This window comes from Pacificoceanicola onchidii, from assembly GCF_004804335.1.
Taxonomy (GTDB): Bacteria; Pseudomonadota; Alphaproteobacteria; order Rhodobacterales; family Rhodobacteraceae; genus Pacificoceanicola; species Pacificoceanicola onchidii.
Genome location: NZ_SRXY01000005.1, coordinates 279379 through 394721, shown reverse-complemented (window position 1 = coordinate 394721; position 115343 = coordinate 279379). Strand labels below are relative to the sequence as shown.

Sequence of the window (115343 nt, the reverse complement as noted above, 5' to 3'; positions counted from 1 at the left end):
TCCGTGTGGCTGGAGCTGTACTGGTTGATATGGGCAATCGCCGCGTCGATGCCGTCGACGACCTTCGCTGCGATGATCATATCCAGATACTCGCAGCCCCAATCTTCGTCGCCCGCCGCGGTGACACCCTCAATGCTCTGAAGCGTCTCATCGCCGCGCACCTCGACACCGGCATCGAGCAGCGCCTTGATCAGACCCTGCCCGATGGTGTCCAGCACATCGCGGTGGATCAGAAGGCATTCCGCCGCGCCGCAGATTCCGGTACGCCGGGTTTTGGCGTTCATCACCACGGACAGCGCCTTGACCGGATCGGCATCCTTGTCGACATAGACATGAACGATGCCTTCAAGGTGGGCAAAGACCGGCACACGGGCCTCGCGCTGCACCAGGCCAACAAGCCCCTTGCCACCGCGCGGGACGATCACGTCCACATACTCGGTCATGGTCAGCATTTCCTGCACCGCCGCGCGGTCCCGGGTGGGCACACGCTGAATGGCATCCTCGGGAAGACCCGCAGCTTTCAGTCCATCGACAAGGCAGTCGTGGATTGCGCCGGAGCTGTGGAAACTCTCCGAGCCGCCCCGCAGAATCACGGCATTGCCTGCCTTGAGGCAAAGCGCGCCCGCATCCGCCGTCACGTTGGGGCGGCTCTCATAGATGACGCCGATCACGCCAAGCGGCGTGCGCACCCGCTGGATGCTCAGGCCCGTGGGCAGATCCCACTCTTCGATGACCGCGCCAACAGGGTCTTCTTGCGCCGCAACCGCGCGCAGGCCATCCACGATGCCCTGAATGCGCGCCTCATCCAGCATCAGCCGGTCCAGCATGGCGGCGCTCAGCCCTTTGTCTCGGCCAAATTCCATGTCCTTGCCGTTGGCCTCGATGATCTCGGCGCGGCGCGCCCAGACCGCCTCGGCGGCGGCTTCGAGCGCCTTTTGCTTGGCCTCAGCTGGAGCAAACGCGAGTTCCGCTGCGGCGGCCTTGGCGCGTGCGCCGATGTCAGCCATGAGGGCGGGAATGTCGGTCAGGTCTTTCATGACGTGTCTCGCTTTGCTTGGGTTGATTGCGTTTAGTCTATTTTGGGTTTGGGTCCGAGTCTTGCAAGCCCCTAGGCTCACAGGGCCATGTCATCGCGGTGGATCAGCACCGCGCGGCCCGGATACCCCAGTATGTCTTCGATCTCGGCGCTGCGATGGCCCGCGATGGCCCGGGCTTCGTCCGATGTGTAGCGGCTCAGCCCCTGCCCCAGATTGCGCCCGTCAGTGACCCGAATGGCCACCGGTTCGCCCCGGCCAAAGCGGCCTTCGACCGCGCGCAAACCAGCGGGCAGCAGCGATTTGCCGGACACCAGCGCCTTGGCCGCGCCTTCGTCGACCTCGACCACCCCTTGCGGTTTCATCGCCGCGATCCAGCGCTTGCGCGCCGCATGCGGGTCCAGCTGCGGTTTGAACCAGGTGGCGGGCGCACCATTGGCGAGGCGCTTGAGAGGATGGTCCTCGAAACCATGGGTGATCGCCATGGCGCAACCCGAAGCCGTCGCGGTCTTGGCCGCCATCAGTTTCGTTTTCATGCCGCCCTTCGACAGACCCGAGCCTGCATCCCCGGCCATCGCCTCAATCTCGGGCGTGATCTCGGAGACTTCGTCAAAACGCGTGGCGGCCGGATCCGTGTTCGGGTTGCCCGTATAAAGCCCGTCCACGTCCGACAGCAGGATCAGCGCATCAGCGCCCACCGTCACGGCAATCTGCGCCGCAAGACGATCGTTGTCACCGTAGCGGATTTCATCGGTCGCCACCGTATCGTTCTCGTTCACAATCGGCACCGCGCCAAAACCCAGCAGCGTGTCAAAGGTCGCGCGTGCGTTGAGATACCGGCGACGGTCCGCCGTGTCTTCGAGCGTCAGGAGCACCTGCGCTGTGGTCAGCCCATGCGGCGCAAGCGCCTCTTCATAGGCCCGTGCGAGACGGATCTGGCCGACGGAGGCCGCCGCCTGGCTTTGTTCCAGAGGCAAGTTTGTCGGCGGCAGGCCCAGAACACCGCGCCCCAGCGCAATCGACCCGGAGGAGACCAGAACCACGTCAGCGCCACGCTGTTTCAGGGCCGCGATGTCCTCTGCCATGGCGCGCAGCCAGCCGCTCCGCAACGCGCCGGTATCCCGGTCCACCAGAAGCGCCGAGCCGATCTTGACGACGATGCGTTTGGCGGCGCTCAGGGCATCCATGTCCCGTCCTCATCCTCATCGCCGCGCAACTCTTTGGCTTCGGCCTCGCGCAGGTCTTCGACGTGGGGTCTGAGTGCGCGCAGCACTTCGGTCACGCCTTCCTTGGACGCGCCGGACATAAGCATGACGCCTTCCGCGCCCACTGCCTCAAGCTCGTCCTTCAGAAACGCGCGTTCTTCATCATCCAGCGCGTCAATCTTGTTCAGAACCGTCACGCGCGGCTTTTCAGCCAGACCGGCGCCATAGGCCGCCAGCTCGTCCACGATGGTTTGATAATCCTCGATCAATGTCCCGGAGGTGCCGTCGATCAGATGCAAAAGCACCGCAGAGCGCTCCACATGGCCAAGGAAAATGTCGCCAAGGCCGCGCCCTTCGTGCGCGCCTTCGATCAAGCCGGGAATGTCGGCGACCACAAACTCGGTATTATCCACCCCAACAACCCCGAGGTTCGGGTGCAGCGTGGTAAAGGGATAATCGGCGATTTTGGGCCGCGCATTGGAGGTTGCCGCGAGGAAGGTGGATTTGCCCGCGTTGGGCAGGCCCACCAGACCCACGTCGGCGATCAGTTTCAGGCGCAGCCAAAGCGTGCGCTCCACCGCCTCCTGACCGGGGTTGGCGCGGCGCGGGGCCTGGTTGGTGGAGGTCTTGAAATGCAGGTTGCCCCAGCCGCCGTTGCCGCCGCGCGCCAGAAGCACGCGCTGGCCCAACTCGGTCAGATCGGCGATCACCGTCTCCTCATCGTCTTCGAGGATTTCCGTGCCGACCGGCACACGCAACACGATGTCATCGCCATCGGACCCCGTGCGATTACGGCCCATGCCGCCCTGGCCGTTCTTGGCAAACCAGTGCTGCTGATAGCGAAAGTCGATGAGCGTGTTCAGCCCGTCAACGGCCTCGGCCCAGACATTGCCCCCCTTGCCGCCGTCGCCGCCATCCGGCCCGCCGTATTCGATATACTTCTCCCGGCGAAAGGAGATGCAGCCATTGCCGCCCGCGCCGGAGCGGACGTAGACCTTGCAGAGATCGAGAAACTTCATGGGAACGGGCTTTCTTGGGTTTCGGCTCGTGTAACCGGGTTTTGAGCGGCGCTCAAGCGGGGGTATTGTCCGGCGTCTGCCACATGCCCCGCGACAGGCGCATGTGGATCATGCGGATCGGCGCGCCGGTGGCGACTGGGGTGACCGTCTCACTCTCTCCGGTTTCGCGGAAACCTAGTTTGTGCAGAACCCCGCGCGATCCGGAATTGCCTTCGAAATAATCAGAGCGAAGCGCATCCTCCGAATGCGAAAAGTGATGAGCGGCAACAGCACGACCAGCCTCTGTCATGTATCCATGGCCCCACGCGCCGCGCGCCAACCAGTAACCAAAAGCGCCGTGCAGCCCGATGACACCGACGGGCGATTGGCCCTTGGGACAGATCGCCCAGACAGCGCGTTTCTCCGACAGGACACCGCGAATGAAGCTGTGCGCGTCCGAGGGGCGGTAAGGGCTGGGCACGCGCAGGAGCCAGCGGGAGACCGAGATGTCGTCCAGCGCGGCCGTGATCGGCATGACGTCCGAGCGGTGCAGCGGACGCAAAGTCAGGCGGTGGGTCGTCAGGATCACGGCAGGCTCTTGTCTCTTGGCCGGGCGGCGGGGCACAGCCCCGCCCTACCGAACGCAGGTGTTTGCGCCGAAGGGGGATCACAGAGCCGAAGGCACGGTAGGCCGGGGCTCTGCCCCGGCCCCCGGCAAAAGGGTCAGGTCAGACGGTTGATGTAGGTCCAGGTTGGCAGTTTCGCGCCGCGCGCGACAGAAAACGCTTCCGCGTCGCCGATGTACTCAAAACCGCAGTTCACCAGCACACGCGCCGATGCCGGGTTGTCCTGAAACGAACAGGCAAACAGCGTCTCGTTGCCAAGCGGGTTCGCTGCCACCAGCGCCTTGGCCGCGTCAGAGGCCATACCAGTGTTCCAGAACGGCGGAGCAACCCAGTAGCTGAGTTCGGATTGCGCCGCGTCCATGATCTTCAGGGTCATGATGCCCATCAGTTCCGGCCCGTCCGCGCGGGTGCCGTCCAACACCCAGACCATCGCATCGCGATCCGGGGCCGTGGAGCGCGCAACAAAGGCCTCCGCCGCACCGGGCGGCAACGGGTGCGGGATGGACGTGGTCTGGCGCGCCACACGCTTATCCCCGGCATAATGATCCAGCAACCCCATATCCGATTGCCGGATCGGGCGCAGATCAAAACGCGCCGCCTCCACCACGGGCTGTCTCATCATCGTATCCAAACTCATAGGCTTGCTCCTCCTCCAAGAGCACCGGTTTCAAAAACCGGCAGCAAGGCTTGCGAACACCTGGCAGCTTCAAACTACTTATGCGTGCACATCGAAAAGAAAAAGGGGACCGGCCTGTTCGCCGATCCCCTTATTTGTCAAAAACCTTAAGGTCGGCTTACTCTGCGGCCTCCGCCACTGGCAGAACCGAAATAAAGGTGCGGCCTTTGAGGCCTTTGTGGAAGGTTACCGCGCCGTCGACGGTTGCAAAGATCGTGTGATCCTTGCCCATGCCAACGCCTTCACCCGGCCAGAACTTCGTGCCGCGCTGGCGCACGATGATGTTGCCCGGAATTGCAGCCTGACCGCCGTACAGTTTCACGCCGAGGCGACGCCCTGCGGAGTCGCGACCGTTGCGGGAGGAACCGCCTGCTTTTTTATGTGCCATGAGTTACTCTCCTATCTCTGATCAGACCAGCGTCTTGGCCTGTTCGACCCATTCGGGCTTCACTTTGGTGGCCTCGAAGGTCTCTGCGTCAACAGCTGCAAGCTGCGCGAACGTGGTGATACCTGCTTCAACCAGCTTCTTGGCAGCGGCGGGGCCGACACCGTTGATCTGGGTCAGGTCATCAGCGCCAGCAGCCGCTTCGGCCGGAGCCGCGTCTGCCTTGGCCGCTTTCGCAGCAGGGGCTGCTTTAGCGGATGCCGGAACGGAGCCTGCGCCAACGGCCGCTTTCACGCCGGATGCGTCTGCGCCGGATGCGAGGATCTCGGTGATCTTCACCAGAGTCAGCTTCTGACGGTGACCCTTGGTGCGCTGCGAGCTGTGCTTACGACGACGCTTGACGAAGTTGATCAGCTTCTCGCCTTTGATCTGGTCGATGACTTCGGCCTGAACGCCTGCGCCGGCAACCAGCGGCGCGCCCACGGTGACCGTGTCGCCGCCAAGCATCAGAACTTCGTTGAATTGAACGGTTTCACCCGCATCAGCAGCCAGCTTTTCCACCCGGAGCATGTCGCCCGACTGGACTTTGTATTGCTTGCCGCCGGTTTTTACTACCGCGAACATCGCGTCTTCCTTCGTGTTACCGCGTCCCTCGGGCCCCGGTTTGACCCGGCGTTGGATACCCTCGAACAGCGCGCCCTGTCCGGGCGGTTGTCAAAAATGATAAGACGCCCCGGAGTGCGGGGCGGCTTGGAGCCTCGCATCTACGCCGGGCTATCCGTTAAGTCAAGCGTCCAAACCCATGATCTGATGCTTTCGGGGAGCACAGAGGTCCGATCAGAGGTCTTCACCGCGCATTTGCTGTGCCACCGCCAGCCCCAGCGCATAAGAGACCTCGTCATACATTGTATTGAACCCCGCAAACAGCGCGCGATTAAGCGCCCTGCCCTCCGGCGATTCCGACAAGGCAATGTAGGCGTCCATCGTGCCATCCTCGAGCGGGCCATAAGCCAGCAGCATGAAGGCAAAGAGCCATTCGCGGGTGTCGACGCGTGTTTCCGCTTCCTGACTCCAGACATCCGCAAGAATGTCCTGCTCGGTCATGGCAAAGGCGCCACCCTCCACCAGCCCGCGATAGAACTGAAAGGAGGCGTTCATCGCACCCGTAACATTCGCTTCGATCAGATCGTTGGCCGTGATGAAGGTCTGCACCTGGGCAAGCCGAGGGTCATCGCTGCCGTCAAGCTCCGCAAAGCTGGCACGCGCCGCGGCCTCGACATCGTCGTCCACCATGGCACGGCGCGCTTCGAGTTCCAGGCCAACGATTCGCACGCCTTTGTCGCTTTCAAAGAACGCCACCAGCGGCTGCGCGTCCGTGGACGCAAAACTGGCGATAAAGGTGCTGCGCACCAGCGCGCTCATTTTCTCCGCGTCATAGATTCGCTTGAGAGTCGCCTGCCAGCCTGCGCCGCCCGGACCGCCGAACATGTCAAAGGCCAGCTCTTCGCCATAGGTCAAACCCTCGTCGCGCATGATCTCGATCATCTCATCGATCTGCACCGCCCGCATCAGATCATCGACCGGCGCAGCCCAGGCCCCACCGGCGAGGCAAATTGCGGCAAGGCTGGACATCAGGGACTGTCGAATGGGTCGCATGGGAGCTCCGTTGATTTGGTCTGAAACCTATGCGGGGCGCACGGGATTTCCAAGGGCCGTTCACGATCATGGGACGGAACCCGCCAATAGGCGCGTTTTCCCTGTTGCACGCCCCAGAGAAGATCGCTAAACGCCCCCTACCCAGACCCCCGCGGAGAGGTGCCGGAGTGGTCGAACGGGGCGGTCTCGAAAACCGTTGTCCCTTCACGGGGACCCAGGGTTCGAATCCCTGTCTCTCCGCCATTTACCCTTGATCTTGCCAAGAACTGCCGGGCTCGTAAGAGCCGCCAGCCGAATGGCACGATCTCGACTGTTTCAACGCGGAACCGACCCCGGGTTCCGCCTCACCTTACTGCGCGATCCGCGATGCGATTCCGCTGCCGTCCGTGATTGCAGCCGAAGGATAAAGCACCACTCTGTCTCCGTCCTTGAGACCGCGCACCACCTCCGCTTCGATACCGTTTGTGCGACCGATTTGAACCAAACGCAGGCTGGCACGACCTTCGTCCTCCGCGAAGACCGCCCAATCCGGGCCGTGTCGGAACAGGGCACTGGCGGGCACGCGAAGCACGTCCTGAGATTGCCAGACGATGATGTGCGTTTCGACCCTATACCCATGACCAAGCGCCTCGCGGTCCTGCACCGGCCCGGTCAACGTCACGGTGACGGGCACGCGCTGTTCCTCAACACCCAGAGCGGAATATTTGGTGATGGCCAGCGGATCGATACGACTGACTTCTCCTGTGAGCGTGGCTGGACCACCCCAGTTGGTCAGCGACACCAGATCCCCGGCTTTCACGCCAACCGCATCGGACGAGATCAGCTCCACCACCACTTCGAGATCGGTCTCCACATTGCCAATTTCCATGATTGGGGCCCCAGATGGCAGCGTGGTCTCACTCTGCTGGACCACGCGCAGCACACGACCGTCGGCCGGGGCATGAAGCGGGATATCGCGATCTGCCTCTGCAGCCGCGTCGCCATTGCCCCCCTCATCGTCGAAGTCGAGCAGTTGCGCGCGGGCATTGGCCAGATCCGCCTCGCGCATGGCAATGGCCGCTTCGGTCGTCTGCACCGTGGCAGCGGCCACCCGGAACGCCTGTTGGCGGCGCTCAAGGTCTGCCGCGCTGGCAATCTCACGGTCGGCCAACAATTGCGCCCTGTCGCGTTCGGCCCGCGCCAAATCAAAGCCTGCAATCGCGGCGTTATGGTCGGCTTGCGAGACCCGCAGCGCCGCCTCCGCCGCCTGAACCGCGGCCAGCGCCTGTCCTCGTGTTCGTAAATCCAACGCCACGGGATTGGTCGGCAGCATATGCGCCACTATGGTCTCCCCTTTGACCACCGTATCGCCGGGGCGCACCTGAACCCGTTGCAATCGCCCGGCCACCGGTGTGGAGACCACGTAGGGTTCGCTCACGCGGGTGCGGCCCACCTCGTCGATGGTGACCTGCATCGGCCCTCGGCTGACCGTGCCCAGATCGACAAGGACGGGACGTGGCCAGAACGCCGCTGCCAGCGCGGCCCCAACCAGCACAACCACCGCCCCTGACAGCAGTATCCGCGATCTTTTCTTGTTGCGTGCCATGTTCTTCAGTCCCTTGTCTTCAAGGTTGCAACCAGATCCGCCCGGTCGAGATCCCGTTTGACCAGCCAGCCCGAGACCACCGCCGCCCCCAGCACCACCAGCGTGGCCTGGCCATAGCTGAGCGGATCGAAAAACACCGGGATCTGATACAGATCTGTCGAAAATCCTTCGGCGATGGCGAAGGAGAGAAAATACCCAAGCACCACGCCCACAGGCAGAGCCACCAGCGTCACCACCGCAAGCTCGCCCAGCAGCACAAAGGCCGCTTCCCCGCGTGAGAACCCCATGACCCGGAGCGAGGCCAGATCGCGCTGCCGTTCGGCCAGCGCCACGCGCGCGGCGTTGTAGACGATACCAAAGGTAATAACGAAGGCGATTGCCCCCATGATGTAGCGCGTGGTGCCCGCGCCCTCGTCCATCAGCGTGACAAAGGCGTCGCGGGCCTCGGATTTCACGCTGACCCCGGCGACCACCGGCATGTCTTGCAGCGCGGCATGGATAGAAGGCCCCTGCCCTTCGTCAATCAAGAGCGCCGCGCCCGAAACCCGCCGCGGCTCGCGCAGCGCGCGGTTGAGCGCATCGAGGTTCATGTAAGCGGGCGCGCCCAATAGAGAATCGGCGATGCCCGCCACAGGGATCGTCAGCTCGGGTTGACGGCCTTCGCGCACGTCCACGCGGAGCAGTTCGCCCGGCGAAATCGCCAGTTTGCGCGCAAGCACCCGCGACAGGATCACCCCGGTTTCGGGCAAGGCGATGGGACGAACATCGGTATCCAGCGCTCGGCTCAACTCCGGCTGTTCCGGCAATCCTGTCAGCGCGCCGCGATGGCTGATCCGACCGTGGCGCATCACAACCGGAACGTGCCGCACAGCCTCGACCCGCTGCACACCGGGCAAGCGGGCCAGCTCGAACAAGGTTTTGCTGCTCACCGGATGGGTGAAGGTTACGGTAACATCGCTGCGGTCTATGACCGAATAGGTCAGCTCGATGGTGCGGTCAAACCCGGCGTGCAGCGTGATCATCGCGGCGGAAAGAGCCATGCCACAGCCGATGCCCACGACCGCCCCGGCCATGCGCACCGGTTGCCGCGTCAGCCTGCGAAGCACCATGCGGCCCGGCACGTCCAGAACGCGGGCCAGCCCCTGCCCGATCCGCCCGCTGCCGCTGTAGTTGGGCGGTGTCGGCGGGCGCATGGCCTCGGCCGGGGCGAGCGAAAAGATCCGGCGCATCACGAACAGCCCGCCTGTCGAGGCGGCAAGGATGCCGGTCGACACGCCAGCAACCAGTGACACAGGCTCAAGGCGGAACACCAGAAACGGGAACTTGTAGTAGGTCGTGTAAAGCCCGGTCATCGCGCGCCCGGAGGCTATGCCACCCAAACATCCGGCCAAGGCACCGCCAATGGCGATGGCGAGGATCAGTTTGAAGTAATGCGCGCCGACCTCTGCATTGGTGTAGCCAAACGCTTTGAGCAGCCCGATTTCCTCGCGTTCTGCCTGCACAAGGCGGCCGATCACGATATAGAGCAAAAAGGCGGCCACCCCGAGAAAAACCGGGGGCACGGCAATGGCGGTGACCCGGATCCCGTTGATTTCCTCCGCCACAAACCGGCTGGACAGCTGATCGGCACGGGCATAGGCCCCGATGCCGCCATAAGGTTCGAGCACCCTGTCCACCGCATCGATCACACCCGCTTCGCCCGCGCCATGAGCAAGACCCAGCAGCGCCTCGTTGAAGGCCCCGGACATGTCATAAGCGGCGGCCAGACCGGAGCGGTTCATCCAGATCACGCCGAAACGCGCGTCATCGGGCACAAGCTCACCGGGGGCGGTTGTATAAAGAAACTCCGGGCTTTGCGCGAGCCCGACGATTGTAAAGCTGCGCCGCGCGCCGCGCATCGTGGCGCGGAGATGATCGCCCGGGACAAGCCCATGCGCGCGGGCGAAGCTGCGCAGGAGCAGCACCTCATCGGGTTGTGCCGGGGCCGGAAGCCGTCCATCGGTCAGGTAGACATCGTTGAGCGCGGGACGGCCGCTGTCGGGCAAGGACAGCGCCTGCGCCTGCACCGGCAAAAGCCGCCCGGGAAGGTCGATCAGCGCTTGTCCAGTCACCCGGGTCTGGACCGCAGAAACACCGGGAATGGAACCCAGCCGTTCGGCCAGCCGTTCCGGAGCACGCGCCACAGGCGCAAAGACCTCCGCCAGCCGATAGCGCTCATAATAGGCATCACGCGTTTCGGTCAGCGAAGCTGAGAGCCCGGTCATCATCACCAACATCAAAACGCCAAGCGCGACCACCGCGCCGATCGCCGCCGCTTGCCCTTTAAGCCGCCACAGATCACGCAGGAGCTTGTGATCGAGCGGACTCACCAGGCGATCTCCTCAGGGCTGACGCGAGTCTCGTTGCGCACCACTTCGCGGATCCGGCCATCTGCGAAATGAATGACCCTGTGCGCCATCGCCGCCGTGCTGGCGGCATGGGTGACCATCAGGAGCGTGGTGCCAAGCCGCGCGTTCACATCCGTCAAAACGCGGAGCACGGCCCGCCCGGTCTGGCTGTCCAGTGCGCCGGTCGGCTCGTCGCAGAACAGCACATCCGGCTGTTTGGCCACGGCGCGGGCGATGGCCACCCGCTGCTGTTCGCCGCCCGAAAGCTGAGCCGGGAAATGATCACGCCTGTCGCGCAGACCCACGAGCTCGAGCGCGTCATCCGGATCGAGCGGGTGCGGTGCGATGTCCGTCACGAGCTCGACATTCTCCCGCGCCGTGAGGCTGGGCATCAAGTTGTAGAACTGAAAGACAAACCCGACATGGTCACGCCGGTAGCGGGTCAACTGCCGGTCGCTCATCCCGGTGAGGCAAAGATCGCGAAAATGCGCGGTACCGTCCGTTGACCGATCCAGCCCGCCAATGATGTTCAGCAGCGTCGACTTGCCCGACCCGGACGGACCAAGCAGCACAACGATCTCCCCCTCGGGGATCTCCAGATCAACACCGCGCAGCGCATGCACGGCTGAGCGGCCTTCGCCGTAGACCTTGGTCAACCCTTCGGTGCGGTATGCCGGTTGTGTCATAGCCTTCGCGTGCTCCGTCTCAGTCCCGCATCGTCTCGCCGGTTGCCCCACCAGTGCTCATTTCTGCAAGCTTTCCAGATAACGGGCGACTGACAGAATGCGCTCATGAGCAGGCAGGTCGCCGGGCGTGTGTGCGGTGTCGTTCGTGCCCGCTTCGGTCTCGAACACCCAGCCATAGACCGGCATGGCCCCGCCGTGACCGCGCAGTTCAGCGCTTCCGTCGATGATGTCCAGCACATGGCGCAGCGGAAACACCCCTGCATTGCGCTCCGACAGCGTGGTCAGGTCGGGCACCTCGGCGGTCAGGTACTCTGACAGCGGGCCATCGCCGGCGCCGGAAAGGCCGTGGCATGTGGCACAGTACATCTCATAATCGTTCTGGCCCGTCTCAACCGATTGTGTTTCTGCCACAGCAGCTGCCGGAAGCAGGGGCAGGTAACAAAGAGTGAAAAGCAGCGCTCTGAATGCCATGACCGCCCCCTTTCGCGAACGGGTTGATCGTGGCGAGATTGCATCTGGCCGTCGTTGACGCAGATCAACAGTCTTGCCTGCGGGCCGAGCGCGCCGACATGGGACACCGGCGGTCACCGCCGCCTCGTTCATCGTGTCCTGGAACAAGGCAATTTCGAAGTTCGGGCGGTTCAGCCTGGATCGGCCTGACCCGCATTCAGATCATAGATGCCGCCGGTGAGCCAGGCAGGCCAGTCGCGCTCGAAGAAGGACTTCGATGCCTCATCAATGCGGCGATTAGGGCGTTCGGATACGGTCAGATCCGTCCCGACGAGACGCACAATAAGCTGGCTCTGCATGTCTTTTTCCCGTTCAGCGCGGAACCGCACATCGGGCAACGGCCCGTTGACCGACTGCGGCAGGCTTTCGCCCTCGGGATCGCAAATGGCCCGCGCGCCGCGGCTGCCGCCACCGGCGGCAATGTACTGGTTCAGGGCGGTCAGGACCGCCTCGGAGGCGAGCGCCATTTGCTGCCATTGCAACACCCGCGCCACTTCGCTGCTGCGAGACGGAGCGATGCCGCCTTCCCGGATCGCCGCGTTCAAAGCCCGCGCGTCCTCCAGAGCCGCCTTGACGTCGGAGGCGTTACACAAGATCCCCGCATGATCGCTCATTCGCGCCTGAACGGCGTCGCGAATGTCCCGGGGCGTCAAGGCGCTTTGCGCGTTCAACACGCCCTCGATGGCCTCGATGGCGCGCTCGGCGCCTGTCGTGATGTCCGATTGAGACACGTGCTTCGCCTGCCCGCTCGCAGCCACATGTTCGGCCACCCGCGTGCCAAAGACCTGCCCCGCGTTCAGAGCAGAGCCACCCGGGCGTGTTGCCCCGTGGGTGCCAGACGCCTCGCCCACCGCGTAGATACCCGGAACGTTTGTCCGCCCCCAGGTGTCCACGGCAATCCCGCCATTCATGTGCTGGTTGTTCACCGCGAATTCGAGCGGTTCGGCGGTGATGTCCACCTTGTAGCGCTTGTAAAGTTCGATCGCGAGCGGGTTCATGTGGCGCAGCCTGTCGATCGGCAGTGCATGGCTGGCACCGGCATTCAGCAGATAGTCGCGCACATCCTCGTCCAGCCGCTCCAAGCTGAAGGGCTGATCTCCCGGAATGGGCGATGGATTGCGGTTGAAGTCCATGAAGACCCGCCGCCCCTTTTGGCTCTCGCGGAAGATCGCGAGATCGACAAGGCTAGACTGGAAATCCAGCATTCGGCTGGCATGGAACGGCCATTGATAGCCCTTGCGGAAGATGTTCGAGGCCATCTCCTGCGTGTTGCGGAAATACTCCGCCAGAAAATGATGTTCAGTCCCGTCCGGGCCAACCGAATAAATATGCGGGATGACCTGCACATAGGTGCCAGAGAGGTTCCATGGGAACCCCTCACGCCGCGTGCCAATGCCAAACTGGCTTTCGGTGATGTTGGTCAGGTCCAGCCCGGCTTCCAAAGCGAGGCCCAGCGTGCCGAAACAGCCGTTCGGAAAGACGCTGTCCCGATAGAGCTCACCCGGCCCGCCCGCTGCGAAAACCAGCGCGTTGCAGGGAAAGAGCGCCAGACCATAGGGGTTGGCCTTTGTTCCGCTCTTTGGCCGGATGGCCAGAAGCCCGGCAACCCGGCCCTCGTCAATCAGCACACGCACCGCCGTGGTGTGGTTGTAGAACGGCACATCCAGACGGATTGCCTCTTCGGCCAACACCTTGACCATCAGGCGCGACGTGCGCGGCCCGCAAGAGGTGGCGCGGCCCACCTCGTCATGGTCCGTCTGATAGCGAAGTGTGCCCCCCAGATCATCCTGCGGCAGCGGCAAACCGAGGTATTGCAGCGACGCCATGGCCCGGATTGACCCCACCGCCTCGATATAGGCCGTGTCTTCGTCCATCGCCCCGCCGGAGCGGATCGCGCGGGCCATGTCCTGAAAATCGTCGCCCTGGTCCTTGGTGTTCGCCGTGTGCAGCGTCTGCTTGTCAGAGCCGGAACAGGCGGACGTCCCGCCCCAGGCGCTTTGACTGATCAGGCTCACCTGAACCCCGCGCCGTTTCATCTCGACCGCCGCGCGCAGGCCCGCAGCGCCGCTTCCGATAACCAGCGCGCCGGTGGGATAAACCGGCACGTCATAGCCTGCGACATGCAGTGTATGCGCCGCCTCTGGTTCGGATTGCAGGCGCGGCATGGCCACGTCCGTCAGCGCATCAAGAATGTGTTGTGGGACAGAAAGAGCCACGGTTCAGCGTCCTTTTGAAAATCAGGCGATGTCGATCCAGCTTTTGGCCTTAGATGAAGCCATGCAGGCATCCACGATCTGGCAGATGTGATGACCGGTTTCGAAGGTGGGCCACATTGGCTGGTTCGTGGTGATGGACTTGATAACCTCGGCCACCTCGATGATCTTGCTTTCGTTGTAGCCAAGCGCAAAGTTCGGCAACGGCAGGAAAGCCGCGTAAGTCGGATGTTCGGTGCCCACGTCGATCTCGCGGAACCCGCGCCGGCCGGGCTGGTCATCGTTGCTGTAGAAGCGGATGCGGTTCACCTCGTCATAGGAATACACAAGGCTGCCCTTGGTGCCGTAGACCTCGTAGGTCTGGACGAACTTGCGCCCCGTCGCAGTACGGCTGAAGTCCACGATCCCGCGCGCGCCATTGGCAAATTCGCACAGCAGATTGGTGCCGTCCGGGTTGGTCACGGGCCGCATGTCTTCCGAACCGGACAGTTGGACGGCACCGGAGTAACCCACACCGTCGACAACCGGACGCTGATCCGTGGTGATGTAATTGTCCGCGATCAGGCGGCTGACCCGTCCAACGAGAAATTCCATGAAACTGAACACATGGCTGCCCGTATCGCCCACGATTCCTGTCGGCGCGAGATCGCCATCGGCGCGCCACATGTAAGGGGCAAGCGGATCGCCGTAGAGATCGATGTGCTGGCAGCCCTTGAACAGGGTGATGTCCCCAATCTCTCCCGCGTCGATGATCTCCTTGGCGAGATCATGGACCGGGTTGCGCGGAAAGGCATGGCCAACACGGGTGATGACCCCTTTTTCCCGCGCAATATCCGCCAGTTCCCGCGCCTGCTCTGCGGTATCCGCAAGCGGTTTTTCGCAATAGACATGTTTGCCCGCCAGCAAGGCGGCCTTGGCCACCTCATAGTGCAGATTGTCAGGCAGGCAGATGTCGATCAGGTCAACGTCCGGGTCATTTACGGCCTCTTTCCAGTCGCCGACGATCCGGGCCCCCGGCGCGCGGAATGCGAGCGCCTTTGCTGCTTCCGCATTGGCCTCGACCAAGGCAACAACCCGCGCTGTGCCGCCGCTTTCGCCGAAGAAATGGGGAAAGGTTTGATAGGCCATGGTGTGCACTTTGCCCATCCAGCCGGACGCACCGAGAACGGCGACTCTAACCTCGGTCATGTGACGACTCCTTTTGTTTCATGTCATGTTGCTTGACGCACGCGTGACCAGCTTCACGCCCAGCCGATGGGATGGCTTGGGCACCGTCCCGTTCTTGACCCAGGCCACCAGCGTCTCGGCGGCATGTTTGGCAAAACCGGGAATGTCCGAGCTGACCGAGGACAGCGGCGGGTAGCTGCTCGCGCAATCCTCGATGTCATCGAAGCCCACAACGCGCAGATCACGGCCAACCTTGACGCCAAGATCGATACAGCCGGACAGCACGCCCAGAGCCACCAGATCGTTGAAGCAGATCAGGCCATCCACATCCGGATAGTCCGATTTCAGCGTGGCGGCCATGTCGCGGCCAAAAGCCCGCGTTGCCTCGCCGGTCAGGATGGTCGGCTCCAGTCCCCGCGCGCGCAGGACGGCGAGGTAGCCTTTCATACGCTCTTGCGTGACCGGGCGCCCTTCAAGACCGCCGACAAATGCAATCCGCTTGCAGCCCATGTCAAACAGATGCTCCGTCGCGGTTTTCCCGCCGTGTTCGTAGTCCGGGGCCACAAACGGATGCGTGTCGCCGACCTCCAGGGCGCGAAACACCTGCAGCGTCGGCGTTCTTGCCTGTTTGAGCACTGCATTCGCCTGCTCCGCCCCGCCATAGACCGGCGAGATGATGAACCCCGAAACGCCATGTTCCACCAGCGAGGAAATCATGCTGTTTTGCAGCTCCGGGTCTTCGTCGGAATTGGCCAGAACGGTCGCAAACCCGTGCTTTGCCAGCTCCATCTGGAAAAGCGCGGCAAATTCGGTGAAGAACGGGTTGCGAAGATCGTTGATCACCAGACCGATCAACCCCGATGAGGACGAGCGCAGCGTCGCGGCGGAGCGGTTGTAGACATACCCGATCTCCTGCATCGCCTCGCGCACCGCTTTGCGGGTCGAGTCCTTTACGGTCGGGCTGCCCTGTAGCACAAGGCTGACAGTCGATTTCGAGACACCCGCCTGTTTCGCGACATCCAGTATGGTCGGTCTTTGACCCATGATTGCTTACTCCGGCCTGTTTTCAGGACGCAGCTTTACACGTCGAGATCGAGAACGAGAATTCCATCGATCCCGCCAACGGCATTTTCGACAAGCTGCCCCCCGAGCGCCTTGTGCTCTTCGTTGTCGGCGTAGGTTTGCAGCGCGTCCCAGCTGTCAAAATCAATGACAAAGCCGTGCATGTATCCGCGCTCGATCTGCTCGGGGCTTTCCGAGCGTCCGCCCGTGAAACCTTGCGCGCCGGGCAGCTTGTCCGCGACCGCTGCGAGGCCCGCATAAATGGCGCTGATCGTCTCTTCGGCTGTGTTCGGTTTGAATTTGGTCAATACGATATGGCGGATCATGTGAGGAGTCCTTGGTCCTGTTTGATCATGTCAGCGGCTTTTTCGCCAATCATGATGGAAGGGGCGTTGGTATTGGAGGAATTGACTGTCGGCATGACCGAGGCGTCCGCAACGCGCAGACCCGCGATCCCGTTGAACCGCAGGCGCGGATCCAGCACCGCCTCAGCATCGCTGCCCATCCGGCAGGTGCCCGCGCAGTGATGCGAGGTCTTCGAATGCACGCAGATGAAGTTGAAGTAGTCCTCATCGGTCTGCACATCCGGGCCGGGCAGTCGCTCGGCGAGAATGAAGGGTTTCAGCGCGTCCTGAGCGAGAATGTCCTGAACCAGTTTCAGGCCCCGGATCGACATCTCCCGGTCATAGCTCTCGCTCAGATAGTTCGGATCGATTAGAGGCATGTCCGCAGGGTCGGCACTCTGAAGACGAACCGAACCACGCGAGCGCGGGCGCAAATGGCAGGCATTTAGAGTGACACCGCCATTGCGCATGACCTCCACCCCAGCCTCGATCCCGGTGCCAAGGCCAAGGTGCATCTGAATGTCCGGAGAGCGCGCGTTTTCATCCGCGTACCAAAAGCCCCCGGTTTCAAACAGGCTGGAGGCGACGGGACCTTTGCGGGTCAGCAGGTATTGCAGCCCCGCAAAGGCCGACAGATGCAGCTTGGCAAAGCGGTCGTAGGTGTGCGGGCCGGTGACTTCGCAGATGGCATAAAGGTCCAGATGATCCTGCAGGTTCGCGCCAACACCGGGTTGGTCGAACACCACATCAATGCCCAACCCGTGCAGATGATCCGCCGGTCCGATCCCGGACAATTGCAGCAAACGGGGTGAACCGATTGCGCCGGAGGAGAGGATAACCTCCCGATCCGCAGTGATCCGGGTGCCGTCCGCCAATTCGACGCCCGTTGCGCGGCCTCCCTCAACCGTGATCCGCCGCACCTGTGCGTTCAGCTGGATGGTCAGGTTCTTGCGGTGTTTCGCCGGGGCGAGGAAGGCCATGGCCGAAGAGGAGCGGCGGGCGTTTTTCTGGGTCAGTTGGTAGTAGCCGACGCCGTCCTGTTTCGCCCCGTTGTAGTCTCCCATGCGCGGCAAGCCCAACTCCCCAGCTGCCTCCATGAACGCCTCACAAATCGGCAACGGCGCGGACGGTTGCGACACGCCCAGCGGACCGCCCTTGGCATGATAGGCGTTGTCATAGGTGTCGTTGTCTTCGGACTTCTTGAAATAGGGCAGCACATCGTCATAACCCCAGCCTTCGCAGCCCATCTGGCGCCATTCATCGTAGTCCTGCGCCGCACCGCGCGTGTAAATCTGCGCATTGATGGCAGAGCCACCGCCGATGACCTTGGCTTGGGTATAGTTAAACACGCGGTCCTGCATGGAGCGCTGCGGTGTCGTGCTCCAGCCCCAGGCGCCAATCCCCTTGGTCATCTTGGCAAAGCCTGCTGGCAAATGGAAAAACGGATGGCGGTCACTGCCGCCCGCTTCGAGCAGCAGCACACGGGCATCGGGATGCTCCGACAGCCGCGCGGCAATGACAGATCCGGCAGACCCGCCACCAATCACGATAAAATCGTAGCCCTTCGCTGTCATGCTGCGAACTCCGTCAGGGAAATGTGCCGCCCCGCGCGCAGGGCCAGCGCTGCGATTGTCAAAGCCGGATTAACCGCCGCCGAGGTGGGCAGAACGGAGGCATCGACAATGAAAAGATTGCTGTGATCGTGACTGCGGCAGAACGCGTCAACGACGCTGGTTGTCGGGTCTGTCCCCATCCGCGCCGTGCCGCATTGATGCGACGGGGTGCGCCGATCAAAGGCTTTGGACAGAACGATGGGATAGCCCGCCTTGCGCAGCGCGCGTTTCAGTTCGGCCACGAGACGCAGATGTGCCTCCCAGTTTGACCGCTTCCAATCAAGGCAGATCTGCCCATTCTTGAGCGTCACCCGGCTGTCCGGTCTCGGCAGGTCTTCGGACATGGCATAAAAGTCAAAGCTGCGCGCCGCCACCATGTTGGCCACAAAGCGCGGCATGGGTGTCGTTGCCGCCAGGATCGGACCGGTGATCTTGCCCAGCATCTGAATATTGCCAAGCGGACCGTTCCCACCCGGTGATCCACAATAGAAGTCGTTGATCATCAGGGTTTTCTGATAAACCGCGCGATTGCGTCGGAACGGATGCAGCGCCAGAACCGCGGAACAGTTGTGGTTCATGAAGTTGCGCCCGACCTGATCGGATCGGTTGGCCAGTCCGGTCGGGCAATTGTCGTTTGCCGAAGCCAGCAGAAGCGCCGCCGTCTGCACCGCCCCGGCGGCCAGAACAATCAAAGGCGCGCGTAAGGTTTCGGGGCCTTTCGCAGTTTCGCAAACCACCGCCTCTATCTGATCGTTTTCACCGGCGACCAGCCGGGTCACCCGGCATCCGGTTTTCACCGAAACGTTTGGATGTTGCAGGGCCGAAGCCAGACCGCAGGTTTCCGCATCCATCTTGCCGCCGCAGGTGTCTGGATAGGCGTCCCAAGTGGTTTGCCCTGCCGCCAGCCAGCGATCGACGTCCACACCAAGAGGCAGGCTGCTCGGGGTCAGGCCCACGCGCTCAAGCCGTGCCCGAAGGTCCGCGATATCCGTCTCGTGCGGCACGGGCGCAAAGGGGTAATCGCCGGAATGGGGCGGCTCGGTCGGGTCCTGATCCTTGACCCCGCGCACGGCATAAAGCGCCTCCGCCGCCTGATACTCCGGCTCCAGATCCGCGTACGCGATTGGCCATCCGACTGTCTTGCCGCCGGGGTGCGCGATGGGCGCGAAGTCCGCTTCACGATACCGGAGCAACACCGCGCCATAGAACTTGGAGTTGCCACCGACGTTGTAATAGTTGCCCGGCTCGAACCGCCGCCCCTGCCCGTCCAGCCAGGTCTCCCTTGGGCGAAACACGCCGTCGGCGAAGATCGCCTTCGCGTCCCGGTCCTGAGGCGACGGGGTCAGATACGCGCCCCGCTCAAGGATCAGGATGCGCCGACCGCTCGGCGCCAAGGCCGCCGCCAGCGTCGCTCCGCCCATGCCGGAGCCGATTATGATGACATCTGCGTCCATCAGGCCGGAATGCGCTTCTCGGTTGCGGGATCAAAGGCCACGGCCTTTTCCATGTTCACGGCAAAGGTGAAATCCGCCCCCGGACGCACTTCGGCATCCGAGCGCATACGCGCGATGACGTCCCGGTTGCCAAGGGTCATGGACACAAAGGTGTCCGATCCGGCCGGTTCGGTCACAACCACGCGGTTCGTCAGATGCGCGATGTTTTTGGACTTGCGATCCGCCGCGTCCTCATCGGTGATGGTTTCCGGGCGCACCCCCAAAAGGATGTCCTTGCCCTGCCACTCCGCCATGTTGTCCTGGCTGAACGGCAGTGTTGTCACCGTACCGTCGTGCAGCGCAACACAGGCCACGGGGCGGCCGTTCTCGATCTCAACCTTGGCCGGGATCACGTTCATCGCGGGCGAGCCCATGAAGGTTGCCACAAAGATGTTGGCCGGTTTGTCGTAGATCTCCTGCGGTGTGCCCAGTTGCTGCACGTAGCCACCGTTCATCACCGCAATGCGGGTTGACAGGGTCAGCGCCTCGATCTGGTCATGGGTCACGTAGACGATGGTTGTGCCAAGGTTCTGGTGAAGCTTCTTGATCTCCGTGCGCATGTCGACGCGCAGCTTGGCATCAAGGTTGGACAGAGGTTCGTCAAACAGGAACACATCCGGGTTGCGGACAAGCGCACGGCCCATGGCGACACGCTGGCGCTGGCCACCGGATAAGGCGCCGGGTTTGCGGTCCAGCAACTTGTCGATCTGCAAGAGCGCGGCCACCTCGTGCATGGCCTTTTCCCGCTCGGGTTTGGGCACGCCGTGCATCTCCAGACCAAAGGTGATGTTCTGCCCGACGGTCATGTTCGGATAAAGCGCGTAGGACTGGAAGACCATGGCGATGTTGCGTTTTGACGGGTGCACCCCGTTCATCACCTGATCCTTGATCCGGATTTCGCCGCTGGTGATCTCTTCCAGCCCGGCGATCATGTTCAGAAGCGTGGATTTGCCACATCCCGAAGGACCGACGAGCACGAGAAATTCGCCCTCTTCCACCGAAATGTCGACCTTATGCAGCACCTCGACCGCGCCATAGGACTTGGTCGTGTTGTCGATATCAAGAAAGCCCATGTTCATTAGCCTTTTACTGAGCCTGACATCAGGCCGCGCACGAAGTAGCGACCCGCGACGATGTAGACGAGAAGAGTGGGAAGAGCGGCGAGGATCGCGCCGGCGAAGTGGACGTTGTATTCCTTCACGCCCGTCGAGGACTGAACCAGGTTGTTGAGCGCGACGGTCATCGGCTGGCTCGTTGGCCCGGCAAAGGACGCGCCAAACAGGAAGTCGTTCCAGATATTGGTGAACTGCCAGATGATCGAAACCACGGCGATCGGCCCCGATGACGGCAGCAGGATGCGCCAGAAGATCTGGAAAAAACCTGCCCCGTCGATCTGCGCGGCCCGGACCAGCTCGGTCGGGAAAACAGCGTAATAATTGCGGAAATACAGCGTGGTGAAACCAATGCCATAGACCACGTGCACAAGCACCAACCCCCAGACGGATCCCGCCATGCCCATCAGGCCGAGCATTCGCGCCATCGGGATCAGCACGATCTGAAACGGGATGAAACAGGCAAAGAGCATGAGCCCGAACAGGATGGTGTCATACTTGAAGCGCCATTTAGTCAGCACATAGCCGTTCAGCGCGCCCAGCACGGTGGAGATGGCCACGGCGGGCACAACCATGGAGATCGAGTTCCAGAAGTAGGGGCGCAGGCCCGTCGGCTCGACGCCGATCTGCGCCGAGGACCAGGCCTTGGCCCAGGGTTCCAGCGTGAACACCTGCGGCAGGTTCATCATGCCGCCGCCTGTGATTTCATTCAGCGGTTTGACCGAGTTCACGAGCATTACGTAAAGCGGCAACATGTAGAACAGGACAAAGAGCAGCAGGACGAGATAGATCAGCATGCGCGTGACGCGCCCTGTGCGGATGGCGGTATCTTGGCTTGCGACAGACATTACTTTTTCTCCCGCAATTCGGCGTAAAGGTATGGGATCATGATCGCGGCAATGGTCATCAGCATGATCACCGCCGAGGCCGCGCCGATGCCCATCTGGTTGCGTGTAAAGGTGTAGGAATACATGAAAGTGGCAGGCAGTTCGGTGGCCCTGCCCGGCCCGCCCCCGGTCAGAGCAATGACGAGGTCAAAGGTCTTGATCGCCAGATGGCTCAGGATCACGAAGGCCGACAGGAACGCGGGGCGCAGCTGCGGAATGATGATCCGGCGGTAGAGGTTCCAGTTCGATGCCCCATCCATCTGCGCCGCCTTGAGCATCTCGTTGTCGATGCCGCGCAGACCGGCGAGGAACATGGCCATGACAAACCCGCTGGTTTGCCAGACCGCGGCGAGCACCACCGTGTAGATGGCAAAATCGCGGTTCTTGATCCAGTCGAACTCGAAACCGGTCCAGCCCCAGCTCTGCATGACGTTTTCAAGCCCGATGCCGGGATCGAGGAACCATTTCCACGCGGTGCCCGTCACGATGAAGGACAGCGCCATGGGGTAGAGGTAAATCGTGCGGATAAAGCCTTCTCCCCGGATCTTCTGATCGAGGAAAATCGCCAGTCCGAGACCCAGAATGCTGCAGATCCCGATATAGAGAACCGCGAACACGCCCATGTTGGTCAGGGAGATTTCCCAATGGCTCAGACGCCAGAGCTTGGAATAGTTTTCCCAGCCGACCCAGCCGTAAGACGGCAGCAACCGGCTGTCCGTGAACGACAGGTAAACAGAGAAAATAATGAAGCCGTAGACGAATACGAGCACCATCGCCAGTGACGGTGACAGGACCAGTTTCGGTAGCCAGACCTGTAGTCGCGACCGAAAATCTGCGTGGGCATTGCTCGCCATCACGCACCCTCCTCGAATTGGGCAAATCAGTGGTAGTCGGGGTGGTCCGGAGCGTCAGATGCGCTCCGGACCGGGAGCGATTTTATTGAGCGATCTCAACAGCGTCGACCAGCTCCATGACGGCTGTCTCAGCGTCATACTCGCCGTTGAAATGTGCGGTGATGACGTCATACATCGCGTTTTTCACCGCCGCGTCGTTGGCGTGGCCATGGGCCATGGACCCAAACAGATTGCCGGAACCGGCGGCAGCTGCGAGGTCCGCCATGCCCTGTTTGCCACACGCGTCAAAGGCTTCGTTGGACACATCCGTGCGCGCCGGAACCGAGCCCTTGACCACGTTGAACGCGGACTGGAAGGACGGCGACAGGATCGCCGAGGCAAGCGCCGCCTGCTGCGAGGAAACCGCGCCGCCCTGATCGAACATCATGAACTGGTCGGCGTTGAACGTCACCTGCTCCTGCGTGCCGGGGAAACGGAAGCACAGGAAGTCCTCGCCCGGCACCTTGCCCGCGTTCAGGAACTCACCCTTGGCCCAGTCGCCCATCATCTGGAAACCGGCTTCGCCGTTGATGACCATGGCCGTGGCGAGGTTCCAGTCGCGACCGGAGAAGTTGTCATCGACGTTGGCACGGATCACGTCCATCCGCTTGAAGGCCTCGATCATCGCATCCGAGCCAAGCGCTTCTGCATCGAGATCAATAAAGGCGGCCTTGTAGCCGTCCGGACCCAGCGTCGACATGGCAACCGCGTCAAAGACAGTGGCGTCCTGCCATGCCTGACCGCCATGGGCGATCGGGGTCACACCGGCTGCGGCGAGTTTTTCCAGCGCGGCTGCAAAGTCGTCCCAGGTTTCGGGCGCGGCGATGCCGTTGGCGTCCAGCACGGCCTTGTTGGCCCAGACCCAGTTGGTCGAGTGTACGTTGACCGGGGCCGACACCCATTGGCCGTCCACCTTGGCGAACTGCTGCAGGGCGGCCGGAACTACGGCATCCCAGCCTTCGGCGGCGGCCACGTCGTTCAGGTTTGCCAGGGCGCCCTGTTTGGCCCAGTCAATGATGTCAAAGCCAAGCCCCTGCACGGCGGTCGGCGCGTTGCCTGCGGTCACACGGGCGCGCAGGACGGTCATCGCCTGCTCACCACCGCCACCGGCGACGGGCATGTCGGTCCAGCCGATGCCCTGACCTTCGAGATCTTCCTTCAGCACGTTCAGCGCGGCGGCTTCACCACCGGACGTCCACCAGTGCAACACTTCCACACCGCCATGTCCGTCGGCCTGCGCCGCGCCGGCTGTCACCGTCAATGCCAATGCTATGGCAGTCTTGGTCTTCACAAAAGAACGCATGGTTACCTCCCGTTTTGCGTTTCAATTGGGCGCTTATTGCGCGCCGTCGTCTACCCAAGGTGCCCGGCTGTCGCGTCCGACGCGCATCACCAGCGATTTCACCTCAAGGAATTCGTCAAAGCCGTAGCGGCCAATCTCCCTGCCCTGCCCCGATTGCTTGACCCCGCCAAAGGCAAGTTCCGGGTAGCCGTCCATCCAGGTGTTGGTCCAAACGGTTCCGGCATGGGCGCGCCGCGAAAACGCGAGGCAGGTGTGAATGTCATTGCTCCAGACACCGGCAGAAAGGCCGTAATCGCTGTCATTCGTCAGCGCGACTGCCTCTTCAAATGTCTTGAAGGTCAAAACGGTCAAGACCGGCCCAAACACTTCTTCACGGGCAATCGGCATGTCCGGGGTGACGTTGCTGATCACCGTGGGCTGGTAGAATTGCGATCCCAGCCCGGCAACGGCCAAAGCCCCGCCGCCCAGTTCAACCTTGGCTCCGGCCTTTGCGGCGGCCTGAACATAGCCGTCGATCTTGGCATTGTGCTCTGCCGTGACGATGGCCCCCACCTGGGTGCTGTCATCCAGAGGATCCCCGAACTTGACCTTGCGCGACAACTCTACAACGCGCGCCACGAAGGCTTCGGCGATGTCCTCATGGACGATGATCCGGCTGGAGGAGTTGCAGCATTGCCCAACGTTGAAATAGACGCCGAAGGTGACAGCATCCGCCGCGTTCTCCAGATCCGCATCGGGGAAAATCACCTGCGGGTTTTTCCCGCCCAGCTCCAGCGCGACCTTCTTCAGCGTTCCGGCAGAGGCCTCGGTGATCAGCTTGCCTACCGCTGTCGAGCCGGTGAAGGTGACCATGTCCACGTCTCCGTGGGTCGACATCAGGCTGCCCACGGGCCGCCCGTAGCCCAGAACGATGTTGCACACCCCCGCCGGAAGCCCGGCTTCCACAAGCAGCTCGCCCATCATGACCGTCGACGAGGGCGTCACTTCCGAAGGTTTGACCACCACGGTGCATCCCGCAGCAAGCGCGAAGGGCAGTTTCTGGCTCAGGATCCAGAACGGGAAATTCCAGGGGGTGATGATCGAGACAACACCGATCGGTTCCTTGACCACCACACCAAGCATGTCCGGGCCCAGCGTGTTGTGGCTGTCCCCATGCGTGCTGCGCGCAAGCGACGCCGCGTAGCGCCACAGATCCGCCGCGCCGCCAACCTCGCCGCGCGCCTGGCTGATCGGCTTGCCGGTTTCCAGGGTCTCCTGGATGGCGATCCGCTCCACGTTGGCCTCGATCAGATCAGCGACCTTGAGCAGAACCGCAGCCCGGTCTTTGCCGGAAATCCGGCTCCAGACGCCGGAATCAAAAGCCGCGCGCGCAGCCACAATGGCCGCTTCGGTTTCAGCCGCCCCCCCTTGCGCAGAAACGCTCACAACGGTCCCATGGGAGGGCGAGACCCGTTCGAACGTTTCTGCGCTCCGGACCCATTCACCATCGATCAGATGGCGTCCTGAAAAAGCAGGAGGCAGGTCGTAGGAGATTGCCGTGTTGATCGTCATGTCATTCATCGTGGTCATTGCCCGGTAAAGCTTGGTGGTCGTTTTTCGAGGAAAGCGGCAACGCCTTCGTTGCGGTCCGCGCTGGCGGCGGCAGCGGCGCTGGCCAGGGTCTCGATGGCGGCAGACCGGTCTTCTCCGACCGCCCCATGGATCATGGCCTTGGCCATTTCGTTGGCAAAGGGCGAGACCTGATCAAGCGAGGCCGCGATCTCCTGCGCGCAGGCTAGAACATCATCGGCGACCTCGGCGACAAACCCCAAGTCAAAGGCGCGCTGCGCCGAAATGCGCCGTCCGAACACGGCCATTTCCTTGATCACAGGTTCCGGCAACAGGCGCGCGAGGCGCTGCGTTCCGGACCAGCCTGGCACGATACCGATTTTTGCTTCGGGCAATGCCAACGTGGCGCGCGCGGTGATCACGCGGACATCGCAGGCCGCTGCAAGCTCAAGCCCGCCGCCAAAGGCATGCCCGTTCAGCGCCCCGATGGTCGGTTTGCTCAAGCGCGCCAGCCGGTCAAAAACGCGATGCCCGTCGCGCACCCAAAACCGCGCGAACTCCGCCGGGGACAGCGGACCCCATTCGGCAATATCCGCGCCACAGCAAAAAGCTTTTGGCCCCTCGCCTGTGAGGATGACGCAGCGGACGTCCGGATTGTGCTCGATTTCGGCAAGATGCTCTTCGATCTCGCGCAGCATCGCTGTTGTCAGTGCGTTCAGCTTGGACGCGTTGCAAAGCGTCAGGACAGCAGCATTGCCGGAATATGTGCAGGTGACCACGCTCAAAGGGCCAACCCCATCGGTGCATCCGCCAAGAGCGCCTTGGGCATCACCTTGGCATTCTCGGCCACCTGAACGCGCCCGCCGGACGCCCCGACTATATGTTCCTGCGGATCAATGCCCGGCATGATCTCTGTCGCGACAAGACCATTGCCAGTCAACCGGATCACACAGCGCTCCGTCACATAGAGCACATTCTGGTCCTGCTCGCGCGCGCGCTTGCCGGAGAAGGTGACATGCTCAACCTCATCCACCATCTTGGTGAATTTCCCGGGTGCCTGAATGTCGATTCCGCTGTCCGAGAGCGCGATTTTTGCGCCCGCTTCGAACCAGCCGGAAAACACGATATTCTTTGCCTTGGCCGTGATGTCGACAAACCCGCCGCAGCCTGCGGTCAGATAAGGTTTCTTGCCCAGTTTCGAGACATTCACGTTGCCTTCGACGTCCACCTCCAAAAAGGACAGGAACGACATGTCGAAGCCGGCCCCCTGAAAGTAAATGAACTGCTGTGGTGACGGGACGAAGGCATCGGCATTCGACGCGCAGCCAAAGGCAAAGCCCGTCAGCGGCACGCCGCCCACGGCGCCCTGTTCAATCGCCCAGGTCACGGCGTCAGGATGGCCTTCCTCCAGCAGGATACGGGGCACCATGGCACTGATGCCAAAACCGAGGTTGGCGGTCATGCCGCGCCGGAGTTCCTGCGCCGCGCGCCGGGCAATGACCTTTTCCACGCCATGCTCAGCGAGGCTGAAGCTGTCCCAAGGGCGCATGACCTGCCCGGAGATCGCCGGATCATAGGCTGTCTCTGTCGTCTGTTTCTGATCGGGATCGACCACGACACAATCGACAAGATGGCCCGGCACGCGCACATCGTGCGGGCGCAGGCTGCCGTTTGCGGTGACGCGTTTGACCTGAGCGATGACCAGACCGCCATTGTTCCGCACGCAAATCGCCTGTTCCAGACCGCCCAGATAAGCGCCCTCATGCTCATAAGTCAGGTTGCCGCGATCATCTGCCGTCGTGGCCCGGATGATCGCCACATCGGGAATGATGTTCGGAAAGTGCAGCCATGTCTCGCCGGCAAACTCGGTCCGCGACACGATGGGCGCGGCCTCGCCTGATGCGTTCATCGCGCAGCCCTGCCGCTGAGGGTCAACGAAAGTGTCAATGCCGACCTGCGTCAAAACCCCCGGCCGTTTGGCGGCGGCTTCGCGGTGCATGTCAAACATGATCCCCGACGGCACGTTGTAGGCTGCCACGCGATCTTCGACGATCATCTTCCAGATTTCCGGCATCTGGACGCTGGACGGACCGGAGGGGTAGGATCCGGCAAGCACACGCTTCAGAAGACCGTCCTTGGCGATGTGATCCATCCCCTTGACTCCGTAGACGTCACCGGCGGCAATCGGGTGCAGCGAGGTGATATCTCTCGGATGGCCCTCACTCTCAAAGCGCGCGCCGATGGCCTTCAGGACAAGATCCGGGCAGCCCAAGGTCGAGGACGAGGAAACCGACACAATGGCGCCGTCCTGAATGCTTTTGACCGCTTCCGCGACTGTGACGACTTTGGTCATCTTCCCCCCTTCCCTTGCGCTGAACCGTTCTGTGTTGGCCGAAGCTTGGACATCGACTGGAACGTTCCATAAGTGATTTATAGGAACGTTCCAAAATTGACAACACTTTTCTACGGCGCAGGCATTCCGCGATCTGCTCAGATGGGTTTCATAAGTGACCGGCACCCGTTCACGTGTTTTTTTGTTCTTCTTTTAAAAAGACTTACACACGACCACCGCAAGATCCCGGCAACGGTCAGGCATCCAAGGATACGCGATCCATCATCCGAACAAGGAATACGGTGAGCGCCTTTCAGGGCTCCTGACGTCAGGCGCGATTCTGTTGCCTTGTAGAACAGAACCGCACCGTCTCATCCTCGCACCCTTGCACAAAGATGCGGCTCAAAAGATCGCGCTCAATCTATTGTCAGGACGCGTCTGCAGCGATCTGAAACAGCGCGTCACCACGGTTTGCCTGTGCCAACCATCGTCTCGCCAGAACAAGCCCCGCGAAAGGAGACGTCACTTGTGTCGGCGCGCGCCCGGGCGTCTCCGGATGGTGGAGCACAGCCACCACGTCCCCTTTCTGAACCTCACCTCCGATGGGTTTGAGCGGTTCAAAAAGACCCGTTTCATAGGCGTAGATTGATCCTTGCACATGCAGCGCTCGGGTTCCACGGGCAACGCCCGGCACATAGTCCGACAGCATCCCCAGCGCGCTCAATACCCGGCGCAGGCCGCGCCGGACCAGCGCCAGAACATCCGGCGTAACCGTATCGCCGCCGCCTAGCTCCGCCATGACATTGATCACGCCTTTTCGGTTGGCGGCCCCCATGGCTGTTCGCGCCGTGCTTGCCTTGCCGCCACCACCTGTAAAGACCCAAGCGTAAGGCAGATCGAGCGCTTCGCTTAGCAGTTGCAGCCCCTTCTCTTCCTCCACCGAGTGGCTCGGCCCGCGCAGCAGCGTCGCGGGATACATCAAGGATTTTCCACCCGAATGCAGATCAACGGCGTAATCCGCCAGCGGAAGAAGAATTTCTTCGTGGTAATGCGCGATCATCTCCGTCGGCGTACCACTCGGGTCTCCGGGGTACAGCCGATTCATATTCCCGTCATCGATCGGAGAAACCCGATTGCCGGCCAGCGCGGCGGGCAGATTGACTTGCGGGAGCAAAATGAGCCGTCCGCGAATGTCCTGTGCTTCCAACTCTGCCGCCAGTTCAGCAATCGCAATCTGCCCTTCGTATTCATCACCGTGCACCCCTGCGCTCAAAAGCAATGTTGGACCCGCGCCATTGCGGATGACAGTGATTGGAACCGGGATCCATCCATAGGCGGACCGGTCCACGGAATGCGGCACCCGCAGGTAGCCCATCTGCTTGCCGTCCGCTTCGAAATCCACTTCGGACGTAATGGGGGACTTGGCCATGGGAGCGCTATCCTTCTGTAAGGTTTGGCATTTTCGCAAAAACCAACGGCGCAATCTTAACACTCTTTGCAAACAATGCACCCCTGCCTTTCATGAAATCCGAGCGCCCCCCGTTGACGAACCGGTCGTCACGCCCCTAATAAGAGGCATGCAAGGAGGTCTTGCATGTACATTGATATCGCGGAGGTCGCGCTATGACACAGGTCACGCTTTCAGTGATCATTGGACGGTTTCAGCCTTTTCACAAAGGCCATCGCAAACTGTTCGACCATGCTTCACAACATTCGGATCAAACGCTTGTCCTGATCGGCTCGGCTTTTCGGCCCCGGTCTGAGAAAAATGCGTTCAAGTGGACGGAACGGGCTGCTTTCATTCACGCCGCTCTCAAAGCGGCGGGCAATTCCGCGGATGTCACCTGCCTGCCCCTGATCGATACGCTATATGACGACAGGACCTGGGCGGGCAATGTGCGCACGGCGATCGACTTGCACCTGCGCACCAAGGGCATCGCGCGCGATGCGGTGCGGGTGGTTCTGGTCGGTCACGACAAGGACGAAAGCAGCCGCTACCTGCGCTGGTTCCCTGAATTCGAGGCTGCCTCGGTCGATGCGGAGCGCAACGGCAGTACAGTGCTGAACGCCACGGACATGCGCGCCGGTCTGTTTTTGAATGCCGCGCCGATAGCACGGCTTCGCGAGACATTCGGCGCTTTTGAAACCGATCAGGTTGTTGCCTGGATGGAGCAGAATCCAAAGGACGTCGCCCGGGTGCGCGCCGAGGCGCAGTATAACGCGGCGTATCGAGACGCCTATGGCAAGGCTGTCGCCGCTTTCGGTTATGACATCCCGGCCGATTGCGCGGATGCGGTGGTGGTTCAGAACGGCCATATCCTTCTGGTCGAACGGGCCAAGGCTCCGGGCAAGGGTCTTTTCGCCCTGCCCGGCGGGCACTTGCAAAAGGAAACCGCGCAAACCGCCGCAATCCGGGAGCTGATCGAAGAAACCCGCCTCAACATCCCTCGCAAACTGCTCGAAGGGCGCATCGCGGCGCGGCAGGTGTTTGATCACCCGGAGCGGTCTGAACGTGGATGGGTGCGGACTGAGGCGTTCAAGTTCGAGTTGATCGACGGAAAGGCGCAGGAAAAGGTCAAAGGCGCGGATGACGCCAAGCGGGCCTTCTGGCTGCCGATCAATCAACTGACGCCGGACGTGATGTTCGAAGATCACTTCGACATCATCCAGGCCTTGGTGCCCAACGTGCCCTTCGCCTATTCCTCGGTTCTGATGAGCCGCATGCACTGATTTCACCAACCCGAGAAGGGTTGTGAAACCCATGTCCCCAAGGGGGCATGACTCCAAGCGCGCCGGGAGGTCCGGTTCCGCTTTTCATATCCGATCCAAGGAGGACTGGAGCCATGATGATGCAAACATCCAATTTTGCAAAAGCCGTCGATGCGGGCAATTTTCTGCTCGACACCGACAGCTACAAATACAGCCACCCACAGCAGTTTCCGGACGGGACCGAACAGGTCTTTGCCTACATCGAACCGCGCCGTGCCAATGGCGAAATGGACGAGGTTCTGTTCTTCGGTCTTCAGGCCGAACTGGTGAAACTCGAAGGGACCGTTGTGACCCAAGCCATGCTGGATGAGGCCGCGCCCTTTATCGAAGCACACGGCCTGTCACTCTACACGAAGATGTTTCAATACATCATCGACGCCCACGATGGCCGCCTGCCGGTTCAGATTGATGCTCTGGCCGAAGGCACCCTTGCCCCGGCAGCCATCCCGCAAGTGCGGATCGTCAACACGGATCCCAAATGCTGGGCCCTGCCCGGCTTTCTGGAAACCCGTTTGCTGCGCGCGGTCTGGTACCCAAGCACCGTTGCGACCATCTCAAACGCCGTTATCCGGCAAATACGGGAGAGGCTGATCCGCACCGACGGCAGCGATGATGGCTTGGCCTTTAAACTGCACGACTTCGGGGCACGCGGGGCGACAAGCGCCCAAAGCGCTGCCCTTGGCGCAGCGGCACACCTCGTCAATTCCATGGGCACCGATACGGTTGCGGGGCTTGTTCTGGCGCGCAATGTCTACGGCGCGGAGATGGCAGGATTTTCCATCCCGGCAACAGAACACAGCACCGTCACCTCCTTTGGCGTGGATGGGGAACTGGCCTTCATGCGCCGGTTTCTGGCAGACAATCCGACGGGGATCATCGCCTGTGTCTCGGACAGCTATGACCTGATGCGGGCTGTGCGCGACTACTGGGGCACGGAATTGAGCGACAGCGTGCTGGCCCGCGACGGCGTTCTTGTGGTGCGCCCGGACAGTGGCGATCCGCTTCGAATCGTACCGGACGTGATCGAGGCCCTGATGGAACGGTTTGGTCACAGCCTGACGGAAAACGGCTTCCGCATCCTTCCGGATCAGGTTCGCGTCATCCAGGGGGACGGCGTCAACCCGACCTCGATTGTCCGGATCATGGACGAGATGATCGAACGCGGTCTGGCCATCGGGAATATAGCCTTTGGCATGGGTGGTGGGCTGTTACAAAAGCTGGATCGCGATACGTTCTCCTATTCAATGAAGACCTCGGCCATACGGGCGAACGGCGTCTGGCGGGATGTATTCAAAGACCCGGTGACCGCCGGTGGCGCCAAGACCTCCCGCAAAGGGCGGATTGGGGTGATGCAGACCGACGGTGGCCGGTTCGCCGTGCGACCTCAGGACAACATCCCAACAGGTCAGGACGCGCTCAAACCTGTCTTTCGGGATGGCCGGATCGTCACGCGCCACAGCTTTGACGCCATTCGCAAACGCGCCGGGCTGATTGTGTAGCCCTCTCGCGTGAAGCTGCCGGGCACCCGGTGGCTTCACGCTTCCGGCCAGCCGCCCTCGCGCAATACCGTCATCAACTGACCGATGTTCATCGGTTCGCCAAAGTAAAAGCCCTGCAGAACATCAAACCCGAGTTCCCGCAGATCCCGTGCCTGACATTCGGTCTCTACCCCTTCGGCCACCAGCCGGGCATTCATGACGCGACCGATTTGAATGATGGATTGCAGAACCTGCCGCGCGTTGCGCTCGATGCCCAACCGCTTCACGATCCTTCGGTCGATCTTGATCGCTTGCGGTGAGAGTTTCAGCAAAGCGAGGATGGAGGTGCGCCCGCTGCCGAAATCATCGACCTCGATGTCGATACCGGCATTTCCTGCGCGCTGGAGACAGCGGAAGAACTGGTCGTTCTGCTCTTCGACGAACACGGTTTCCAAAAGCTCGAAAGACACGCCACCCGGGTAACCGCGGCCGCCTGCGATCAGGATGTCTGTCTTGGTCTGCAGCCGGTCTGCGCTGACATTGAAGGCCAGTCGCGGTGCGCTGTCCGTCTGGTCAAGCCAGCGCTCCGAGTCCGTCAAAGCGCGCTCAAAAACCTGGTCATCAATCTGATCGAGCAGCCCCAGCTCTTCCGCATGCCCGAGGAAATAGGACGGCCGAACCGTGCCGAGCCGGGGATGGTTCCAGCGCGCCAGCACCTCCAAGCCGGTCAGCTTGCCGCTCCGCGCATCAATCTGAGGCTGGTAGTAAGGCTCAAACTCCCGCCGGGCGAGCGCGCGTTCCAGATCAACCTCGATGGCCCGTTTTTGCTGGATCCGCTCCAGATCGCTCTTGTGAAAGTGTCCGATGCGCCCCCGCCCGTCCGCCTTGGCCCGGTAGAGCGCCACATCTGCATGCAGCAGAAGGTCTTCCATGCGTGACAGCGGTTCCGCCGCGACGCCGATGGAAACCCCTACGCGGCAACTGCCGGCCTCGAGCTGAACAGGCTCGTCAAAGCGGGTCAAAAGCCGATCCCCCAAGGCAACGTCCCGCTTTTCATCGCGCTGCTGCACGCCAAGGATGATGTACTCATCCCCGCCAACCCGGGCGACAACATCCTGCGGCGCGACTTCGTCCAGCAGCACGCGGGACACGGACATCAGAACCTCGTCGCCCGCAGCATGGCCGAGGCTGTCGTTGATGAACTTGAAGTGGTCCAGGTCAATCGCAAGCGCGAAGTGACTGATGCTCTCGTCCTTCGGCATATCCTGAAAGCTTTGCAAAGCCGCCAGCAGGCTTCGCCGGTTTGCCAGCCCGGTCAACTGGTCCTGATTGTTCTGTTGCAGGATCTGCTTGTTAGCCTCTTCGAGCCTCAAGGCATAATCCTCGACCTCGCGCTTTTTGCGAATAAGTTCGGTGATGTCCGTTCGGAGGATGACAAGATCCCCATTCGGCGCGCGGGTGCGATACAAACGGTGATGGATGTCCCCTTCCAACCGCAGATCCTCGATCGGTTGGCGCACCGCTTCGTTCTGGTGTTCGATAGAAGACCACAAGTCTTCCTTCCCAATCGCGTCGGTGAACAGACCGGCCCGGATGGCATGTTCGGCAATCACGGTGCGATGCATGCCGGCTTCGATGAAGTCGTCGCACTTGCTCATGGAGCGCCGGTAGGCATCGTTCCAGACAACGATACAATCCTGATCGTCGTAGATCGCAAAGGGGAATGGATAAGCATTCAGAGCAGAGAGTAGCCGGTTGTGCGACGTCTCGGCCGCCCTGCGCTCCCGCACCAGTGCCGTTGAATCGAGCCGCGCGATCAACATGTCGCCGAGGGGGGTCACGCTGCGAAACACGCGGTGGTGAATGTCCCCTTCGAACTCCAGATCGAGGAACGGCTGCTTGTTATCCGCTTTTTCGAGGTATTCCTGTATGGAGGTCGACGCGTCGGAGGCCAGCGGCACCAGATGTTTGCTGTCCAAAGCGATGCGGGTCACTTCGGCCAGCGCCATGCCCGGGACAATCCGCGACGGCTCTGCCGCCATGGACGCATTGTACGCCCGATTGCTCAGCACCAGCAGCATGTCCTTGTCATACAAGGCAAAAGGGTAAGGATAGCCATCGATGGCTTCCCAAAGCCTGTCGTATTTTGCAGCAACAGAAGTATCGCCCAAGGCCACGCTTGTGTCGGCCGGGCTTGCAGGTTTCCGCTTTTCTGCGCCCCCTTGGATCCCTTGCGCGGTCAGGATGATCTGATGAAGTTCCGGCGACAACGTATTCACTTTGGCCCTGAGTGTGACTGCCCCTGTGCCCTGCCCCGCTGTTCTGACGGCGCAACGGGCCTCTCGCTGAGCCGGATCGTTCAGGATCTCAGGAAGGCGCGCCTCAATTTCTACGCTTGCGACTGATCCGCCTGCAAGCTGCGCTACAATCTTGCCCAATGACGATGCCTCAGCAAACCCTGAAATATCGTTCAGGCGGGTCGACGCAAAGGCCACGTCCAAAGCGCCGTTGGCGGTGTCGAAGGTCATGACGGCAAGTACTGTTTCGTCCTGAAAATGCTGCAATCCGCCAACCCCGTGAAACCGTTCCAAGATGACGCGCGCGCCTAAGCAGGCGTTGCCCTTGCTCAGTTCATCTGTGTCTTGATCAATATGGCTGCCAGAAAAACACTCCTGCCTGCTGATTAACAAGCAAAATTCGCGGAACAGGTCCGCCTTTCAAAGGATCGGCATTTGGAAAGCGGGCTGATTGCACGGGCGATCCGTGATCGCATCAAAGGTCCGGCTACAGCACCGCGCCAATTTGCCAAGGCACGAATTCGACCCCGCCGAACCCCTGTTTCTCGCTTTTGGTCTGCTCGCCGCTGGCAACCGCAAGCAGGCTTTCAAAGATGGCGTCGCTCTTGTCCTGAAGGTTTGCCCCGTCCGCGATGTCACCGCAGTTGATGTCCATATCGTCTTCCATGCGCGAGAACAGATCGGAGTTCGACGCGATCTTGATACAGGGGGTTGGCTTGTAGCCCGACACGGATCCGCGCCCCGTGGTAAAGGCAATCAGCGTCGCGCCCGATGCGATCTGGCCTGTCACGGAACAAGGATCGTAGCCGGGGCTGTCCATGAAGACCAAGCCGCGCGTCTGAAGGTCTGCGGCATAATCATAGACCCCCGACAAGGGAGCCTGACCGGATTTCGCCACGGCACCAAGTGATTTCTCCAGAATGGTGGTCAGACCGCCGCGTTTGTTGCCGGGGCTTGGGTTGTTGTTCAGCTGCGCGCCGTGTTTTGCGCAATAGGCTTCCCACCAGGCGATCTTGTCCAGCAGCGCCCGGCCCACATCGGGCGTCGCGGCACGGCAGGTCAAGAGGTGCTCCGCTCCGTAGATTTCGGAGGTTTCCGACAGGATGGACGTGCCGCCATGGCGCACCAACAGATCAGATGCGCCGCCAAGCGCGGGGTTGGCGGTAAAGCCGGAATAGCCGTCCGAACCACCGCATTGCATACCCAAAACGATATGCGAAGCCGGGGCCGGCGCGCGGGATGCAGCATTGGCCAACTCGGCCAAAGACGCCAGTTGCCTCAGCCCCTCTTCCACAGTGCGCCGTGTGCCGCCGTTACGTTGAATCGTCATGTATCGAACCGGCCCGTCCCCGGAGATTTTCTGCTCTCCGATCAGGTCCGCCAGTTGCAGAACCTCACAGCCCAGCCCAACCAGAAGGATGCCGCCAAAATTCGGGTGCCGCGCATATCCGCGAAGCGTGCGCATCAGGACATCATAGCCTTCGCCGCGATTGGCCATGCCACAGCCGCTGCCGTGCACAATCGGGACAACCCCATCAACGTTGGGAAAATCCCGCATGAGCCCGCGCCGCTCCGCTTCCTCCGCGATAAACCGCGCGACAGAGCCGGAACAGTTCACCGACGTCAGAATGCCAAGATAGTTGCGGGTACCCACCCGGCCTGTCTCGCGGTGGTAGCCCATGAAACTGCGCTTGTTTTCCGGCTCGGGCAGTGGTTTTGCGGCACTGGCAAAACGGTGCTTGCCCGCACGCGCGCGCATGCTCATGTTGTGATCATGCACGTGGGCACCGGCGGCAATCGCCACATCAGCCCGCCCGATCACCTGACCATAGCGCAGGATATCCGCGCCTTTCTCAATATCCCGCAGCGCCATCTTGTGCGATTTCGAGATCGGCTCTGTGGCTCCGGCCTCACCTGCGCCAAGCCTAGTCAGCGCAATGGCGACATTATCATCCGGGTGAAGCTGAAGCGTCTTGCTCCGCATCTCAGGCCTGCAAGGTCACGATGACCTTGATCAGATCACCCCGGTCAGACGCCAGCGCGGCAAAGCTTTCGGGCAAGGCCTCAAGCGGCATTTCGCGTGAACAGAGCGCGTCCGTGTCGATTTGCCCGGCGCGGATTGCAGACATGACCCAATCAAAATCCTCTCGAAGCGCATTGCGGCTGCCGATCAGGCTCATTTCCCGCTTGTGGAACTCCGGATCGCTGAAGGTGATGTCTTCCTTGATCACGCTGACCAGAACATAGCTGCCACCGTGGGCAACCCCTTTGAAGCCTGCCTCGATGGCGGCCCGGTGTCCGGTGGCATCGAAACACAGGTCAAACCCGTCCGGGTTGGCAGTGAGGGCCTTCTCAAGGTCAGTGAAAACCTGCTCGAACCCGAAGCGGTCCTGCGCCATCTGCACCCGAGGCGCGCTGAGATCGAGCAGGCTCACCTCTGCACCGCGCAGCCGCGCAAAAAGCGCCGTTCCGATCCCGATCGGGCCGACGCCCGTGACCAGAACGCGGTCTCCCGGTTGCACCCGCGACCGTTGCACCGCATGGGCCCCAATCGCCAGAAACTCGACCATCGCCGCTTCCCGAGGGGTCAGCCCTTCAGCGGAAATCAGGTTCTTGGCGGGAACCGCAAGCCGGGGCGTCAACCCGCCATCGCGGTGCACACCCAGAACCTGGATCTGGTCACAGCAATTCGGCTTTCCGCGCTTCGTTGCATAAGAATTTTCCGAAGCCAGATACGGGTTGATCACCACAAGCTGCCCGGCCCGCCAGCCTTCGGCATCTTCAGCGATGCGCCCGCTCAGTTCGTGACCAATCACGCGCGGGTATTCGAGGAACGGGTGCTTGCCTTCGAAGATGTGATAGTCGGTGCCGCACAGCCCGACGGAGCAGATGTCGACAAGGACCCACCCCTCGGGCGGCGTTCCGGGTGCGTCCCGCTCCTCTATGACAAAAGTCCCAGGCTCCACCACAACCCCAAAGGGGCTTTGCTCTGTTGTCATCTGCTGTTCCCTCGTGGCTCCCAATCATCCGGCAAGGTGCCTTTGATGATGAGGCTCAGGATGTCGTCCTTGTTTACGTCTTCGATCCGGAACGCGCCGACGTTGCGCCCCTTGTTCATCACCATGACCCGGTCACAGAGCTCAAAGACATCCGCCATATCGTGGCTGATCAGGAAGATGCCGATGCCTTCCTGCTTCAGCTTCAGCGTCAGATCCGCGACCATCGCCGTCTCTGACGGGCCAAGTGCGGCGGTTGGCTCATCCATGATCAGGATCTTCGCCTGGAAGTAGATCGCCCGCGCGATGGCGATGACCTGCCTTTGCCCGCCCGACAGCCGGGCCACCGGCTCGCGCAGGTTCTTGAAATTCGGGTTCAGCTGCCGCAGCGCCTCCGTGGCCTCCGACAACATCCGTTTTTCATCCAGATTACCAAAGCGCGTCCTGAGCTCGCGCCCCATGAAGAGATTGGCCGGGGCATCCAGATGATTGGCCAATGCCAGTGTCTGGTAGATCGTCTCGATCCCAAAGGCGCGCGCGTCATGCGGCGATTTCATATCCGCGGGCGCGCCGTTCACATGGATCTGGCCGCTGGACGCGCGCATCGCACCGGACAGGATGCGCATCAGGCAGGACTTGCCCGCGCCGTTATGACCCAGCACGCCAACCACCTCACCGGGGTAGAGATCCGTCGAGACCCCTTCGACCGCATGAATCCCGCCGAACTGCTTGTAGATGTTGTCCATCTGAACCAGCGGGGGCGCCCCTGTTTGCATCGCATCGAGCATGATCAAACCACTGTTTTGAAATGGCGGCCGACGCGCAGATGCGCGCCGACCAGGGAGACCTCAGTAGAGCACGTTCTGCGCGACCGGATCGTCGATGTTGTCCTTGGTCACCATCACCACACCGGTGTCGATGAAGCCTTCGACGGTCTCGCCCGCGAGGATCTTGGCCACGGCGTTCACGCCAAGCTCACCCATCTGGAAGGAGCCCTGCACCGCAGTCGCCAGCAGCGTGCCACTTTTGACCATGTCCTGCAGATCCGCGTTCCCGTCAAAACCGATCGCCGTGATCGACCCTGCCTTGCCCGATTGTTCGAGCGCACGGCCCATGCCAATCGCCGTTGGCTCATTCGCGCCAAAGATGCCGATCAGTTCGTTGGCCGCGAGGATGTCCGTCGTCTGGTTCAGCGCGGTGGCCATCTGCGATTGCGAATAGAACGGGCCGACGATTTCGACATCGGAGTTCGCCTCGATATGCTCGACAAAGCAGCCAACCCGGCCAATTTCCGAACCGACGCCCGCAACATAGGACATCACGGCAACCTTGCCGGAGGTGCCAGCCGCATCCAGCATCTGGGTTGCCGCCAGCTTGCCCGCCGCGCAGTTGTCCGTTGACAGGAAGGCCTGGTAATACTTCTCATTGCCCTCGGCGAGACCGCTGTCGATGATCGTCACCGGGATACCGGACTCGAAGGCCCGTTTGACCACCGGCGCAAGCGCTTCGGGATCCGACGGGGCCAGAACGATGCCCGCAACACCACGGTTGATCGCGTTCTCCACCAGCGCCACCTGATCGTTGATCGCCGATTCAGAGGCCGGGCCGTTGAAAGTCATGGTATGTTCGGGGTGATTGGCGATGGCTGCCGACGCGCCCTTGTTCACGTTCTGCCAGAAGTTGGAGTTCGTCGTTTTGACGATCACCGCAATCTCGCCCGCCATCGAAGCCGAACCGGTTGCCGCCAGAATTCCCGTCGTCAAAACTGTTGCGAGTAGTTTCTTCATGGTTTCCTCCCATTTGAAGACTTTGGTTAGATCTTGTTGCGAATTTGATCGATGTAGACGGCGCCGATCACCACGATCCCGATGATGATCATCTGAACAAAAGCCGAGGTCCCGGCCATGTTCAGACCGTTGCGCAGAACCCCGATGATGAAGGCCCCAATCATGCTGCCGGAGATGCTGCCCACCCCACCCATCAGCGAGGCCCCGCCAATCACCGAGGCCGCAATGGCATCAAGCTCGTACATCACGCCTTCGTTCGGCTGAACCGTCACAAGGCGCGACATCAGAACCATCCCGGCAACCCCGGCAAGCGCGCCGGAGGCGGTGTAGGCCCAGATCTTGGTCCGATCCACATTGACGCCAGACAACCGCGCCGCCTCTTCGTTTGAGCCGACAGAGAAGATATGCCGCCCGATCTGGCGCTTTTGCAGCAGGAACCAGCCCAGCACCGCCACCACCAGAAGCAGGATCGCGGGATAGGGAATGCCGGGGAAGATGACCTTGGGAAAGCCGTTGGGCTGCATCTCGACAATGCGAAACAGCGCGCCATTCCCAAGGGTGCCAAAGGCCTCCCCCAAACGACTGATCGGTGCCGCGCCTGTCAGTTGCAAGGCGAGACCACGCGCAATCAACATCATGCCCAGCGTTGCGACAAACGGCGTAATCCGCATCTTCGAGATCACCAACCCGTTGACGAACCCGCACAGCGCGCCGGTCAGCACGCCCAGCCCCATCGCCGGAACCACCGGCAGCCCGGCCTTGATCGTCAACCCGGTGATCACCCCGGACAGGGCGAGGATCGAGCCGACGCTCAGATCAATGCCGCCGGTGATGATCACCATCGTCATGCCAATCGCCAAAAGCCCGATGACAGAGGTTTGCAGCAGAACAGTCAGCCCGTTGTTGACCGACAGGAACGCCGGACTGGTGAAAGAGAACACCGCAATCAGCAGCGCCAGCGTGATGACCGCTGACAGCTTGTGAAGCGTCGAACCGGAGGGCAGGAAACGAATCCGGGGCGGCTCGATGGGCGCAGTCATGGTCACGAATTCTCCTCCTGAACCGGTTTTGGTTTTTTATTATTCAAAACATCTTAGCTGAACTCTCGCAGGTCAACTGTTTTTAATTTTTTTGTACATATTCAAAAAAACAGCTATCAAAGGCGCTGAAAGATAAGGGATACAAGATTCGTGGCACGCACAAACGTCCGCCTCGTCGAGGCGCACAACCAGCTTCTAACCCATTGTGACGGCATGGAATTGAACGTGTCCCTCCCGTCAGAGAACGCCTTGGCGTCCGAGCTTGGCGTCAGCCGAACCGTGGTTCGTAGCGCTCTGGAGCACTTGGCCCGGAGCGGCATCATCACGCTTGATGGCCGGACAAAAACCGTTCGCCGCAGATCGCGGCCTGATGACGTCATGGAAAAACCGCCGGTGCTGCTCGGGGTCGAAGAGCTGGAGGCCCGATTCTTTGATTGGGTTCTGCGGATGGATGTGCCGCCCGGAACCGTTTTGAACGTGGCGCAGATGGCCAAGGATTTTCACGTCGCAACCCATACCTTGCAGGAATTCCTGTCGTCCTTGAGCCGCTACGGCATCGTTGTGCGCCGCCCCAAGGGGGGCTGGCAGCTGGAAGGGTTCACGGTCAATTTCGCGTTGGAACTGTCCGAATTCCGCTCGGTGCTGGAGTTGAACGCTGTCCAACACGTGGTGCGCCTGCCCGACGATCACCCGATCTGGGACAAGCTTGACGCGCTGGAGACGGATCACAGATCTCTGCTGGCCCGGATCGACGCGGATTATCACGATTTCTCACAGCTTGACGAAGCCTTCCACGCGGCCATCAACGCGGTGGTGGACAACCGTTTTGTGCGGGAGTTTCAGAAGATCATCTCGCTGATCTTCCACTACCATTTTCAATGGAACAAGTCTGACGAACGTCTGCGCAACGAAAGCGCGATCCACGAACATCTCGCTTATATCGACGCGCTGCGCAGCCGGGATCCGGACAAGGCGCTCGCGGCCGCGCGCAGTCATCTCGCCACGTCGAGCCAGACCCTTGTGAACTCACTCAAGGCGCATGATCGAGCCTTGTGAGAGAGGCTCAGGTTCAGCGCGTCACAAAGTCCAAAGCGGCCTCTGAAAGCGCAAGCTCCGCCGCCGCAAGGTTCCGCTCCAGTGAGCGGACTTTGCCCGTCCCCAACAGCACGGAACAGGCCGCCGGGTGGCGCAGGGCAAATTGCATGGAGGCCTCGGCCAGGGTCAGCCCCACGGCCTTGGCCCGCGCCTCCAGCACCTCCACCGCTTCGAGAATCTCTGCCGAGGCAGGCGCGTAGTTGAACCACGCGCCCGGTTTCGGCCCCGTGGCCAGAATGCCGGAGTTGAAGATCCCGCCCAGAACAAGGCTGGTCTCCTGCTGCTGGCAGGCGTCCAGCAGACTGGCCTCCGCATCGCGGTCGAGCAAGGTCAGACGCCCCGCCAGAAGGATCACGTCCAGCCGTTCTGTTTCCATCACATCAAGGCATACCTGCGTCTCGTTCACGCCGAGCCCAATCGCCTTGACCCGGCCGGTTTCCTTCAAGCGGCGCAGCGCTGCAAACCCCGATCCCATCAGGTCCTCGAAATGCCGCGCGCCCTCTTCCGCGCCATGGGTGTACGCACCGATGTCATGCACAAAAAGGATGTCCACATCCGAGGTACCAAGCCGCGCGCAGCTGCCTTCGAAACTATCAACGATACCATCGCCCGAGTAGTCATAGCGCACCGCGTTGGGCAACGGATTAATGAAGCCATCCGCCTCCGGCAACGCAGGCCCCGGCGACAGGACCCGGCCCACTTTGGTCGACAACACGTAGTCCTCCCGTGCCTTGCCCGCAAAGAACCCGCCCAGACGAGCCTCCGAAAGGCCGCGTCCATAATGTGGCGCGGTGTCGAAATAGCGAATACCGGCCTGCCAGGCGCGATCGAGAACCGCAGCCGTTGCGGCCTCCCCCACCTCTTCCCCGAGATTGCCGATGCTCGCGCCACCGAAGGACAGCGCGGTGACGTGCAGATCGGTGGTCCCGACACGATTTGTCTTGAGCGCCATCACGCGGCCTCCTTCTGTCTGGCGACGATCTCGGACAGCCTCGGCTTGGGCGCGATGTCGCCGTGCCTTGCAGCAAAGTCCAGAAACGCCGCAATCCGGCGCGCCACCTTCTGCGCATGGTTCTGCGCAATGTCCGCTATCGCATGATCAAGGAACGGGTTGCCAAAACGCTCCAGCGTGGTTTCGACATAAGTCTCGAACGCTTGCCCCTGACCCGCCGCCACAAACGCCGGGCGGACCTCATCGGAGTATAGTGCAAGCAAACGGTCGCGCTCGGCGGGATCGGACATCACGTGCCGGACCAGAACGCCTGCGCCCCGTGCCTCGCGCAGCCAGCGATCCGCGAGGACCGTATGGCCCAAGTTCAGCACAAAAAGTTTCAGCGCTTCGATCTCCGCCAGAGAGGGCACGATTTGAACCGCCGGATGTGCGCAAGGGGAGGCAAGCCCCGGCTGCGCCTCTATGGCCCAAAGCGCGTAAGGTTCCGCCACCGCTCCGGCAGGCTCAAGCGGCTGCGATACGATCCGGTCAACCAGCGCGTTCACCCAAAGCACATCCCGTTCGAGATACGCCCGAAACGCCGATGTATCGGCCTGCGCCAGTTCGAGAACACGCTTCTTGAGGACTGCGCCATTGTTGGCAATCAACTCCATCGGCATGATCTGTATCGGCCTTGCCCCGCCCTCGAACCGGGCACGCAGCAGGTGGCAGAGTTTGGCGGGAAAGGACATCGCCTGATCAAACACCTCGCCAGCATCTACGGCAGACGGCGCGAACCCGGCGTCTCCCGTGTTCGACAGGACAATCTCGGCCTCTTCGACAAAAACACGGGTTACCGTGGCCCAATCGGTGGCCGTTGACAGACCGCGAGCGATGCTAGTCACCTGTTTGATCTCCTGGACCGGCGCGCCATCCACGAGACCTTCGATCCGGACCGGGAAGCCCTTGCTCAGCGCCTGCACCCGGCCCACGCGGGTTGGATCGCCGGAGGTTTGCACCACCGTGACCGGCCCGACGTCCTGCCCCCCTGCCCGCGCTTCGGAGAGAAACAAGTCCGCATGGGCCTGGAGAAAACGGCTCGTACCAAACTGCAAAATCGGTGTTTTCAGCATGACAGATCCTGCCGCCCCCTGAGTCTTTACGATTTCTGTTTTTAATAATACAAAACCAAAACACAAGTCTTTCATCGAGGCCCCCCCCCATGGCACCGACCCGGCACATCGATGCGCATCAGCATTTCTGGCAGATCGCCCGTGGCGATTACGATTGGATGACCGAAGACGTCGCCGCCATCCAACATGACAGTCTGCCCGGCGATCTCGCCCCGCATTTGCAACGCCACGGCATCACCGGGACGGTGGTGGTGCAAGCGGCCGCGACGGTGGCGGAGACGGAGTTTCTGCTGTCCCTGGCCGAGGAAACGGACTTCATCAAAGGCGTCGTCGGCTGGGTCAACCTGACGGATGCATCCGCGCCGGGCACCCTCGACCGGCTCGCAAAATTCCCCAAATTCAAAGGGGTACGCCCGATGTTGCAGGACATCGAAGACACGCGATGGATTGCGCAGCCAAAGGTCATCGCAGGCCTGAAAGCCCTTGCTGACCGCGAACTGCGGCTCGATGCGCTGATCACGCCGCGCCATCTGGATGTGCTGCGCGAGGTGGCTGCCAGTCTGCCGGATCTGCCCATCGTGATTGACCATTGCGCTAAGCCCGTCATCGCGGCCGGGGCTGATCCGGGCGATGAATGGCGTCAAGGTTTGTCCCGGCTCGCCGAATTGCCGAATGTCTTTTGCAAGCTCTCCGGACTGGCCAATGAAGCCGGACCGGGATGGAACGCCGAAAGGCTCCGCGCGGTGGCAGAGCACGTTCTGGACAGCTTTGGACCAACCCGCGTGATGTGGGGGAGCGACTGGCCGGTGCTCAACCTCGCCGGAGATTATGCCGCGTGGCGGGAAGTGTCAGAGACCCTGCTTGGCGGTCTGAGCGCCGCAGATCGCGCAGCGGTTTTTGGCGAAACTGCATCTCGGTTTTACGGGCTGGACGCGGGCGAAAGCGACCACACGGCTCACGGCCAGAGCGCGGTTTCCGGATGAAATTGCGACCATGCGAACCAGAACGCCTGATGACTGCCAACATCAACCCCTTGCCCGTCAACGGCCCGCACCCCGCCGGCATCAAGCTGTAGGGCGACCTCTTCGTGGCCGACCTGCTCCCCCCGCGACAGCGCCGCAATGGCTTTGCTGCGTTGGAAAGCAATCGGCGTGCCAGAGGCCGTTACAATTCCGATGATGTCCTCATGCACCGGCAGGCGCGGATCCACATCCCCGATCGGGAAAATCGGCCCATCCGCATCACGCGTGTTCCGGAAATCAAAGTCCCGACCAAGCGCCAGCGCCTCAACCAGCACCGTTGTTTCGGGATGTGCCTCTTTCCAGCTTCCCCAGCTGGTGGTGACCACAGAGGCCTGCTCCAGCTTAAGCCCGCGCTCCGCCAGCGGCCCGGTCACGGCCTTTCCAAGAAAGGTATCAAAGACCGAATGGGTGTTGATGTCGTACATGACCTTGTTGGAGCGGATCAGCAGGCCAGATGTGCGCAGCACGGGCCGTTCAACCCCGGCAGGCATCTGATCGGTGAAGTAGGCCTGCGCCGCGCCGCAGAGCGTGCAATAGGGAATGCCAAGGTCCCGCCCTCCCAGCGTGTCGTTCACCATTTCCCGCACTTCCATGATCCGGCGCGGATAGGCCCGGTATTCCCCATTCACCTCAACGCCAAACACTATGGCGTCGTCATCGAGCCAAGTCGCGTCCTTCGCCAGGCTCACTTCCGGATTGTCGGCGGCGGGAATGCAGTTGCATGCTTCATCGGTGCAGTCAAAATCCCGATCATCAATCAGAACGCCGCCCCAGGACACATGCCGCCAGTCAATGTCCCCCTCGACAAAGAGCTTGTCCCAACCGGGGACCACACTGGTGAAAATCGCCCGTTTGACCGGCAGGTAACCCGGTGGCGCCGGGATGTCCCAGGCCATGAGATGATCCGTCACCGCGCCCCAGCTGTTGAACGCCGGAAGCTCGGTTTGCAGAAGGCTGGCAGCGGCCTCTGTCAGTGTCCGTTCGATGCCGGGATTGGTGATAAACCGGAGCATGTCGCTGATGATCCAGGCCACACGCGGATCTTCAGAGCCCGCGATTGTCTGCATAGCCACGATCTGATCCGGCCCCCAGGCGTTTTGGGTGATGCTGTCGACAAACCCCACCTTGATGGCCGATTGCAGCCCTTCGGAAAGCGGACCACCGGGCACGTCTGGCGGCGCACCAAAGGTATCAAGCACATGCTGCGGCAGTCCGCCGGATTGCTGCGCCTGCGCGTCCTCCACACCAAACAGCGCGGCACTCAGAAGGCTGACCGAAAGGACAACGCCCCGGGAAAACTGATGTGCTATAGCCATTTGACCGCCCTTCATTTGAGTTCACGCGCGACCGCCGCCGACCTGTGGCCCGCTCGCGTTGATTTTGCATGAGGACTGTACGCCGGTGATCCAAGTGCGGCCAATCACAGTCGGATCAAGTTTCCGTTGATGCAGAAGGCTTAGTTGAGACGCACGTCCGGCTTTGGCGCAAGCCCCATCAACGCCTCGACCCGGCTGCGCCGCAGTATTCTTTCTTCGGCATCTGCGCTGTGGTCTGTTACGGACTGCGACACGTATCGGGACAGCAGGCCCGAGTAAAACTCCAGCTCTTCCTTCCTGTCTCTCAGTTTGCGCAACTCCGCTTCGAAATCCTCGTGCAGACCCTTGCCAAGCAGTTCGGGCGGCAAAGACGCGAGATTCAGGATCGGCACAACCAGATCGGAGAGCGCGCGCGTGGCAATGGCGCAATTGCTGTCCATTTGCAGGTTTGGCTCCCGCCCGGGTCTGAAGACACCCCGGAGCGATCCATACAGCTCCCGAAACGTCACGAGAACGCGCTGCTGCCCGTCTTTTGCCATACCGCCATGCACCCGCAATCCGATGAGCTGCGCTTCGGGGAGTGAAATATAGTAATCCCGGGACGCCAGAACCTGCACGGCGTTCGCATCCGGCAGGTAGTGACACAGGCTTGTCCAGAGGAGCGCGTCGAACAACTCTTCAGCCGGGGCAGTTTGCCGGAAATGGTAATCAACCTTGAGATGGTTTGACTTGTGCTCGACCCGAGCAACACGCCAATCGCCAAGGTCACCGGAGCGCTCGTCAACCGAGCGTGTGAGCCAGAAGCTCGCGCCGTTTAATACAGTTCCTGACAATTCGACCTCAAACTGCTTTCGCGTAAGTTGCGCTAAAATCCCAAGGGTCCGTGACAGGAATCGATTAACAAACCGTTAACCAAGCCATGGATTGGCCACCGTTCCCTGACCATTCGATTGACTGCCCAACGGCTGATTACGCGAAAGGTCATCTCCCGGACAGGCGGCCGCCCTCGGAAACCCCTGCTCCACTTCACCTTATCGTTATCAGAAAACCTATGTCCGGTCAGACAATTAACCTGTCATTTACCATCATCGAATTAGCCTGCCCTTGCGTAAAGAGAGCGAGACAGGAGGAAGACCGTGGCGGGCAAAGAGAAAGTCGTCGCAATGTCGTTGTGCCGCGACATTGCAAGTGGCGTGTGGCACATTGACCATATCGAGCTGCGCTTTGGACCGGTCCGAAACAATACGCGGTTCTCCGAGGCCATCACAATTGACGAGGCGCTCAACCAGGACATGCGCTCTCTTCTCAAACAGTTTCTGCCGATCTCGCTTTCGCAAAAGATTATATCACTGATTGGTCCGTTCCGGCTTGGGCCGCAGACCCATGCCGATGGCGTGCGCGTCTCTCTGCAATCCGCGCGAAACGGTGTACAGCGGGCGATTGTCTGGTTTCAAAAAGTGTCCGGTCGGGTTTTCGGGCTTTTCTCACGGTCCTTTCATCCCGATGCCCTTGGACACGTCCCTGCAAGCGCCGACACGCAACCAGCGCTGGGTGCCAAGTCTGACAGCGCAACCTGGTTGCAGAACGGCTGCAACCTGCAGCCGGAAGGCCGACGAACCAGCCAAAGCGCATAACTCCAGCCACAGCCTGACTAGCCAGTAGAGCCATGAAAGACGAGACGCCGAAGGATTGCCACTATGCGCCCAGTTGTGCCGCTTTTTGCCAAGGCGACCCTTGGAGCAGTGTGGCAAACAGCTGGGGCATAGCGCTTCTGCTCAGCGCAGACGGGCTGATCCTGAGGTCCAGCATCGGGTTCTGCCGCACTCTGGATATCACGGAGGCGCAATGCACCGGCCGTCCGCTTGCGGCGTTTCAAGACCGGTTTGCCGTCGCCAACTGGGAAACCGCTGTAGCAAACGCCACCGGTGACGGGACATGCGTTCAGGACCTCGCGATCATGGACAAAGCGGGCCGCAGCCGTCTTCTGTCACTGGTTCTATCCCTGAGCGGGCCGTTCCGGGACATGCCCGAGACGTTCTTTGCCGTCGCCATCCCAAGGGGCGAGACCTGCAGTGAGGTCAACCGCATCGCGCAAAGCGCTTATACCGATGCTCTGACCGGGCTTTTCAACCGCCGGTATCTCGAAGACTGTTTTGACCAGTTTTCCGGCCCCGCCACAGAGGCCGGAGAGCGCTTTTCGCTCTTCGTGATCGACGTCAATGACTTCAAATCGGTCAACGATCAACTGGGCCACGCGGCGGGAGACGCCGTGCTTCGGGAGATCGGATCTGCCATTTCCCGCGTCCTGCCATTGGGCAGCACCGCCGTGCGTTATGGAGGCGATGAGTTCGTAGCCATTGTGCCCGATGTCCCGGGACAGGACAGCGCGTCTCTTCAAGGTGAGATTCAGTCGGAATGTGGCCGATCCATTCTCATTGGCAACGCCACGTTGGACATGACCGTGAGCATCGGAAAAAGCGTTTTCCCAAAGCACGGCACCACATTGTCAGAACTGGTCGATACCGCCGACATGCGCATGTATCAGGACAAACGCACGCGCAGGAACGGCGGCTCCGCCCTGCCCCGCGAAGCCGCGAGACATCGCAACTGGGCCCGCTATTTTCGAACCGCGTTTTCGGAAACGGATCTGCTGCCGCATTTCCAGCCCATCGTTGATCTGTCCAACGGGCAAACCGTTGGCGCGGAAAGCCTGTGCCGCGTCTCGATGGGGCAAAACGTCATTCTGCCATCCGAGTTCATTCCGGCAGCGGAGGCCACAAACGCGATTTCCAAGGTCGATCTGGCAATGCTGACCCAAACCGCGCGAATGATCGCCGGGTCGCGCCCATGGTTTCGCGAGCGCCTGCAATGGTCCGTCAACATGTCAGCCCAAACGTTGGGCCTCGACAATTTGGCGGATCGGTTGACCGCGATCCTGCATCGGTTCGGGCTTCAAGCCGAAGACTTCTGCATTGAGCTGACCGAATCCGTTGAACTGTGGGACCAGACCAAAGCGCTCGCCAATCTCGGTCGCCTGAGGCAGGCCGGGTTCCATCTCGCGCTTGATGACTTCGGCACCGGGTTTTCCTCCCTGTCTCTGGTCAAGGATCTGCCCATCACCAAGATCAAGATCGACCGGTCTTTCGTGAACGGACTGGACAAATGTCCCAGAAGCCGGGCCGTCGTGCAGAGTATTGCGGCATTGACGCAAACCCTTGGGATCACTTGCGTCGCCGAAGGCGTCGAAACCAGGGATCAGGTCGCGGCGCTTCGCCGTTTCGGCATCGCGCAGGGTCAGGGGTTTTACTGGGCGCGTCCCGGCGCCTTTCAAACCCTGTCACATCAGGAGAGCCGCATCGCTTAGACCCTCACACCGAGGCGCAGCCTTCATCGCCGGATGTCCGTCACGCCGCCGATCCACGCGTCCTGCCAGGGGCCGACGCTCCCATCCGGCCAGGTCACCCGAACCTGAGCCGCGTCGGCTTGCCCAAGACCAAAATGAAGAGGACCGGCGGTGCCGCCAACGTGGCCTCCGCCAATCGTCACTTCCTGCACCTGCTGCCCTTCAGAAGAGCGCAGTTCGACCCAGGCCCCAACCGCGCGGCGGTTCGGGGCGTCCTGCGTCAGGGTCACGGCGGTCCACTGCCCTGCCCCTTCCGTCACATTGCGCCAAAGCTCCATCGGCGCGCGCCGGTTGACCACCGCCAGATCCAGAAGCCCATCGCCGTTCAGATCCACCAGCGCCGCGCCACGGGCCCGGTCCATCGTGGCGATGCCAGCCGCTGCACCAACCTCCTCGAAGGTACCATCCGCGCGCTGAAGCAAAAGCGTGTTCGGATCCTGCATGGCCATGCCCGGCATCTGATCCACGTTGCCTTTGGCGATAAACAGATCCGCGCGGCCGTCGTTGTCCACATCGCCAAATTCCGCGTGCCATCCCGTCGAAGGGCGTCCATCCTCCCCGGTGTGGGGCCGGTGGGCCGTCGCACCCTGATCATAAGGCGCGTCTTCGAAACCGGTACCGCGATTGAATTGCAGAAGCTGGTCGCCCATGGAGGTCATCATCACCTCCGGCAACCCGTCCCCGGTCAGATCACGGGACGCGATTCCCATGCCCCAGAGCGACACCTTTGCCCAATCCTGCCGCTCCTCCAAAGGCGACAGGCGGAACATCTGCTCATAGCCGCCCCGCACGTAATAATGCCGGTCATTCGAGAGCCGCAGTTCCGGCGTGCCACTGCGTTGCCAATCGGAAATCAATGCGGACAGCGTGCAAAATCCGGGCGCGACGACCTCCACCGCGCCAAACCCTTCAGGCCCCGGACGGATCACATCGCTGGAGTCGCATGCCTCAAACGGCCCGTCGGGATCTGCACGATCAACGTAGTTGCCAAAGAATACCGTCGGCCAAGCCGCCGTCCCTTCCCATGTGGCCGCAAAAGCGGTGGTCCATGCGTCGCGCTCCGGCAGGGCCCAATCTTCGGTCACATCCTCAAACCGGCAATCCCCCATGCCGCGCAGAATCCGGTTCAGGCCGACACGCAGCACCGCAAGGTCCAGATGCCCGTCGCTGTCAAAATCCAGCGGGTAGGCGCCGGTCACGCCTTTTAATTCAGGCACTGAACCAAGTCCGAACCGCAGCGCGCCTCCCGTCTCGGAACGATTGACAAAGAGCCGCGCCGGCTCCGTGCCGCCCGCAGCAAACAGCTCGGGCAAAGCATCCCCGTTGCAATCGAAGGCCGCCAGGCCGCCGCCGACAAAATGCTCCCAACCGCCCGAATAAACATGCTCGATCGGCAGGCCCGCCCGGTCATCGGCAAAGCGCGGCTCCGCCAGCGCGGGACCGGCCAGCACGGCCAGAACAAGCCCCGCCTTCATTGCGCCGCCATCTCCCGCGCATGGCCGAGCATGCTTTCGGTCAGATGATCCAAAGCCAATGCCGCCGCGCCGCGCGCCCAGACCATGTCGCCCCAAGCGTGAATTTCGACGCGCGGTGGCGCGCGCCCAGTATCCAGCGCCATGGTCTTCATCTCGCGCAGGGTTTCATTGGCATAAAGATAGTCATAGCTCATCCGCTCCCCCGCCAGAATGATCAGTTGCGGGTCAAACAGGTTGGCCACATTCGCCAGCGCCAGCGCAAGGTAGCGCCCGGCCCGCCGGAAAATGGAATGCGCCGCAGGGTTGCCGGACTTGGCCTGACCAAGCAACGCTTCAAGCAAAGATGACACGGACGGTCCTTCAACATCCGGCAGGTTCAGCGCCGTGCGCGCCTCGCGGACAAGGGCATAATCGGCCACATAGGCCTCCAGACACCCGCGTTGGCCGCAGCGGCAAAGCGCGCCGTCGAGATGCACTTTGGAATGCCCCAGTTCCATGCCCATGCCACGCGCACCGCGATAAAGCCGCTGATTGATCACCAACCCCATGCCGACGCCCTGTTCGATCGTGACAACGGCGAAATTCGGAATGGTGCGCCCGACGCCGAACCACAGCTCGGCGAGGGTCAGCAGGTTGGCGTCATTGTCGATCTGCACCGGGATCCCCAGGCGCTGTTCGAGCGGTCCCGTGATGTCCGCATCCCGCGCCTGCAACACCGGAGACCAGAGCATCCGGCGGCTCGTTCCATCGATAAAGCCGGGGATGCCAAGGCCGAGGCCGGAAAGGTCCGCCGGTGTGAGCCCCGCTTCGGCGCAGACCTTGTGCATCAGCGCATCGACGTCATCGAGCAACTGTTCGAGGGTCAGGGCCTGCAACTCACGCGGTGCGGCCGCGCTGGCAATGACCTGGCCGGACAGGTCGGCAATCACGGCCGTGTTCCGGCGATCCGCCAGTTTCAATCCCATGACATGCCGCGCGCCCGGACGCACGCGCAGGGCGACTGCGGGACGCCCGCGCCCTGTCTCACCTTGTTTGCGGGACTGCACTTCTTCGAGAAAGCCGCTTTCGATCAGTTCGGAGGTGATGGTGGTGACGGAGGCCGGGCTGACCGCAAGATCCTTGGCCACCGCGACGCGCGGAACCTGCCCACGTGCCCGCACGTGTTCGAAGACCTGCTGACGCAATGGCCGCACCGTATCTTCCGTCGGCGCATGAAGCGGGCCACATCCTTCGACTATGGCATCAATATCGCCGGAAAGGTTCTGCATGGTGGACCTGCCTTTGCTTTAGCGGGTTAAGAAATTAACGCTTTTCTACCGCAGATGCCGACAAAAACAGCACCAACACACCCATCAAGACTAGAAAAATGACGTTTTGGCAAGCCCGCAGCGGAAATTTAATTTGACACCTGAATTAAATAGCGACACAGTAACCGCATACTCGGCGAGTCAGTAGCCGGGGCATGCCCGATGGACGGGCAACTTGGGAGGAACTTATGTACAAGACTTTGTTGGCCAGCGCGGCCATGACCCTTGCCATGGCCGTGACGGCCTCGGCTCAGACCGTTGGCGTTTCCTGGTCCAACTTCCAGGAAGAGCGCTGGAAGACCGATGAGGCAGCCATCAAAAGCGCGCTTGAGGCCGCTGGCGCATCCTACATCTCCGCGGATGCGCAGTCCTCGTCTGCCAAGCAGCTCGCGGACATTGAATCGCTGATCGCTCAGGGCGCAGACGCGCTGATCATCCTCGGTCAGGACACCGCAGCGGTGATCCCGGCAGTTCAGGCAGCCGCGGACGAAGAGATCCCGGTCATCGCTTATGACCGTCTGATCGAAGACAGCCGCGCCTTCTACCTGACTTTCGACAACGTCGAAGTTGGCCGCATGCAGGCCCGCGCCGTTCTCGAAGCCATGCCCAAGGGCAACTACGTGATGATCAAGGGCTCCCCCACCGACCCGAACGCAGATTTCCTGCGCGGTGGCCAGCAGGAAATCATCCAGGCCGCCGTTGACGCGGGCGACATCACCATCGTGGGAGAAGCCTACACCGATGGCTGGGTTCCGGCGAACGCACAGCGCAACATGGAGCAGATCCTGACCGCCAACGACAACAAGGTCGACGCGGTTATCGCTTCCAACGACGGCACCGCAGGCGGTGTTGTGGCGGCTCTGACCGCTCAGGGCCTCGAAGGCCTGCCGGTGTCCGGTCAGGACGGTGACCACGCCGCTCTGAACCGCGTCGCCACCGGCACCCAGACCGTGTCTGTCTGGAAAGACGCGCGCGAACTGGGCAAGGCCGCAGGCGAGATCGCCGTGGCTCTGGCCAAAGGCGAAAGCGTCGAAGGCGCCATGGAATGGACGTCTCCGGGCGGCACCACCATGACCTCGATGTTCCTCGCTCCGGTTCCGATCACAGCGGACAACCTGAACGTCGTGATCGACGCCGGTTGGATCGAAAAAGACGCGCTCTGCGCAGGCTCTGAACTGGCCGTCTGCCAGTAAGCCGATGACACCGCCCCCGGCCCGCCCTTGGCCGGGGGACCCCCACCTTTCCTAAGAAAATGCACCTCTCCCCAACCGATGCGGCAGGCGCCGCAGCCGGACGGTACGGGCGTTTTCGACACTGCGATCCGGGACCTGGTTCTGATGCAAGAAAACTCAAAATCCTTCTTTTCAAAGCTCGGGATCGATACCCGACTGCTCGGCATGATCGGGGCGCTTGTCGTCGTCTGGATCGTGTTCGACGTGATCACCGGCGGGCGTTTCCTGACCCCGCGCAACCTGTTCAACCTGTCGGTCCAGACCGCCTCGGTTGCGGTGATGGCCACCGGCATGGTCTTTGTTATCGTGACCCGGCACATCGACCTTTCGGTCGGCTCCATGCTGGGTTTCATCGGCATGACCGTGGCCGCTTTGCAAGTTCAGGTGCTGCCTGAAGTCTTCGGCCTAGGTCATTGGTCTATCTGGATTATTGCGGCTTTCTCCGCCATTGCCATGGGCGCCATGCTTGGCGCATTTCAGGGCTGGATCATTGGCTATCTCGCGGTGCCTGCCTTCATCGTGACGCTGGGCGGTTTCCTTGTTTATCGCGGCGCGATGTGGTGGGTCACCAAGGGCCAGACGCAAGCTCCGCTCGACACCACCTTCCGCCTGATGGGCGGCGGCGCCGAAGGCACGCTGGGCGAAACGCTGAGCTGGATTTTTGGCATTGTCGCGGCGGTGGCAGCGGTTGTCCTCATGCTCTTGAGCCGCCGCCGCAAGGCCGGGCATGGCTTTGCCGTCAAGCCGGTCTGGGCCGAAGGCATCCTGATAAGCCTCGCCGCTGGTCTGATCCTCTGCTTCGTCTGGGTGATGAACAGCTATCCGATCGCCAAGGGGGCGATGAAGCGCATCGCCCGCTCTGAAGGGATCGAACTGACCGAAGGTATGGTCTGGTACCACGGCGTCGCCATCCCGGTGGTGATCCTGCTGACCGTCACGGTTGTCATGACCATTGTCGCCCAGCGTACCCGCTTTGGCCGCTATATCTACGCCACCGGCGGCAACCCCGAAGCGGCGGAGCTCTCCGGCATCAACACCCGGCTCCTGACGGTCAAGATCTTTGCCCTCATGGGCGCGCTGACCGGCATTGCCTCGATCATCGCCTCTGCCCGCCTGAACGCGGTGGACGTGGGCCTTGGGACGCTCGATGAGCTGCGCGTGATTGCGGCGGCTGTGATTGGCGGCACCGCCCTCTCTGGAGGCTTTGGCACCATCTACGGCGCGGTTATCGGCGCGCTGATCATGCAATCGCTGCAATCGGGCATGGCCTCCGTCGGCGTTGACGCCCCGCTGCAAAGCATCGTTGTCGGGATCGTTCTGGTCTTCGCCGTCTGGGTGGACATCGTCTACCGCCGTCGCACCGGCCAATAAGGAGAACACAAGATGGACAAGCAAACGCCCCTTGTGGAAATGAAAAACATGCGGATCTCCTTTGGTGGGGTCCACGCGGTGGATGACGTCTCGGTCGATCTTTATCCGGGTGAAGTTGTGGGCCTTCTGGGGCACAACGGCGCGGGCAAATCGACCCTGATCAAGATGCTCTCGGGCGCCTATCAGGGCACAGGCGACATCTATGTGAATGGCGAAAAGGTCGAGATTCACAACCCCCGCGATGCGCGCAAGTACAACATCGAGACCATCTATCAGACGCTTGCTCTGGCGGATAACCTCGATGCGGCGGCGAACCTCTTTTTGGGGCGCGAGTTGATGACGCCGGCGGGCACGCTGGACGATGACGCGATGGAAGCCGAGACCCGCAAGATCATGGGCCGCCTCAACCCGAACTTCCAGAAGTTCAGCGCGCCGGTCTCTGCCCTCTCGGGTGGTCAGCGCCAGTCGGTGGCTATTGCCCGCGCGGTCTATTTCAACGCGCGCATCCTGATCATGGACGAGCCCACGGCGGCGCTTGGTCCGCATGAGACGCAGATGGTGGCAGAGTTGATCCAACAGCTCAAAGCCGAAGGCATCGGCATCTTCCTGATCGACCACGATGTGCATGCGGTGATGGAACTGTGTGACCGCGCCAGCGTGATGAAAAACGGCAAGCTGGTGGGCACGGTGAACATTCCCGATGTCACCGACGATGACCTGCTTGGCATGATCATCCTTGGCAAGACCCCGGGCGAAGCCGCCTGATCCTGCCCCTGCCCGCCCCATGATACGGGGCGGGTCCACCACTATATTAACGAGACACCCATGACCGACTTTTTCGCCAACATCCCGCAACTGGCTTACGAAGGCCCGGAATCGGACAATGACTTTGCCTTCCGTCACTACAACCCTGACGAGATCGTCATGGGCAAGCGGATGGAGGATCACCTGCGTTTTGGCATCGCCTATTGGCACTCTTTTGCCTGGGAAGGTGGCGATCCCTTTGGCGGGCGCACCTTTGACCGCCCTTGGTTTGGTGAGGGTATGGAAGCCGCCAAAATGAAGGCCGATGTATCCTTTGAGATGTACGATCGTCTCGGCGTGCCGTTCTTCTGCTTCCACGATGCGGACGTGCGGCCCGAGGGCGCGGATTTTGCCGAGAACACGCGCAACCTTGAGGAGATCGTCGATTACTTCGCGGCGAAGATGGAGACGTCCAAGACCAAGCTGCTCTGGGGCACCGCAAATATGTTCACCCATCGCCGCTTCATGTCCGGCGCGGCGACGAACCCTGACCCGGAAGTTTTCGCCTGGTCGGCGGCCACGGTAAAGACCTGCATGGATGCCACCCACAAGCTGGGCGGCGCGAACTATGTGCTTTGGGGCGGGCGCGAGGGCTATGAGACCCTGCTCAACACCGACCTGAACCGCGAAGCGGAACAGGCGGGCGCGTTCCTGTCGATGGTGGTCGATTACAAACACAAGATCGGTTTCAAGGGCGAGATTCTTATCGAGCCGAAGCCGCAGGAGCCGTCGAAACATCAGTACGACTACGACGTCGCCACGATCTACGGCTTCCTCAAGCGCTTTGGTCTTGAGAAGGAGGTCAAGCTGAACCTCGAACAGGGTCACGCGATCCTCGCCGGGCATTCGTTTGAGCACGAACTGGCCATGGCTGGCTCGCTGGGTTTGCTCGGGTCCATCGACATGAACCGGAACGATTACCAATCCGGCTGGGACACCGATCAGTTCCCGAACAACGTGCCGGAAGTGGCGCTGGCCTATTACGAAGTTCTGAAAGCGGGCGGTTTCACCTCCGGCGGCACCAACTTCGACGCCAAACTGCGCCGACAGTCGCTCGATGCCGAGGACCTGATCCTTGGCCACGCAGGCGCGATGGATGTCTGCGCGCGCGGCCTCAAGGCGGCGGCAAAACTGCTCGAAGATGGCGGTCTCGAAGAGGCCCGCGCCGCGCGCTATGCGGATTGGGACAAGGCCGAGAACAAGGCACTGATGACTTCCGATCTGGAAAGCATCGAAGCCCGTGTTCGCGCCGAGGGTATCAACCCCGAGCCACGCTCCGGCCGTCAGGAGCGCCTGGAAAACCTCTGGAACCGCTACCTCTGAGGCAGGTGGCAATCCTGCGAACGACACGACCGCCCGCATTGTGGGCGGTCTCCCCTTGCCCCACAGCAAAACGGCCCAACTTGAGGCTGTTAACCCCTCGCATCCTTACAATGTTTCCTTGTTTGCCACACCGCATCGCTTTACGCTACGGGACGTGAAACATCTCAGGATCGGACGATCATGGACTCTGGCAGGAAATCCAAGAAAACCGCGCCAGTAAGTGAGGGCAAATCTGCGGACACTACGGGCTCGCCCCCTCAGGTCGATCCTGCAAACATCCCGGTTGTCGCGATTGGCGGCTCTGCCGGAGCGCTGGAACCTCTGGAAGCCTTCTTTCAGAACGCGCCGGTGGATCGCGGCTGGTGTTTCGTGGTCATTCAGCACCTCTCGCCCGATTATCGTTCGATGATGGATTCGCTGCTGTCACGGCGCTCGTCGATGACCATCAAGCACATCGAAGACAAGCTGCCGCTCGAAGCCAACACGATTTTCCTGAACAAACCCAACACGCTTGCGACCGTGACCAAGGACGGCTTCTTCAAGACAACGCCCTACGATCAGGACTCCAAGCTGCCGCATTCCCCGATCGACTCGCTGTTTCGCTCTTTGGCCCTGCGCAATCCGGCGCGTACCGTTGCCGTGGTTGTCTCCGGGTCCGGCGCGGATGGCAGCATGGGCGGCCAGTTGCTGCACGCCGCAGGCGGCACCGTCATTGTTCAATCTCCGTCCGAGGCCACGTTCTCCTCCATGCCCCGCTCGCTCATGAATCTCGGGGTGGTCGATCACGTGGCCGAAGCCGGGGACATCCCGGACCTTGTGATCAACAGCCTGACCAAGCCGATGGAGGCGGACCGGGGCGATCCTTTCTCAGGCGACGCCACCCGGTCGATCATGTCCCTGCTGGAGCGCAAACATCATCTCGATATCTCGTCCTACAAGTCCCTAAGCGTCAACCGGCGCATTCTGCGGCGGATGAGCCTGCGCGGCGAAACCTCGCTCGACAGCTATGTCGAAAAGCTGCACAGCGACGACGGGTTGCTTGACGCCCTGTACCATGACCTGCTGATCGGCGTGACAGAGTTCTACCGCGATCCCGAAAGCATTCGCGCCCTGCGCGAAGAGGTGCTGGAGCCGATGGTTTCCGAATACGCGGCGGACCGGCCATTGCGCATTTGGGTTCCGGGCTGTTCCAGCGGCGAGGAAGCCTACACGATTGCAATCGAACTGTCTGAAGCCCTGCGCAGCGCCGGACATGCGCAGGACTTCCGAATCCTGGCAACGGACATTCACCGCAGGTCCATCGACATTGCCTCGGCCGGGGTCTACGACGAAGCCACGGTGCAAAATGTGCCCGAAGAGCTGCGGGACCGGTATTTCCGCCGCGATGGCGAGCGGTACGTGGTGCAGCCATCCTTGCGGCAGAAGATCATTTTCTCCGTCAACGACGTGCTGAACGATCCGCCGTTCCTCAATCTCGATCTGATTTCCTGCCGGAACCTGCTGATCTATCTGCGCCCTGACGCGCAGAAACGCGTTGTGTCGATGTTCCTGTTCGGGCTGCGCAAGAACGGCATCCTGATGCTTGGGCCGTCGGAGACGCTCGGCGCCTTTTCGTCGGAGTTCGACACGATCAACGGGCGCTGGCGCCTGTTCCGCAAGGTTGTCTCAAGCCGTCCGTTCAGCGCCAACTTCATCTCCGATCGCATGGGGCTCGCCCATCGCATCGCCACGGTTGAACATGAGGACGAGGAAACCAGCAGCCGCTACGTGGTGCCGCGGCGCGGCGTGGAACCGGGCGGGCGCAATCGGGACGCGCTGATCAAAAGCTACAACGCGCTTCTCAAACGCTATGCCCCCTCTTCGATCCTGATCACCTCCGAAAGCGAGGTCCTGAGTTGGTTTGGCGCGGCCTCCGCCTTTATCGACACCAAGAACAATCTCGCAGACTGGACGGTCGAAGACATTGTTCATCCGGACCTGCAGGCCCCGATCAGCATTGGCATCGAAAAGCTGCGCCTTGGCGATCACGCCCCGCAACACCGGGCGGTGACTGCGGACCTTGGCGAAGGGCGTGTGCAGAAGTTTACCCTCATCATCGAACCGCTGGATACCAAGAGCAAACCGGCACCGGTCCTTCTGCGTTTCATGCTGGACGATGATGATACAAAGGGTCTCGACACGGATGATCCTGTTGCGGTTTCGGAAAACGACGATACCGACATCCTCGCCCGGCGCATTCAGGAGTTGGAGCGCGACCTGAAATTCACCGAAGAAACGCTTCAGCATGTGACCGAACGGCTGGAGGCCAGCGGCGAAGAGCTTCAGGCGTCCAACGAGGAATTGCAGGCCTCGAACGAAGAATTGCAGGCGTCGAACGAGGAACTCCAGAGTTCCAACGAGGAACTGCATGCGGTCAATGAAGAGCTGATTACCGTCAGCTCGGAGCACGAGCGCAAGATCGATCTGCTGTCGACACTCAACGACCAGACGGAAAACGTGCTGAAACTGCTGCGGATCGGTACGATGTTCCTTGACCGGGATTTGCTTGTACAGCGTCACAGTCTGCTTGTGGCCGAATGGTTTGGTCTGGAGCCGCATGATTTCGGACGAAAGCTTTCTGTGATTGGCCCGAGGCTGGACTTCGTTGATCTCGATGAGGTGGCGCGGCGGGTTCTGGAAACCGGCGAGCCGGAACATCGCTCCGGACAATATCAGGGCGTCAGCATGCGCGTCGAAGTCCATGGCCGTGTCGAAGGCGAGACGCGGAAAAGTGACCGCGGTGTTCTGGTTATTTTCCGGCAGGGCGGCGATATCGAGCCGGCGGCAAGCGCCGACAAGTAGAGATGCAGCGGACCTCGGTCGCAGTCAGCTTGTCTTCGTGCCGCCACAGCGCAGATAGTTGGTTTCGGACAGCTCGGTATCACCTGCATCCCCGGCCCGGGACGCGCGGATCTTGGCCCTGAGATCGCCGCGCGGATTGGCTGCCTGCGCCTGCGGCGCAGATTGCGCGTTGATCCTGTCCCAGACTGCCAGAGTGTCCGCCGCCGGCACCGGTTTGCCGAACAGGTAGCCCTGCCCAAACCCGCAACCCATGTCCATCAGGATGTTTTGCGTCTCCGCTGTTTCAACGCCTTCGGCCACCACGTCCAAACCCAGATCCAAGGCGATCCGGCAAAGCCCGTTGACGACCGCCCTGCCCCGCTCCGTGTTCTCCATGGCAGAGACAAAACTTCGGTCGATCTTGATTACGTCAACCGGCCAACTCGACAGGTGTTGGAGCCCGCCGTACCCGGTTCCGAAGTCGTCCAGCGCCACCTGCGCGCCGCGCGTGCGGATTTCGGACAGCGTTCGGAACACTTGCCCTTCCATGTCGCCCAGCATTGTCTGCTCTGTCACTTCGATTTTCAGACAGCCCCAGTCCATATCGAAGTTGCCGAGCCATTCCTGCAGGTCAAACACGAACTCCGGCCGCATCAGGTCAAAATGCGTGACATTGAGATTGAGCGTCGCATGCGCCATGCGCCCCTGCTCCCGCGCCTCCGCCAGCATTGCCATGCCTCTCAGCGCCACGATCCGTGTCAGCTTCTCGGCATGGACATGGTCGCTGAAAATGCCGCTGAACGAAGCAGGTGCAAGCAGACCTTGCTCCTTGTCGTTCCATCGGGCGAGCATTTCAAAGCCGGTGCACTTCCCGGTCTTGAAGCTGATGATCGGCTGGAAAAACGGAACAATTTCATTACGTTCGAGCGCCTGATCAAACCGCTGGCCGAGCGAATACCGATCGTACTGACCATGCTCGGCCTCATCAAAGATCGCCACGCCATTGCGACCATCGGCCTTGATCGCATAGAGCGCCGCGTCCGCGCGCTGGAACAGGTCTTCGAACGTGGTACCGTGCCGTCCGAAAACACTCACCCCCATGCTCATCTTGCCCAGCCCGGGCTTTTTCAGGTTGGTGAGGTCGCGCTGCACCTTCGCACTGATCTGATGCAGGATGATTTGCAGATAGCTGTCCGTGATCCGGGCTGCCTCCATCAGCAAGGCAAACTCGTCCCCGCCGATCCGCCCCACCACCGCGTCGAGCGCGCTCAAGCCGCCAAGCGACCGGCCAATTGCCTTAAGATACGTGTCCCCAAATTGATGGCCGTAGATGTCGTTGATCGACTTGAAGTCATCGAGATCAATCAAAACCAAGGCCAACTCACCCTGACACCGCGCGACCCGTTTCTCGGCAATCGACTTGAAGGAAGCCGCGTTTTCGACAAGCGTCAACCCGTCGAGTTCCGCCCGGCGCCGATACCGCAAAACCTCCTGGAACGTGGTTTCGCGCTCCGCTTCTGCCATGCAGCGCTCACGCCATTGCGACATCATCGCCGACAACAGCGCAAATCCCTGCTCGCAAGCCACCCTTCGCGTTTCCGACAAATGGTCAAACCCACGAAACAGAACTGTCAGATGGAAATTCAAGGCCGAGCCACGCATGCCGCAGACCGCAGGCAGATCGGAGAAGCAATCATGCAGCGTGACCAGGATCTCTTCGTCGCGGGCAAGAAGGCTGGGCAACTCCGCCAGCTTTGAGCCATTGAACATACGCGCGCCGGGCGAGACCTGGCTGGCTTTTTCCAATGCGTCGAGCAGGAAGACACGCGTCTCGGCGGTTGTGCAGGACGCTACACGCAGGGGCACGCCGTCATTCAGGTCGCCCGAGACAGCCAGCGCCACGCCATCGGCTTCGGACATGCCCCGAATGGCATCCGCGACGTTCACCAGTGTTGCCCGGAGCTCTCGTTCGGCCGCAGAAATCCCGACTGATCCCAGCTCCTGCATGTCAGAGCCTCCTGGCTACGCGAAACGTCTGCACAGGAAAACATCGAGCGGGAAGGACACACACGTAACGTGATGCGAAACATGCAATCCGATCGGTCATTCCCTTCACTCCTGTCCGCATCGCTTGCCGCAAAACAAATAACAAAAGGTGTTAACGATCAGGGTCGGGAAGAATGGTAAACAAAGCCCTAACCAGACCAGACGCGTTGCTGAATTTCCTGCTTGGAAACGATGAAAGGTTAACAAATAAGCAATTACTGACGGTTTATCCGTCTGTTCGCGGCTCCACGCTTGGTCCAAAGCGCACAAACCATCCCGAAACCACGATGCACAAACGGATGAGAATCACCCCTAGCGTGATTCACATCACAACCATTGACCGTTTTTGGAGTCAGGTTCAATGCGGCACAATCAACTCTTGGAAGATTATTTAGAATCAATCTTCATATTCCAATTCTCGAAACATACACCAAAAACCTCTTTTTTCGGAGTTTTTTGGGGAAGCGTCGGCGGCGAGCAACATATCTTCGAAGAAACGCGGTCCGGTCAAATACTACCCTAGGTAGTTCTCGTTATGCGCTTTCTAAATTCAACACTTTGAACCAGAACATGTGCCGCCTAGACTTCGCAGGACTTCAATAAACGCGGGGAGTGGATTTATGGGTCAGGAATATATCGGTCAAATCCTTCTGGTCGGATACAACTTTGCACAACGCAATTTTGCGAAATGTGATGGGCAGATCATGCCCATTTCTCAGAACAATTCACTGTTCTCCCTTTTGGGAACGATTTACGGCGGGGACGGCCGCACAACATATGGCTTGCCCGATCTTCGTGGCCGTGTTCCGATCCATCAGGGGCATGGTCCGGGTCTTTCGGATTACCGGATCGGATCGGCCAGCGGAGCCGAAACGGTCCGACTGACCGTCGCCGAAATGCCGAGCCACGGCCACTCGCCGCGCCTTAACGCGGAGAAACGCGCAGGCAACTCCGACGATCCGACGGACAGAATGTTCGGCAAATCGGAAGGGAGCTTCCGAGATCAAGCCCCTGCTGACGACATCCTAATGAACGCAGCGGCTGTGACCGAACAAAACGTCGGGGGCGACCAGGCCCACTACAACATGCAACCGTACCTGGTGATGAACTATCAGATCGCCTTGTTCGGGCTGTATCCATCCCGGAGCTGATCTTCGTTAAGAAACAATGAAAGAGGCCCGCGTCACGCGGGCCTTTTTCTATGCGCGTGTGACGCGAAATTCAGCACAACTCAAAGATGATCGTTTGAAAACAATTCTTTACACGCGCGGACGGCAGCGGCTAAGTCTTAATGGAGTATTAACTTCCGGACGCCTGTCCGGTTTTCCGGTGCCGTCCAAACCCAGATTGCAGGTAGGGCCATCCGGATCAGCGCGAACACGGACCTTTAGGGAATAGATCACATGTCAGAACCATATCTCGGCGAAATCATGATGTTTGGCGGCAATTTCGCGATCCGCGCTTGGGCCTTCTGCGACGGCCAATTGCTGCCCATCGCGCAAAACACCGCTCTGTTTTCCATTCTTGGCACCACCTATGGCGGCGACGGTCGGTCAACATTCGGTCTGCCGGAAATGCGCGGCCGTTTCCCGATCCATGCCGGCAGCGGCACCGGTCCCGGTCTGAGCCAACGCCGGCTGGGCGCAAAGGGTGGTGCACAGACCGTGACCCTGACTACGAGCGAAATTCCATCGCACACCCATAATCCGATCATTCAAGCCGAAACGCGCCGGGCAAACTCTGACGATCCAGAGGGCAACATGCTGGCGGCACGCACCACCGGGTATCGTGCGCCGGCACCGTCCGCAAACGTGTCGCTGAGCGAGGAGTCCATCGTGGAAAGCTCCGTTGGCGGCGGCCAGTCTCACGAAAACATGCCACCCTTCATCGCTGTCAACTACCTCATCGCCCTGCAGGGCATCTTCCCGTCGCGCAGTTGATAGAGCGGGGATATGACGATGCTAGACACGGATAACCGCCTGTCCCGCCGCGAAGCGCTTCTGGTAAAGGGGGCCTGCCTGACCGCCGTCGCCCTGCCCGGCACCGCAAGCGCGGCGTTGATGGATCAACCCAAGGCACCGGGACAAACCGCAGCCTTGGCCGCGCCGCGTTGGGAGACCACGACCAGCGCCGAAATGGCCGGTCTGGTCGGGGATCGCTTTCGGTTTCGCTCTGCTGAGCATGGGACCATTGTTCTGAAGCTTGTCGAGCTCGAGGATCACCCCTCCGGCCCGCATCGCCCGGCGCATCTGCCACGCCGCGATGGCATGACGGCCCTTTTCGAAGGTCCGGACATGGCACCGATCGTGGCCGACGGCGGCGGAACCTTCGAGGTCTCGCACCCGCGCATGGGACGCGCGACGCTCTATGTGACAGCCGCGCCAACCAGAAGCGGCAGCGCGCTGGTTGAGCTTGTCCTGAACTGAGCAAACAGACAGTATGGCATCGGCCTCTGCCCTAACGGCGGAGGCCGATGTGCATTTTGGAGCGCTTCATGCAGCCACTCTTTCCCAAAGGGGCCGTCAGTTTCCGGCCAACGCAGGATACGGACCGCGACTTTCTCAAGGCGCTTTATGCCAGCACCCGCGAATGGGAGTTCCAGATCACCAACTGGACCCCGGCGGACAAGGCGGACTTTCTGGAACAACAGTTCAAGACGCAGGACTTGTCCTACCGTATGCAGTTCCTCAGCGCGCAGTTCCTGATCATCGAACTGGACGGCGTGCCCATTGGTCGGCTGTACCTGGACCGGCAGGACGACTGCCTTTACATCATCGAGTTTACCATTGCCGAAGCCTATCGCGGGCGCGGGATCGGCACGGACATCCTCAAATCCCTGCTCAACGAAGCCTGGGGCGGGAAGGTTCCGGCCCGGCTCAGTGTCCACCACGGCAATCCCGTGATGGCGCTGTATCAAAGGCTGGGGTTTCGCCCTATCGCAAACACCGGCACGCACTACCGCATGGAGTGGCGGCCGGACCTGACCCCGCGAGAGATTTGACCCGGCTTAGCTGAAACCGATTTCGTAGAGCATGCAGCTGTGGTCCTGACGGAACGGAACCATGAACAGCTCGAGCGTGCCAAGCTCTGGAAAGTCAATGGCATAGACGCCCTGATCCACCACCGGCTCGCGCGGTCCTTCGATCACGATAACAAAGGCTTCGCGCGGAGGAATGACCTTGCCGTCGATTTCGAGATGGCTGTCCCGCTTGGTTTTGGCACCCAGCGATTTGACATTGTCGAGCGTCATCGAAACGCTTTCACCGCCAGCGGTCACCGTTATGGATTTCCCGGTGAGCGGCTCGAAATGGCCGGGGGCCAGAGTGGCAAGATCAATCATGGAACACGCATCTCCTCGCTGCAGCCCCTGAACAGGACCGCAAGAGGCATGGAAGGTCAATCGCGATTCCCACGGCTTTGGCTCTGTTGGCGTGGAAAAGCCCCAGATTGCCGGCATTTCCGGAGCCTGAGCTGTTGCAATTGGGACAATTTCACAACTTTGCGCCGTAAGGGCAGTCTGGTGTGCTGAAAATCACTTTGCAGCGCGGCGAAATTCGTTAACACTGCGCGGGAGCAGTGCGGAGGGGTGAATTTATGCCTTTCTTCGCCTTGAAGACGTCAGCCGCGTTCCTTCCGCAGAACGTGCAAATTTGGAGAATAAAATGCCCCTTTTTGAGTTTGATGAAGGCAGCGCTTCTGGTCCTTTTGGAGGCACCAACCCATCGATTCCGTTTTCGGATACGGGCAGCGGTTCGACGGTTAACTTCACCATCAGCACCAGCGGTAACCCGGGCGGCGGCAACCAGCTGACTTATTCGCCGGGGACAGCAGGCGGGCAGATCTCAATTTCGGATACGGATGCCGCAGGCACCTGGACGCTTGATGTCACCAATGTCGCCAGCAACTTCTCCGGCAACCTGACAATCAACCTCGGCTCGTCGATCTCCGGCAGCTGGCAGATCTTCTTGAGCGGTACCGCCGGCAACTTCACCACCACCGTCACCACTGCAGACGCGAATAGTCCGGTCGTCATTTCCCAAGGTGGAACTAACGAATTCACGACAATCAAATTTGTCGCAATCGGCGGCACGCCTTACCTTACCCTCGACAGCCTGAATGCCACGCTTGTGTGTTACCTCGAAGGCACCGGCATCGAAACCACGCGCGGCCGCGTCAAGGTCGAAGACCTGTTGCCCGGCGACATGCTCGCGCTGGCAGGCGGCGGCGAGACAGAGGTCAAATGGGTCGGCGTCCAACCGATTGACGCGCGCACCGCGCACCCGGCCAAGGTCAACCCGATCTGCATCACCGAAGGGGCAATTGCAGATGGCGTGCCGAGCCGCGATCTGTTTGTCTCCCCGGACCACGCTGTGGAAATCGACGGTCTGCTGTTCAACGCCAGTGCATTGGTGAACGGCTCCTCGATCTACAAGGTCGCCTCCATGCCGCAGACCGGTTTCACCTACTATCACATCGAGACCAACACCCACGAATTGATCCTCGCCGAGGGCCTTTCGGCTGAGAGCTACCTCGACAACCCGGATCGAAGCGCCTTCATCAACGGCGACGAACGCGCTGATGCGCCGATGATCCAGGAAATGGCCCTGCCTCGCATTCTCGCATCGCGCATGGTCCCTGCTGACATTACAGCCCGCCTTGAGGCTCGCGCAGCCGAGCGTTTCGAAAACGTCTCCGCCGCCTGATCCGGTTGGCTCACATCGCATGACGAAGGCCGGGCACTTGTCCCGGCCTTTTTCGTTGGGGAGAGCATTTGACCATGACAGCTTTGAACAAACTGGTGGAAAGGCAAATCCAGAAAGCCATCGCAGAAGGCCAGCTTCGCAACCTTGAAGGCGAAGGCCGCCCCCTGCCCGACCGTTCCGGCGAGGCGCTGACAGATGTTGCCACGGCGGTCGCCGCACGCATCATGGCCGAAGCCGGAGCCTTGCCGGAAGAATTTCGCATCCGCAAACTTCTGGACGCCGCCAAGGAGGCTTATCGCGACGCTAAAGGAACCGAGGAAAAACAGATTGCCATGGCTTTGATCGCGGACTTGCAACAGCGCTATAACATCGCGGTCGAGGCGCGCCGCAAGTTCATGAAATAGCCTGCCCGCGCAGGAAATTCTCAAAAAAGACAGGGGTAAATGGCCCTTGAGACGTTTGCAAAACACCCCGGAGCAATCTAAATTTCCGGGAAGAGCAGAACACGACAAACCCCGCGCCTAAACGATGGGAGCCGACAGATGAGTACCTCCGTGGCCGAAACCAACGCCGCCAAACTCGCCAGCATCAATTCCGACATTGACCGGATCGTGCAGCACCAGGCCGCTGGTCGCTTTGATGCGGCAGAAGCGATGATCGACGACCTTCTGGCCAAGAACCCGCCATATGCGCGTCTATTTCATCTCAAGGGTCTTGTGCTGGCCCAAAAGGGAGAACGCGCGGAGGCCAAGGCGCTTTTACGAGAGGTTCTGCGAGAAGAGAGCAAGGACGTCACGGTGATGACCGATCTCGGCACGCTGCACGCGCAGGATGGCGAGTTGGACGAGGCGATTGCACAATTCAGGGCCGCCATCGAAATCGCTCCGAACCTGCCGCTTGCACAGGCCAACCTCGGCGCGGCCTATCTGGTCAAGCAAGAGGTTGGCCCGGCGATCAAGGCTTTGGAGAAAGCTGTAGAACTGGACGACAAGGTTCTGGATTCGCTCGTTAATCTGGCGCAGGCGCATGTCCGTATTTCGAACTTCGAGCGCGCAATCGACGTGCTGTTCCGCGCTTTGGTGATCGATCCCCAGAACGCGCCGGTGCACGCCCATCTTGCCCATGCCCTGTTCCGGCACGAGCGGCCAGATACCGCCGAACACCACGCCCGCCGCGCGATGGAACTCGCGCCGGATGCCGTCGAGCCGAAGATGCACCTTGGCAACATTTTGGCCTCCATCGGACGGCTGGACGAGGCGGCGGAGGTTCTTCTCGATGCCGCTAAGCAAGCCCCGCGCGGACTTGGCGCGTTGGTGCGGCTTGTAAACCTGCGCAAGACCACCGGAGGCAGCCCGGAGTTTGCGCTTCTGGACGCTTACAAATCCCTGTTGGACAAATACCCCGATGAGCCGCGCAGTGCGCTCTTGTTCGCGCTCGCCAAGGCCAACTCTGATATGGGCCGGGATGAGGCGGCAATGGATTACTACGCGCAAGGCAATGCGCTGACGCGCAAGCTGCACCCTTATAACGACGCGGACGCCGCCGCGCGGGCCGAGCGTTTGATGTCGCTGGCCTCGCCCGAGCTTCTGAAGCGCTGCTCCGGCGCAGGGCTGACCGATGTTGCCCCGATCTTCATCTGCGGCATGCCGCGCTCCGGCACGACGCTCATGGATCAGATGTTCTCGCGCCACCCGAAGGTTCAGGCCGGCGGCGAGCTGTCCGCCTCTGTTAAAGCGATGGCCCGCAATGGCCAGTTGCGCGCCGCTCTGGAGAAGGAAATATCGCCAGACGCTCTGACGGCGGATGATTTCGCACGGCTGGGCGAGGATTACGTGGCTGCTCTGCACCGCGAAGGGCTGCGCGGCGAATATGTCTCGGACAAGATGCCGGGCAATTACCTGTTCATTCCGCTGCTGGCCGCGGCCCTGCCCCGCGCCCGGTTCCTGATCATGCGGCGCAATCCGATGGATTGCCTGTTGTCGAACTACGTGCAGAACTTCGGGGCGAACCAGACGTTTTCCACCAGTTTCGAGAGCCTTGGCGCGGTCTATCGCCGATTTGATCAGATCGCGCGCACCTGGACGGATCGCTTGCCGCAGCAGGTGCGCGAGGTCTCCTACGAAGACCTTGTTACCGATGCGGACGGCACCATGCGCGGCATTCTGGAGTTTGTCGGGCTGGAGTGGGACGAGGCCGTTCTGGACCCGTCGAAATCCACGCGCCACGTCAACACCGCCTCTTTTGCGCAGGTGCGCCAACCAATTTACGGCACATCCGTTGCCCGCTGGCGGCGCTATGGTCCGCTGCTGAAAGACCTCGCCGCCGAGGTGCAGGACTTCCTGTCAGACGAGGATCGTCAGGCCGCCGGGCTGACCGATCCGGCCTGATCGCATGGCAGAGCAGCCCGAATGGCAGGATCAGGCCGATGCGGCGGATCAGGCGCTCGACGCGAATGATCTGACCGCCGCGCGCACGGCTTTTGAGGCGGCGCTCACCCATGTTTTGCCCGCCAAGCTCTGGCTCCTGGAAGCGGAACTCACGCGGCGCGAAGGCGATCTGGTCCGGGCGGAGCGTTTGCTCACGCTTGCCGAAGAGGCCCATCCAAGCAACTTCTGGCCTGCGTTGAAACGAGCCGAACTGCTGGTCGAGCAAGACCGAAACGAAGAGGCTGCGACCGCGCTCGACACTGTGCACGCCCGGGGCGGGATCACGGAGTACCCGGCCTTTCTCGCGATGGAGATCCCGCTCCGGCAAACCCTGTCGCAGCCCGCTCCGCTCGCGCGTGCGCTGACCGCCTATCTGCCGCACGCGCCAAAGGGTTATGATCCTGCGCCACCCCTGAATGCGCTTCAGGCCATGCCCGGCGGCACCGGTCTGGCCGCGCCGATTTACCATGCGCTGCTCGTTGAAGATCCGGAAAATCTGACCTTACGTCTGGATTACGCCGAGCTTCTCAAACGCCCCTGCCCGCCCGAAGCCACAGCGACAGGACTGGCCTTTCTTCTGGAGGCTACGGATCGCGAATCCCCGCCCGACGCGGCGCCGCCGCTGGAGTTTGCCATTCCGCTGGCACGGGCCTATCGCCAGCTTGGCCAGCTGCCCGAGGAAGAGGCGATCCTGACCCGCACCGCCAGCAAACTGCCCGGTGCGCCCGCCTTGCTGCGCTACCTGTTTTCGAGCCAGATGGCCTCGGCTGATGCTGAAATCCTTGAAGCGGTTCTGATTGGGCTCGAGCCTCTCCTCACGCCGCGTCTGCATGTGGAGCTATCCGCGCAGGCCGCGCTGGCGCTTGGCAACTGGGACGATGCGGTTCGGCTTCTTAAGCCTGCGCAGGCGAGCAACAAGGCGCCGCATGAAGCGCAAATGCTCGCCACCGCGCTGATCGGTCAGGGCCGCTATGCGCTTGCCCTGCGCTATCTTGCCTTCTGCATCCGGCGCTGGCCGCAGGCGCGCGGCCTCGTCAGCTTCCGGATTGTCTGGGCTCTGAAACTGGGGCGGCTGACGCTTGCCGAGGCTGCCATTGACGCCGCCGAGAAGAGCCTGCCTCCGGCCGAGATCACCGCGCACCGGATGACTCTGGCGGGAATGCGTAACGATCTGGAAGCGGCCATGGTGCATTATGCCCGTCTGCGAGACGCCGCCCAGCTCTCCCGGCAGCACCGCATCACCATGGCCAAGCTGATCTACAGCCTTGCGGACATCCCCAGACTTGACGACATCCGCGCCGCCATTGGTGATCCCTTGGGCGAAACCGGAGGCCTGCTGCACCGCACGGGTTTGGCCGGAACCATGTCGCTGGAGCTTCAACTCGAAGAACGTGATTACAAGATGCGCGGCGGCTATGACAAGATCGCCGACTGGCGCCACACGCGCCCCGATAGCGTCATTCCCGCGCTGCGCTTGATTGACGAATGGCGCCGCCAAACCCCTGCGATGACCGGCGGGCCGGACATTCCGAAGCGCATTTTCCAATACTGGGACGCCGCGACCCCGCCAAAATCCGTTCAGGCCATGTCTGACAGTTGGGCCGCTGCCGAAGGGTTCACCTATGAGCTGTGGGACCGCCCTCGCGCCGTGACTTTCCTGCGCGAAGAGTTTGGCCCGCGCTGGGTACAAGCCTTTGAAATGGCGCGTAATCCGGCGGAGGAATCGGATCTTTTGCGCCTATGCCTTTTGGTCAAGCATGGCGGCGTCTGGGCCGATGCGGATGACGTGCTCTACGGCGATCTGGCCGGGCTGCTGGATGAGGTCGCCGGGTTGATGGTCTACCGCGAAGCTTTGGGCGGCGCACTCGGCAACAACATCATCGCCGCCGCGCCGGGCCATCCGGCGCTGATCCACGCGGCGAAACTGGTGCGCAAAGCTCTTCTGGACCGCACGGCAGAGATCGCCTGGGGCAAGACAGGCCCCGGTGTCCTGACCCGCGCGATCGCTCACTTCCTGGTCCAGACCGAGGTTTCCCGAGACGATTACCCGCTCACCGTGATTGACAACGACCGGCTCGCGCGCGTTGTCGCCATGCACAATCCTGTCCGTTACAAGACCCTGCCCAGCCATTGGGCCGCCGGCGGCACGCGCGCGCGCCCCAGCCAGGTCTGGCCAGTGCTGCGCGCGGCGTTGGAAGACACCAAGGAATAAGCCGCTACAACGGCCAGAACAGCGGGATCAGGAGTGCGGACAGCAGGCCTATGCTCAGGTTCAGCGGCAGACCAACCTTGAGGAAGTCCGAAAACTTGTAGCCGCCGGGACCATAGACCAGCGTATTGGTCTGATAGCCGATGGGCGTGGCAAACGAACAGGACGCCGCCACCATGACCGCCACCACCAAGGGCCGCGGGTCCACACCCACGGCCTGCGCCAGAGAAATGGCAATTGGTGTGACAACCACCGCAACCGCATTGTTGGACACGCTTTCTGTCAGCACGGACGTCAGCAGGTAGACCGCCCAGATCAGAACAGGCCCCGGCAGGTTCTGCATCCAAGGCGCAAGACTGCCCGCGATCAGCGCCACCGCCCCTGTCGCCTCCAGAGCCGCACCAATGGCCAGCATGGCAAAAATCAGCGCCAGAAGCTGCCCTTCGACAAAGGAAAACGCCTCATCCGCATCAATACAGCGCGCCAGAAGGATCACCGCAACCGCCACCACCGCAAGCGACAGGATCGGGGCCAGCCCGAGCGCCGAGAGCACAACGATGCCCGTCAGCGCCCCAAGCGCCACCGGCGCGTGGCCACGCCGGAATGCCCGTGCAGACGGATGCGAGACATCAACAAGGTCCATTTCCTCCGCCAGACGCTGAATATCATCCGGCGCGCCTTCGAGCAGCAGCGTGTCGCCCACGCGGACCACCAGCTGATCAAGCTGCCGCCCGATGTTCTGGTTCCGCCGGTGCACCGCCAATGGATACACGCCAAATCGACGCCGCAAACGCAGCGCGCCAAGACTGCGGCCCACCATCTTGCAACCGGGCGTGATCAGCACCTCGACAGTGCTGGTTTCCTTGGCCGAAACCTGATCCACACGTTTGAGCGACTTGTTGCGCTGAAGCGAGAGCAGCTCCGTCATCTGGGTGCGCAGAACCACGCGGTCGCCCACCTCGAGCGTCACGCCTGACATGTTGCGCCTGAGCGATTCATCGCCCCGGATCACGTCGATCAAGCGCACGCCTTCGCGTTTGAACAGCTGCACGCCCTGCACTTCACGGCCAATCAGGTTGCTTTCGGGAGGAATGACCGCCTCGGTGAAGAACTTCATCTTCGAGCGGTCCGACAGCATCCCCGCCATGGACGTGCGCTCGGGCAGCAGGAAACGCCCGGCGAAATAGAGATACCCCAGCCCCCAGACCACAAGGATCAACGCGAGCGGCGTGACCTCAAAAATGGTAAACGGCTCCCAGCCTTCAATGTTCTGCTGCCGCGCAACCCCGTCCACCAACAGGTTTGTCGAGGTGCCGATCAGGGTCATCGTACCGCCCAGAATGGCCGCATAGCTCAGCGGAATCAAAAGCTTGGACGGGGCAACGCCCAGAACCTTGGCGATCTGCACAAAAACCGGCAGCATCACCACGACAACCGGCGTATTGTTCATGAAGGCGGACGCCACAACAACAACCGCCATGATCCCCGCCATGGCCCGCCTCGGTCGTTTGACGACCTGATCCTGCGCATAGCGTGTGAAAACGTCGAGCGCTCCGGTCCGCACCAGCCCACCCATGACGATGAACATCGCCGCAATGGTCCATGGCGCCGGGTTTGACAGGACGTTGAGCGCCGCATCGTAAGGCAGGATGCCCAGGAACAGCATTGCCGCGACGCCGCCGATGGCCGTGACTTCCACCGGGTAGGTCTCGCGCACGAAGAGCACAAACATCACGGCAACGATGCCAAGCGCCAGTGTTGCCTGCCCGGTCTGGCTCAAGTCTAACCAATTCATACGTTCTGCGCGGCCCCTGGCTCGTTATTGCGGCTTTGCATTCTGACCGCTTGCAGGCAGGGGGGCAAGGGCCTGCGCGCGCGGTTGTACAAGTGCCATGCCCGCCAGCATCAAACCCAGCGCCGCCCAGACCCAACCGCCGTAACCTTCGCCAAGGATCACCATGGCCCAGAACACACCGGACAACGTCACGCAATAGCTGACCTGCACCGCAAAAACCGATCCCGCCAACCCGACCAACCAGACATAGCCGGTATAGGCCCCGGCGTGCAGCACCGATGAGGCAACAAGCGCATAGTCCGGCGCGGACCAAGACCCGCGCGGATCAATGAACTGCCCGGTCAACAGGGACAGAGGCAGGCAGATGATCGTCCCGAACAGCGACGCACCACAAAGCAATGCCACAGGCCCGATCCCACCCCGCCCGAATTTCGCAACCAGGTTGCCTTCGAGCGCATAGCATAGCGAAGAGAGCAGCGCGATCGGCACCCAAACCAGTTGCACGGCCCGCGGCATGCTGGTCTCAGGCAGGATCAGCAGTGAGACCCCCAACATGCCAAGCGAAAGCCCCAGCAGCCTGCGCACTCGGAAATTCTCCAATCCCAAAGCCAGCGCCACCGGAAAGGCCAGCATCGGCACAGAACTCAACAGAATGGACAAAACGCCCGCAGGAAGATGCGCAGCCGCGCTGTAAGATGCCATGCCGGGCAGGACGGACCCGATCAGGGCAACACCCAGATATCGTGCGCAATGCTCCGGCCGGAACGAGAGTTTCGTGCCGCGAACGACCATGATCATGCGCAAAATGACGGTGCCAAGCGCCATCTGCCAGAACAGCAAGCCAAAATGCCTATAGCCTTCCGAGACGGCGATCTTGGCCAAAGGCTGCGTTGCCCCCCAGGCCGCACCAATCACCGCAAGCGCGGCAAAGGGCAGCCAGCGGCTCACTCAGGCCCGCTTTGTTCAAGCCGCCCGCCCTGCCGGACCATCTTGACCTTCACGGCTTTCCCTGTCCGATCGTCTGTTTCGACGAAGACTCCCGACAGGGTCGCCTCTCCCGTGGCAGGCTGGAAGCGTCCTTTGGACATGCCGGTCACAAACCGGCGCATGGGCTCGGCCTTTTCCATGCCGATGACGGAGTTGTAATCGCCGCACATGCCAGCATCACTGAGGAAGGCCGTGCCCCCCGGCAGGATCTGCGCATCCCCCGTCGGCACGTGCGTGTGCGTGCCCACGACGAGGCTGGCACGCCCGTCGCAAAAATGGCCAAGCCCCATCTTCTCCGACGTCGCCTCGCAATGCACATCCACGATGATCGCCTGCGCCTGCCCGCCCAGCGGATGCCGACGCAGGACGTCGTCCATGGCGGAAAACGGATCATCGAAAGCCCGCTTCATGAACACCTGCCCCAGAACCTGCGCAACCAGAACCTTGCGCCCGCGCCGATCCGTAAACAGCGCCGCGCCGCGCCCCGGAGCCTGTTTCGCAAAGTTGATCGGACGGATGATGCGATTGTCGCTTTCGATATGCGTCAGCATATCTTTCTGGTCAAAAGCATGATCCCCAAGCGTGACCACATCCGCGCCCGCCTCAAAAAGCAGATTGGCATGGCCTGCGGTCAGCCCCGCCCCGTTGGACGCATTCTCGCCATTGACCACAACGAAATCCAGCCGCCAATCCTCGCGCAGCTTCGCCAGCCGGTCCTGAATCCCCTGCCGCCCGGAGCGGCCCACCACATCGCCAAGAAAAAGAAGTCTCATGGGAAGGGAGGATTAGTTCGACAGCGGCAGAAATTGAAGAGGGAAAGCGCAACGCCGACGCTTCTTCGCCTGCCTCATTCCAAGGGCGGCCAAAAGCGCGGCACCACACCACGGGAACCATTCCAGCGCCCCACAATGTTTCTTTGTGCCTCAAATATCCCGGGGAGTCGCCGCAGGCGGCGGGGCAGAGCCCCTATTTGCACGCCATGGCCGCTTCCACAGCGGAGGACGCATAGCGGCCTAGATCGCGGCTAGTCAGCCTTCCACCTTCGAGTTGCAGGGCGATGACCCTCTGCCACCCGCCATCGGCAACAATCATCTCCGGCCCCTGCCCGCAGTCGCGCACACCGCCCTCGATATAGTCCCAGCCAATTCGGTGATTGGTAAAGCCCGGCGCGGACGCAACTTCTGTCAGCCCGCCATCCTTGAAGCGCCATACGCGCAGGGTCTTGGCCAGATGCGGTCGGTCAATATAGGCAATTTCAACATGCCCGTCACCGTCCATGTCTGCCGCCCCGATCGGCGCAAGCCAGCGGTTGCGGCGGCCAATGTGCGGCGTCGCCGCGATCTTTTCGCCGGAGCCCGCGTAGGCAGCAAGCTGAGCGCCTCGGTCCGCCTGGGATTCGACAACAATCACATCATTGCAGCCGTCGAGATCGACATCCACCAAACGTGGTTCAAGGTCTTCGAAGACACGATCCTGTGGCAGGATCACGGTCTTCACAAGCCCTTGGACCCATAGCTTCAGCGCACCATATTCGACGTCGTCGCCCAGAACCCCATGCGCATAACGCGTCGTGGGCCCGTCATACTCCGCCCGGCTCACGCAGTCCGCGGCAGCCCCGCTCGCCCAAAGCCCCAACGACAGCCCCGCGCCGCGCGCAAACCCGCGCCAGAGGCGCAACGGCAGACGCGGCGCTTTGCGCATCAGATCTGTTTTTCCGGCAGGTTGACGATCAACCCGTCCAGAGCGTCAGTCACCTTGATCTGGCAGGTCAGGCGGGAGCGAGACATGTCCGGCTCGAACGCGAAGTCCAGCATGTCCTCTTCCATGTCGTCCATCTTTGGCAGCTTCTCGACCCAATCGGCGTGCACGTAGACGTGGCACGTCGAACAGGCGCAAGCGCCGCCGCAGTCCGCATCAATGCCGGGGACGTTGTTGTCCCGCGCGCCTTCCATGACGGTCAGGCCGGCCGGCACGTCAACAACGTGCTCGGTCCCGTCATGCTCGATATAGGTGATTCTGGCCATCTAGCTGCTCCTATTCGTCTCGCACTGCTCTTCGTAATACCGCTTGCGAGGCTCCGCCAGCCCCGAAATTCCCAAGGGCCTCCGGACTTTTCACGCGGCCACCCATGTTCTATATTTGTTCGCATGACTAATCCACCGCAACAACACTGGCCCCGCCCTCCCGCGGCGTTGACCGCCGCGCAGATCCTTCTGCCGCCCAATGGTGCACGCGTTACCGTGGCTGGCATCGTCATCCTGCGGCAACGGCCGGGCACCGCCAAAGGCGTGATCTTCCTGACGCTTGAGGATGAAACCGGGGTGGTCAATGTCATCGTCTGGCGCAAGATGTATGAGCGGTTTCGCCGGGCGGTGATCTCCGGGCGGCTGTTGCGCGTGACCGGACAGCTGCAGCGGGAAAACAACGTTGTGCATATTATTGCCGATGAGATTGAGGATATCTCGCAACTGCTCGACCGGCTTCTTGATCCGGCGCTTCCCACAGGGCGCATTCCCGGCTAACCTCTGCGGAACGAAAAGGCACGCAAGAGGCCCGAGCAGATGAAAGCCCCCTTTGTACCGCTTGCGGTGTTGGCGCTGAGCGCCTGCACCCATGGTGGCCAATGGTCCGACCCCGGCGTCAGCCGGACGGAAACGGCTGTGCCGATGCCAGAGCCCGCGCCGCTGCCTGAAGTTCCAAACTCCGCCGAAGCATTGGAGATCGCCTCGATCGAAGCCTCGGTCGACAGCGCTCTGCGCCCTCTGTCAGAAAAAGCGCCGGTTCGCCTGACCCCGGCAGTGCCCGATACCCCTGCCCTGAAGCCCCTCACCGCCGCAGCGTCCCGGGTGTGCCGCGCGCGCGAGCAGACCCCGGCGGTTTATGAGCAGGTCATGGGCGAAGTGCAGGTTGTGCAGGCCGTGCTTGCGCCCGATGGCACCGTGCTGCGCCCGCCCGTCTATCGCAAGGGCCCGGTGCCGCGCATCGTCCGGCCCAGGGCCGAGATCTCTTTTGAGGCGCCCTGCCCCGAACAGATGACCCCGGACTTCGTCGCCTCCCTGCAACGCGCGCTTGGCGCACGCGGCTATTTCGCGGGCAATGTCACCGGACAGATGGACGCCCCAACAGCGGCGGCTCTGAAGCGGTATCAGGCCGAACGCGGGCTCGACAGCGCGCAGCTGTCGCTGGAAACCGCGCGCGCGCTTGGGCTCGTGGCCGTCGGCAACGCCGGATAGAGCGTTTCCCGTTATTTCCTGGATCACCCATGCTCTGCCGCGATGCGCGCTCGGCGGCCAATGGCGATGCCCTTTGGCCCCAAACAAGCCGAAAGCGTTTTACCCCCCAAAAACGAAAAACGCCGCCCCCATGGGAGCGGCGTTTCAAAATCTCGCAAAGGGCAAAGCTTAGAAGCCGAGACCTTCGTATTTCTTCTTGAACTTGGAGACGCGGCCGCCCTGGTCGAGCATACGGCCGGTGCCGCCGGTCCAGGCCGGATGCACGGTCGGGTCGATGTCGAGCTGAAGCGTGTCGCCTTCCTTGCCCCACGTGGTGCGGGTCTGGAACTCGGTCCCGTCGGTCATCTTGACGGTGACGAGGTGGTAGTCGGGATGCAGATCCTTTTTCATCTCGTCTCTCCTTACGCGTCTGCGCCCTTGAGGGGCTTGTAGTTGGTGTCTTCTGCGATACGGGCGGATTTGCCGCGACGCTCACGCAGGTAGTACAGCTTGGCGCGGCGGACGCGGCCACGGCGGACAACCTCGATGGACTCGATGTTGGTCGAGTACAGCGGGAATACGCGCTCAACGCCTTCACCAAAGGAAATCTTGCGAACGGTGAACGAGCCTGCGATGCCTGCGCCGTTCTTACGGCTGATGCAAACGCCTTCGTAGTTCTGCACACGGGTGCGTGTGCCTTCGGTCACCTTGTAGCCAACGCGAACGGTGTCGCCGGCTTTGAAGTCGGGAATTTTCTTCCCAAGCGCAGCAATCTGCTCCGCTTCCAATTCTGCGATCAGGTCCATCTGATCAACTCCTATGTTACACGCGGTTTGCCCGCGGATGATGTCTGTCAGACGATTGATTTCATACCGAAATGTCGCCCAGCAGCTGTTGTTTTGCTTGCGGTGGCAGGCCACCAAATCCAATGGCCCCGGAAAACCGGAGCCATCGGATGGCCCCCTTTACGGATAACCGGCCCGCAAATCAAGCGGATTCGGCGCATCCCGGACGACGTTTTGCGCCCGCCGGATCACCGCCCAGATCCCGTTACGGCACTTGGCCCCGACCCGATCCGGGCCGATCTTGAGGCTTGATCCTTTACCGCCATCTCGTCCCATAAGAAACGCCCGTGGGCGCCCAATGTCCAAACCGTTTCTGACCCTGCAGGCAACGAGGGTGGCGGTCCGGCATCGGCATACACGCGATCTGCTCTTTTCCGCCTTTGGCATTGCTGCTAACTCTTGCGCAGGCCTTGGGCGATGGCGTCGCCGAAGCGGTTGCTTTGCCTTTGATCCGATCCTGCACGCCGGGGTTTTCAATCGGGAGATTGGAGGCCTCTCCGCTCCCAGTGAAGGAAGCGAGAGATGTCCGATTGGTCGCCAGACAAAACCCAGGTCAACAGCTGGAACGAATGGGATCCGCTGCGCCACGTGATCGTGGGCCGCGCTGATGATTGCCATATTCCGCCCGAAGAGCCCGCTCTGGACGCCAAGGTGCCCGAAGACAGCGACATGCGCGGTCAATGGGGCCGCCGCCCGCAGGAAACAATCGACCGGGCGAACGCGTTGCTGGACCAGTTTGCAAACCAGTTGAAAGCCCGCGGCATCCGAGTCGACCGACCGACTTCGATTGACCATAGCCTGCCCGCCACCACTCCCGACTTCCACACCGACAGCCAGTTTGGCTGCATGCCCCCGCGCGACGTCTTGCTGACGGTCGGTTCGGAAATCCTTGAAGCGACCATGTCCTATCGCTGCCGCTGGTTCGAATACCTGAACTATCGCCCCCTCATGCAGCAATACTGGAACGAAGACCCGAACTTCCGCCATGAGGCCGCACCAAAGCCGCGTTTGACGGATGCGGACTACCATCCTGATTACCTCTCCGAGAAGATCGGCGTGGAAAAGCGCCTGCAATGGGCTGCCGAGAAGTTCTTTGTCACCACCGAGGAAGAGCCGCTCTTTGACGCCGCCGATGTGCTGCGCTTTGGCCGCGATCTGGTGGTGCAGCATGGCTTTACCACCAACCTCAAAGGGATCGAATGGATCCGCCGCCACTTCCCCGATCACCGCGTACACGCGGTGAATTTCCCGGGCGATCCCTACCCGATCCACATCGACGCGACTTTCACCCCGCTGCGCCCCGGTCTGATCCTGAACAACCCGCAGCGCCGCCTGCCCGAAGAGCAACGCGGCATGTTCGAAAAGAACGGTTGGGAGATCGTGGACGCGGCGCAACCGGCCCATAACGCACCGCCTGCGCTGTGTTATTCTTCGGTCTGGCTGTCGATGAACGTGCTTGTGCTCGATCCTAAAACAGTTTGTGTGGAGAAGTCCGAGGTCTATCAGGCCGAGCAAATGGACAAGCTTGGCATGGAAGTTGTGGAGGTGGACCTGCGCGACGCCTATGCCTTTGGGGGCGGGCTGCACTGCTGTACGGCAGATGTCTACCGCGAAGGCACCTGCGAGGACTACTTCCCGCATCTGTGACGGTTTGGCGGGGCGCGGTGGGAAAAGGCCGTTCATTGGCGTGTTTGGCCTTGAGCGATTGTTCGACACGCCACAGGCGCGGAATCAAGGCCGAAGGCCGCCGCGCCTATCGACGGGCCGTCCCCGCGGCCCGGCGATTGGGTTGTCGTATGGACCTACACCGGCCTAGCGCACCGGTTTCTGAGATAAAACAAGGGGATCAGAGGGTGGTTCGCCGTACCACGGCCCGTCGATAGGCGCGGCTTGTGCATTGGCCGAGAGGTCCCGGATCAAGTCCGGGACGGGGTGCGCTCAATCACCGCTTCAGGCCAAAAGCATCACATTGCATGTCCTTGCCCCCAAGGGAGGCATAAGACAGCGACAAGGAAACTACCCCTCCTCGCTCTCCTTCCGTTCATGCGCCGCCCACAAATCCGGGCGTCGGTTTTGCGTAATGGTTTCGCTCATCCTCTGACGCCACTCGGCAATCTTTCCGTGGTTGCCGGACATCAACACCTCCGGGATTGCCCGACCCTGCCATTCGGCGGGGCGGGTGTATTGCGGATGCTCCAGAAGACCGTTGGAATGGCTTTCTTCCACGGCGCTCTCTGCATTGCCGAGAACCCCCGGCAAGAGCCGCACCGTGGCATCGAGCATCGCCTGCGCAGCGATTTCGCCGCCGGTCATGACAAAATCACCCAGCGAAACCTCGGCAATCCCATAGTGCTCCAGCACCCGTTCATCGACCCCCTCGAACCGTCCGCAGATCAGCGTAATCCCCGGCAGTCGCGCCCATTGCTGCGCCATCGCCTGATCGAAACGCTGCCCGCGCGGGCTGAGGTAAACCAATGGCCCCGGCACCCGGCGCATGGCGTGTTCAATGGCCTCGCCCATGACATCGGGGCGCAGCACCATACCCGCGCCACCGCCAGCCGGCGTGTCGTCGACGTTGCGATGCTTGCCTTTGCCGAAATCGCGTAGATTCAACGTCTGAAGCTGCCATTTTCCGTCCTGAAGCGCCTTGCCGGTCAGACTTTGACCAAGCACGCCGGGGAAGGCATCCGGGAAAAGCGTGATCACCTGCGCGCGCCAGGCCCGCGCCAGATCTTCGCCCGCCATCAGGTCACGCGGCTTCAGCGATGGGCGTATCGTCTTGCGCCCATGCGAGCGCGGTTGCTTCTTGTTCGGATCATTGGGCGTGGTCATCGGCGCATTCCTTGCTTCGCGCCGTCCCTACCGCTCCCGACCGCTCAGGTACAGGGAAAAGCCGCGGTCAGGCGGCCTGCGCCTCTCCGAAATCCGCCACCACATCGCGCAGATCGAGCACCGCGGCGGGCTGCGCGAATTGCTGCGCCAGAGCTCCGGCCTTGGCAGAATCGGATTGCAAAAGCGCGTGCAGCTGCGTCAGGGCGTGCAGTTCTGCGTCACTCAACTGTTCAGGCGCCGCATGGCCCCAGGTTTGGATAACCTCGGTGAGCGCAGCAGCGATGGCAGCCTCCCGCGCGGAGCGAAATCCTTCGGGTTCGGGGGATAAGAGAAACGCCAATCCGCTGCGCATGTCTCGTGCCAGAGGCCGGGATGTCTCAGCGTTGTACGTCTGGAGCAAAAGCCCCCGTGCGTCCGGCGCGGTGGGTTTGCCACCGCGCCGTTTGATTGATGCACACACTGTTACCAAACTGCCCGCGCCGCCCAGCGTAAACGAAGCGGGTGCACTCATTGCGGAGGTCGGGAGCAGCAGGATTGCAAGGGCTGGACCCAAGGCAAGACCTGCCAGAAACACACGCTGTACCATTCAAAAAACCTGTCGTCCGCATCACTCGAATACGTATAAAAATCGCCGAAGATTGTGACCAAATGATGGTTCGCAATCGGGTAATTCCGCGCGTTTGTTTCCCGATTCTGGCTGTTTTGTGCTGAAAACCGTCTTTGTCCCGTGTGCTCTCACGGCCAAGGTTGCGGTCAAAATTTCGCCCACAATCCTTGCGGGAATTCCGTGAAAAGCCGCCAAACTGCCCGAATCCTCCAAAAACATGATTCGTAGAGGCATGAAAAAACGGCGGGGATTACCCCCGCCGCTGCCAAGACGTCATGCGCCCAAGATCCTGTGTGCTCAGAGAGACGCCTGGTAGATCTTCTCGATGTTGCTGCCCAGGGCCGCGTCGAACTCCGCATCCGTCATGCCTTTGCTCAGGCCTTCCGCAAGCGCACGGGAGAAGGAAGCAATCATCTTCGGCTGACGCGCAAGCTTCTCGCAGGCGTCAGCAGTGGAGTAGCCGCCCGAAAGCGCCACAACGCGCACCACGTTCGGGTGATCCGCCAGCACGTCGTAAAAACCGTCTTCGTTCGGGATGGTCAGCTTGAGCATGACATTCTCGGAAGCGTCCAGCTTTGCCAACTCGGCAGAGATCGCGTCCCGAAGCAGCGCTTCGGCCTCGCCCTTGGTCGGGGAGTTGATGTCGACTTCCGGCTCGATGATCGGCACGAGACCGGCAGCACAGACCGCACGGCCCAGTTCGAACTGCTGCGCCACAACGGCGGAGATGCCTTCGGCGTTGGCCTCGTGAATGACCGAGCGTTCCTTGGTGCCGAACACGCCGAAACCCCGGGCGTCGGCCAGAAGCGCTTCGAGACCGGGGATCGGCTTCATCATCTGAACACCGTTGGCCTTGTCTTCGAGACCCTTGTCGATCTTGAGGAACGGGATAATGCCACGGTCTTCCCACAGAACGCTCGGCACCGGTTTGCCATCAATATCACCGCGCATGGTGCGCTCGAAGAGAATTGCACCCAGCACTTTTTCAGAAGTGAAATCCGGGGACATGATGATGCGTGTGCGCATGGCGTGGATCTCGGCGAACATCGCTTCGTCGCCGTCGTATTCGTCTTCCTTGACGCCATATTGCAGCAGCGCCTTTGGGGTCGAGCCACCGGATTGGTCAAGCGCGGCGATAAAGCCCTGGCCCTTTGCCATCAGATCGGTCTGGTTTTGGTTGGGTGCGGCGTCCTGGGCCATCGGATGTCCTCGTCAATGAATGCGTGTTGTCGTTTGAATAAACGAGGGGGGGCTTGGACGATAGAGGGGCGCAGGCTCTTTTATCGCTAACGGGCGCCAGAAAGTCGGATTGTCGGGCAGGAAGGGTTTCGGGGCGCTGCCCCGCCGCAGCAGAGCTGCGACTCCCCGGGATATTTGCAGCACAAAGAAACAGTTCGGGCGCTAGATCTTGCCGCGCACCGTGTCGATCATCAGTTGCACGTTTTCTGGGTCCGCATCCGGCGTGATGCCGTGGCCGAGGTTGAAGATGTGCGGGCCATTGGACAGGGCGGAGACGACGCGCTTTGTCTCGTCGATCAGGTCCTGCCCGCCAGTGACCATGTGTCGGCTGGCAAGGTTGCCCTGCACGCAGCCGGAGGGCTGGACGTGCTCGGCGGCCCATTCCGGGGTGACGCTGTCATCAAGGGCCACGCAATCGGCGCCGGTGGCTTGGTGGAAGCCAATGTATTTGTCGCCGCCCTGGCGCGGGAAGGCGATGACCGGCAGGCCGGGGAAGCGAGACTTGAGCTCCTGCGTGATGATGCGGGCCGGTTCCGTACAGTACCGGTCAAAGTCTTCGCCTTTGAGCGATCCGGCCCAGCTGTCAAAGAGTTTGACCACTTCGGCGCCGGCTTTGACCTGTTCGGAGAGGTAATCGATGGTGGATTCGGTCAGGCGATCAATGATTGCCTCGAACAGCGGGCGGTTTTCGGCCTTGAGCGCATGGGCCGGGCCCTGATCCTTCGTCCCCTGCCCGGCGATCATGTAGGTTGCCACGGTCCAGGGCGCGCCTGCAAAACCGATCAGCGTGGTCTCAGTCGGCAGGCTTTTGCGCAGGTTGGCGACGGTCTGGTAGATCGGCGAGAGCGTGTCGTGGATCATCTCCCCTTTGCCAAGCTTGTCGAAATCCGCCTGAGACTGGATCGTCGACAGGCGCGGCCCTTCACCGGTGACAAACCACAGGTCCGCACCCAATGCCTGAGGCAAAAGCAGGATGTCGGCAAAGAGAATGGCCGCGTCAAAACCATAGCGGCGGATCGGCTGCAGCGTGACCTCGGTGGCCAGCTCCGGGTTGTAGCACAGCGAGAGGAAATCCCCGGCCTCGGCCCGCGTTGCCTTGTATTCTGGCAAGTAGCGCCCGGCCTGCCGCATCATCCAGATCGGCGGGGTCGGCAGCGTTTCGCCCGCAAGGGCGCGCAGGATCGTCTTGGTCATCGGGGCCTCCACAGTCGTTAACGGGGCAATATGTCAATTTCCGCGCCATTGCCACCGGCTTTGCCGCGACATATGAACAGCTTATGACACAAGACCTCCCTTCCGCAGACGCGCCGCTCAAGATCGGCACCCGTGGCTCGCCCTTGGCATTGGCGCAAGCGTATGAAACGCGCGCGCGGCTCATGGCCGCCTTTGACTTGGCCGAAGCGGCGTTCGAGATCGTGGTGATCAAGACCACGGGCGATGATCGCTCGATGATTGCTGCGGATCGGCCGTTGAAAGAGATCGGCAACAAGGGTCTGTTCACCAAGGAAATCGAAGAAGCGATGTTGTCCGGCGGGATCGACATTGCCGTGCATTCGATGAAGGACATGCCGACGGTGCAGCCCGACGGTCTCATCCTCGATTGCTACCTGCCGCGTGAAGACACGCGGGATGCTTTTATCACGCTTTCGGGGGGCGGGCTGCGGGATCTGGCGCAGGGTGCTGTTGTCGGGACGTCCTCGTTGCGGCGCAAGGCACAGCTTTTGGCGCGCAGGCCTGACCTGCAGGTGGTCGAATTTCGCGGCAACGTACAGACGCGCCTTCAGAAACTGCGTGATGGCGTGGCAGAGGCGACCTTCCTGGCCATGGCTGGCCTCAATCGGATGAACATGGACGACGTGCCGAAAACGCCGATTGAGCCGGATGACATGTTGCCGGCGGTGGCGCAGGGAGCGATCGGGATTGAGCGCCGAACAGATGACACGCGGGCGCAGGAAATGCTGGCGGCGATCCATGATCGGGACACTGGCACGCGGCTGGCGGCAGAACGGTCCTTTCTGGCGGCGCTGGATGGGTCCTGTGAGACGCCGATTGCTGCCTTGGCAGAGTTGGATGGCGACATGATGCGGCTACGTGGTGAGATCCTGCGTCCCGACGGAGCCAAGGTGTTTTCGGGCGAAATCAGCGGCGCGGCCTCGGACGGGCCACAGCTCGGTCATGAGCTGGCGAACCGGTTGTTGACGCAGGCCGGACCGGGGTTCTTTGATTGCGGTTGAGGTGGTAATTGGCCTTGAGCGGTGATTGAGCGCACCCCGTCCCGGACTTGATCCGAGACCTCTCGACCAAAGAGCAAGCCGCGTCATCGACGGGCCGTGGTGCGGCGATCCTCCTTCTGATCCCCTCGATTTATCTCAGAAACTGGCGCGCTAGGCTGGTGTGGCGCCCAGCATCAACCCAATCGCCGTGCCGTGGGGGCGGCCCGTCGATGGGCGCGGCGGCCTGCGGCCTTTGCTCCGCGCCTGTGGAGCGATGAACGGTCGCTTCAGGCCAAAAACCACCTTACCCCTTGCGAACCCGCCAGGTGATCACGGGTCCCGCCTCGTCATGGCCCAGCAGCTCATGCCCGGCCTCCGCGCAGAAATGCGGCATGTCGATCACCGCGGCCGGATCGTCGGTCTGCACCACAAGAACATCCCCGCTTTCTAGTCCCTGAAGCCGTTTGCGAGCTTTCAGAACCGGCAGAGGACAAAGCAAACCAATGGCATCGAGTTCATATTCCATACCTCCGCAGATAGCCCCGCGCCGCCAAAAGGAAAAGCCCCAACGCATATGTGACCGATTGGACGCGTGACGTGCCGGGCGCAATCGCCTATGCGTGGGCCATGTTCGGAATCGAGATCATGGATGCCTCTCTCCTGCCAGCCGTCTTCGTGGCGCTGCTGGCCGGGGGTATTTCTTTCCTGTCGCCCTGCGTTCTGCCCGTGGTGCCGCCTTACCTTGCCTATATGTCCGGCGTGTCACTGGGCGAGATGGACAAGGACGGCGCGCGCGGCAAGGCCATTCTCGCGGCCTTGTTCTTTGTGCTCGGCCTGTCGACGGTTTTCCTGCTGCTCGGCTTTGCGGCGTCTGCCGCGGGTATGGCGCTCCTGCAATATCAGGACTGGTTCAACACTGCCGCCGGAATCATCGTGATGGTCTTTGGCGCGCATTTTGTCGGGGTCTACCGGATCGGCTTCCTCGACCGCGAGGCGCGGCTGGATGCCGGAGACAGGGGCGGCAGCGCCTTTGGCGCCTATGTGCTCGGGCTGGCCTTTGCCTTTGGCTGGACACCCTGCATCGGTCCACAGCTTGGTGCGATTCTCTCACTTGCCGCCTCCGAGGCCTCTGTCGCGCGCGGCACGTTGCTGCTCGGCGTTTATGCCTTTGGCCTCGGCGTGCCTTTCCTGCTGGTCGCTGCCTACTTGCCGAAGCTCACCGGCGCGCTTACCTGGATGAAACGCCACATGGAACAGATCGAACGGGTCATGGGCCTGCTGCTCTGGACCATCGGGCTTTTGATGCTGACAGGCGGGTTTTCGGCCATGTCTTTCTGGCTTCTGGAGACCTTCCCGGCGCTGGCGACGCTTGGCTGATACACCGGGTTCCGCCACGATCAAAGCCGCGTCTGACCATTCTCACCCCAACCCGGCCTTACTCTTGCCGGAAAACCGCGCTAGCCTGCGTTAAACCATAAGGCGCAAGGCATGGGCGCGGAGCAGGCAAAACACGATCAGGCACAGGAGGTGCGTCACCGCCGGGTGTTCTACATCCCCGGGTACGATCCGATTCACCCGCGCCGCTACCGAGAGTTGTTCCGCAAGGAAGGCGCGGCACAGGCTGCAATCTCAGGCTATGAGATCACCCTCAAACCCGCGCCGAAGTCCGCCCATTACGGCTGGCACGCGCAAAGCTGCATCCATGGCCAGGACACGCAGGCCGATGTCGCGGTGCTTGTCTGGTCCGACATCGTGCGCGATTCCATGGATACCTCCATCCCCGCTACCTATGCCCAACTGGTCCGCACCGCCACCGAATACATCGGCACAGGGGCGCTGTTCCGGCTCATGCGCCTGCGCAAGGGGCCGGTGATTGCAGCGCTCTACCCCATTGGGATGCTGCTCTTGCAATTGGTGCTGGCTCTGGCGCTGGCCTATGCCGTCTTTGCGCTGAGCGGCTATCTCCCGGCCCTCGGCGGCGTGACCCCGATCCTGGGGGCACTGTTGGGCGCGGGGCTTGGTGTGTTGCTTCTCAGGTGGTTCAAAAAGCAGGACGGCAAGTTTTTTGCCTATTACCTGATGCACGACTACGCCTATTCCGCGCGGCACAAGGGCGCCAACCCGCCGGAGCTTGAGGCGCGCATCGCCCTGTTCACGGACACCATCGCCGAGGCGCTGCAAACGGACACGGATGAGGTGCTGGTGGTCGGCCATTCGTCCGGCGCGCATCTGGCGGTGTCCATCCTTTCGGACCTGATCCGCAGTGGGCGCGTCCCGGAAGATGGGCCCAAACTCGCCTTCCTCAGCCTTGGCCAGGTGGTGCCCATGGTGTCCTTCCTGCGCCATGCCCACCGCTTGCGGGCAGACCTCGCCTATCTGTCCGCGCGCAACGAGATCACATGGGTCGATGTCACCGCCCCCGGCGACGGCTGCGCCTTTGCGCTCTGCGATCCGGTGTCCGTCTCCGGCGTCGCGCCCGAGGGCAAACGCTGGCCGCTCGTCTTCTCGGCGCAATTCACCAAATCGCTCTCGCCCGCCCGCTGGAAGGAGCTGCGCTGGCGTTTCTTCCGCCTGCATTTTCAGTACCTTTGCGCCTTCGATGCGCCGCTGGACTATGACTATTTCCAGATCACCGCAGGGCCTTTGACCCTCGCCACGCGCTACAAGAACCGCCCGGCCTCGGCGAGCCGCATTGACCATGCGGTCTCGAAATTCACGAGCACCGCGCCATGATCCCGCCAAAGCCCGCCGCCCGGCCGGATCGAGTCTCGCTCAGGAAATACGTGCGCCTGTTCCGCAAGGACATCCTGAGCGCCCAGCCCGCACGGCTCTATCGGGCCTGGATGGCCGAGTTCAAGACACCGTTCTTCCGGTCCTTCCTCGTCAACCAACCGGACTTGGTGAAAACCGTCCTCAAGGATCGCCCGCTCGACTTCCCGAAATCAAACCGCATCTCCGAAGGGCTGCGGCCGCTTCTTGGCAACTCTGTCTTTCTGACCAATGGCGCGGAATGGCAAAAACAGCGCCGCATCATCGACCCGGCCTTTGAAGGCGGGCGGTTGCGGGAGACTTACCCGGCCATGTGGGCCGCCGCCGAGGCCGCGCGGGACCGGCTTCTGGCGCAGGCAGGTCAGACCATCGAGATCGAGGCAGAGACCTCCCACGCCGCCGCCGATGTGATCTTTCGCACGCTGTTTTCTATCCCCATTGAGGACGCAACAGCGCAGAAGGTTTTCCACGAGTTCCGCTCCTATCAGCGCAGCCAGCCGATCCTGAACCTCGCCGCTTTCATCCCGCTGCCACGCCTCTTCCCGCGCTTTTTCCGCAAGGACACACGCGCCACCGCCCGCCGCATTCGCAGGTTGATCACGGACCTCACAGAGGCCCGGCAACAAGCCATCGCCGAGGGCACCGCGCCGAACGATCTGGCGACAAAGATCATGACCACGGCCGACCCTGAGACGGGCGAGACGTTCTCGGCTCAGGAGATGGTCGATCAGGTGGCGATTTTCTTCCTCGCCGGGCATGAAACCTCCGCCTCCGCGCTCGCCTGGGCGCTTTATCTGGTGGCTACCAACCCCGAATGGCAAACGCGTATTGCAGAGGAAGCGCAAGGGCTTACGGGGAATTTCTCCGACGTATCCATTCTGAAGATCAGCCGGGACGTGTTCCGCGAAGCGCTGCGCCTCTACCCGCCTGTGCCGATGATGGTGCGCGAGGCGAGCTGCCCGGAAACCTTCCGCAATCGCCCCGTGCCGAAGGGCGCGCAGATCGTGCTGTCGCCCTGGCACCTGCACCGGCATGAACGACTTTGGGAGAACCCGGACGGGTTTGACCCGGCGCGCTGGCAAACCGAAAACGGCAAGACCTGCGGACGCGAAGCCTATATCCCGTTTTCCGCCGGCGCGCGGGTCTGCACCGGCGCCGGGTTTGCCATGGTCGAAGGGCCGCTTCTGCTGTCGCTTTTGTTGCGAGATCTGAAAGTCGTCGCCCTGCCCGAGCGCGTGCCGGTCCCGGAGGCGCATCTCACGGTGCGCACCCGTGATGGGATCTGGCTCAGGCTCGACAAACGCGCCTGAAACTCACCGCCGCCCGACCAGCTCCGCCTTGGGCACACCATCGCCAAAGACTTCAACCCGATTGGTCCAGACATAGCCGTCAAACCCTTCAGGCACCTGATCCCACAGCTCCTGAGTATCGACCCCAGCCGAGTAGCCAGTCTTGTCCAGTGGCCCGAGCAGGATCACCTCGCTTCCCGCAAGCCGCATCCGGCGCGTGAACCGGTGCGGCCAGCCCCAGAGATACGGGCCAACATCCATGGGCACGACAACCATGCCATCGGCGCAGGCCTCCGGCACATAGCCGCTCCACCCAAGCAGAACATAGAGTTTGATGCATTCCGTGACCCGCGGCTTGTCAAAGCCCGGCAGGTTGGAAACTGCATCCTGCGCGGCGCGTGTGGGGATCGTGCCGCCATAGACACCCCAGACCTGATTGCGCCAGTCGCGGCGTGACAACATCTTGGCGAGCGCGGCCCCTTCTTCCGCATTACTACTCTTAAAGTTGATCAAATATTGACCACCAAGCCTCGCCTCGAAGACCTCCGTCAAGGTCGGCATGAGACCCACGCCGCTGCCGCGCAGCGGATAGGTTTCTCCGCCGTCTGCCGTGTAGCCAAAACCGATATCCAGCGTCTTGAGATAGGTCAGTGGCTGCGCGCGGGTCACGCCGGACCCATCGGTGCGGCACTCCAGACGCCAGTCATGGAACACCGCAAACTCGCCGCCCGGCGTCAGGTGCACGTCCAGTTCGACAACATCCGCGCCGGCGGCAAAGGCAGCCTGCATAGACGGGATGGTGTTCTCGATAAACTCATGATTTCCCATGTATATTCGTGTTGCGGTGCATGTTTCCGCAGTCAATCCCTCACGCGGATAGGTCTGGTGCACACCCCGGTGGGCCAGCAGGCGAATACCGGGACCCTGTTCAGGTGCGAACAGCAGAGAGGTGTTGTTCAGCCAGCCCAGAGCGGCGAGGACAAGGCCCAGTTGCATCATGCGTTTCAAGACTGCCATGCGCCATCCACCTGCCATCGCGGATCATTCCCCTGCCCGGTTTCCCTTCTCTGATCACGAATTTCACACCCGGATGCCGGTGCTGTTGGCACCCGCATCACGGCGAACACTGACACTGCCTCAGAGCGGCACTTCTGTGCCTATTCTTGTTATCTATCAACCTATGGGGGTTTGTCGCTTTGAGGCAAGAGGCAAGTTGAGTCAGCAACGCGGCTTTCGGCAAACTCTGGCCCGCGTCTCGGCAAAGGGCTGCCGAGGCCGTCGCAAGGCACAAAAAGGGGCGGAAAACTCCGCCCCTTTTCATAAAATCTTGACCGTGTTTATCGACCGAGCGACCACCAGCCCTTTTTCTTGGGCTTGGCTTCGGCCTCAGCAGCCTCCGCCGGTGTTTCCGCAGCCGGTTCCGGAGCAGGCTCTGCCGTGACCGGTTCAGCTGTTACAGGCTCCGTGGGCGTGTCCACGGGAGCGGCCTGCGCGGTCTCATCATCCACCGTGCCGACAACCGCCGCGATCACATCCGCCGCCTTGCGCCGGGTACGGCGCGGTTTGGCAGGGGCCTCCGGCGCAGGCTCGGGTTCCACCGGAGCCTCCGCCACGGCCGGGGCTTCCTCCACAGGTGCCTCGGGTTCCGGCGCAGGCTCGGCTGCGGGCGATTCCGCCTCTGCAGATGCTTCCGCCGGAGCTTCCGTCGTTTCAGCCTCGGAAGCCTCTGTCGGAGCTTCGGCTTCCGGTTCGACCTTCTTCTTGCGTCGGGTCCGCGTCCTCTTGGGCTTCGGCGCTTCTTCGGCCGCAGGCTCCGTAGCAGGCTCATCCATAGCAGGCGCTTCGGCTTCCTGAGTCGCCGCTTCCGCCGGCTCAGCCGCCTCGGCTCCCTCCTGCGGTGCGGCTTCTGCTTCCGCTTCGCCCTCGGTGTCCTTCTTGCGGCTGCGCGATCCGCGACGGGACCGGCTGCGCTTTTTCTTCGGGGCCTCATCCTCTTCGGGTTGGGCCTCTGCCTCGCTTGCTTCAGCGGACGCCTCTTCGGCCTCCTGCGGTTCCGCGTCAGAGCTGTCCTCTGCCGCTTCCGCCCCGTTCTCCGCATCCCCGTTCGTTTTCGACTTGCGGCGGCGGCGACGGCGGCGCTTTTTCGGCTTGTCGTCCGATTCAGCGGCCTCGGCCGTTTCCTGTGCTTCGGCCTCTTCCGCCTCTTCGGCGGCAACGGCTTCGTCGATTTCCTCCATCAAGGAGGTGTCGACCGACACCACCGGCGCGGTGGGTTCCGGCACGGAGCGTGTTGCCGTCTTGAACTTCTCAAGGGTGAAGTCCGGCGCAATCATGTGCACGTCGCCCTCGATGCGCACGGCCATGCCGTAACGCGCTTCGATCATGGCGATGTGCTCGCGCTTGGCGTTCATCAGGTAGTTCGCCACAGCCACCGGGCATTTCACCAGAACTTCGCGGGAGCGACGGCGGGTGCCCTCTTCCTCGATCTGGCGAAGCACCTGCAACGCCATGTTGTCGTCCGAGCGAATGAGACCCGTTCCATGACAGGCCGCACAGGGCTGCGTGGTCGCTTCGATCATGCCCGGGCGCAGGCGCTGGCGGGACATCTCCAGAAGGCCGAAGCCCGAGATGCGGCCCACCTGAATGCGCGCGCGGTCCGTTTTCAGCTTGTCCTTGAGCTTCTTCTCCACGGCGGCGTTGTTCTTGCGCTCGTCCATGTCGATGAAGTCGATCACGATCAGACCGGCAAGGTCGCGCAGACGCAGCTGGCGCGCCACTTCTTCGGCGGCCTCAAGGTTCGTCTTGACGGCGGTATCCTCGATCGAGCCTTCCTTGGTCGCCCGACCAGAGTTCACGTCGATCGCCACAAGCGCCTCGGTCACGCCGATCACGATATACCCGCCGGACTTGAGCTGCACCGTCGGATTGAACATGCCCGACAGGTAGGATTCCACCTGATGGCGCGCAAAGAGCGGCATCTGATCGTGGTAGTGTTTCACGTTTTTGGCGTGGGACGGCATGATCATTTTCATGAAGTCCTTGGCGATGCGGTAGCCGCGCTCGCCCTCCACCAAAACCTCGTCGATTTCGCGATTATAGAGATCGCGGATCGAACGTTTGATCAGGTCGCCTTCTTCGTAGATTTTCGCGGGCGCAATCGACTTGAGCGTCAGTTCGCGGATCTGCTCCCACAGCCGTTGCAGGTACTCATAATCGCGCTTGATCTCGGTCTTGGTCCGCTTCGCGCCTGCGGTGCGGATGATCAGACCCGCGCCCTTCGGCACGTCGATCTCATTTGCGATGGCCTTGAGTTTGGAGCGGTCGGCGGCGTTGGTGATCTTGCGGGAAATGCCACCACCGCGCGCGGTGTTCGGCATCAGCACGCAGTAGCGACCGGCAAGCGAAAGGTAGGTGGTCAGCGCGGCGCCTTTGTTGCCACGCTCTTCCTTGACGACCTGCACCAGAAGGATCTGGCGCACCTTGATGACTTCCTGGATCTTGTACCGGCGCGGACGCGGTTTGCGGCGCGGGCGGATCTCTTCCTGGGTGTCGTCATCGGCGACGGATTCGATGGATTCGTCTTTCTTGGACGCGTCTTTCTTCGCGTCCTTGTCGTCGTCATCATCAGAGTCGTCGTCCGATTCCTCGGCGTCATCGTCATCAGAGGTCTCTTCCTCAGCGGCCTCTTCGCCCTCGGCAGGCGCGGCCTCAACCGTCTCAGCTGCGTCCGAACCCTCTTCGGCCTGAGCCGCGGGCGCTTCGCCCGCCGCTTCAACAGGAGCATCCGCCGGTGCGGCGTCTTCGGCCTGAGCGGCTTCCGGCGCGGTCTCTGCCGCTTCGACAGGGGCTTCCACGGCAGCGGTTTCTTCAACCGCGGCTTCCTCGGCGGACGCCTCCTCAACCGGGGCTGCTTCGGCTTCGGCAGGCGCTTCCGCCTCTTCCGAAGGCTCTTCGACCGGAGTCTCGGAAACGGTTTCCATCGGGGAGAGGCCCTCACCCGGCTGACCCGCGTCCTCTTCCGACGGTGCTTCGTCTTCGCCGAGGTCAATCGTCTCCATGCCCGAAATCTCTTTCGGAGCGCTTGAGGCGACCTGTTCAGACGGCTCTGCCGTCTCGGACGGCTCTGCCGTCACAACTGCGTCATCCGATTTGGTGCTCTCAGCCTTGGACGGCTTGCGGCGCCGGGAGCGCGTGCGCTTCTTGGGCTTCTCGCGCTCTTCCTCTTCCTCGGCAGCCAGAGCCGCCTCTTCCTCCATCAGCGCCTGACGGTCAGCGACGGGGATCTGGTAGTAATCGGGATGAATTTCCGAGAACGCCAGAAAGCCATGCCGGTTGCCGCCGTAATCCACGAAGGCAGCCTGAAGCGAGGGTTCAACCCGCGTAACCTTGGCTAGATAGATATTTCCTGCAAGCTGGCGCTTGTTTTCGGATTCAAAGTCGAACTCCTCAACCTTGTTTCCGTCCACCACCACAACGCGGGTCTCTTCCGCGTGGGTGGCATCGATGAGCATTTTCTTTGCCATGTAGTCCGTATGCGCAGCAAAACACCCCCTGAACCGGGTGGGGCCAAGGTGCGGGTGCTGTGTCTTGTCAATGCGAGGGGGTGCGCGCGGGCATGGCGGGCGCGGTGCGCCCCTGCCTCATGCCTCTGTTGTGTCGCGCGCTTCATCGCGTTTCTTCTCCAGCGCGTCTCTGTCCTGGAACCAGGCGCGCCCATTAAAAGCCCGTCGCTTTTGGCGGTACGGGCATGGTACTTCGGCCTTTTGAGGGGCCTAATCGGTCTGACAGGGATGTTTTGTCCTGCACCCGTGTCAGCGAAACTTTTCGGAAGCGGCCTCTTGGGCCCACGTCCTCACCGCTAACATAGGGGCACAATGGGGGCATTGACAATGGGCAATCGCCCGCCGCCGTGCAGCAATGCACAGATTTCCGGCAAGTAGGCTACTCACATATCGCTTCCAAACAGCCCAACGCTGTTCAATGTGGATACGCGACTTTGTCCGGAGGAAGCGCCACAAAGGCGTTCTTGTCGATCCGTTCCATCGCCTGCTTTACATGATCGGAAACCAACAGCAAACTTGTCGCCTCGTCGCGAACAAAATTTGACCCGCTCAGGCAGTCTGGCGTCAGAACAAGACTGTGGATCCTGCTGACATACCGCCCTTTCCAAATCCAATCAATTTTACTCGCCCCTCTATCGAGACAGTCCCAGACCTGCAGGGGTTTCACAAAGCAAAAACCCTCGACAGCGACACCATTCGCAAAGAGCCCCACCGGCTTTATCGAAACTTCTTCCGCAATCTCTTGTTGAAAGAACTCCAAAGCCGCGCCCCGAAGCAACAGGCAAGAAGACGTGCAAGAAAGCACGGTACGCCCAGTAATTCTATCCGGCTCGCAATCGAGTCGCAGAACTGGTTCGCCCTCCTTTGGAAACACCTCGCCTGTGATCGTGTGGTAACTGCCCATTGTGGCACGTTCATGGTCGTACTCAGCCATCGGGTACGCCTCCGTGTCTGTACTCATCACAACCCAGACAAGCGCCTCCAGCGATCCATCTGCCAACAGCTTCCTCCCTGACCCATTCTAAGTAGTCTTCCGAAACTCAATCAAATCCCACCGTGTACCATAGAGGTCCTCAAAGACAGCGACCGTGCCGTAAGGCTGCTCCACCGGCGCGCGGACAAAAGTCACGCCCTTGTCCTGATAGGCCTTGAAGTCCCGCCAGAAATCATCGGTCTGCAAAAACAGGAACACCCGCCCCCCGGCCTGATCGCCAACGGCGGCCTCCTGCCGTTCATTGGACGCCCGCGCGAGCAAGATCGACGTGCCGCCCCCTGACGGGCGAACCACCACCCAACGCTTGTCCTGCTCGGGCTGGTAAGTATCGTCAACCAACTCAAAGCCAAGCGTATTCACATAGAAATCAATCGCTTCGTCGTAGTCGCGCACAACGAGAGCAACGTGGGCGAGGGTTTGGGTCATACGTTCTCTTACTCTTCATAGGCAGGAGCCGCCGAAACCGCCCCTGCTTCTTCTCTGTCCAAATATCCAAAACCCGGCGCGCACCACACACGCCGAAACGGCGTTTAGTCGAACGCCCGCAGCCGTTTGATCAGCGACGACGTATCCCAGCGCCCGCCGCCCATCTTCTGCACGTCCTTGTAGAACTGATCCACCAGGGCCGTCACCGGAAGGGACGCGCCGTTTTCATTGGCGGTTTTCAGGCAAATGCCCAGGTCCTTGCGCATCCAGTCCACGGCAAAGCCATGTTCGAAGTGATCGTCCAGCATGGTTTCATAGCGGTTTACCATCTGCCATGATCCCGCCGCGCCGCCGCCGATCACGTCAACCACCGCGCGCCCGTCCAAACCGGCTTTTTCCGCGAAATGCAGCCCTTCCGAGAGGCCCTGCACCAGCCCGGCGATACAGATCTGGTTGACCATCTTGCACAGCTGCCCTGCGCCGCTTTCGCCGAGGCGCTTGCAAAGCTTGGCGTAGGCGTCGATCATCGGTTCGGCCTTGGCGTAGGCCTCTTCGGAGCCGCCGCACATCACGACAAGCGCGCCATTTTCGGCCCCCGCCTGACCGCCGGAGATTGGCGCATCGACAAAGGCGATCCCGGCTTCCGCAGCCACGCCGTGCAGCTCGCGTGTCACTTCCGCAGACACCGTTGTGTGATCGACAAAGACGGAACCGGACGCCATCTCCGCGAAGGCCCCATCCGCACCCAGGCACACGCCGCGCAGATCGTCGTCATTGCCGACGCAGGACATGACAAACTCCGCCCCCGCCGCCGCCTCGCGCGGGGTTGCTCCCAATGAGCCGCCGAATTCGGCCACCCAGGCCTCCGCCTTGGCCGCGGTGCGGTTGTAGACCGTCACCTCGTGGCCCGCCTTGGCCAGATAGCCCGCCATCGGATAGCCCATCACCCCAAGCCCGAGGAATGCAACCTTCGCCATTTATTCTCTCCCGTGAACACGTCTTTGCGGCAATGATCCGCTAGGTCAGGCCGCCCGAACCCTTGGCATCCGGCCATGAGCAGGCTAAGCCCCTTTCACCCCTCGTGTTAGCGGAAGAAAAGGGCAAGGGAAATGGCGCTTGTGTTCCGGTGGCTCTTGCGGCTGGTGACCCTCGGTATCGTTTTGGCGGTGCTTGGGGTGGTGATGGTCTATTACCTCGCCTCGCGTTCCCTGCCCGACTACGACAAATCCATGCCCGTGGCGGGCATTACAGCGGATATCGAGATCATTCGCGACAACGCCGGCGTGCCACACATCATGGCGCTGTCGGACCGCGATGCCTTCTTTGGGTTGGGCTATGCCCATGCTCAGGACCGGCTGTGGCAGATGACCTTGCTGCGCCGCACCGTGCAGGGGCGGCTGTCCGAGATCTTTGGCACCCGCACGGTCGAAACAGACACGCTGATGCGGCGGCTCGATCTTTATCCTTTGGCGGTACAATCGGTTCCGCATCAGGATGCCGCCACGCTGGACGCGCTGGAAGCCTACTCCGCCGGGGTCAACGCCCGCCTCGAAGAAATCAATCGGGGCAGCAAGGGGCGCGGCGCGCCGGAGTTCTTCGTCTTTGGAGCGCCCCTCGCCCCGTGGCAACCTGCGGACAGCATTGCGCTGGCCAAGCTTCTGGCGGTCCAGCTTTCCGGGCATCTGCGCGAAGAGGTGCTGCGCGCCCGCACCTCCCTGCTCATTCCCGATGAGGCGCGCCTGTCGGATATTCTGCCTGACCTGCCCGGCACAGGTGTCGCGGCGCTGCCCAGCTATGCCAGCCTGATCCCCGGCGCGCAGCCGCGCTTTGCGTACCTGCCGGAGCAGAGCTTTCTGCCTGCCCTGCCAGAACGCGGCCTGTCCGGCGCGTCCAACGCCTGGGCGGCGGATGCCTCGCGCTCCGCCGGGGGCGGCACGCTGCTGGCCAATGATCCGCACCTCGGGCTGACCGCTCCGACAATCTGGTATCTGGCGCGGCTTGAGCTGAGCACCGGCGGGGTGATCGGCGGGACAATTCCCGGCATGCCTTTGGTCATGGTGGGCCGGTCCGAGCGGCTGGGTTGGGGGCTGACCAGCGCCTATCTCGACGATCAGGATCTCTACATCGAAGAGTTGAACCCGGAGAACCCGGAGGAATACCGCACGCCGGACGGCTTCAAACGCTTCGTGACCCGCAAGAGCATCATCACGATCAAGGACCACGCGCCCGCCACCGTCACCCTGCGCTGGACCGACAATGGCCCGGTGCTGCCGCGCGCGAGCTTCAACCTCGAAGACATCACGCCTCCGGGGCATGTGGCCGCGCTGGCCTCAACCGCGCTTTCGGCCGAGGACACCTCCCTGACGGGCGGCATCAACCTGATGATGTCCGGCTCGGTCGAAGAGGCGATCGAAGCCAGCCGCGCCTATGTGGCCCCGGCGCAGAACCTAACGCTGATCGACGCAGACACCGTGGCGCTCAAGCTAATCGGCCAGATGCCCGCGCGCGATCCCGGTCACCAGAGCCAGGGCCGCATGCCCAGCTATGGCTACGTGGCCGAGAACCGCTGGCAAGGCCGCCTGCCCTATTCCGCCAATCCCGGTTTCCTCGCGCCTGAGGGCGGCATCGTCGGCAACACCAACAACAAGCTGATCGACGCGCCTTTCCCGCGCCACGTCAGCTTTGACTGGGGGGACAGCCAGCGGGTGCAGCGCTGGCAGAACCTCATGCAAGGGCGACAGGTGCACACCCGCGACAGCTTCATCGAAGCACAGCTTGATACGGTTTCCGTGACTGCCCGCACCCTGCTCCCGCTGATCGGCCGCGATTTGTGGTACACCGGCGAAGCCGCGCCCGAAGGCACGCCGGAACGCCAGCGCCAGCGTGCGCTGGATCTTCTGGCGGACTGGAACGGCGAGATGAATGAACATCTCCCCGAACCGCTGCTCTATTCAGCCTGGTTGCGCGCGCTTCAGGAACGGCTGATCCGCGACGATCTGGGCAAGCTGGCAGAAGCCTATCCCCGCGTGGAGCCGCTGTTCATCGAGCGCGTGTTCCGCAATGTGAACGGCGCCTCGGCCTGGTGCGATGTGATCCGCTCTGCCCGGGTCGAGACCTGCTCCGACATTTCCCGCATGGCGCTGGATGATGCGATCCTCTGGATCAACGAACAATACGGCGACCAGCTCGAAAGCCTGCGCTGGGGCGATGCGCATCAGGCGGTGCATGATCACCCGGTTCTGGGGAAAGTGCCGCTGCTGCGCTATTTCGTGAACATCCGGCAAAGCACCTCTGGCGGCGATCACACCCTGATGCGCGGCCGCACCTCCGGCAAGCCGGACGCGCCGTTCCAGAACGTGCACGCGGCGAGCTATCGCGGGGTCTATGACTTTGCCGATCCGGACAGCTCTGTCTTCATCTCGGCCACCGGGCAATCGGGACATTTCCTGTCGCGGCACTACGACGATCTGGGCCAGCTCTGGCGGCGTGGTGAATATATTCCCATGTCGCTGGACGTCGGGCTCGCCCGCGCGGCGTCTGTCGGGATCACCCGGCTGACCAAACCTTGAGTTCGGACGCGGCTCATGCGGTTCTCAGAGGCATCTGGCCGGAGTGGTCAGGCGAGATTGCGCTTCTCTCTCAGAACGATGGGCGTCTTCTTTGCCGCCCCACAGGCACGCCCTGCCCGGTTGTCCTGAAACTCTGGCCCGAGGATCAGAGGGACAAGGCCGCCGCGCAGGTGGCGCGGCAGCAGGCCCTTTCGAAGTCTCTGAACGGTGCTGCGTTTCGTGTGCCAAAGGTTCTGCATTGGGATCCGTTCCGGCGCGGTCTGGTCATGGAGGACGCAGGCAAGCGTGATCTTGGCGTTGCGTTGCGAGAGGCCGATGCGCAGGGCGCTGAGCGATTGCTAAAACTTGCCGGAGGTTGGATCGCAGCGCTGCACGGGACAAGCCGCCGCGAGGCACCGTTTCGGCCCGTTGGGCATTTGAAGTGGCTGGACAAACTGGTGGCGCAAGGAGAGGCGGGTGCGCGGCGGATAGATGATCTGGAGCGGTTCAAAAGCCAGGTGGCGCAGTTGCATGGGATGTTCGAAACCGTCCGCCGCCGCCCGTCCGTGCGGGCCGTGACCCATAAAGATCTGAACGCGGGCAACCTGCTTGTGCAGGGGGATGCGATCTACGGGATTGATTTCGAAAACGCGGAAGAGGACGAAGCGCTGCGCGATCTGTTCACACTGAGCCTCGATGTGATGGGTTTCGCCCCCTTCGGGGACGACCATAGCCGCACCCTCGCTGCGCTCGGCCGCGGCTATGGCGCATCGCCCGGCGATCCTCTCGTGCGATTGTTTTTGCAGCGGGCGTTTGCACTGGGGTATTGGGCGCGCACGCCCCTGCCCCATTCGCGGCGTCAAACAGCGCGGATGGCCGGGGCATTGTGGGTGCTGGCGCAGGACAGCACCGTGTTTTGAGCGAGGTTTTGGGGCGCTGCCCCGCCGCAGCAAAGCTGCGACTCCCCGAGGTATTTTGGGCCCAAAGAAGACCGGGGCACCGCGTTTGTCAGAGCGCGTCGAAGCGGGCTTTGTCGGTGGCGGACCAGTTGACGGTCAGGGCGTAACCGTCCTCGGTTTGATCCTCGGTCTCAACAAGGCCCTTTTCAAAAAGCCAGGCGCGTTTGCGTCCATCGGCGTAGGGAAGCAGAAGCTCTTCGAAGTGTTTTTCTTCGCCCAAGGCAGCGGTGACCGCTTCGAGGAAGGGCTCCAGCCCTTCGCCAGTCATGGCCGAGGTGCCAAAGATGCCCTCCTCGCGGGCGGCGCGGGTGCGGGTGGCCTCAGCCTCTTCCGGATCGAGCCGGTCGAGTTTGTTCCAAAGCTCGATCTGCGTGACCTCTTCGCGCACGCCCAAGGATTCGAGAATGCTGCGCACATCGCGGGCCTGCGCCTCGCTTTCGGGGTGCGAGATATCGCGTACGTGTACAATCACATCCGCGGCCAGAACCTCTTCGAGCGTGGCGCGGAAGGCGGCAACCAGTTCGGTGGGCAGATCAGAGATGAAACCCACCGTATCCGACAGGATCACCGTCGCCCCCGTAGGCAATTCGACCTGCCGCATGGTTGGGTCGAGCGTGGCAAAGAGCATGTCCTTAGCCATGACCTCGGCCCCGGTCAAACGGTTGAACAGCGTGGATTTCCCGGCGTTGGTGTAGCCGACCAAAGCTACAATCGGGAACGGCACCTTGGCGCGGGCCTTGCGGTGCAACTCGCGGGTTTTGACCACCTTGTCGAGTTGGCGGCGCAGGCGAACAAGTTGCTCGTCAATTGCGCGGCGATCCGCCTCGATCTGGGTCTCGCCGGGGCCGCCTACAAAGCCAAGCCCGCCCCGCTGGCGTTCCAGGTGGGTCCAGGCGCGGACAAGACGCGTGCGCTGATAGGACAGATGCGCCATCTCGACCTGCAAAACGCCTTCGCGGGTGGCGGCGCGGTCGGAAAAGATTTCCAGAATAAGCCCGGTGCGGTCGAGCAGTTTGACCTTCCATTCCTTTTCGAGGTTGCGCTGCTGCACCGGCGTCACCGGGCCATCGACCAGAACGAGGTCAATCTCTTCGGCCTTCAGCCGCCCTTTCAGCTCGTCGATCTTGCCGGAGCCAAACAACATGCCCGGCTGCGGGCGCTGCAGCGGCACCACATCAGAGCCGACCACATCAAGATCGGGCAAAGCATGCGCCAGCGAGACGGCCTCCTCCAAAGCCATCTCGGCGTCGCGCCGGTCGCGATCGGATTTGATATCAGGATGAAGCACCCAAGCCCGGGTTACGGGCGGTGCATGATCGTATCCGCTCAAGAAGCGTCTTCACCATCGTAGAGGTTGATCGGCTGGGACGGCATGATCGTGCTGATCGCGTGCTTGTAGACAAGCTGGCTTTGACCATCGCGGCGAAGAAGCACGCAAAAATTGTCAAACCAAGTGATCACACCCTGCAGTTTCACACCATTGATCAGGAACACCGTTACCGGAACCTTCGTTTTACGCACATGGTTAAGGAATGCGTCCTGGAGGTTCTGTCTGTCCGAAGCCATTGAAATTGCCTTTGTTCTTGTGCCGCGCCAAGAGAGGCGCCCCCCTACATTCGATGGAGTATGTAGCGGACAGGCCGGAGTTTCCAGCGTAAATGTTGGACTTTTTTCGATTGGGTTCGAAGGGCTGACCCAAAAGGCGCACCCGGACAGGCCTCTCAGCTGCGCCAGAGGTCCGGAGAGAGCATCACGACGATGGCCAGAAGCTCCAGCCGCCCGAGGATCATACCGCCCGCCATCAAGCCCAGAACCGGATCGCCCAGGCTCTGAACCGCGATGGCCTCCTGGCCCGCATGCAGGATCAGCGGCCCGGTGTTGGAGAGGGCCGCAACCGTCAGGATCATGCCCTGTTCAAAGTCCACACCCGCCAAACCAAACCCGAGATTGAACGCCGCCAGAGTGACTGCGAACATCATGAAGAACACCCAGGCAATAAAAGCGCCTTCGCGGCGGATGCGGCGGCTGACAAGGCCGGTGCGCCCGACCGAACTTGGATGAATAAGGCGCTCCACCTCGCGCGTGCCGTTGATGTAGAGCGCATAGACCCGCATCAGCTTGACCCCACCCGCCGTGGTCGCCACGCCGCCGCCGATGATGGCAAGCCCCATCAGGATTGTCCCCGGTGTCGACAGACCGGACCAGTCCTGCGCGGTGGCCCAATCTGCGGAGAGAAACCCGGTGGTGCTCAGAAAGGAAAGCGCCGTGAACAGACCGCCCCAGAGCGAGCGCAGTCCGGCGATCAGGTCCTGTTCTTCGCCGACGTCGAAGGCCGCCCACCAGTGCCGCAGGACAAACAGCATCGGCACCAGCGTGATAATCACTAGGGCAAGCCGGAATTCGGGATCATAGGTCAACCCTTGCCGGCTGGCCTGGCTGGTCGTGTCGGTCGAAAAGGTTAACCGGGATAAAGCAAAGAACATGAAGCAGAACAGCAGCATCTCACCGGCAAGACCGCTGGCCATGCCGTCCGCGCCGCCCACGGGTGAAATTCCGGAGGTGGCCATCACGGCCATGGCGTGCATCAGGGCAACCAGAGGGCGCTCGCCCGCGACCAGCAGCATCAGGCACAGCGCCAGCGTTAATCCTGCATAAAGTGGCACCAGCGCCCGCAAGCTGCGTTCAAGCCGGCGCACCGGATCCCCTTCGGCCCCGCGTGCCGAGCCCTGCGCCACGCTCTGCCCCGGCTCGCCGCTGGCGGTGATTTCAAAGCCGCCCAGGGTCATCGGGGCCAGAATGGCCGAGGCCGCAACCCAGATCATCAACCCGCCGATCCAACCCACCTGCCCCCGCCAGAGGTGCTCTGGCCCCGACAGCCGCGCAGGGTCAAACATCGTGGCCCCGGTGGTGGTCAGCGAAGAGACCATTTCGACATAGGCGGACAGGAACGTCGTGGTACGCACCGCTTCGAAAAACGGCACAGCCAGAAACAGCGGCAGAAAGATGAAAGCCGCCAGAAGCGCCAGAAGCTGGCGCAGCCCGCTGGTGTTGTGGTGCCTGTTGGAGAGCGCCACACCGACCAGCGTGGTCAGGATCAGGCCGACCAGCGCGCTATAGAGAAAAGCCCGCGCGTCATGGAACTCTTCGATGACCAGCGCGTAGCCCCAGGGCACCAGCATGGACAGCGACATCACGGCCATGAGCATCAGAAAGAGCGGCAGTCGCAGCAGCAGGGCCATGGTTCAGAAGAAGTCGATGGAGACCTGCAAGAGGCGCTCAACCTCCGGCACGTCGCCCGCCAGGGCAAAGATCACGATCTGATCCCCGGCTTCGATTTCCAGACCCCCGGTGGGTTTTACCACCTTGTCCCCTTTGCGGATCGCGCCGACAAGCACGCCTTCCGGGAAGTCGATGTCGCGCAGCTTGGCCCCGGCCATCGAGGAAGTCGAGAGAACCTCGGCTTCGATCACCTCGGCCTCAGCATCCCCAATGGAATAGACCCGGCTCACCCGGCCATGGCGGATGTGACGCAGGATCGAGCTCACGGTGGTGGCGCGCGGGTTGATGTAGGCATCAATGCCAAGCGGATCCATCAGCTCGACCAGCGTCGGATCGTTGACCAGCGCGATGGCCATCGGGCATCCTGCGGCCTTGGCGCGCACGGCGGCCAGCATGTTGGTCTTGTCGTCATCCGTGACGCAGAGCACCGCGTCGGCGCGCTCGACGCCTGCTTCGCTGAGCAGCCCCATGTCGAGCCCGTCGCCATGCAGAACAATGGTCCGCTCCAGCGCTTCAGCGGCGCGTTCTGCGGATTTGCGGTCGCGCTCGATGACCTTGGCACGGATGCGTTCGCGCGCCGCTTCCAGCCTGTGCGCCACCGCAAGGCCGACATTACCGCCGCCGAGGATCACCACGCGCTCCTGTTTGCGCTGCGATTTGCCAAAGATTTCCAGCGCCCGCCGGATGTCTTCCTCGTGCACCATGACATAACAGTTGTCGCCCACAAACAGCTGGTCGCGCGCTTCCGGCGCAAAGAGCGTCCCGTCCCGCCGCACACCCACCACGACAGAGCGCAGCGTGCTGAACAGGTCCGTGAGCTGGCGAAGCGGCGTGTTAATGATGGGGCACTCTTCGTCGATGGACAGGCCCAGAAGGTGCGCCTTCCCATCAAGGAAAGTTTCCGTATCGAAGGCGGCAGGCGCGCTGAGCCGTTGCAGCGCCGCTTCGGCGACTTCGCGTTCGGGGCTGATCACCACGTCAATGGGCAGGTGTTCGCGCCGGTAAAGGTCAGAGTAGATCGCGTTGAGATAGCTTTGCGAGCGCAGACGCGCGATCTTGCGCGGCACCGAATAAACCGAATGCGCGACCTGGCAGGTGACCATGTTCACCTCGTCCGAATAGGTCGCCGCGATGATCATGTCCGCATCACGCGCCCCGGCCTTGTCGAGCACATCGGGATAGCTCGCGAAGCCGGCGATGCCCTGCACGTCAAGCGTATCGGTGGCCCGGCGCACCAGATCGGGGTTGCTGTCCACGACTGTCACGTCGTTGCGTTCCCCGGACAAATGGCGCGCGATCTGCCAGCCAACCTGCCCTGCGCCACAAATGATGACCTTCATGGCCAAACCTCATCCTGTCTGGCCCTTGGCATGACATGGGACGGGGTTGGGGTCAACGGGTGGGGCACCAGGTTGGTTTGGGACTGGACGGGGAGCGTTGAGTTTGCCTCGTCCCGGACTTGATCCGGGACCTCCGGGCCCGCTCCAGCCCCCTACTGCGCCCGCCGTGCGTCCCGCGCGCGCTTGAAGGCAAAGACCTCCTGCCGGGCCACCCAGACGTATTTCGGATCGTCCAGAACCGGCCCATAGTAGAGCCGCCCCATGCCAAGCCGCCAGGGATCGAGCACGAGTCCCTCCTCCATCGCCGCACCCTTGGCGGAGACGATCAGAGTGGAATGCTCGATGCTGATGCGATCGTGGTTGGCAATCGCCCGGTGCCAATCGAGGGTCCGGAACGCTTCACCGCGCATGCGCGCCTCCAGATCGTCCGCCCATTCCCGGCAAAGACCGCGCGGACGCAGGCCCGTGTTGACCTTCATGTTGTGAATGATCGGCGGGTCCGTCATGCCCCAGGCAACCGCCCAGTCCTGCGGTTCGGTCAGGGCGATTTGCGCAACCCGCGCCGCCTCGCCTCGGTCGACCTCCGGCCCGAGCGCGGCAATCAGCGCAGTCAGCTCGAGCTGCCTCTGGTCCGCCGTCCCGCCGCCGGTCGAGACCACTGCCGACGCGCCACAGCCCGCCAGCGGCAGGGCCGCAAGCCCTGCCAGAAGCGCCCGCCGGTGCATGGTCAGGAGACCTTTTCCACCGCGTCTTCGTCGATCCGCGCCACGCGCGCCCCGGCTTTCTGGCTGGTCACCACGCCGAGCGATTTGAGCTTGCGGTGCAGGGCCGAGCGCTCCATGCCGACAAACGACGCCGTGCGGGAGATGTTGCCGCCAAAGCGGTTGATCTGGGTGAGCAGATACTCCCGTTCAAACGCCTCGCGCGCCTCGCGCAGCGGCAAGGTTGCCAGCGTGCCGGAGAGCACAACGCGGTCCTCTTCCACCTCGCCCGGCGTGCTTTCCTGCGGCAACTCGCGCGCGGCAATCGGGCCGGTGCCGTCACCCAGGATCAGCACGCGCTCCACCAGGTTCTTGAGCTGGCGCACGTTGCCGGGCCAGACCATGGTCTGCATGAGCGCCGCCGCGTCTTCGGAAATCTCCCGCGCGGGCAAGCCCTGCTGCTCGTTGCATTCGCCGATGAAATGCTCAGCCAGCACCGGGATGTCTTCGCGCCGTTCGGCCAGCGACGGCACGGCAATCGGCACCACATTGAGACGGTGGTACAGCTCCTCACGGAACCGCCCGGCGGCGATTTCCTGCGTCAGCTCCCGCCCGGTGGAGGAAATCACCCGCAGATCCACACGCACCTTGTCGGCCCCGCCGACGCGGGTGAATTGCTGATCCACCAGAACCCGCAGGATTTTCGACTGGGTGCCGACAGGCATATCGGCAACCTCGTCAAAATAGATCACCCCGCCATGCGCCTGTTCCAGCAGGCCCGGCTCAACGCCCCGCTGGGGCGTCTCCCGGCCAAAGAGCATGGCCTCCATCATGTCCGGCTCCACGCCTGCACAGTTCACCGTGACAAACGGCGCATTGGCCCGGCCCGAGCGCGCATGAATGTAGCGCGCCGCCACTTCCTTGCCGCTGCCCGCAGGGCCGGTGAGCATAACCCGGCCATTGGATTTGGTCACCTTGTCAAGCTGCGAGACCAGCGCCCGGAAGGCCGCGCTGTCGCCGATCATCTCGGACACTTTGGTATCGCCGCGCTTGAGTTGTGTGTTCTCACGGCGCAAGAGCGAGGTTTCCATGGCCCGCCGGATCACCACCAGAAGCTGGTCGATGTTAAAGGGCTTTTCGATGAAGTCATACGCCCCCTGCTTGATCGCCGCGACGGCAATCTCGATATTGCCATGGCCGGAAATGATGACCACGGGAATGTCGGGGTTGTCGCGTTTGACCGCCTTGAGAATGTCGATGCCGTCCATCTTGCTGTCCTTCAGCCAGATGTCGAGGATCAGCAGCGCCGGGGGTTCGGCGTTGATCTCATTCATTGCATCGTTGCTGTTGCCCGCAAGGCGCGTGGTAAAGCCCTCGTCTTCGAGGATGTCCCCGATTAGCTCGCGGATGTCGCGCTCATCGTCGACGATCAGAATATCGCTCATATCGTACCCTCAACCATTTTCATCAAACCTCCTGCAATTTCCTTGCCTGCTCTTGTTCTTCTTGGGCCTGCGCCGCCGCCTCCGGGCTGACAGGCAACCGGATCACCGCCATGGCTCCGGCATGGGCACCCTCATCGAAGGCGGGTGCGTCTTCGAGGGTCAGCGTGCCGCCGTGTTCCTCGATGATCTTTTTCACGATGGGCAGGCCAAGGCCGGTGCCCTTGTCGCGGGTTGTCACGTAAGGTTCAAAAAGCCGTGCGCGGTCTTCAGGAAGCCCGATGCCGTTGTCTGCAATCCGGATCTCCGCGCGGCCTTGCTCGCCCATGGCAAGGCTCACGCGGATCTGCGGCGCATGCCCTTCCGGCGCGCCCTTTTCCTGCAGGCTTTCAATGGCTTCACCTGCGTTCTTGATCAGGTTGGTCAGCGCTTGGCCAATCATTGTCGCGTCCAGTTCAGCCGGCATCGGCGTGGTCGGAATATCGACCGTAAAGGCCACATCCGGCTGCCCCATTTCCTGCAGCAAGGCCGCAGAGCGCAGCAGATCGCCGACATCTTCGGGCTTGCGCTCCGGCTCCGGCATGCGCGCGAATTTGGCGAACTCATCGACAATCCGGCGCAGATCGTCTGTCTGGCGCACGATGCGTTCGGTCAGCCCGTTGACCTTTTCGGCGTCCTGCGGCTCCAGCCGTTTGGTGAAACTGCGCTGGATGCGTTCCGCTGAGAGTTTGATCGGCGTGAGCGGGTTCTTGATCTCATGGGCAATCCGCCGCGCCACATCCCCCCAGGCGGCCATCCGCTGTGCGCTCACCAGATCGGTCACATCGTCAAATGCAACCACATAGCCTTCAAGTGAACCATCGCCGCGTCGCCGGGTCGACAGGCGCACCAGCAGGTGTTCAAGCTGGCCGTCGCGGCTCACCTTGACCTCTTCCTGCAGGACCTCCCGGCCTTCGCCCTTCATCCGGTCAAACAGCGCGCCAAACTCCGGCACAGCCACGGAAATCGGATCGGTCCGGTGCGACTCGCTCCAGCCCAGAAGCCGCTGCGCCGAGCGGTTTACAAAGGTCACTTTGCCATCCGCATCTAAACCGACCACGCCGGAGGTGACCGAGCTGAGAACGGAATCGAACAGCCGTTGGCGACGTTCTATCTGCCGAGTGTTTTCAAGCAGGGTTTCGCGCTGCGCCTTGAGCTGCCGGGTCATCTGGTTGAAGTAGCGACCGAGCATGGAAATCTCGTCATCGCCATCGTCTTCGAGCACCTGCACGTTCAGGTCCCCTGCCCCAACCCGCTGCGCCGCACCGGCGAGCCGTCCCACGGGGCGCGATAGCCGTTCCGCGAACCACAGCCCGGCCCAGATCGCCGCAAGGATCAGCAGAACCGCAAACCCGAGGTACAGCAGCGCAAAGTCAAACAACCGCCGCCCGCGTTCGCTTTCCTGTTGCTGGTAGAATTGCGCGGTCTGCTGCGCCTCATCCAGAAGGCTGAGAATGCGCCCATCCACGTCCCGGCTCACGTAGAGGTAGCGATCGACAAAGGCCTGAAGCGGCACCAGCGCGCGGTATTCATTGTTCTGCCAATCGGCGATCAGAGCAACACGCTCTTCATCGGCGCGCAGGAAGTCGGCCTCTGCGGGGCGTTCAAAATCAAACAGATAGGAGCGTTCGCCGCGTGCAATGATCTGGCCGGTGCTGTCGATGACAAAGGCTTCGCGCAGCCCGCGCTGGATCTGCCCCTGACCATCGGAGAGCAACTCGCGCAGCGATGCAGTTGGGTCGAGCAACAGCAGCCGCCGGTTTTGATCGACAAATCCGCCAAGCGCCCATGCGTCCTGCGTCAGCGCAGAACTTTGCTCCGCCTCATAGGCCTCGGCGGCGGCGCGGGAGGCGGAAACCACGTTCTGAACGCGACTGGAGAACCATGTCTCAAGACCGATGTTGATGGTGATCACGGCGAAGACCGCGACGGTGATCGCGGGCAAAAGCGCCATGATGGCAAAAGCCCCGGTCAGCCGCAGGTGCAGACGCGAGCCCGCCGATTGCGCGCGCCGGTCCGACACCATGCGCGCCACGCGGCCCAGCACCAACGCGGCCAGCAAAAGGACATAAACAAGATCTGCCAAAAGGATCAGACGCAGGCTCATCTGGGTGCCGGCACCGGAATCCAGTGGCCCCAGAACGGCAAAGGTCGCCAAGGCCAGAATTGGCCCCAGCGCCACCAACGCCAGTGTCATCCAGTTCTGCACCCGACGTGCGCGACGCAAGCGATTGAGCCGTGCCCAAACGCTGCCTGTGCCATCGGGGCGTGCTCGTGTGGCCACAGCCAGCCCCCGGAAAGATGTGCCGCCCAAAGGCGACGACCGCCATATTTTGTGGTCTCCCCACGTTTCGATGCGCGGGTGCCACAGTTATGTGGCTCTTTTACATCAACTTCCGGCGTCGTGTCACGCGAATATCAAGGTCCGTGATTTTTTTCCGAAGGGTATTGCGGTTGATGCCCAGCAAATCTGCGCATTTCGCCTGATTCCCGCCGGTCGCCTCTAGCGCGATTTCAATCAGAGGCCCTTCAACCTCCTTGATGATCCGCCCGTGCAGCCCCGGCGGCGGCAACATGGCCCCATGCAGATCAAAATAGCGTCGCAGGTGGCGGGCAACGGAAGTGCCCAGTTTCTCGGTATCCCCGCCCTGCAGGACCGGCCCGGTGTCTGGCTGGTTCCCCAGCACGGCCTCAACCTCGGCGCGCGAGATTTCTTCGGACAGGGAGGTCAGGCTCAACCGGCGCACTGCGTTCTCAAGCTGACGCACGTTGCCGGGCCAGCTGTAGACGCGGAACAGCTCGGCCGCGTCCTTGGACAGCCAGCGCTTCGGCGCGCCTTCCCGCTCTGCCCGGCCCAGGAAATGCTCTGTAAGCAGCGCGATATCCTCAACCCGCTCGCGCAGGCTGGGCACGGTGATCGTCGCCCCGTCGAGGCGATAAAACAGGTCCTGACGCACCTTGCCGCTGTCCATCAGCGTGTTCGGATCATACTGCGTGGTGGCCATGAAGCGCGGCACATGCTCGCCCGGCACATCCATCATCCGCACAATCCGCGCCTGCACCTCATCGCCAATATCAGCGATTTCGTCGATCAACAGCGTACCGCCCTTGACCCGCGCCAGCACCTTGGCAGGCGCTTCGAGATCCGCCAGATCAGAGCCCGTCACCGTGATAAACGGCAAGGTCCGCCGGTCCGAAAAATCGTGAATAGCCTTTGCAATCAGGCTCTTGCCCGTACCGCTTTCACCAGCCACCAGCACCGGCAGATCGGTGTTCATAACCCGCGCCACAAGCCTGTAGAGCGCCTGCATCGCAGGCGTTTTGCCCACCAGCGGCAGCTCATCAGGCTCATCGGCGCCCACCACCGTCTCTTCGCGCTTTGGTGCGCGGCCCCGGTTCTCCAACGCCTTGGCGGTGCGCTTCATCAGGTCCGGCAAATCGAACGGCTTGGGCAAATAATCGTAGGCTTCCGCCTCCGCCGCCTGGATCGCCGTCATGATGGTGTTCTGCGCCGAGATCACGATCACCGGCAGATCGGGCCGGTCCTCACTGATCTTTGGCAGCATCTCCAGACCATTGCCATCGGGCATCATGACATCGGAGATCACCACATCCCCCTTGCCCTCGCCCACCCAACGCATGAGCGTGGTCAGGCTCGACGTGGCGTGCACCTTGCAACCGGCGCGGGTCAGGGCCTGGGTCAGAACGGTGCGGATCGTGCGGTCGTCGTCGGCGACAAGAACTGTGCCATCCATCAGGCTTTCTCCTGCGTTTCCCCGCGATAGCGGGGCAATGAAATGCGAAAGACGGTTTTTCCGGGGATGCTGTCCACGGAAATCCAACCGTCATGGTCATTGATAATCTTGCTCACCAACGCGAGGCCGAGCCCCGTGCCGTTTTCCTTGCCGGACACAAACGGATCAAAAATGTCGCCGCGAATGTCCTCCGGCAGGCCGGGGCCGTTGTCGATGATCTCGATCTGAAGCGGCAGCGATTGGCCGGAGCCGTCGGCGCGCCGGGTGCGGAAGCTGTGATCGTAGAAGGTGCGCAGCCGAATGCAGCCGCCCTCCTTCTGATCGGCCGCCTCGCTGGCATTTTTCACAAGGTTCAGAACCACTTGCAAAAGTTGGTCCGGATCGCCGAGCGCCATGGGCAAGGACGGATCATAGTCCTCTTTGAACGTCATATGCGCGCCAAAGCCCAAGCCCGCAGAGCGCCGCGCGCGATCCAGCACGTCATGGATATTGACCGGCACGCGCACCGGGGCCGAGAGGTTGCCGAACTGTTCGACCTGCTCAAGCAGCTTCACGATCCGCCGCGTCTCCGCGACGATCAGATCGGTCAGCTCAAGGTCTTCCTTGGGCTGGTTCATCGAAATCAGCTGGGCCGCGCCAGCGATCCCCGCCAGCGGGTTCTTGATCTCATGGGCCAGCATTTCCGCCATGCCGATGGCCGACTTTGCCGCCGATTTGACCGAATGGCTCTGCGTCATCCGCCCCGCCAGCTCACGCGGCGAGATCAGCATGAGCATCCAGCCCTCCCGCCCCATCAGCGGCGCAATCTGCAGGTTGCAAACCAGCGGCGCGCGGCTTCCAGTGCCCACATCAACATCGTTCACAAACAGCGGCGTGCCGTTCTTGCGCGCCCGGGCAAGGCTCTCTTCGAGCGGCGCGTCCACCGCGAGCCGATCCCAAATCGGCTGTCCCATCAACCACTTGGCCGAGTTGTTGAAAAACCCTTCGGCGGCGGGGTTCATGTCCCCGATGTTCTCGTCCGGATCGATCAGGATCGCCGGAACCGGCAGGGAGGACCAGATGAGGGTGTCGAAATCGTCGCTCATCACGCCGCTGCCCCCGTGGGTACAAAAGACCGGTTCACCGCCTCGGGCAGCTTTGCCAGAACCTTGTGTACCGATTTTTCAGACAGGATCACCCGGCGCAGCGCCGCCTCCGTACCGACCCGGTCCATGTACCACCCGAGGTGTTTGCGCGCGACGCGATTGCCCAGCTCCACGCCGTAAAACGCCAGCATGGCCTCGTAATGGCTGCACACCAGATCCGCCAGATCCGCGCCCTGCGGGATCTTTGGCGCGGGTGTGCCGTAGAGGTCCGCCGCGACTTCCGCCAGCATCCATGGCGCGCCCTGAGCGCCCCGTCCAATCATCACGCCATCCGCCCCGGACTGCGCCAGCGCGCTGCGTGCACTGCGCGCATCAACCACATCTCCATTTGCAATAACAGGCACTTGCACCGCTTTCTTCACGTCTGAAATGGCCGCCCAATTGGCGCGACCCTTGTAGAACTGACAGCGCGTGCGCCCGTGGATCACCACCATCTGAACCCCGGCATCTTCCGCCCGCTTGGCCAGATCCGCGGCGTTGTGGCTGTCATCGTCCCAGCCAAGCCGCGTCTTGAGCGTCACCGGCACATCCACCGCTGCGACCACCGCTTCGATCAGGGACAATGCGTGATCCGGCACCTTCATCAGCGCCGAGCCGGACCAGCCGCCGGTCACTTTCTTGGCCGGGCAACCCATGTTGATATCGATCACCTTTGCGCCCATGTCCGCGACCATGCGCGCGGCCTCGGCCATCGGTTCCGCCGCGCGGCCCGCGATCTGCACCGAGGTGTTCTCGATCTGCGCGCCAAGCTCCGCCTTTTCCCGCGTTCCGGGACGTTCAGTGAGAAACTCGCCGCTGGCGATCATTTCCGAGACCACCAGCCCCGCACCGAACCGGGACACCAGATTGCGAAACGGCAAATCGGTGATTCCTGCGAGCGGCGCAAGCAGCACCGGCGGGTTTATCTCTTTGTTTTTAAGGCGGAAGCTCAAGCGCCTGATCCTTGTGCTTTTGAAATAGACCTATCCCGCGCCCAAAGCCCATTCAATGAGTCGCAAGGTGGTTTCGCCCTGATAAATAGCGAATGCTCAAAAAATAGGCAAAACAACGTGGATGATTGCATCACATCGGGTCCGGGCATAGACGGAAGACAGATTGATCGGATTAAGCCATGACACCAGCCGTCATCCTTGTTGCCGCCGGGCGCGGCATGCGCGCCGGAGGCGAAATTCCCAAGCAATGGCAAAGCCTTGCGGGCGCGCCGGTTGCGCGCTGGACGGCCTCTGCCTTTGTCCATGTGGGACCGGTCGTGATGGTCATCCATCCCGATGATCGCGGTTTGGCCGAAGCAGCCGTTAAAGGCCTGCCCGTGACGCTGGTTCATGGTGCTCAGACGCGGGCCGGATCCGTACGCGCCGGGCTGGAAGCGCTGGAGGCGCAAGCCCCGAGCCATGTCTTGATTCAGGACGTCGCCCGCTGCACCACGCCGCCCGAGGTCATAGACGCAGTGCTTGCAGCCTTGCAGAGCAGCCCCGGAGCGGCACCCGCCCTGCCGGTGACCGATGCGCTTTGGATTGGAGAAGACGGCAAGGTTGCAGGCACCCGCGACCGAAACGGACTGTTTCGCGCCCAAACCCCGCAAGGCTTTGACTTCAAAGCGATCCTGCAGGCTCATCGCACCGTCCCGAACGCCGTTGAAGCCGCTGATGACGTGGCCATTGCGCGCGCGGCAGGGCTGGACGTGGCAATCGTTCCGGGCGATGAGAGAAACCTCAAGATCACCACGCCGGGCGATTTTGCCCGCGCCGCCAGACTGCTCAAAGGAGACGCCATGGATATCCGCCTTGGCAATGGATTTGACGTGCATGCCTTCGAGGACGGCGATCATGTTGTGCTCTGCGGCGTGTCCGTGCCACACGACCGCAAGCTCAAAGGCCATTCCGACGCGGATGTGGGCATGCATGCGCTGACCGATGCGATCTACGGCGCGCTGGCCGAAGGCGACATTGGCCGCCATTTCCCGCCCAGCGATCCGCAATGGAAAGGCGCGGAAAGCCATATCTTCCTCGCCCATGCCCGCGATCTGGCCGCTGAGAAAGGCTACGCCCTGTCCAACGTGGATGTGACCCTGATTTGTGAGCGCCCCAAAGTCGGCCCGCATGCGGGTGCGATGATGGATGCTTTGGCGGACATCCTGAAGATCGGGCGCGACAGGGTCTCGGTGAAGGCCACCACCTCTGAACGGCTCGGATTTACAGGCCGCGAGGAGGGCATCGCCGCCATTGCAACCGCCACATTGGTGAAGCCATGAACGTCAAGACCGCGCGCCTCATCGCATCGTTCCTCGGGTCCGGCTACCTGCGCCCTGCCCCCGGCACATGGGGCACGCTGGCCGCCCTGCCCGCTGCCTATGTCATCCTGATCACCGGCGGGGTGTTCCTGCTGCTGGCTCTGACCGTTGTTGCCTTCTACGTCGGATGGATTGCCACGCGGGTCGCCACGGAAAACGGCCCGGACCATGATCCCGGATGGATCGTGATTGACGAGGTTGTCGGCATGTGGATCGCGCTGATCCCCGTTGCCTATGGCGCTTTTGCGCGGGGCGTGGACGTCACGGCGCTTTGGCCCGGCTGGGTCTCCGCCTTTGTCCTGTTTCGCCTCTTTGACATCTGGAAGCCCTGGCTTGTGGGCCGCGCGGACCGGCTTGGCACGCCGCTTGGGGTGATGATGGATGATGTTTTTGCCGGGCTGTTTGCCGCGATCGGCACCGGCATTCTTGCCGGCATTGCCCATGGGGTGCTGATGTGACCATGAAACTGGCCACAGACCTGCTGACCCGCGCCAAGGCGGCGGGCAAGACCGTGACCTGCGCCGAAAGTTGCACAGGCGGCAAGGTTGCGGCGGCGATCACCGACATCGCGGGCAGTTCCGCCATCTTTGAGCGCGGCTTTGTCACCTATGCCAACGCGGCCAAGCAGGAGATGCTGGGCGTCCTGCCCGAGACGCTCGACGCGCACGGCGCAGTGTCCGAAGAGGTGGCGCGCGAGATGGCGACAGGCGCTCTGGCAGCGGCCCGGGCCGATGCGGCGGTGGCGATCAGCGGCATCGCGGGCCCCGGCGGATCGGACCACAAACCCGAAGGGCGCGTGTGCTATGCACTGGCCACGGCCACCGGCGTTATCTCCGAAACCATCGAACACGGCGCTTTGGGCCGTGCGCAGGTTCGACAGGCCGCCACGGAGCACGCCTTGCGCCTGCTGCTCTCGGCCCTGTAACTGCCCGGTTTCCACGCAGACCCAGCCAAAAAAGCCTTTCTCGCGCCCAGTTTTTATGCGCTCCAGATTCGAAGCCCCCGCGCGCAGACAGCGCTTCGCTTTTCGATTGCGTTTTCCAACTGCTGCAATAAGCGCCAAAGCGACTGCAAATCGCTCATTTTTTCATCAGTTCTGAAACCGCCCTGTTTTTCACCACCCTTTCCGGGGAAAGTAGGTTTTTTCCGCACCCCGATCCGTCACAAACGCGCTCAATCAAAAATGAGACTTGGAAGGGACAAGAAATGAACGGAGCGGATACCGCCTGGATCATCGTCGCCACAGCCCTCGTGCTGTTCATGACACTGCCGGGCCTGGCGCTGTTTTATGGCGGCCTCGTGCGCGCGCGCAACGTGCTCAGCGTCTTCATGCATTGCTATGCCATTGCCTGCCTGATGAGCGTCTTGTGGTTTGCCTTTGGTTATTCCATCGCCTTCGGTGACGGCGGCGCCTATTGGGGCGGCCTCGGCAAAGCGTTCCTGTCAGGGATTGACGCGGACACCCTCTCCGGCACCCTGCCGGAAGTGCTCTTCTTTGCCTTCCAGATGACCTTTGCCATCATCACCCCGGCGCTGATCGTCGGCGCTTATGTGGAGCGCATTGGCTTTGGCTTTGTCCTCCTCTTCTCCGCGCTTTGGATGCTGCTGTGTTATGCGCCCGTGACCCACTGGATCTGGGGCGGTGGTTTCCTTGCGGATGGTGGCATCTTTGGCGAAACCGGCGTGAAGGACTTCGCAGGCGGCATCGTCGTGCACGAAACCGCCGGGCTCGCGGCGCTGCTCATCGCTGTCTTCCTTGGGCCACGTAAAGACGCCAAGCACCCGCCGCACAACCCCGGTTATGTCTTCATTGGCGCGGCCATGCTCTGGGTTGGCTGGTTCGGCTTCAACGGCGGCTCGCAACTGGCGGCGGACGGCGGCGCGGCCATGGCCCTGACCGTCACGCATATCTCTGCGGCCACCGCATCGCTCACATGGGCGATCTGGGAAAAGATCAAGTTCGGCAAGGCCTCCCTCGTGGGCATGGTCACCGGCACCATCGCGGGCCTCGCCTCCATCACCCCGGCCTCCGGCTTTGTCGGCCCCATTGAGGCGCTGATCATCGGTGCCGTGGCTGGTGTGCTCTGTCAGGAAGCGGTCAACCTGATCCGCAACACGCTCAAGATCGACGACACGCTCGACGTTTTCGCGGTGCACGGCGTTGGCGGTATCTTCGGTACGATCATGATTGCAGCCTTTGGCGCAGGGTCCTGGGCGGCGCAGCTTGGCTCCCTGGTTATCGTCGGTGTCTTCACAACCATTGTGACCGTGGTGCTGATCTTCGTGGTCAAGGCGATCACCCCGCTGCGCGTGGACGCAGAAGCCGAACACAACGGGCTCGACATTTCCGCCCACGGCGAGCGCGCCTACGATCACT

The 115343-nt window shown here is 61.8% G+C and carries 99 protein-coding genes and 1 tRNA gene (2 of these 100 only partly in view); 33 read left to right on the top strand and 67 right to left on the bottom strand.

The window, feature by feature from the left end:
* The 8 genes from E4662_RS15430 to E4662_RS15395 all read right to left on the bottom strand — a co-directional run.
* Positions 1–1118 carry the 5' portion of a glutamate-5-semialdehyde dehydrogenase gene (locus E4662_RS15430; RefSeq protein WP_276606312.1) on the bottom strand. 229 nt of this gene lie to the left of the window's left edge, so the window shows 1118 of its 1347 coding nt (coding positions 1–1118); the start codon lies at positions 1116–1118; its stop codon lies off the left edge, out of view.
* Positions 1115–2221 (bottom strand): glutamate 5-kinase, encoded by a 1107-nt coding sequence (gene proB, locus E4662_RS15425; protein ID WP_136442478.1) that lies wholly within the window; start codon positions 2219–2221, stop codon positions 1115–1117. The genes E4662_RS15430 and proB overlap by 4 nt, the downstream gene beginning before the upstream one ends.
* A complete protein-coding gene (gene obgE, locus E4662_RS15420; protein ID WP_136442477.1) occupies positions 2209–3258 on the bottom strand; it encodes a GTPase ObgE in 1050 nt (349 codons plus the stop codon). The genes proB and obgE overlap by 13 nt, the downstream gene beginning before the upstream one ends.
* 52 nt (positions 3259–3310) lie before the next feature.
* Positions 3311–3826, bottom strand: coding sequence for a GNAT family N-acetyltransferase (locus tag E4662_RS15415; protein ID WP_136442476.1), 516 nt, complete (start codon positions 3824–3826; stop codon positions 3311–3313).
* A gap of 134 nt (positions 3827–3960) precedes the next feature.
* Positions 3961–4500 carry a GNAT family N-acetyltransferase gene (locus E4662_RS15410; protein ID WP_136442475.1) on the bottom strand — a complete coding sequence of 180 codons (540 nt, stop codon included), beginning with the start codon at positions 4498–4500 and terminating at the stop codon, positions 3961–3963.
* Between the two features lie 157 nt (positions 4501–4657).
* Entirely contained in the window at positions 4658–4927 is a 270-nt protein-coding gene (gene rpmA, locus E4662_RS15405) for a 50S ribosomal protein L27 (RefSeq protein ID WP_136442474.1), read from the bottom strand.
* 21 nt (positions 4928–4948) lie between these two features.
* Positions 4949–5548, bottom strand: coding sequence for a 50S ribosomal protein L21 (locus E4662_RS15400; RefSeq protein ID WP_136442473.1), 600 nt, complete (start codon positions 5546–5548; stop codon positions 4949–4951).
* A 213-nt stretch (positions 5549–5761) separates the two neighbouring features.
* Complete coding sequence (locus E4662_RS15395) at positions 5762–6580, bottom strand: DUF2059 domain-containing protein (RefSeq protein WP_136442472.1); 819 nt, start codon at positions 6578–6580, stop codon at positions 5762–5764.
* Between the two features lie 153 nt (positions 6581–6733).
* On the opposite strand from E4662_RS15395, the gene E4662_RS15390 reads away from it, so the two are divergent.
* A tRNA-Ser gene (locus E4662_RS15390) sits at positions 6734–6823 on the top strand.
* 106 nt (positions 6824–6929) lie between these two features.
* Here E4662_RS15390 and E4662_RS15385 read toward each other — a convergent pair.
* From E4662_RS15385 to E4662_RS15300, 18 genes are all read right to left on the bottom strand, one after another.
* Positions 6930–8165 (bottom strand): efflux RND transporter periplasmic adaptor subunit, encoded by a 1236-nt coding sequence (locus E4662_RS15385; protein ID WP_136442471.1) that lies wholly within the window; start codon positions 8163–8165, stop codon positions 6930–6932.
* Between the two features lie 5 nt (positions 8166–8170).
* On the bottom strand, positions 8171–10534 hold the full coding sequence (locus E4662_RS15380; protein ID WP_240705209.1) for an ABC transporter permease: 2364 nt from the start codon (positions 10532–10534) through the stop codon (positions 8171–8173).
* Entirely contained in the window at positions 10531–11238 is a 708-nt protein-coding gene (locus tag E4662_RS15375) for an ABC transporter ATP-binding protein (RefSeq protein ID WP_136442469.1), read from the bottom strand. Before E4662_RS15375 ends, E4662_RS15380 begins: the two co-directional genes overlap by 4 nt.
* Before the next feature lie 57 nt (positions 11239–11295).
* Positions 11296–11709, bottom strand: a complete 414-nt coding sequence (locus tag E4662_RS15370) for a c-type cytochrome (RefSeq protein WP_168797996.1) — start codon at positions 11707–11709, stop codon at positions 11296–11298.
* Positions 11710–11879: 170 nt separating this feature from the next.
* Positions 11880–13964: an FAD-dependent oxidoreductase gene (locus E4662_RS15365; protein ID WP_136442467.1), complete on the bottom strand. Its 2085-nt coding sequence runs from the start codon at positions 13962–13964 to the stop codon at positions 11880–11882.
* Positions 13965–13985: 21 nt separating this feature from the next.
* A complete protein-coding gene (locus E4662_RS15360; RefSeq protein WP_136442466.1) occupies positions 13986–15149 on the bottom strand; it encodes a Gfo/Idh/MocA family protein in 1164 nt (387 codons plus the stop codon).
* 18 nt (positions 15150–15167) lie between these two features.
* Entirely contained in the window at positions 15168–16172 is a 1005-nt protein-coding gene (locus E4662_RS15355; protein WP_136442465.1) for a LacI family DNA-binding transcriptional regulator, read from the bottom strand.
* Positions 16173–16207: 35 nt separating this feature from the next.
* The gene (locus E4662_RS15350) at positions 16208–16516 is read right to left on the bottom strand and encodes a Dabb family protein (protein WP_136442464.1); all 309 of its coding nucleotides are present in this window, start codon (positions 16514–16516) and stop codon (positions 16208–16210) included.
* Positions 16513–18108, bottom strand: coding sequence for a GMC family oxidoreductase (locus E4662_RS15345; protein WP_136442463.1), 1596 nt, complete (start codon positions 18106–18108; stop codon positions 16513–16515). The genes E4662_RS15350 and E4662_RS15345 overlap by 4 nt, the downstream gene beginning before the upstream one ends.
* Positions 18105–19601: an FAD-dependent oxidoreductase gene (locus E4662_RS15340; protein WP_168797995.1), complete on the bottom strand. Its 1497-nt coding sequence runs from the start codon at positions 19599–19601 to the stop codon at positions 18105–18107. Before E4662_RS15340 ends, E4662_RS15345 begins: the two co-directional genes overlap by 4 nt.
* Positions 19601–20713 (bottom strand): ABC transporter ATP-binding protein, encoded by a 1113-nt coding sequence (locus tag E4662_RS15335; RefSeq protein ID WP_136442461.1) that lies wholly within the window; start codon positions 20711–20713, stop codon positions 19601–19603. The genes E4662_RS15340 and E4662_RS15335 overlap by 1 nt, the downstream gene beginning before the upstream one ends.
* Before the next feature lie 5 nt (positions 20714–20718).
* Positions 20719–21600, bottom strand: a complete 882-nt coding sequence (locus tag E4662_RS15330; protein WP_136442460.1) for a carbohydrate ABC transporter permease — start codon at positions 21598–21600, stop codon at positions 20719–20721.
* The gene (locus E4662_RS15325) at positions 21600–22493 is read right to left on the bottom strand and encodes a carbohydrate ABC transporter permease (RefSeq protein WP_136442459.1); all 894 of its coding nucleotides are present in this window, start codon (positions 22491–22493) and stop codon (positions 21600–21602) included. Before E4662_RS15325 ends, E4662_RS15330 begins: the two co-directional genes overlap by 1 nt.
* 82 nt (positions 22494–22575) lie before the next feature.
* Positions 22576–23835, bottom strand: a complete 1260-nt coding sequence (locus E4662_RS15320) for an ABC transporter substrate-binding protein (RefSeq protein WP_136442458.1) — start codon at positions 23833–23835, stop codon at positions 22576–22578.
* Between the two features lie 33 nt (positions 23836–23868).
* The gene (locus E4662_RS15315) at positions 23869–25404 is read right to left on the bottom strand and encodes an aldehyde dehydrogenase family protein (protein WP_240705208.1); all 1536 of its coding nucleotides are present in this window, start codon (positions 25402–25404) and stop codon (positions 23869–23871) included.
* Positions 25401–26162 carry an enoyl-CoA hydratase/isomerase family protein gene (locus E4662_RS15310; RefSeq protein WP_240705215.1) on the bottom strand — a complete coding sequence of 254 codons (762 nt, stop codon included), beginning with the start codon at positions 26160–26162 and terminating at the stop codon, positions 25401–25403. Before E4662_RS15310 ends, E4662_RS15315 begins: the two co-directional genes overlap by 4 nt.
* Before the next feature lie 2 nt (positions 26163–26164).
* On the bottom strand, positions 26165–27736 hold the full coding sequence (locus E4662_RS15305; protein WP_136442456.1) for an acyl CoA:acetate/3-ketoacid CoA transferase: 1572 nt from the start codon (positions 27734–27736) through the stop codon (positions 26165–26167).
* A 406-nt stretch (positions 27737–28142) separates the two neighbouring features.
* Positions 28143–29144, bottom strand: coding sequence for a succinylglutamate desuccinylase/aspartoacylase family protein (locus tag E4662_RS15300; protein ID WP_136442455.1), 1002 nt, complete (start codon positions 29142–29144; stop codon positions 28143–28145).
* A 194-nt stretch (positions 29145–29338) separates the two neighbouring features.
* Here E4662_RS15300 and E4662_RS15295 point away from each other — a divergent pair, with 194 nt between their 5' ends.
* Both E4662_RS15295 and E4662_RS15290 read left to right on the top strand, forming a co-directional pair.
* On the top strand, positions 29339–30445 hold the full coding sequence (locus E4662_RS15295) for an NUDIX domain-containing protein (protein ID WP_136442454.1): 1107 nt from the start codon (positions 29339–29341) through the stop codon (positions 30443–30445).
* Positions 30446–30558: 113 nt separating this feature from the next.
* The gene (locus E4662_RS15290) at positions 30559–31983 is read left to right on the top strand and encodes a nicotinate phosphoribosyltransferase (protein WP_136442453.1); all 1425 of its coding nucleotides are present in this window, start codon (positions 30559–30561) and stop codon (positions 31981–31983) included.
* Between the two features lie 35 nt (positions 31984–32018).
* Here E4662_RS15290 and E4662_RS15285 read toward each other — a convergent pair whose 3' ends face one another.
* The 6 genes from E4662_RS15285 to E4662_RS15260 form a co-directional block, all read right to left on the bottom strand.
* On the bottom strand, positions 32019–34553 hold the full coding sequence (locus tag E4662_RS15285; RefSeq protein ID WP_168797994.1) for a putative bifunctional diguanylate cyclase/phosphodiesterase: 2535 nt from the start codon (positions 34551–34553) through the stop codon (positions 32019–32021).
* A gap of 193 nt (positions 34554–34746) precedes the next feature.
* Positions 34747–36243 carry a UxaA family hydrolase gene (locus E4662_RS15280; RefSeq protein WP_136442451.1) on the bottom strand — a complete coding sequence of 499 codons (1497 nt, stop codon included), beginning with the start codon at positions 36241–36243 and terminating at the stop codon, positions 34747–34749.
* A gap of 1 nt (position 36244) precedes the next feature.
* The gene (locus tag E4662_RS15275; RefSeq protein ID WP_136442450.1) at positions 36245–37258 is read right to left on the bottom strand and encodes a zinc-binding alcohol dehydrogenase family protein; all 1014 of its coding nucleotides are present in this window, start codon (positions 37256–37258) and stop codon (positions 36245–36247) included.
* Positions 37255–38043: an ATP-binding cassette domain-containing protein gene (locus E4662_RS15270; protein ID WP_240705207.1), complete on the bottom strand. Its 789-nt coding sequence runs from the start codon at positions 38041–38043 to the stop codon at positions 37255–37257. The genes E4662_RS15275 and E4662_RS15270 overlap by 4 nt, the downstream gene beginning before the upstream one ends.
* 60 nt (positions 38044–38103) lie before the next feature.
* Positions 38104–39042 (bottom strand): ABC transporter substrate-binding protein, encoded by a 939-nt coding sequence (locus tag E4662_RS15265; RefSeq protein ID WP_136442449.1) that lies wholly within the window; start codon positions 39040–39042, stop codon positions 38104–38106.
* 26 nt (positions 39043–39068) lie between these two features.
* Positions 39069–40082 (bottom strand): ABC transporter permease, encoded by a 1014-nt coding sequence (locus E4662_RS15260; protein WP_136442539.1) that lies wholly within the window; start codon positions 40080–40082, stop codon positions 39069–39071.
* A gap of 150 nt (positions 40083–40232) precedes the next feature.
* Here E4662_RS15260 and E4662_RS15255 point away from each other — a divergent pair, with 150 nt between their 5' ends.
* A complete protein-coding gene (locus E4662_RS15255) occupies positions 40233–41138 on the top strand; it encodes a GntR family transcriptional regulator (RefSeq protein WP_136442448.1) in 906 nt (301 codons plus the stop codon).
* A 13-nt stretch (positions 41139–41151) separates the two neighbouring features.
* Here E4662_RS15255 and E4662_RS15250 read toward each other — a convergent pair whose 3' ends face one another.
* Positions 41152–42129: an aldo/keto reductase gene (locus E4662_RS15250; protein WP_136442447.1), complete on the bottom strand. Its 978-nt coding sequence runs from the start codon at positions 42127–42129 to the stop codon at positions 41152–41154.
* On the bottom strand, positions 42129–43241 hold the full coding sequence (locus E4662_RS15245; protein WP_136442446.1) for a mannitol dehydrogenase family protein: 1113 nt from the start codon (positions 43239–43241) through the stop codon (positions 42129–42131). The genes E4662_RS15250 and E4662_RS15245 overlap by 1 nt, the downstream gene beginning before the upstream one ends.
* 89 nt (positions 43242–43330) lie before the next feature.
* Here E4662_RS15245 and E4662_RS15240 point away from each other — a divergent pair, with 89 nt between their 5' ends.
* A complete protein-coding gene (locus E4662_RS15240; protein ID WP_136442445.1) occupies positions 43331–44224 on the top strand; it encodes an amidohydrolase family protein in 894 nt (297 codons plus the stop codon).
* Here the strand turns inward: E4662_RS15240 and E4662_RS15235 are convergent.
* Together E4662_RS15235 and E4662_RS15230 are read right to left on the bottom strand one after the other, a co-directional pair.
* Positions 44197–45579 carry a DUF3179 domain-containing (seleno)protein gene (locus tag E4662_RS15235; protein WP_136442444.1) on the bottom strand — a complete coding sequence of 461 codons (1383 nt, stop codon included), beginning with the start codon at positions 45577–45579 and terminating at the stop codon, positions 44197–44199. The genes E4662_RS15240 and E4662_RS15235 overlap by 28 nt on opposite strands.
* A 140-nt stretch (positions 45580–45719) precedes the next feature.
* A complete protein-coding gene (locus tag E4662_RS15230) occupies positions 45720–46412 on the bottom strand; it encodes a hypothetical protein (protein ID WP_136442443.1) in 693 nt (230 codons plus the stop codon).
* 303 nt (positions 46413–46715) lie between these two features.
* Here E4662_RS15230 and E4662_RS15225 point away from each other — a divergent pair, with 303 nt between their 5' ends.
* The gene (locus tag E4662_RS15225; protein ID WP_168797993.1) at positions 46716–47213 is read left to right on the top strand and encodes a hypothetical protein; all 498 of its coding nucleotides are present in this window, start codon (positions 46716–46718) and stop codon (positions 47211–47213) included.
* 110 nt (positions 47214–47323) lie between these two features.
* On the top strand, positions 47324–48943 hold the full coding sequence (locus E4662_RS15220; protein ID WP_168797992.1) for a putative bifunctional diguanylate cyclase/phosphodiesterase: 1620 nt from the start codon (positions 47324–47326) through the stop codon (positions 48941–48943).
* Positions 48944–48966: 23 nt separating this feature from the next.
* On the opposite strand, the gene E4662_RS15215 is transcribed toward E4662_RS15220, so the two are convergent.
* Together E4662_RS15215 and E4662_RS15210 are read right to left on the bottom strand one after the other, a co-directional pair.
* On the bottom strand, positions 48967–50457 hold the full coding sequence (locus tag E4662_RS15215; protein ID WP_136442440.1) for a CRTAC1 family protein: 1491 nt from the start codon (positions 50455–50457) through the stop codon (positions 48967–48969).
* Complete coding sequence (locus E4662_RS15210) at positions 50454–51725, bottom strand: ROK family protein (RefSeq protein ID WP_136442439.1); 1272 nt, start codon at positions 51723–51725, stop codon at positions 50454–50456. Before E4662_RS15210 ends, E4662_RS15215 begins: the two co-directional genes overlap by 4 nt.
* 227 nt (positions 51726–51952) lie before the next feature.
* Here E4662_RS15210 and xylF point away from each other — a divergent pair, with 227 nt between their 5' ends.
* From xylF to E4662_RS15185, 5 genes are all read left to right on the top strand, one after another.
* Positions 51953–52957: a D-xylose ABC transporter substrate-binding protein gene (xylF, locus tag E4662_RS15205; protein WP_136442438.1), complete on the top strand. Its 1005-nt coding sequence runs from the start codon at positions 51953–51955 to the stop codon at positions 52955–52957.
* A gap of 144 nt (positions 52958–53101) precedes the next feature.
* Positions 53102–54367: a sugar ABC transporter permease gene (locus E4662_RS15200; RefSeq protein WP_136442437.1), complete on the top strand. Its 1266-nt coding sequence runs from the start codon at positions 53102–53104 to the stop codon at positions 54365–54367.
* Between the two features lie 12 nt (positions 54368–54379).
* Complete coding sequence (locus tag E4662_RS15195) at positions 54380–55132, top strand: ATP-binding cassette domain-containing protein (RefSeq protein WP_136442436.1); 753 nt, start codon at positions 54380–54382, stop codon at positions 55130–55132.
* 60 nt (positions 55133–55192) lie between these two features.
* Positions 55193–56494, top strand: a complete 1302-nt coding sequence (xylA, locus tag E4662_RS15190) for a xylose isomerase (protein ID WP_136442435.1) — start codon at positions 55193–55195, stop codon at positions 56492–56494.
* A gap of 180 nt (positions 56495–56674) precedes the next feature.
* Positions 56675–59335, top strand: coding sequence for a CheR family methyltransferase (locus E4662_RS15185; protein ID WP_136442434.1), 2661 nt, complete (start codon positions 56675–56677; stop codon positions 59333–59335).
* Between the two features lie 24 nt (positions 59336–59359).
* On the opposite strand, the gene E4662_RS15180 is transcribed toward E4662_RS15185, so the two are convergent.
* Positions 59360–61321, bottom strand: a complete 1962-nt coding sequence (locus tag E4662_RS15180) for a putative bifunctional diguanylate cyclase/phosphodiesterase (RefSeq protein ID WP_136442433.1) — start codon at positions 61319–61321, stop codon at positions 59360–59362.
* Positions 61322–61980: 659 nt separating this feature from the next.
* Here E4662_RS15180 and E4662_RS15175 point away from each other — a divergent pair.
* The 4 genes from E4662_RS15175 (at position 61981) to E4662_RS15160 (ending at position 64361) form a co-directional block, all read left to right on the top strand.
* Positions 61981–62511: a phage tail protein gene (locus E4662_RS15175; RefSeq protein ID WP_136442432.1), complete on the top strand. Its 531-nt coding sequence runs from the start codon at positions 61981–61983 to the stop codon at positions 62509–62511.
* 252 nt (positions 62512–62763) lie between these two features.
* Positions 62764–63300, top strand: a complete 537-nt coding sequence (locus E4662_RS15170) for a phage tail protein (protein WP_136442431.1) — start codon at positions 62764–62766, stop codon at positions 63298–63300.
* 18 nt (positions 63301–63318) lie between these two features.
* Entirely contained in the window at positions 63319–63786 is a 468-nt protein-coding gene (locus tag E4662_RS15165) for a DUF6916 family protein (protein ID WP_136442430.1), read from the top strand.
* Positions 63787–63854: 68 nt separating this feature from the next.
* Entirely contained in the window at positions 63855–64361 is a 507-nt protein-coding gene (locus E4662_RS15160) for a GNAT family N-acetyltransferase (protein WP_168797990.1), read from the top strand.
* A gap of 6 nt (positions 64362–64367) precedes the next feature.
* On the opposite strand, the gene E4662_RS15155 is transcribed toward E4662_RS15160, so the two are convergent.
* The gene (locus E4662_RS15155; protein ID WP_136442428.1) at positions 64368–64700 is read right to left on the bottom strand and encodes a DUF6916 family protein; all 333 of its coding nucleotides are present in this window, start codon (positions 64698–64700) and stop codon (positions 64368–64370) included.
* A 322-nt stretch (positions 64701–65022) separates the two neighbouring features.
* Here E4662_RS15155 and E4662_RS15150 point away from each other — a divergent pair, with 322 nt between their 5' ends.
* The 4 genes from E4662_RS15150 to E4662_RS15135 all read left to right on the top strand — a co-directional run bounded on the left by E4662_RS15150 (position 65023) and on the right by E4662_RS15135 (position 70701).
* Positions 65023–66063 (top strand): Hint domain-containing protein, encoded by a 1041-nt coding sequence (locus E4662_RS15150; RefSeq protein WP_136442427.1) that lies wholly within the window; start codon positions 65023–65025, stop codon positions 66061–66063.
* A gap of 74 nt (positions 66064–66137) precedes the next feature.
* On the top strand, positions 66138–66467 hold the full coding sequence (locus tag E4662_RS15145) for a DnaJ family domain-containing protein (RefSeq protein ID WP_136442426.1): 330 nt from the start codon (positions 66138–66140) through the stop codon (positions 66465–66467).
* A 138-nt stretch (positions 66468–66605) separates the two neighbouring features.
* Positions 66606–68450, top strand: coding sequence for a tetratricopeptide repeat-containing sulfotransferase family protein (locus E4662_RS15140; protein WP_136442425.1), 1845 nt, complete (start codon positions 66606–66608; stop codon positions 68448–68450).
* A gap of 4 nt (positions 68451–68454) precedes the next feature.
* Entirely contained in the window at positions 68455–70701 is a 2247-nt protein-coding gene (locus E4662_RS15135; RefSeq protein ID WP_136442424.1) for a tetratricopeptide repeat protein, read from the top strand.
* Between the two features lie 4 nt (positions 70702–70705).
* Here E4662_RS15135 and E4662_RS15130 read toward each other — a convergent pair whose 3' ends face one another.
* From E4662_RS15130 to E4662_RS15110, 5 genes are all read right to left on the bottom strand, one after another.
* On the bottom strand, positions 70706–72493 hold the full coding sequence (locus tag E4662_RS15130; protein ID WP_136442423.1) for an SLC13 family permease: 1788 nt from the start codon (positions 72491–72493) through the stop codon (positions 70706–70708).
* Positions 72494–72517: 24 nt separating this feature from the next.
* Complete coding sequence (locus tag E4662_RS15125) at positions 72518–73441, bottom strand: DMT family transporter (protein ID WP_136442422.1); 924 nt, start codon at positions 73439–73441, stop codon at positions 72518–72520.
* Entirely contained in the window at positions 73438–74253 is an 816-nt protein-coding gene (locus E4662_RS15120; RefSeq protein WP_136442421.1) for a TIGR00282 family metallophosphoesterase, read from the bottom strand. The genes E4662_RS15125 and E4662_RS15120 overlap by 4 nt, the downstream gene beginning before the upstream one ends.
* A gap of 193 nt (positions 74254–74446) precedes the next feature.
* Positions 74447–75181: an FG-GAP repeat domain-containing protein gene (locus tag E4662_RS15115; protein ID WP_168797989.1), complete on the bottom strand. Its 735-nt coding sequence runs from the start codon at positions 75179–75181 to the stop codon at positions 74447–74449.
* Positions 75181–75504, bottom strand: a complete 324-nt coding sequence (locus E4662_RS15110; RefSeq protein WP_136442420.1) for a 2Fe-2S iron-sulfur cluster-binding protein — start codon at positions 75502–75504, stop codon at positions 75181–75183. The genes E4662_RS15115 and E4662_RS15110 overlap by 1 nt, the downstream gene beginning before the upstream one ends.
* A 123-nt stretch (positions 75505–75627) precedes the next feature.
* On the opposite strand from E4662_RS15110, the gene E4662_RS15105 reads away from it, so the two are divergent.
* Together E4662_RS15105 and E4662_RS15100 are read left to right on the top strand one after the other, a co-directional pair.
* Entirely contained in the window at positions 75628–76002 is a 375-nt protein-coding gene (locus E4662_RS15105) for an OB-fold nucleic acid binding domain-containing protein (RefSeq protein WP_136442419.1), read from the top strand.
* Positions 76003–76041: 39 nt separating this feature from the next.
* The gene (locus E4662_RS15100) at positions 76042–76713 is read left to right on the top strand and encodes a peptidoglycan-binding domain-containing protein (RefSeq protein WP_240705206.1); all 672 of its coding nucleotides are present in this window, start codon (positions 76042–76044) and stop codon (positions 76711–76713) included.
* 168 nt (positions 76714–76881) lie between these two features.
* Here the strand turns inward: E4662_RS15100 and rpmE are convergent, their stop codons facing one another.
* Together rpmE and rplS are read right to left on the bottom strand one after the other, a co-directional pair.
* Positions 76882–77103: a 50S ribosomal protein L31 gene (gene rpmE, locus E4662_RS15095; protein WP_136442418.1), complete on the bottom strand. Its 222-nt coding sequence runs from the start codon at positions 77101–77103 to the stop codon at positions 76882–76884.
* A gap of 11 nt (positions 77104–77114) precedes the next feature.
* Positions 77115–77498, bottom strand: a complete 384-nt coding sequence (gene rplS, locus E4662_RS15090; RefSeq protein ID WP_136442417.1) for a 50S ribosomal protein L19 — start codon at positions 77496–77498, stop codon at positions 77115–77117.
* Between the two features lie 561 nt (positions 77499–78059).
* On the opposite strand from rplS, the gene E4662_RS15085 reads away from it, so the two are divergent.
* Positions 78060–79184 (top strand): serine/threonine protein kinase, encoded by a 1125-nt coding sequence (locus E4662_RS15085; protein WP_136442416.1) that lies wholly within the window; start codon positions 78060–78062, stop codon positions 79182–79184.
* A gap of 369 nt (positions 79185–79553) precedes the next feature.
* Here the strand turns inward: E4662_RS15085 and trmD are convergent, their stop codons facing one another.
* The 4 genes from trmD to hemE all read right to left on the bottom strand — a co-directional run bounded on the left by trmD (position 79554) and on the right by hemE (position 83409).
* The gene (gene trmD / locus E4662_RS15080; RefSeq protein WP_136442415.1) at positions 79554–80369 is read right to left on the bottom strand and encodes a tRNA (guanosine(37)-N1)-methyltransferase TrmD; all 816 of its coding nucleotides are present in this window, start codon (positions 80367–80369) and stop codon (positions 79554–79556) included.
* Between the two features lie 67 nt (positions 80370–80436).
* Complete coding sequence (locus E4662_RS15075) at positions 80437–80955, bottom strand: hypothetical protein (protein ID WP_168797988.1); 519 nt, start codon at positions 80953–80955, stop codon at positions 80437–80439.
* A 318-nt stretch (positions 80956–81273) separates the two neighbouring features.
* Entirely contained in the window at positions 81274–82176 is a 903-nt protein-coding gene (locus tag E4662_RS15070) for a fructose bisphosphate aldolase (protein WP_136442413.1), read from the bottom strand.
* A gap of 201 nt (positions 82177–82377) precedes the next feature.
* Positions 82378–83409 carry a uroporphyrinogen decarboxylase gene (gene hemE / locus E4662_RS15065; protein WP_136442412.1) on the bottom strand — a complete coding sequence of 344 codons (1032 nt, stop codon included), beginning with the start codon at positions 83407–83409 and terminating at the stop codon, positions 82378–82380.
* Positions 83410–83492: 83 nt separating this feature from the next.
* Here hemE and hemC point away from each other — a divergent pair, with 83 nt between their 5' ends.
* A complete protein-coding gene (hemC, locus tag E4662_RS15060; RefSeq protein ID WP_136442411.1) occupies positions 83493–84449 on the top strand; it encodes a hydroxymethylbilane synthase in 957 nt (318 codons plus the stop codon).
* A gap of 283 nt (positions 84450–84732) precedes the next feature.
* On the opposite strand, the gene E4662_RS15055 is transcribed toward hemC, so the two are convergent.
* Positions 84733–84954, bottom strand: coding sequence for a sulfurtransferase TusA family protein (locus E4662_RS15055; protein WP_136442410.1), 222 nt, complete (start codon positions 84952–84954; stop codon positions 84733–84735).
* A 101-nt stretch (positions 84955–85055) separates the two neighbouring features.
* Between E4662_RS15055 and E4662_RS15050 the strand changes: the two genes are divergently transcribed.
* The 3 genes from E4662_RS15050 (at position 85056) to E4662_RS15040 (ending at position 88507) form a co-directional block, all read left to right on the top strand.
* Positions 85056–85805 (top strand): cytochrome c biogenesis CcdA family protein, encoded by a 750-nt coding sequence (locus tag E4662_RS15050; RefSeq protein WP_136442536.1) that lies wholly within the window; start codon positions 85056–85058, stop codon positions 85803–85805.
* A gap of 111 nt (positions 85806–85916) precedes the next feature.
* A complete protein-coding gene (locus E4662_RS15045) occupies positions 85917–87161 on the top strand; it encodes a hypothetical protein (protein ID WP_136442409.1) in 1245 nt (414 codons plus the stop codon).
* Complete coding sequence (locus E4662_RS15040; RefSeq protein ID WP_136442408.1) at positions 87158–88507, top strand: cytochrome P450; 1350 nt, start codon at positions 87158–87160, stop codon at positions 88505–88507. Before E4662_RS15045 ends, E4662_RS15040 begins: the two co-directional genes overlap by 4 nt.
* A 3-nt stretch (positions 88508–88510) precedes the next feature.
* On the opposite strand, the gene E4662_RS15035 is transcribed toward E4662_RS15040, so the two are convergent.
* From E4662_RS15035 to E4662_RS15015, 5 genes are all read right to left on the bottom strand, one after another.
* Positions 88511–89503 carry a glycerophosphodiester phosphodiesterase family protein gene (locus tag E4662_RS15035; RefSeq protein ID WP_136442407.1) on the bottom strand — a complete coding sequence of 331 codons (993 nt, stop codon included), beginning with the start codon at positions 89501–89503 and terminating at the stop codon, positions 88511–88513.
* A 320-nt stretch (positions 89504–89823) separates the two neighbouring features.
* Entirely contained in the window at positions 89824–93009 is a 3186-nt protein-coding gene (locus E4662_RS15030) for an Rne/Rng family ribonuclease (protein WP_136442406.1), read from the bottom strand.
* Positions 93010–93463: 454 nt separating this feature from the next.
* A complete protein-coding gene (locus E4662_RS15025) occupies positions 93464–94048 on the bottom strand; it encodes a hypothetical protein (protein WP_168797987.1) in 585 nt (194 codons plus the stop codon).
* Between the two features lie 21 nt (positions 94049–94069).
* A complete protein-coding gene (locus E4662_RS15020; protein WP_136442404.1) occupies positions 94070–94468 on the bottom strand; it encodes a VOC family protein in 399 nt (132 codons plus the stop codon).
* Between the two features lie 104 nt (positions 94469–94572).
* Positions 94573–95445, bottom strand: a complete 873-nt coding sequence (locus E4662_RS15015; RefSeq protein ID WP_136442403.1) for an NAD(P)-dependent oxidoreductase — start codon at positions 95443–95445, stop codon at positions 94573–94575.
* Between the two features lie 132 nt (positions 95446–95577).
* Here E4662_RS15015 and E4662_RS15010 point away from each other — a divergent pair, with 132 nt between their 5' ends.
* Both E4662_RS15010 and E4662_RS15005 read left to right on the top strand, forming a co-directional pair.
* On the top strand, positions 95578–98037 hold the full coding sequence (locus E4662_RS15010; protein ID WP_136442402.1) for a penicillin acylase family protein: 2460 nt from the start codon (positions 95578–95580) through the stop codon (positions 98035–98037).
* Positions 98034–98936, top strand: coding sequence for a phosphotransferase (locus tag E4662_RS15005; RefSeq protein ID WP_168797986.1), 903 nt, complete (start codon positions 98034–98036; stop codon positions 98934–98936). The genes E4662_RS15010 and E4662_RS15005 overlap by 4 nt, the downstream gene beginning before the upstream one ends.
* 88 nt (positions 98937–99024) lie before the next feature.
* On the opposite strand, the gene hflX is transcribed toward E4662_RS15005, so the two are convergent.
* The 10 genes from hflX to dusB form a co-directional block, all read right to left on the bottom strand.
* A complete protein-coding gene (hflX, locus tag E4662_RS15000) occupies positions 99025–100305 on the bottom strand; it encodes a GTPase HflX (RefSeq protein WP_136442400.1) in 1281 nt (426 codons plus the stop codon).
* The gene (gene hfq, locus E4662_RS14995; protein WP_097802888.1) at positions 100302–100541 is read right to left on the bottom strand and encodes an RNA chaperone Hfq; all 240 of its coding nucleotides are present in this window, start codon (positions 100539–100541) and stop codon (positions 100302–100304) included. The genes hflX and hfq overlap by 4 nt, the downstream gene beginning before the upstream one ends.
* Positions 100542–100696: 155 nt before the next feature.
* On the bottom strand, positions 100697–102214 hold the full coding sequence (locus tag E4662_RS14990) for a TrkH family potassium uptake protein (RefSeq protein WP_136442399.1): 1518 nt from the start codon (positions 102212–102214) through the stop codon (positions 100697–100699).
* Positions 102215–102217: 3 nt separating this feature from the next.
* Positions 102218–103594, bottom strand: a complete 1377-nt coding sequence (gene trkA / locus E4662_RS14985) for a Trk system potassium transporter TrkA (protein WP_136442398.1) — start codon at positions 103592–103594, stop codon at positions 102218–102220.
* Between the two features lie 152 nt (positions 103595–103746).
* A complete protein-coding gene (locus E4662_RS14980; protein ID WP_136442397.1) occupies positions 103747–104319 on the bottom strand; it encodes a hypothetical protein in 573 nt (190 codons plus the stop codon).
* A 2-nt stretch (positions 104320–104321) separates the two neighbouring features.
* Positions 104322–105740 carry a nitrogen assimilation response regulator NtrX gene (ntrX, locus tag E4662_RS14975; protein ID WP_136442396.1) on the bottom strand — a complete coding sequence of 473 codons (1419 nt, stop codon included), beginning with the start codon at positions 105738–105740 and terminating at the stop codon, positions 104322–104324.
* 22 nt (positions 105741–105762) lie between these two features.
* Entirely contained in the window at positions 105763–107973 is a 2211-nt protein-coding gene (locus E4662_RS14970) for an ATP-binding protein (RefSeq protein ID WP_136442535.1), read from the bottom strand.
* 187 nt (positions 107974–108160) lie between these two features.
* Positions 108161–109531, bottom strand: a complete 1371-nt coding sequence (locus E4662_RS14965) for a response regulator (protein WP_136442395.1) — start codon at positions 109529–109531, stop codon at positions 108161–108163.
* Positions 109531–110616 carry a two-component system sensor histidine kinase NtrB gene (locus tag E4662_RS14960; RefSeq protein WP_136442394.1) on the bottom strand — a complete coding sequence of 362 codons (1086 nt, stop codon included), beginning with the start codon at positions 110614–110616 and terminating at the stop codon, positions 109531–109533. Before E4662_RS14960 ends, E4662_RS14965 begins: the two co-directional genes overlap by 1 nt.
* The gene (gene dusB, locus E4662_RS14955; RefSeq protein WP_136442393.1) at positions 110616–111608 is read right to left on the bottom strand and encodes a tRNA dihydrouridine synthase DusB; all 993 of its coding nucleotides are present in this window, start codon (positions 111606–111608) and stop codon (positions 110616–110618) included. The genes E4662_RS14960 and dusB overlap by 1 nt, the downstream gene beginning before the upstream one ends.
* 179 nt (positions 111609–111787) lie before the next feature.
* On the opposite strand from dusB, the gene E4662_RS14950 reads away from it, so the two are divergent.
* From E4662_RS14950 to E4662_RS14935, 4 genes are all read left to right on the top strand, one after another.
* Entirely contained in the window at positions 111788–112927 is a 1140-nt protein-coding gene (locus E4662_RS14950) for a bifunctional 2-C-methyl-D-erythritol 4-phosphate cytidylyltransferase/2-C-methyl-D-erythritol 2,4-cyclodiphosphate synthase (RefSeq protein WP_136442392.1), read from the top strand.
* On the top strand, positions 112924–113424 hold the full coding sequence (locus E4662_RS14945; protein WP_136442391.1) for a phosphatidylglycerophosphatase A family protein: 501 nt from the start codon (positions 112924–112926) through the stop codon (positions 113422–113424). The genes E4662_RS14950 and E4662_RS14945 overlap by 4 nt, the downstream gene beginning before the upstream one ends.
* A 2-nt stretch (positions 113425–113426) precedes the next feature.
* Positions 113427–113891, top strand: coding sequence for a CinA family protein (locus E4662_RS14940; RefSeq protein ID WP_136442390.1), 465 nt, complete (start codon positions 113427–113429; stop codon positions 113889–113891).
* A gap of 281 nt (positions 113892–114172) precedes the next feature.
* A protein-coding gene (locus E4662_RS14935) for an ammonium transporter (protein WP_136442389.1) crosses the window boundary here: on the top strand, positions 114173–115343 show its 5' portion. The gene runs 8 nt beyond the window's last position; only the first 1171 of its 1179 coding nucleotides appear in the window; its start codon is at positions 114173–114175; its stop codon lies beyond the right edge, outside the window.

What these genes read in the sequence shown, in the direction of transcription:
- E4662_RS15010 (WP_136442402.1), top strand. Translation starts at nt 95,578, where the DNA reads ATGGCGCTTGTGTTCCGGTGGCTCTTGCGGCTGGTGACCCTCGGTATC.
- trmD (WP_136442415.1), bottom strand. Translation starts at nt 80,369, where the DNA reads ATGACCACGCCCAATGATCCGAACAAGAAGCAACCGCGCTCGCATGGG.
- E4662_RS15035 (WP_136442407.1), bottom strand. Translation starts at nt 89,503, where the DNA reads ATGGCAGTCTTGAAACGCATGATGCAACTGGGCCTTGTCCTCGCCGCT.
- E4662_RS15070 (WP_136442413.1), bottom strand. Translation starts at nt 82,176, where the DNA reads ATGGCCCAGGACGCCGCACCCAACCAAAACCAGACCGATCTGATGGCA.
- E4662_RS15235 (WP_136442444.1), bottom strand. Translation starts at nt 45,579, where the DNA reads ATGGCTATAGCACATCAGTTTTCCCGGGGCGTTGTCCTTTCGGTCAGC.
- E4662_RS15185 (WP_136442434.1), top strand. Translation starts at nt 56,675, where the DNA reads ATGGACTCTGGCAGGAAATCCAAGAAAACCGCGCCAGTAAGTGAGGGC.
- E4662_RS15040 (WP_136442408.1), top strand. Translation starts at nt 87,158, where the DNA reads ATGATCCCGCCAAAGCCCGCCGCCCGGCCGGATCGAGTCTCGCTCAGG.
- E4662_RS15045 (WP_136442409.1), top strand. Translation starts at nt 85,917, where the DNA reads ATGGGCGCGGAGCAGGCAAAACACGATCAGGCACAGGAGGTGCGTCAC.
- E4662_RS15150 (WP_136442427.1), top strand. Translation starts at nt 65,023, where the DNA reads ATGCCCCTTTTTGAGTTTGATGAAGGCAGCGCTTCTGGTCCTTTTGGA.
- E4662_RS14965 (WP_136442395.1), bottom strand. Translation starts at nt 109,531, where the DNA reads ATGGATGGCACAGTTCTTGTCGCCGACGACGACCGCACGATCCGCACC.
- rpmE (WP_136442418.1), bottom strand. Translation starts at nt 77,103, where the DNA reads ATGAAAAAGGATCTGCATCCCGACTACCACCTCGTCACCGTCAAGATG.
- E4662_RS15245 (WP_136442446.1), bottom strand. Translation starts at nt 43,241, where the DNA reads ATGCTGAAAACACCGATTTTGCAGTTTGGTACGAGCCGTTTTCTCCAG.
- rplS (WP_136442417.1), bottom strand. Translation starts at nt 77,498, where the DNA reads ATGGACCTGATCGCAGAATTGGAAGCGGAGCAGATTGCTGCGCTTGGG.
- E4662_RS15100 (WP_240705206.1), top strand. Translation starts at nt 76,042, where the DNA reads ATGAAAGCCCCCTTTGTACCGCTTGCGGTGTTGGCGCTGAGCGCCTGC.
- E4662_RS15145 (WP_136442426.1), top strand. Translation starts at nt 66,138, where the DNA reads ATGACAGCTTTGAACAAACTGGTGGAAAGGCAAATCCAGAAAGCCATC.
- E4662_RS15250 (WP_136442447.1), bottom strand. Translation starts at nt 42,129, where the DNA reads ATGGCGCTCAAGACAAATCGTGTCGGGACCACCGATCTGCACGTCACC.
- E4662_RS15030 (WP_136442406.1), bottom strand. Translation starts at nt 93,009, where the DNA reads ATGGCAAAGAAAATGCTCATCGATGCCACCCACGCGGAAGAGACCCGC.
- E4662_RS15270 (WP_240705207.1), bottom strand. Translation starts at nt 38,043, where the DNA reads ATGCTCGATGCGATGCAAACAGGGGCGCCCCCGCTGGTTCAGATGGAC.
- E4662_RS15180 (WP_136442433.1), bottom strand. Translation starts at nt 61,321, where the DNA reads ATGCAGGAGCTGGGATCAGTCGGGATTTCTGCGGCCGAACGAGAGCTC.
- E4662_RS15120 (WP_136442421.1), bottom strand. Translation starts at nt 74,253, where the DNA reads ATGAGACTTCTTTTTCTTGGCGATGTGGTGGGCCGCTCCGGGCGGCAG.
- xylA (WP_136442435.1), top strand. Translation starts at nt 55,193, where the DNA reads ATGACCGACTTTTTCGCCAACATCCCGCAACTGGCTTACGAAGGCCCG.
- E4662_RS15360 (WP_136442466.1), bottom strand. Translation starts at nt 15,149, where the DNA reads ATGACCGAGGTTAGAGTCGCCGTTCTCGGTGCGTCCGGCTGGATGGGC.
- E4662_RS15155 (WP_136442428.1), bottom strand. Translation starts at nt 64,700, where the DNA reads ATGATTGATCTTGCCACTCTGGCCCCCGGCCATTTCGAGCCGCTCACC.
- E4662_RS15110 (WP_136442420.1), bottom strand. Translation starts at nt 75,504, where the DNA reads ATGGCCAGAATCACCTATATCGAGCATGACGGGACCGAGCACGTTGTT.
- E4662_RS15075 (WP_168797988.1), bottom strand. Translation starts at nt 80,955, where the DNA reads ATGGTACAGCGTGTGTTTCTGGCAGGTCTTGCCTTGGGTCCAGCCCTT.
- E4662_RS15340 (WP_168797995.1), bottom strand. Translation starts at nt 19,601, where the DNA reads ATGGACGCAGATGTCATCATAATCGGCTCCGGCATGGGCGGAGCGACG.
- E4662_RS15210 (WP_136442439.1), bottom strand. Translation starts at nt 51,725, where the DNA reads ATGCAGAACCTTTCCGGCGATATTGATGCCATAGTCGAAGGATGTGGC.
- E4662_RS15410 (WP_136442475.1), bottom strand. Translation starts at nt 4,500, where the DNA reads ATGAGTTTGGATACGATGATGAGACAGCCCGTGGTGGAGGCGGCGCGT.
- E4662_RS15195 (WP_136442436.1), top strand. Translation starts at nt 54,380, where the DNA reads ATGGACAAGCAAACGCCCCTTGTGGAAATGAAAAACATGCGGATCTCC.
- E4662_RS14940 (WP_136442390.1), top strand. Translation starts at nt 113,427, where the DNA reads ATGAAACTGGCCACAGACCTGCTGACCCGCGCCAAGGCGGCGGGCAAG.
- E4662_RS15050 (WP_136442536.1), top strand. Translation starts at nt 85,056, where the DNA reads ATGTTCGGAATCGAGATCATGGATGCCTCTCTCCTGCCAGCCGTCTTC.
- hemE (WP_136442412.1), bottom strand. Translation starts at nt 83,409, where the DNA reads ATGACCAAGACGATCCTGCGCGCCCTTGCGGGCGAAACGCTGCCGACC.
- E4662_RS15215 (WP_136442440.1), bottom strand. Translation starts at nt 50,457, where the DNA reads ATGAAGGCGGGGCTTGTTCTGGCCGTGCTGGCCGGTCCCGCGCTGGCG.
- E4662_RS15275 (WP_136442450.1), bottom strand. Translation starts at nt 37,258, where the DNA reads ATGACAACAGAGCAAAGCCCCTTTGGGGTTGTGGTGGAGCCTGGGACT.
- E4662_RS15330 (WP_136442460.1), bottom strand. Translation starts at nt 21,600, where the DNA reads ATGTCTGTCGCAAGCCAAGATACCGCCATCCGCACAGGGCGCGTCACG.
- E4662_RS15130 (WP_136442423.1), bottom strand. Translation starts at nt 72,493, where the DNA reads ATGAATTGGTTAGACTTGAGCCAGACCGGGCAGGCAACACTGGCGCTT.
- xylF (WP_136442438.1), top strand. Translation starts at nt 51,953, where the DNA reads ATGTACAAGACTTTGTTGGCCAGCGCGGCCATGACCCTTGCCATGGCC.
- E4662_RS15370 (WP_168797996.1), bottom strand. Translation starts at nt 11,709, where the DNA reads ATGGCATTCAGAGCGCTGCTTTTCACTCTTTGTTACCTGCCCCTGCTT.
- E4662_RS15240 (WP_136442445.1), top strand. Translation starts at nt 43,331, where the DNA reads ATGGCACCGACCCGGCACATCGATGCGCATCAGCATTTCTGGCAGATC.
- E4662_RS15355 (WP_136442465.1), bottom strand. Translation starts at nt 16,172, where the DNA reads ATGGGTCAAAGACCGACCATACTGGATGTCGCGAAACAGGCGGGTGTC.
- E4662_RS15020 (WP_136442404.1), bottom strand. Translation starts at nt 94,468, where the DNA reads ATGACCCAAACCCTCGCCCACGTTGCTCTCGTTGTGCGCGACTACGAC.
- E4662_RS15385 (WP_136442471.1), bottom strand. Translation starts at nt 8,165, where the DNA reads ATGGCACGCAACAAGAAAAGATCGCGGATACTGCTGTCAGGGGCGGTG.
- E4662_RS14970 (WP_136442535.1), bottom strand. Translation starts at nt 107,973, where the DNA reads ATGACACTGGCGTTGGTGGCGCTGGGGCCAATTCTGGCCTTGGCGACC.
- E4662_RS15305 (WP_136442456.1), bottom strand. Translation starts at nt 27,736, where the DNA reads ATGACCAAAGTCGTCACAGTCGCGGAAGCGGTCAAAAGCATTCAGGAC.
- E4662_RS15315 (WP_240705208.1), bottom strand. Translation starts at nt 25,404, where the DNA reads ATGACCACGATGAATGACATGACGATCAACACGGCAATCTCCTACGAC.
- E4662_RS15290 (WP_136442453.1), top strand. Translation starts at nt 30,559, where the DNA reads ATGATGATGCAAACATCCAATTTTGCAAAAGCCGTCGATGCGGGCAAT.
- hfq (WP_097802888.1), bottom strand. Translation starts at nt 100,541, where the DNA reads ATGGCTTCGGACAGACAGAACCTCCAGGACGCATTCCTTAACCATGTG.
- E4662_RS14990 (WP_136442399.1), bottom strand. Translation starts at nt 102,214, where the DNA reads ATGGCCCTGCTGCTGCGACTGCCGCTCTTTCTGATGCTCATGGCCGTG.
- E4662_RS15085 (WP_136442416.1), top strand. Translation starts at nt 78,060, where the DNA reads ATGTCCGATTGGTCGCCAGACAAAACCCAGGTCAACAGCTGGAACGAA.
- E4662_RS15170 (WP_136442431.1), top strand. Translation starts at nt 62,764, where the DNA reads ATGTCAGAACCATATCTCGGCGAAATCATGATGTTTGGCGGCAATTTC.
- E4662_RS15140 (WP_136442425.1), top strand. Translation starts at nt 66,606, where the DNA reads ATGAGTACCTCCGTGGCCGAAACCAACGCCGCCAAACTCGCCAGCATC.
- E4662_RS15335 (WP_136442461.1), bottom strand. Translation starts at nt 20,713, where the DNA reads ATGGGCTTTCTTGATATCGACAACACGACCAAGTCCTATGGCGCGGTC.
- E4662_RS15295 (WP_136442454.1), top strand. Translation starts at nt 29,339, where the DNA reads ATGACACAGGTCACGCTTTCAGTGATCATTGGACGGTTTCAGCCTTTT.
- E4662_RS15260 (WP_136442539.1), bottom strand. Translation starts at nt 40,082, where the DNA reads ATGACTGCGCCCATCGAGCCGCCCCGGATTCGTTTCCTGCCCTCCGGT.
- E4662_RS15400 (WP_136442473.1), bottom strand. Translation starts at nt 5,548, where the DNA reads ATGTTCGCGGTAGTAAAAACCGGCGGCAAGCAATACAAAGTCCAGTCG.
- E4662_RS15135 (WP_136442424.1), top strand. Translation starts at nt 68,455, where the DNA reads ATGGCAGAGCAGCCCGAATGGCAGGATCAGGCCGATGCGGCGGATCAG.
- obgE (WP_136442477.1), bottom strand. Translation starts at nt 3,258, where the DNA reads ATGAAGTTTCTCGATCTCTGCAAGGTCTACGTCCGCTCCGGCGCGGGC.
- trkA (WP_136442398.1), bottom strand. Translation starts at nt 103,594, where the DNA reads ATGAAGGTCATCATTTGTGGCGCAGGGCAGGTTGGCTGGCAGATCGCG.
- E4662_RS15165 (WP_136442430.1), top strand. Translation starts at nt 63,319, where the DNA reads ATGCTAGACACGGATAACCGCCTGTCCCGCCGCGAAGCGCTTCTGGTA.
- E4662_RS14945 (WP_136442391.1), top strand. Translation starts at nt 112,924, where the DNA reads ATGAACGTCAAGACCGCGCGCCTCATCGCATCGTTCCTCGGGTCCGGC.
- E4662_RS14950 (WP_136442392.1), top strand. Translation starts at nt 111,788, where the DNA reads ATGACACCAGCCGTCATCCTTGTTGCCGCCGGGCGCGGCATGCGCGCC.
- hemC (WP_136442411.1), top strand. Translation starts at nt 83,493, where the DNA reads ATGACACAAGACCTCCCTTCCGCAGACGCGCCGCTCAAGATCGGCACC.
- E4662_RS14960 (WP_136442394.1), bottom strand. Translation starts at nt 110,616, where the DNA reads ATGAGCGACGATTTCGACACCCTCATCTGGTCCTCCCTGCCGGTTCCG.
- E4662_RS14980 (WP_136442397.1), bottom strand. Translation starts at nt 104,319, where the DNA reads ATGCACCGGCGGGCGCTTCTGGCAGGGCTTGCGGCCCTGCCGCTGGCG.
- E4662_RS15105 (WP_136442419.1), top strand. Translation starts at nt 75,628, where the DNA reads ATGACTAATCCACCGCAACAACACTGGCCCCGCCCTCCCGCGGCGTTG.
- E4662_RS15160 (WP_168797990.1), top strand. Translation starts at nt 63,855, where the DNA reads ATGCAGCCACTCTTTCCCAAAGGGGCCGTCAGTTTCCGGCCAACGCAG.
- E4662_RS15345 (WP_136442463.1), bottom strand. Translation starts at nt 18,108, where the DNA reads ATGACAGCGAAGGGCTACGATTTTATCGTGATTGGTGGCGGGTCTGCC.
- proB (WP_136442478.1), bottom strand. Translation starts at nt 2,221, where the DNA reads ATGGATGCCCTGAGCGCCGCCAAACGCATCGTCGTCAAGATCGGCTCG.
- E4662_RS15200 (WP_136442437.1), top strand. Translation starts at nt 53,102, where the DNA reads ATGCAAGAAAACTCAAAATCCTTCTTTTCAAAGCTCGGGATCGATACC.
- ntrX (WP_136442396.1), bottom strand. Translation starts at nt 105,740, where the DNA reads ATGAGCGATATTCTGATCGTCGACGATGAGCGCGACATCCGCGAGCTA.
- E4662_RS15325 (WP_136442459.1), bottom strand. Translation starts at nt 22,493, where the DNA reads ATGGCGAGCAATGCCCACGCAGATTTTCGGTCGCGACTACAGGTCTGG.
- E4662_RS15175 (WP_136442432.1), top strand. Translation starts at nt 61,981, where the DNA reads ATGGGTCAGGAATATATCGGTCAAATCCTTCTGGTCGGATACAACTTT.
- rpmA (WP_136442474.1), bottom strand. Translation starts at nt 4,927, where the DNA reads ATGGCACATAAAAAAGCAGGCGGTTCCTCCCGCAACGGTCGCGACTCC.
- E4662_RS15300 (WP_136442455.1), bottom strand. Translation starts at nt 29,144, where the DNA reads ATGGCCAAGTCCCCCATTACGTCCGAAGTGGATTTCGAAGCGGACGGC.
- E4662_RS15320 (WP_136442458.1), bottom strand. Translation starts at nt 23,835, where the DNA reads ATGCGTTCTTTTGTGAAGACCAAGACTGCCATAGCATTGGCATTGACG.
- E4662_RS15115 (WP_168797989.1), bottom strand. Translation starts at nt 75,181, where the DNA reads ATGCGCAAAGCGCCGCGTCTGCCGTTGCGCCTCTGGCGCGGGTTTGCG.
- E4662_RS15350 (WP_136442464.1), bottom strand. Translation starts at nt 16,516, where the DNA reads ATGATCCGCCATATCGTATTGACCAAATTCAAACCGAACACAGCCGAA.
- E4662_RS15015 (WP_136442403.1), bottom strand. Translation starts at nt 95,445, where the DNA reads ATGGCGAAGGTTGCATTCCTCGGGCTTGGGGTGATGGGCTATCCGATG.
- E4662_RS15265 (WP_136442449.1), bottom strand. Translation starts at nt 39,042, where the DNA reads ATGAAGAAACTACTCGCAACAGTTTTGACGACGGGAATTCTGGCGGCA.
- E4662_RS15055 (WP_136442410.1), bottom strand. Translation starts at nt 84,954, where the DNA reads ATGGAATATGAACTCGATGCCATTGGTTTGCTTTGTCCTCTGCCGGTT.
- E4662_RS15280 (WP_136442451.1), bottom strand. Translation starts at nt 36,243, where the DNA reads ATGCGGAGCAAGACGCTTCAGCTTCACCCGGATGATAATGTCGCCATT.
- E4662_RS15395 (WP_136442472.1), bottom strand. Translation starts at nt 6,580, where the DNA reads ATGCGACCCATTCGACAGTCCCTGATGTCCAGCCTTGCCGCAATTTGC.
- E4662_RS15375 (WP_136442469.1), bottom strand. Translation starts at nt 11,238, where the DNA reads ATGACACAACCGGCATACCGCACCGAAGGGTTGACCAAGGTCTACGGC.